The sequence below is a fragment of the Pseudomonas sp. LBUM1672 genome (assembly GCF_059695655.1).
On record NZ_CP166781.1, the window covers coordinates 2,733,903 to 2,849,245 of the forward strand.

A 115,343-nucleotide genomic window follows, 5' to 3' on the forward strand; every position below is an offset into this window, starting at 1 on the left:
CGGCGGCGAATTGCGGATCATCAGCCACCCCGGCGCGGGTTGGGCGCTGGCCTTGAGCATGCCTTTGGAGGCGACATGAATATTCTGCTGGTCGATGACCATGCGGTGGTCCGTCAGGGCTATGCGAGTTTGTTGCGGGCATTGTTGCCGGCGATGGAGGTGCGTGAAGCGGCCACGGGGGAGGAGGCGCTGACGCGGGTTCAGGAAGCCGTGCCGAACCTGGTGATCATGGATTTCGGTTTGCCGGGGATCAGCGGGCTGGAAACCACCCGGCGTTTGCGTCAACGATTGCCGCAACTGAGGGTACTGTTTTTCAGCATGCACGATGAGTTGCCGCTGGTGCGCCAGGCACTGGATGCCGGGGCTTCGGGGTATTTGACCAAAAGCTCGGCGCCGCAAGTGCTGATCGAGGCGGTGCAACGGATCCTCGCCGGCCACGCCTACATCGAACAACCGCTGGCCACCCAACTGGCGTGCCACCCGCAACAGGACGCCAGCGACCCACGGTTGCAGAGCATGACCCAGCGCGAACTGGAGATTTTCGTGATGCTCGCCAAAGGCACCCCGGCACGCTTGATTGCCGAGCAGTTGAGCATCAGCAGCAAAACCGTCTCCAACCACCTGACCTTGCTCAAGAGCAAATTGCAGGTCACGTCTCACACTGAGCTGGTGCATTTGGGGATTGATATGGGGGTGGTGCGGGTCGCCAGCTGACTCGGTAGCCCGGGCAACAAATTTCTAATGTGGGAGCGGGCTTGCTCGCGAAGAGGGCCTCACATCCAACATTAATGTCGACTGATACTCCGCCTTCGCGAGCAAGCCCGCTCCCACAGGGGTTTGTGTGCATTCAGTTCATTTGTTCCAAGTCGTCGGGCAACCGGTGCAGCCTTCCATATTGGCATCCTGAAAATTCGCATAGTGCTGCCGTGAACCGCTGAGGTTGGCCTGCTCCAGATTGCTTTCGCCCAACTTGGCTTCTTGCAGGTTGGCATCGCTGAGATTGGCGCCCTTGAGATCTGCCTTGCTCAACCAGGTCATCTCCAAATCGGCAGCCCGCAGATTGGCGTTGTGCAATTTCGCACCGGAGAGGCGGGCGAATTGCAGGAAGGCGCCGCTGAGGTTGGCGTCCTGGAATTGCGCGCCTTGGGCAAACATTCCCCAACCCTGGATCGCCATCAACGTCGCACCGGTGAAATCGGCCAGGCGCAAGTTGCTCTGTTGCAGGCTGGCGCGGGTCAGGTTGGCGCCTTGCAGTTGCGCTTTTTCCAGGTTGGCGAGGTCGAGTCGGGCGTGACGCAGGTCGGCATCGCGCAGGTCGGCGCCGCTGAGGTTCATGTTGCGCAGGTCCTGATTGCTCAGGTTGGCGCCTTTGAGATTGGCGCCGGGGCATTGGCTTTGATCGGCGATGGTGCAGCCGTTGATGATGAGTGGGGAGTCGTCGTCGGCGAAAACCGGAAGGGCGGCGAGCAATAGCAGTAGAGGCAGATATTTCATGGCAAGTCCTCGAAAGGTGGAGGGCAGCTGGATACACACAAAATCTGTGGCTAACTGAGTTCCTGTGGCGAGGGGGTTTACCCCCGTTCGGCTGCGAAGCAGTCGTTAATCCAGGCAACTCGGTCTCCCTGGAGAATGCAGGGGGCCGCTTCGCGACCCAACGGGGGTAAACCCCCTCGCCACAGAAAGCGGCCTGAACACAGGCAAGCCCCCTGTGAGCACAGGGGGCGAGCAGATTACTTCTGCGCAGTCTTGTTGTCCCAACTCGGAATCTTGAACACCCAGAACGACCCGCCCTGAGCCACCGGTTTGGTCAATTCAGCCATATCACCGCCCCACAACGGCACCGCGCCGCCATAACCGACGGTCACGCCGACGTACTGCTCGCCATCCTGTTCCCAGGTGATCGGCGGCGAGACGATGCCGCTGCCGGTCTGGAACTTCCACAGCTGCGCGCCGGTTTTTGCGTCGAAGGCCTTGAGGAAGCCGTCGCCGGTACCGGTAAACACCAGGTTGCCTTTGGTGGCCAATACGCCGGCCCACAGCGGCAGCGCTTCCTTGTGCTCCCAAATCACTTTGCCGGTGGTCGGGTTCATGGCGCGCAGGGAGCCGACGTGATCGTCGTACATGCGCTTGATGCGGAAACCCATGCCCAGATAGGCCGAGCCTTTCTTGTAGTTGACCTCTTCGGTCCAGTATTCCTCTTTCCACTGGTTGCCCGGGATGTAGAACAGCCCGGTGTCCTGGCTGTACGCCATCGGGTTCCAGTTCTTGCCACCGAGGAACGGCGGCGACACTTCCACCGACTTGCCCTTGGTCTCGCCCGGCAGCGGTTTGGCTGGACGCTGGCCCGGGTTTTCCACCGGTTTGCCGGTCTTCAAGTCGATGTGGCTGGCCCAGGTGATGTTGTCGACGAAAGGGAACGCGTTCTGCAATTTGCCGTTGTTTCGGTCCACCACGTAGAAGAAACCGTTGCGGTCCGCATGGCCGGTGGCCTTAACCGTTTTGCCGTCCTTGTCCTTGTAATCGAACAGCACCAGCTCGTTATTGCCGGAGAAATCCCAGGCATCGTTCGGCGTGTGCTGGTAGAACCATTTCACCTCACCGGTGCTCGGGTCGACGCCGACCTGGCCGGAGGTGTAGAGGCTGTCGTAGTCGTGGGGATTGCCGTCCTTGGACGTGCGCGCCCAGGTATTCCACGGGCCAGGGTTGCCGGCGCCGACGATGATGGTGTTGGTTTCCGGATCGAAACTCGCGCTCTGCCAAGGGGCACCGCCGCCGTGGCTCCAGGCTTCGACCTTGCCGGTTTCGGTGGTCGGATCATCCGGCCAGGACGGCGCCTTGACGTCGCCGGTGGTGGTGCTGTCCTTGCCGTTCAAGCGACCCATGTGGCCTTCGACGAAGGGCCGCATCCAGACTTCTTCACCGGTGTCCGGATCACGAGCAAACAACTGACCCACCACGCCGAATTCATCGCCGGAACTGCCGTGAATCAGCAGCACCTTGCCGGTGGTCTTGTCTTTGATCAGCACCGGGGCGCCGGTCATGGTGTAGCCGGCGGCATGGTCGCCGAACTTCTTGTTCCACACCACTTTGCCGGTGTTCTTGTCCAGGGCGACCAGGCGGGCGTCGAGGGTGCCAAAGTAGATCTTGTCGCCAAAGATCGCCGCGCCGCGATTGACCACGTCGCAGCACGGACGAATGTTGTCCGGCAGGCGATGGTTGTAGGTCCACAGGCGTTTGCCGGTCTTGGCGTCCAGGGCGAATACCCGCGAGTACGAACCGGTGACGTAGACCACGCCGTCGCTGACGATGGCCTGGGATTCCTGGCCACGCTGCTTTTCATCGCCGAACGAGTAGGACCAGGCCGGCGTCAGTTTGAACACGTTCTTGTCGTTGACCTGGGCCAACGGGCTCCAGCGCTGGGCGTTGGTGCCCATGCCGTATTGCAGCACGTCCTTGGTGGTCAGGTGATCATTGGCAATGTCTTCCCATGTCACGTTGCGGGTGGGCGTGGCGGGAGCCGTCGCGGCATGGCTTGCAGAACTCAGCGACAGGCTGCTCACCAGCAGAAAAGCCTGCACGGCGAGGGTCAAAGGGGAAAGGGCGGGTAGCGATCTTATTGTCATGGTTGCAGTTCCCAGTGGAGGTTTTGGCCTGCACAGGGTGGTGCGCCCAGCGTGGTGGCGGATACGGAAAAAGTCCCGCTGTTGCCGGGAAAACTTCCCGTGCGGCACCTGAATTGGGTGTGCGCCACAAGCCCTACTACCAAGGGACTAGACGGCGGCCACCAAAGCAGCATGGGGATTGTGCGAAGCCCGTACCAAGATGGGTGCCATAGCCTCTTCAAAGAGGTTTTGCGTGCAATCTTGAGGGCATAACAATGACAACAAAACGCAACGCCTTGCTCGTTGCCGGACTGCTGGCCGGTTTTATCAGTGCAGGCTCCGTCTGGGCCCATGGCAACGTGGTACCTCAGGCCATAGAAACCAAGGGACTGACCCCGATCAAGGACGCCGGCTTGCAGGTGGATGCCGATGGTTGGGCGGCGGTGAACCCGTATCGCACCTCCCCGGAACACGATAAGGCTGTGGAAATCGGCTCTTCGGCCTACAACCAGAACTGTGCGGCCTGTCATGGCCTGGAAGCCAAGTCCGGCGGCATCGCCCCCGATCTGCGCATGCTCGATGTGGGCGAAGCGGGAGATGAATGGTTTGTCGAACGGGTGCGCAACGGAGCCGTGCGCGATGGCCGGGTGTACATGCCGAAGATGGCTGATTACCTGAGTCAGGAAGCCTTGTGGGCCGTGCGCACTTACCTGGACAGCGTTCACGTCGAGGAGTAATCCATGCGCCTGCTCGCTGTGTTGATCAGCGCCGTGTTGCTGTGCTGCCAGGTCGTGCAGGCGCAGGTCCGTACCTATGACGAAATGATCGCCGCCGGGGAGCTGAAAGTGGCGGTCTACAAAGACTTCGCCCCCTACAGTTTTGAAGACGCCGGCCAGCCCCGCGGGGTGGATGTCGAGCTCGCCGCAGCCTTGGCCAAAGCGCTGGGTGTGCGCCTGACGTTGATCTGGGCGCCCGCCGGCGAGAAGCTCGATGACGACCTGCGCGATTACATCTGGCGGGCCAGTCAGTTGCACGATCTGCAACTGGCCGACCTGATGATGCGCGTGCCATACGACCGCGATTACGCGCAAAAACGCAACGAAGTGGGTGAGCTGGAAAACGGCCATGTGGTGATGTTCGGCCCGTACCAGAACGAACAATGGCAAGTCGCCTATGACCGTCGCCGTCTGGAATCGGTGGGCAGCGTCGCCGTGTTCGAGCACCACCCGATCGGCGTCGAAGTCGACAGCGTGCCGTCGTTCTACCTGACCTCGGTGTTCAGCGGCATGCTTGCCGGCAAGACTCACCACTATCCCGGCGTGCCCCAAGCGTTTGCGGCGATGAAGGCCGGCGAAGTCGACGCGGTCATGGCCATGCGTGGTGAGATCGACTGGCAGGTTCACGAAGCAGCAGACCCGCAAGTGGCGCTGGCGGAAAACGCCTACCCGAACATGGGCAAGCAGCTCTGGGAGATCGGCATGGCGGTGCACGAAAGCAACCGTCAACTGGCCTATGCCGTGGAAGAGGCGCTGGAGGTGTTGATCCGCGAGGGTGCGGTCAAAACCATTTATGGCCATTACGGCCTGCGCTATGACGTGCCAGAGATGTATCAACAGTGAACTGGCGAGCGAGTTGCCTGTTGCTCTGCTGGCTACCCTTGGCCGCGCATGCTGGCGCCGTCGAGCCGGGCAAAGACCCGGTGCCGTCGGTGATGTGGGCGTTCTATCACAAGCAGATGCTCGGCGATGCACCGTTCATTTTCGATGACCGGGTGAAGCTGCTGGCACCGCCGTTTGCCGAAGACGCCCGGCAAGTGCCACTGGAAATCGACGCCCGTGCGTTCAAAGGCGAGGTGGTGAAAATCCTCGCCTGGGCGGAACTCAATCCCTTGCCGAAGATCGTTGATTTCCAACCGGTCGACCGCGTCCTGCCGTGGCTGTCGATCCGCATTCGTATCGAGCAGGCCACGCCGTTGCGCGCGGCAGTGCTGACCCGTGATGGGCTCTGGCATGTCGGCTCTACGTTGATCGATGCGGCGGGCGGCGGATGCACGGCGCCGAGTGTGGTGCGCACCCAGCCAGGCTGGGAAGACCACATCGGCGAAGTGCTGGGCGGTCGTTATCCCCGTGGCGAATTCAGCCGTGTGCGCCTGCAAGTGGCGCATCCGATGGACAACGGCATGGTCAGCGGCATCCCGGAATTTTTCATCAACCATGCCGAACTGCGCGACCAAAACGATCAGTTGCTGGCTCGTCTTGAACTGTTTCCCGCCGTCAGCGAGAACCCCAACCTGGCCTTCGACATCGAAGGGGCAGGGCAGACGCGCCTGTTGCTGCGCGACAACAGCGGCAATCAATTCGATGCGGCCATACCCTGACCCCAAGGAGCGCGTGATGCGCTGGATGCTGCTGTTGTTTTTGAGCCTGAGCCTGCCGGCCCTGGCGGACCTTGACTATGAACTCAAGCCCCGACAGATCGCCGAAGACACTTGGCTGCTGGAAGGCAGCACCGACAATTTCGCCAAGGCCAACGGCGGCAACATCGTCAATACCGCGTTCATCGTCACCGAACGCGGGGTGGTGGTGATCGATACCGGGCCGTCGAAACGCTATGGCGAAGCGATGCGCAAAGCCATTGCCGCGACCACCGACAAACCGGTGATCGAGGTGCTGCTGACCCATCACCATCCCGACCATGTGTTGGGTAACCAGGCCTTCAGCGACGTGCCGATCGGCGCGCTGCCCGGCACCACCGAGCTGCTGCATCAGCAGGGCGACGCCATGGCCGAGAACATGTATCGGCTGGTGGGCGACTGGATGCGTGGCACCGAGGTGGTGTTGCCGACGCGGACGCTGGCACCCGCCGTCCTCAGTTTTGGGAATCATGATCTGCGCCTGCTGAGCCTGGGTGGGCACACCGGCGCGGATCTGGCTATTCTCGACCAGCAAACCGGCGTGCTGTTTGCCGGGGACCTGGTGTTTTACCAACGGGCGCTGACCACGCCCAACAGCCCGGGGCTGTCGGTGTGGCTGGCGGACATCGCCACGCTGCAAGGCTTGCCGTGGACGCTGATCGTGCCCGGCCATGGGCCGGTGGCGACGGACACGAAACCGTTCGAGCAAATGCGCGACTACCTCGGCTGGCTCGATCAGCTGATGCGAGAGGGTGCAGCCAATGGCAGCGACATGGGCGAGATGATCCGCAGTTCCATACCTGAACGGTTCGCGGCGATCAGCCTGAGCCGCTATGAACTGATCCGCAGCGTCAGTCATCTCTATCCTCGCTACGAGCGCGCGCAAATGACCCGTGTCGATTCCACTGCAAAAAAATGAACAACACAGATCCAATGTGGGAGTGAGCCTGCTCGCGATGAGGCCCTCACATTCACCATTGATGTCGTCTGACACACCGCCATCGCGAGCAGGCTCGCTCCCACAGGGGGCCGGTGTCGACCGACATATCCGGTGTTGGTCTCATCCGACCCGGTACTAAGGAACTAGCAATCTCAACACTGCGGGCAATTGTTCCAAGGGCGGCGGCGCCGAAGAATCTGCACCAGACCGGGAAAATTTCCCGGGTATAACAAAAACCGCAGAGGTAGCTGTCATGACCCACCCCGCACGTCGCCAACCCTTCGTCCTTAGCGTGCTGCTCAGTGCCATGCTGTTGTCCGGCACCGCGCTGGCCGGCGTCACCGATCAGGACATTCTCCAGGACCCCAAGAACCCGGAGCAGATCGTCACCAACGGTCTGGGCGTCCAGGGTCAGCGCTACAGCCCGCTGGATACGCTCAACGTCAACAACGTCAAGGACCTGCGGCCGGTCTGGGCGTTCTCTTTCGGCGGGGAAAAACAGCGCGGTCAGCAAGCACAGCCGATGATCAAGGACGGCGTGATGTACATGACCGGTTCCTACTCGCGGGTGTTTGCGGTGGATGCGCGCACCGGCAAGAAGCTCTGGCAATACGATGCGCGCCTGCCCGATGACATCCGTCCGTGCTGCGACGTGATCAACCGGGGCGTCGCGCTGTATGGCGATCTGGTGTTCTTCGGCACCCTCGACGCCAAGCTGGTGGCCCTGAACAAGGACACCGGCAAAGTGGTCTGGAGCAAGAAAGTCGCCGACCACAAGGAGGGCTATTCGATCAGCGCCGCGCCGTTGGTGATCAACGGCAAACTGATTACCGGCGTGGCCGGTGGTGAGTTCGGCGTGGTCGGCAAGATCGAAGCCTACGACCCGAAAAACGGCGACCTGCTGTGGACCCGACCTACCGTCGAAGGCCACATGGGTTACACCTACAAGGACGGCAAAGCGGTAGAAAACGGCATCTCCGGCGGTGAAGCCGGCAAGACCTGGCCTGGCGACTTGTGGAAAACCGGCGGCGCTGCACCTTGGCTGGGCGGTTACTACGACCCGGAAACCAATCTGCTGCTGTTCGGCACCGGCAACCCGGCACCATGGAACTCGCACCTGCGTCCTGGCGACAACCTCTACTCGTCGTCGCGTCTGGCGCTGAACCCGGACGACGGCACCATCAAGTGGCACTTCCAGAGCACGCCACACGACGGTTGGGACTATGACGGCGTGAACGAACTGGTGTCGTTCAACTACACCGAAGGCGGCAAAGAGATCAAAGCCGCCGCCACCGCCGACCGTAACGGTTTCTTCTACGTGCTGGACCGCACCAACGGCAAGTTCATCCGTGGCTTCCCGTTCGTGGACAAGATCACCTGGGCCACCGGCCTCGATAAAGAGGGCCGGCCGATCTACAACGAAGCCAGCCGTCCAGGTGCTCCAGGCACCGAAGCCAAGGGCGGTTCGGTGTTCGTAGCGCCGGCGTTCCTCGGTGCGAAAAACTGGATGCCGATGGCCTACAACAAGGACACCGGGCTGTTCTACGTGCCGTCCAACGAGTGGGGCATGGACATCTGGAACGAAGGCATCGCCTACAAGAAAGGCGCGGCGTTCCTCGGTGCCGGTTTCACCATCAAACCGTTGAATGAAGACTACATCGGCGTGCTGCGTGCGATCGATCCGAAGACTGGCAAGGAAGTCTGGCGCCACAAGAACTTCGCGCCGCTGTGGGGCGGGGTGCTGACCACCAAGGGCAACCTGGTGTTCACCGGTACGCCGGAAGGTTTCCTCCAGGCCTTCAATGCCAAGACCGGCGAGAAAGTCTGGGAATTCCAGACCGGCTCCGGCGTCCTCGGTTCGCCTGTGACCTGGGAAATGGATGGCGAGCAGTACGTCTCGGTGCTGTCCGGCTGGGGCGGCGCCGTACCGCTGTGGGGCGGCGAAGTGGCCAAGCGCATCAAGGACTTCAACCAGGGCGGGATGCTCTGGACCTTCAAACTGCCCAAAGACCTGGTCGTGGCCAAGCACTGATTGCTGCCACTGATCTAAATACCTACACAACCTGTGGCGAGGGAGCTTGCTCCCGCTCGGCTGCGAAGCAGTCGTAAAACCAGCCGATGCGGTATGACAGATGAACCGCAACGTCTGGGTTTGGGAGCGCTTCGCACTCCAGCGGGAGCAAGCTCCCTCGCCACAAAAACCTGCTGATCCCCGGACACCTTCTACTACCAAATAACGAGAGTCCCCCTGCCAACGGCGCATTCGTCTGGCGCGCGAGGCTCTCTACTATCGGTTCATCGCCTGTTTGCCCGACAGGCATCGACCCAGACAGAGGCCCACCATGATCTATGCACAACCTGGAACACCCGGCGCCGTCGTGACCTTCAAACCGCGCTACGGCAATTTCATCGGCGGCGAGTTCGTTGCCCCGGTCAATGGCGAGTACTTCACCAATTCTTCGCCAGTCACCGGCGAAGTGATCGCTGAATTCCCGCGCTCCAGCGCCGCCGACATCGAAAAAGCCCTCGACGCCGCCCATGCTGCAGCGGATGCCTGGGGCAAGACCTCGGCTCAGGATCGCTCGTTGGTGCTGCTGAAAATCGCCGACCGCATCGAACAAAATCTGGAAATCCTCGCGGTCACCGAAACCTGGGACAACGGCAAAGCCGTGCGCGAAACCCTGAACGCCGACGTGCCGCTGGCCGCCGACCATTTCCGTTATTTCGCCGGCTGCATCCGTGCCCAAGAGGGCGGCGCCGCCGAGATCAACGAGCTGACCACCGCCTATCACTTCCACGAGCCGTTGGGCGTGGTCGGGCAGATCATCCCGTGGAACTTCCCGCTGCTCATGGCCGCGTGGAAACTCGCCCCGGCCCTCGCTGCCGGTAACTGCGTGGTGCTCAAACCCGCCGAGCAGACGCCGCTGTCGATCATGGTCTTTGCTGAGTTGATCGCCGACTTGCTGCCACCTGGCGTGCTGAACATCGTCCAGGGTTTCGGCCGCGAAGCCGGTGAAGCGCTGGCCACCAGCAAGCGCATCGCCAAGATTGCCTTCACCGGTTCTACCCCGATCGGCGCGCACATCATGAAATGCGCGGCCGAGAACATCATTCCAAGCACCGTCGAGCTGGGCGGCAAGTCGCCGAACATCTTCTTCGAAGACATCATGCAAGCCGAGCCGCAGTTCATCGAGAAGGCCGCCGAAGGCCTGGTGCTGGCGTTCTTCAACCAGGGCGAAGTCTGCACCTGTCCGTCTCGCGCACTGGTGCAAGAGTCGATCTACGACGACTTCATGAAAGTGGTGATGCAGAAGATCGTCAAGATCAAGCGCGGCAACCCGCTGGACACCGAAACCATGGTCGGCGCCCAGGCGTCCGAGCAGCAATACGACAAGATTCTCTCGTACCTGAAAATCGCTCAGGAGGAGGGCGCCGAGCTGCTCACCGGCGGCGCGGCCGAACGCCTTGAAGGCGATTTGTCGACGGGTTACTACATCCAGCCGACCCTGCTCAAGGGCCACAACAAAATGCGCGTGTTCCAGGAAGAAATCTTCGGCCCGGTGGTGGGTATCACCACCTTCAAGGACGAAGCCGAAGCCCTGGCGATTGCCAACGACAGCGAGTTCGGCCTCGGCGCCGGCCTGTGGACCCGCGACATCAACCGCGCCTACCGCATGGGCCGGGCGATCAAGGCCGGGCGTGTCTGGACCAACTGCTACCACCTGTACCCGGCGCATGCTGCGTTCGGCGGCTACAAGAAGTCCGGTGTCGGCCGTGAAAACCACAAGATGATGCTCGACCATTATCAGCAGACCAAAAACCTGCTGGTGAGCTACGACATCAACCCGATGGGGTTCTTCTGATCTCTTAAGCACACTGAAAAACCTGTGGGAGCGGGCTTGCCCGCGATAGCGGTCTGACAGTCAACATCAATGTTGAATGTTCCAGCCTTATCGCGGGCAAGCCCGCTCCCACAGTGTTATGTGTGGTGTTGAGGACCGCGCTAACACCCCCTACCAACGCACGCCGCCCTCTCGTCCCAAAGTAGCATTCGATCACTTGGCGCCCCGTGCATTAATGGCTTTACCGGAATCACCCGGCACAAGAAGAGGATTGACCCATGTGGAATAAACCCGCGTTCACCGATCTGCGCATTGGTTTCGAAGTGACGATGTATTTCGCCAACCGTTGATTGTCCACCCGGCCAACCGTGGCGTTGGCCGGGCCTGCCTTCTGGAGGCTCCCATGCACATCCGCGTTCTCGGTTCCGCCGCCGGTGGCGGTTTTCCGCAATGGAACTGCAACTGCCGCCAATGCGCCGGAATGCGCAATAGCAGCCTGCGGGCGCAACGGCGCACGCAGTCGTCGATTGCCGTGAGCGACAACGGTGTGGAGTGGGTGCTGTGCAATGCGTCACCGGACATTCGCGCGCAGCTTGAAAGTTTCCCGGCGCTGCAACCGGCCCGTCGCTTGCGCGATACGGCGATTGCCGGCGTCGTCCTGCTGGACAGCCAGATCGACCATTGCACTGGCCTGCTGAGCCTGCGCGAAGGCTGCCCGCATTCGGTCTGGTGCACGGAGCGTGTTCATCAAGACCTGAGCAGTGGCTTTCCCTTGTTCCCCATGCTTGAACACTGGAACGGCGGGTTGCAGTGGCAACCGGTCGGACTCGACCGTGAACCATTCACCATCGCGGCCTGCGAGCACCTGCAGTTTCGTGCGATTCCCCTGGTGAGCAACGCACCGCCGTACTCGCCCAATCGCGGCAATCCGCAGCCGGGCGACACCATTGGTTTGTTTATCGAAGACCTGCGCAGCGGCGCCAGCGTGTTCTATGCCCCGGGCCTTGGGCAAATCGACGACGAAGTCCTGAGCTGGATGCAGCGCGCCGATTGCCTGCTGCTGGACGGCACGTTGTGGCGCGACGACGAGATGCGCGTGTGCGAAGTCGGCCAGAGCCTGGGCAGTGAAATGGGGCATCTGCCACAGAGCGGTCCTGGCGGGATGCTTGAGGTGCTTAATGACTTCCCACGCCAGCGCAAGGTGCTGATCCACATTAACAACACCAATCCGATTCTCGATGAAGACTCGGCTGAGCGGGCGTTGCTGGAGCGGCGGGGGATTGAAGTGTCCTACGACGGCATGAGTATTGAGTTGTAGCCGCTGGCCCCATCGCTGGCAAGCCAGCTCCCACAGGGTTCTGCGGTGTTTACAAAAACCTGTGGGAGCTGGCTTGCCAGCAATGAGGCCAGACCAAGCACCGCAGAGCTCCCAGGAGAACCACCATGACAGACCAACCCATGTCCCCCGCCGAATTCGAGCAAGCCCTGCGCGCCAAAGGCGCCTATTACCACATCCATCACCCGTTCCACCAAGCCATGTACGCCGGCCGCGCCACCCGCGAGCAGATCCAGGGCTGGGTCGCCAATCGCTTCTACTACCAAGTCAACATCCCGCTGAAAGACGCCGCGATCCTCGCCAACTGCCCGGACCGCGACGTGCGCCGTGAATGGCTGCAACGCATCCTCGACCACGACGGCGTTCCCGGCAGCGAGGGCGGCATCGAAGCCTGGTTGCGGCTGGGGGAAGCGGTGGGGCTGGACCGTGAGCAAATCCTCTCCCAGGAATTGGTGCTGCCTGGCGTGCGTTTCGCCGTGGACGCCTACGTCAATTTCGCCCGACGCGCCTGTTGGCAGGAAGCGGCCAGCAGTTCGCTCACCGAGCTGTTCGCGCCGCAGATCCACCAGTCCCGACTCGACGCCTGGCCCGCGCATTACCCGTGGATCGACCCGGCCGGTTACGACTATTTCCGCACGCGCCTGAGCCAGGCGCGGCGCGATGTCGAGCATGGTTTGCGCATCACCCTGGCGCACTACGTCACGGTCGAAGGCCAGCAACGCATGCTGGAAATTCTGCAGTTCAAGCTCGACGTGCTGTGGAGCATGCTCGACGCAATGAGCATGGCCTACGAACTGGGGCGCCCGCCGTATCACACCGTGACCACGGAAAATGTCTGGCACCGGGGGATCGCCCTGTGAACCTGATCGAACAGCCACCCGGTCCGCCCTTGTGGTTACTGGCCGAGCTGACCTATCGCTGCCCGTTGCAATGCCCGTATTGTTCCAACCCGCTGGATTTCGCCCAGCAGGGTGAGGAATTGAGCACCGAAGAATGGATTCGGGTGTTCCGCGAAGCTCGGGAGATGGGCGCCGCGCAACTGGGCTTTTCCGGCGGGGAGCCGCTGGTGCGTCAGGACCTGGCCGAGCTGATCAAGGCTGCGCGGGACATGGGTTACTACACCAACCTCATCACCTCGGGCATCGGCCTGACCGAGCAAAAAGTCCGCGACTTCAAGGTCGCCGGGCTGGACCACATCCAGATCAGCTTTCAGGCCGCTGACGAGCAGGTCAACAACATGCTCGCTGGCTCGCGCAAGGCCTTCGCACAGAAACTCGCGATGGCCCGTGCAGTGAAAGCCCAGGGCTATCCGATGGTGCTGAATTTCGTCACCCATCGGCACAACATCGACCAGATCGCGCAGATCATCGACCTGTGTCTGGAACTGGAAGCGGACTTCGTCGAACTGGCCACGTGTCAGTTCTACGGCTGGGCCGAACTCAACCGCGTCGGCCTGTTGCCGACCCGCGAGCAATTGCAGCGTGCCGAGCGCATCACCAACGAATACCGTGAACGTCTTGAGGCCGAGGGCCATCCCTGCAAACTGATCTTCGTCACCCCGGACTACTACGAAGAACGCCCCAAGACCTGCATGAACGGCTGGGCCAACCTGTTTCTCGACATCACCCCGGACGGCACGGCGTTGCCTTGTCACAGTGCACGGCAATTGCCGGTGGAGTTTCCCAACGTGCGCGAGCACAGCATCGCGCACATCTGGACCGAGTCATTCGGCTTTAATCGCTTTCGTGGCGATGACTGGATGAAAGAACCGTGCCGCTCCTGCGATGAAAAGCACAAGGACCTGGGCGGATGCCGCTGCCAGGCGTTCATGCTCACCGGCGATGCCGAGAATGCCGACCCGGTGTGCAGCAAGTCGCCGCACCACGGGGTGATCCTCAAGGCCCGCGACGAAGCGGATGCGCCGGGGCACGGGATGGAACACCTGACGTTGCGTAATGAGAAGGCTTCGCGGCTGATCTATCGCGGCTGAATCAAGAACTGATACCAAACCTTGTGGGAGCGGGCTTGCCCGCGATAGCGGCATCCCCGTCGACATCAATGTTGAATGTTCTACCCTCATCGCGGGCAAGCCCGCTCCCACAGGGATCTTCACTGGTGGAGAATTTGGGTATATCCCGAGGAGCGCTACCCATTGGTCTGATTGCATTCGCGGAGGGATGGGTTAGTGTGGTTCTACCTTCAAAACAATAAAAACAGGCTTTCCAATGAGCCAGAGTCTCAGCCAGCTGCGTAAATTCGTTTCGCCTGAAATCATTTTCGGTGCCGGTTGCCGGCACAACGTCGGCAACTGCGCCAAGACCTTCGGTGCCCGCAAGGTATTGGTGGTCAGCGACCCCGGTGTGATTGCCGCCGGTTGGGTGGCCGATGTCGAAGCCAGTCTGCAAGCCCAGGGCATCGATTACTTTCTGTATAGCGACGTTTCGCCCAACCCGCGGGTCGAGGAAGTCATGCTCGGCGCCGAGCTGTACAAGGAAAACCATTGCGATGTGATCGTCGCGGTCGGCGGTGGCAGCCCGATGGATTGCGGCAAAGGCATCGGCATCGTCGTCGCCCACGGACGCAACATCCTTGAGTTCGAAGGCGTCGATACCATCCGCGTGCCCAGCCCGCCGCTGATCCTGATTCCGACCACCGCCGGCACCTCGGCGGATGTCTCGCAGTTCGTGATCATTTCCAACCAGCAAGAACGCATGAAGTTCTCCATCGTCAGCAAGGCCGTGGTGCCGGACGTATCGTTGATCGACCCGGAAACCACCCTGAGCATGGACCCGTTCCTGTCCGCCTGTACCGGCATCGATGCGCTGGTGCATGCCATCGAAGCGTTCGTCTCCACCGGCCACGGGCCGTTGACCGACCCGCACGCGCTGGAAGCGATGCGCCTGATCAACGGCAACCTGGTGCAGATGATCGCCAACCCGACCGACATCGCCCTGCGCGAGAAGATCATGCTCGGCAGCATGCAGGCGGGGCTGGCGTTTTCCAACGCGATCCTCGGCGCGGTGCACGCGATGTCCCACAGCCTCGGCGGCTTTCTCGATTTGCCCCATGGCTTGTGCAACGCGGTGCTGGTGGAGCACGTGGTGGCGTTCAACTACAGCTCGGCGCCGGATCGCTTCAAGGTGATCGCCGAGACCTTCGGCATCGATTGCCGTGGCCTCAATCACCGGCAGATCTGCGGGCGTCTGGTCGAGCACCTGATCGCCCTGAAACATGCGATCGGCTTCCATGAAACCCTCGGTTTGCACGGAGTCAGTACCGCCGACATTCCGTTCCTGTCGCAACACGCCATGCACGACCCGTGCATCCTCACCAACCCGCGTGAGTCCAGTCAGCGTGATGTCGAGGTCGTCTATGGCGAAGCCCTCTGACGAGCAACAACGCGCGCTCGCCGGGCTACTGGGATTAGGCAGCCACTCGGCGCGCAAGAGCCACTACCCGGAACTCGCCGCACGACTGGACGAGCTGGAAGCCGAGCGCAATCGCTACAAGTGGCTGTTCGAAAACGCCGTCCACGGGATCTTCCAGGCCAGCCTCATGGAAGGCATGCGTGCCGCCAACCCGGCCCTGGCGCGGATGCTTGGCTATCAGGATCCGCAAGAGGTGCTGTTTTCGCTGGCCGACCTGGCGAGCAACCTGTTTGTCGGCGGCGCTCAAGAGCTGGAGAAAATCCGTGAAATGCTCCAGCGCGAGCGCAGCCTGCACGGCTATGAAACCCAGTTGCGACGCAAGGACGGCACCAGCCTCGACGTGCTGATGAACCTGCTGCTCAAACCCGACCAGGAGGGGCTGGTGGAGGGTTTTGTCGCCGACATCACCGAACGCAAATTCGCCCAGCAGCGCCTGCAACAACTCAACGACGAACTGGAGCAGCGGGTCACCGCGCGCACTGACGAATTGCTGGAAGCCAACCGCAACCTGCAACAGCAGATCACCCAACGTAAACAGATTGCCCAAGACTTGCGCGATGCCCGGGACGCCGCCGAGGCCGCCAACCGCAGCAAGGACAAATACCTCGCTGCCGCCAGCCATGACTTGCTGCAACCCCTCAACGCCGCGCGTTTGCTGATCTCGACCTTGCGCGAGCGCAAGTTGCCGGATGTCGAGCAGGTACTGGTGGAGCGAACCCATCAGGCGCTGGAAGGCGCTGAAGATTTGCTCACCGACTTGCTGGATATTTCCCGACTCGATCAGGCCGCCGTCAAACCGGACGTCGCGTTGTACCGCCTCGACGAATTACTCGCGCCGCTGGTCTCGGAGTTCCAGTCGGTGGCCGAGGCCGCCGGGTTGAACCTGCGGGTGCACATGGGCGATTACGCCATTCATACCGACCTGCGCTTGATGACGCGGATCCTGCGCAACTTCCTCAGCAACGCCTGCCGTTATACCGATGAGGGCGCCATTCTGCTGGGGGCCAGGCGGCGCGGCGATATGCTGCGCCTGGAAGTGTGGGACACCGGGCGCGGGATCGCGGCGGACCGGCTGGACTCGATCTTCCTCGAATTCAATCAACTGGATGTCGGCCGCGCCGCCGACCGCAAGGGCGTGGGTCTGGGGCTGGCCATCGTTGAGCGCATCGCCAAGATCCTCAACTACCGGATTCAGGTTCATTCGCGGCCGGGACGTGGCTCGGTGTTCAGCATCGACGTGCCGATTTCCCATGAGATCCCGTTGCCGATCAGCCTGGCAGCACCGCAGCCGGGCACGGGCAATCCGTTGCCGGGCCGGCGCCTGCTGGTGCTGGACAACGAAGTGAGCATTCTGGACAGCATGAGCGCGCTGCTCGGGCAGTGGGGCTGCGAGGTGGTGATTGCCACGGATGAACACTCAGCGTTGGCCGCTTTGAAGGGGCGGGCGCCGGAACTGATTCTGGCGGATTACCACCTCGATCACGGCGTCGTCGGCTGTGACGTGGTGCGGCATTTGCGCGAGCATTTCAGTCAGGCGATTCCGGCGGTAATCATCACTGCCGACCGCACCGACCAGTGCCGGCGTTCGTTGCAGCGACTCGACGCGCCGCTGCTGAATAAACCGGTGAAACCCGGCAAGTTGCGTGCAGTGTTGAGTCAGATGCTGGGCTGATCAAGCTGGCGATAGTGCAGGCTGAAGCCGAGTTCGACGGATTGACCTTGCTCCAGCAAACGCAGCCCCGGCCGCCCGGGCAAGTGATGGGCGTTGACTGGGTGGCTGACCGGTTCGATGCAGAAAAATCCCATACCCACCGGGCAATAGAGCAGGTAGTAATCGCTGCCGCTGGCCTGGCATTCCAGCTCATAACCGAGCTCGGGTTGCTGGATCAGGCAATGACCGTCCCATTCGCAGAAACCGTTGTCGACCAGTGTGTCGGGCAGCACTTTGAGCTGATCAAAGTCCCACTCGGCAGGCAGTGCCATGCGTTCAGTTGGCAGTTTCGATCCATCGCATAACCAGGCTTTTTCTGCCTTGGCCTGTAACCGGGTGTTCGCTGTGCGCGGAAAGTACGGGTGCAGTCCGAGCCCATGCCATGCGGGGTGTTTGGCCAGGTGGGTGACGTGCAAATCGATGCTCAATCGGCCCTCGCTCAGATGAAACCGCTGCCGGGCGCGATAGGCGAAGGGGCTTTTGCTGTTGAGTTGCAGGACCACTTCGTCATGGGTCTGCGACACCACCTGCCACGGTTGTTGCCAGGCGCTGCCGTGAATCGGCAGTGGATCGGTGAGGCTGTTGGGCTTCAAGGCGAGCCAGCCATCGGGACAGTCGAAGCCCCCTTCGGCGATTCGGTTCGACCACGGAATCAAGGGGTAGCAACCCAGTTTACCTGGCAGGCCGGTGTTCAGCGCGTGGGCGTCGTTGTGGCGCAGCAGCGGTTGACCGGTGCTGCGAACGGTCCAGTTGACGAGGCTGCCACCGAGTTCGGGGGCGAGGGTGAGGTGGGTGAGTTCGTCTGTGAGTTCGATGAGAGTCGTTTTCATGGCGTTCTGCAAAGGAATGTGAAAGTGCTTTTGTGGCGAGGGAGCTTGCTCCCGCTCGGCTGCGCAGCAGTCGCAAAGTCAGGCAACTCGGTCTTCCTGAAAAATTGCAGGGGGCCGCTGCGCGACCCAGCGGGAGCAAGCTCCCTCGCCACAGGGAGTCTTGCTCACCAACCGGTTTTACAACACCAAATGCGGCAACCACAGCGACAGCGCCGGAATGTAGGTCACGGCCAACAGCACCAGGAACAGCACGCCATAGAACGGCAGCAGCGCCTTCACGGTTTTTTCGATACTGACTTTGCCCACGGCCGACCCCACAAACAAGACCGCGCCCACCGGCGGCGTGATCAATCCAATCCCCAGGTTCACCAGCATGATCATGCCGAACTGCACCGGGTCCACGCCAATGCCCAGAATTACCGGCATCAGGATCGGCGTCAGGATCAGGATCAGCGGCGCCATGTCCATCACGGTGCCGAGCAACAGCAGCATGACGTTGATGCACATCAGGATCACGTAACGGTTGTCCGACAGGGTCAGGAACATCGTGGTGATCTTCGACGGAATCTGCATCAGGGTCATGATGTAGCCGAAGCTCGCTGCGAAGCCGATCAGGATCATCACGATCGAAATCGTCCGCACCGTGCGGTGCATCAGTTTTGGCAGCTCGCTCCACTTGTAGTCGCGGTAGATGAACATGGTCACGAAGAACGACCACAGCACCGCAATCGCCGCCGATTCAGTGGCGGTGAAAATACCCGAGAGAATCCCGCCGAGGATGATGACCATGGCCATCAGGCCCCACATCGCTTCGCCGCAGATTTTCAGCGCCTGCTTCAAGGGAATGACTTCGCCCTTGGGGTAGTTGCGCTTTTTCGCGAAGATCAGGCACAGCACCATCAGGCACGCGCTCATCAGCAAGCCCGGGACCACGCCGGCCATGAACAGCGACGCAATCGACACCGTGCCGCCCGCGGCCAGCGAGTAGAGCACCGAGTTGTGGCTGGGCGGCGTCAGCAGCGCTTGCACCGAGCCGCTGACCGTCACGGCCGTGGCGAATTCCCGCGGGTAACCACGGCGTTCCATTTCTGGAATCAGCACCGAACCGACCGAGGCCGTGTCCGCCACCGAAGACCCGGAGATCGCGCCGAAGAAGGTCGAGGCCATGATGTTGACCAGCGACAAGCCGCCACGGACAAACCCGACCAGCACCCCGGCAAACGCCACCAGCCGCCGGGACATGCCGCCCTCGGCCATGATCGCGCCCGCCAGGACGAAGAACGGAATCGCCAGCAGAGAGAATTTGTTCACGCCGCCCGCGACCTGAATCATCAGCGCCTGGAACGGGATGTCGATCCACCACGCGCCGATCAGGGCGGAAAGCCCCAGTGCATAAGCGACCGGCATGCCGATCAGGATCAACGCAATAAAACTGCCCAACAGAATCAACGCGTCCATTCAGGCAGCCCCTTCGCTTTCTTCAACCAGGTCGAAACGCACGACCCGACGGTTGCTCTGGTCACCGAGCAAGAGTTTTTCCAGGACAAAGATCAGCGTCAGCACACCGCCAATCGGGATCGGCATGTAGGTGATGCCCACGCGCAGCGTCGGCATGGCGCTCATGAACTGGTTCCAGGTCGACAGGCACAGCTTGGTGCCCCAGATGGTCATGAACAGGCATATGGTCGCCATCAGCAATTGCGAGAAAATCGCCATCGCATTGCGCAGTCGGGGCGCCATGCGGTCAGTGAGCATCGCCACGGCCATGTGCGCGCCGGCGCGGTAACTCGCGGCGGCGCCGATGAAGGTGAAGACCATCATCAGCAAGATGGCGGTGGGCTCCGGCCAGCTTGAGCCGGTGCCTAGCACGTAACGGGCGAAGACGCCCCAGGGAATGATCAGGGAAATCGTCAGGACCGACAGACCGGCGACCCAGATGCAGGCCATGTAAATCCTGTCGTTGATGCGTAGCAGCAGATTCTTCATCGGGTTCCACCGTAACCGGGCGCGCGCTGACATACACCAACGTCAACGGCGCCGGGCCTTTCATGAGGGCAGGGAGGGTTACTGAACGGCTTCGATGCGCTTGATCAGGTCGGCGTAAGGCGCGCCGTATTTCTCGCGGATCGAGGCGGTGGCCTCATAGAAAGGTTTCTTGTCGACGGCGATGAACTCGACGCCGGCTGCCTTGAGTTTTTCCTCACTGCTGGCGGATTTTGCATCCCACAACGTGCGTTCTTGCGCCTGTGCGGCTTTGGCGGTTTTTTTCACCAGCACTTGTTGCTCGGGGGTGAGCTTGTCCCAGGTGATCTTCGACATCACGATCGGTTCAGGCAGGATCAAGTGCCCGGTCAGGCTGTAGTACTTGGCATTCTGGTAGTGGTTGTGTTCGAGCAGGGTCGGCGGGTTGTTTTCCGCGCCGTCGATCACGCCAGTCTGCAGGGCGCTGAAGATCTCGCCGGTGTCCATCGCAATGCCGTTGCCGCCCATGGCGTTGATGGTCTCGATGAACATCGGGTTGCCTTGCACGCGGATTTTCATGCCCTTGAGGTCTTCAAGTTTGCGCACCGGTTTTTTCGTGTAGATGTTGCGCGTGCCGCCGTCCATCCAGGCCAGGGCGACCAGGTTGAATTCGGAGTTGGTGATCTTGTCGAGAATTTCGTCGCCGACGTCACCGTCGATGACTTTGCGCATGTGCGCCTGATCGCGGAACACGAACGGCATGTTGAACACGTTCACGTCCGGCACCACCGGCCCGACGATGCCAAGGCTGACCCGGGCCATCTGGATGGCGCCGACCTGGGCTTGTTCAACCACTTCTTTTTCCGAGCCGAGCACACCGCCGGCGAACATCTTGAAAGTCAGCGTGCCGTTGCTGTCGGCCACCAGGGTTTTGCCCAGTTGTTCTTCGGCCACCACGGTCGGGTAGCCGGCCGGGTGGATGTCGGCGAATTTGATTTCCAGCGCTTGGGCGGCACTGCTGAGGGTGAAGGCCAAGGGGAGTGCAGCGGCGAGCAAGGTGCGTTTGAAGTCCATGGGGGTGTCTCCAGTTTGTTATTTTTTTTGTATTCAAGGCGCAGCGGTGCAGCAGAATCGGTTAAAGCAGATCGTTGAACAGCGGTTCCGGTAAACCTTTGATGCCGGGGGCGAGCGCGAACACGCCGCCGGCCAATGACTGAGGGTCATGGTCGTCACCGGGGCGGATCGAGGTCACGAACAGCGTGTCCAGTCGACTGCCACCGAAGGCGCACATGGTGGGTTTTTTCACGGGGACGGCGAGGGAACGGTCCAGTCGGCCGTCCGGGGTGAAGCGGTGAATCAGTCCGGCGTCGTTGGCGCAAATCCAGTAGCCGCCTTCGGCATCAACGGCGGCGCCGTCGGGGCGGCCGGGGAACTGGTTCATGTCGACGAACAGCCGCCGGTTGGACGGGGTGCCGCTGTCGATGTCGTAATCGAAGGCCCAGATCTGCTGGACCAAGGGATGGGAATCAGACAAGTACATCGTCCGGCCATCCGGGCTGAAGCCCAGACCGTTGGGCACAATGAAGCCGTCGAGTCGCGCTTCAAGCGGCCCGCGCTGCCCGGCGCTGTAGCGATACAACGTGCCGTCTGCGGCGTTGGCGCCCATGTTCAACACCATGCTGCCGGCCCAGAAACGCCCCTGACGATCACAGCGACCGTCGTTCAGGCGCATGTCGACACGGGCGTGATCGATGTGCGCGAGCAGTTCGCTGTCGAGGCTGCCGTCGTTGTGCGGCTGCAAATGGAAGAAGCCGCTTTCCATCCCGGCCACCCAGCCGCCGTCGCTGTGACGGGCGATACAGGCGAGCATTTCCGGGGCGGTCCAGGCATGGACATGACCGCTGTCGGCGCTCCAGCGCTGCAATCCACCGGCAGGAATATCCACCCAATACAGGGCGTTTTCCTCGGGGACCCAGACCGGGCTTTCACCGACCGCGTTTCGGGCATCGACAATCAATTCGGCTTGCATGGCGACTCATTCCCTTGGGTTTTTGTTGTGGGGATCAAGTGAGGTCAGCGGGTTCAGTCACCGAAAGGGCCGGACGACACAAACGCGCCACCCTGGTAAACCATGGCCGGGTCATCAGCGGCGGGCATCGGCTGTGCTTCGACTTTTTCGCGGAACACTTCGGAGCTGTCCTGAGGAGCAAAGCCCAGCGCGGTGGCGAAACGGTTGTCCCACCAGACGTTCTTGTTGTCGGACATGCCGTAGACCACGGTATGGCCGACGTTCGGCGCGTACAGCGCGCGTTCGAGCAAGTGGGTCAGGTCGCCGAAGCTCAGCCAGGTGCTCATCATTCGGCGGTTTTGCGGTTCCGGGAACGAGGAGCCGATGCGGATGCTGACGGTCTCGATGCCGTAGCGATCGAAGTAGAAACTGGCCATGTCTTCGCCGTAGGACTTGGACAAACCGTAATAGCTGTCCGGGCGGCGAGGGCAGTAGGCGTCGATGGTTTCGCCTTGTTTGTAGAAACCGATGACGTGGTTGGAACTGGCGAAAATCACCCGCTTCACGCCATGGCGGCGCGCGGCTTCGTATATATGGAAGACGCCGCAAATGTTGGCGCCGAGGATTTCTTCAAACGAGTGCTCCGTCGATACGCCACCGAAATGCAAGATCGCGTCCACGCCTTCGACCAGTTGGTGCACGGCCTGCTTGTCTGCCAGATCGCAGGTGACGACTTCTTCGCGGTCATCGACGGCCGATGCCATGTTGGCGATGTCCGACAGGCGAATGACGTTGGCATAAGGACGCAGGCTTTCGCGCAAGACTTTACCCAGGCCACCGGCGGCACCGGTCAGCAGCAGGCGATTGAAAGGGGCTGAAGGAGTGCTGGTCATGGAAGTCCCTGTGTACGCAATTATTGTTGTAGGTTGTCGTATGACTATGCCGAAGTATCGTTAGGCTTTCCGAGTCTTGTCAACGCGACTTTGGTTGAAAATGACGGAGGGTCTTGTGGCAAAGGTGTTTTCCTTTGGCAAAGGAGATACCTGAGCCAAAGGGAATACGTGTGGCGAGGGGATTTATCCCCGTTGGGCCGCGAAGCGGCCCCAAAACTGAATCTTCATTTCTTCAGGCAAACCGCATAGCTGGATTGACGACTGCTTCGCAGCCGAACGGGGATAAATCCCCTCGCCACAGGTGATGTGAACCTGCAGAAGATGTCTGTCTACAACAACGAAATCGGGTAGCTGATGAAAATGCGGTTTTCGTCGAACTCGTTGGTGCTGAAGCTCTTGCGGATGGTTGCGTTGCGCCATTTTACATTGAGGTTCTTCAGCGGGCCGCTTTGCACGGTGTAGGCCAGTTCCGATTCGCGGCCCCATTCCTTGCCGTCGGTGATCGCCCCGGTGTGCACGTTATCGCCGCTGATGTAGCGGTTCATCATCGTCAGGCCGGGAACGCCGAGGGCGACGAAGTTGTAGTCGTGGCGCAGCTGCCAGGATTTTTCCTTGGCGTTGTCGTAGCTGGAGTTGTAACTGTCGTTGGCCAAGGTGCCGCCGCTGGTGCCGTTGACCCGCATCCAGACGTCGTCGCCGCTGAGTTTTTGCAGGCCGACGTAGAAGGTGTTGCCGCCGTATTTGGCCGAGAGCATGGCGAATGCGGTTTTGTTGTCCAGGTCGCCGGCGAAGGCGCTGCCGTCTTCCTTGCCGGTGAAGTAGCCGAGGTTGGCGCCCAGGGTCCAGTCGCCGATGGGCTGGCTGTGGCTCAGGTTGAAATACTGTTGTTGATAGATGTCGCTGAGTTCCGAGTACCAGACGCCGACCTGGGTGCGCTTGTCGTTGAAGGCGTATTCGCCGCCGCCGAAGTTGAAGCGGTCCGAGGTGAACGCGGCTTTGGTGTTCATGGACATGTCTTCCATGCTCGCATCGTTGCGCGGGCTGTTCTGGCGGAACTGGCCGCCGTAGAGCGTCAGGCCGCTGATTTCGGTGGACGTCACCTGGCCGCCACGGAAGGTTTGCGGCAACGAGCGGCCGTCGTCGGAACGCAGGATCGGCAGCACCGGCATCCATTCCCCGACCTTCAATTCGGTCTTCGAGATTTTGCCTTTCAGCGCCACGCCCATGCGCCCGAAGTTGTCGGCAGGGCGGCCGTCGTCGTGGATCGGCAGCAGTTGTGTGCCGCCCGTGCCTTTGCCGCCATCGAGTTTTTGCGAGTACAGGCCGAGTACGTCCACGCCGAATCCGACGGGGCCCGGAGTGAACCCGGACTTGGCGTCGAGGATGAAGTTTTGTGTCCACTCTTCAGCCTTGCCTTGTGGGTAGGCCGGGTTGGTGTAGTTGCGATTGATATAGGCGTTGCGCAGGTTCAGCGTGGCTTTGGCGTCATCGACGAACCCTTCTGCATTGCTGGTCATGGGCAAGGCGAAAGCCAGGCTGCTGCAACCGATCAGGCTCAGGGTGTGACGGCGTACGAAGGTGGGGCGAGGGGTGCTGGCGAAGGAATTACGGACGAGTTTGCTCACAATGAAGCTCCCTTTTTTCTTGTTGTTTTTATTTTTTGTCATACGTCGTCGTACAACATTGGGGGCGATTATTTGCGAGGCTTTCAGGGGTTGTCAATCAGAAGTTATACGATGACTTAGGCAACTGCCGATATCTGAAGGGCGAACATCGGTTGCGCCAACGGCTGATACGGCGACGAGTCATGGCTCGGAAGCAGAGGTCGCCGCGAGGTAGAGCGGATGCTAGTCTTGGCCAACGCTGTTGTCAGGGAGCCCTCATGGGCAATCACAAGATCGAGATTCGTCGCAGTAACGTCGAGAAGATATTGCTGGGGGCCGAAAAGGTCTTCGCCGAAAAAGGCTTTGGCGGCACCGCCATGGCCGACATTGCCGCAGAAGTGCAACTGCCGCGCTCCAACCTGCATTACTACTTCAGCACCAAAAGCGAACTGTACAGCGCGGTGCTGTTGGGTTTGCTGGAAGTGTGGAAGCAGGACGCCTTGTGCTTCGAGATGTTCGACGACCCGCGCGTGGTGCTCAGCAGCTACATCCGCGCCAAGATGAACCACTCCCGCAGCCGGCCTTATGGCTCGAAAGTCTGGGCCAACGAAATCATCCACGGCGCCCCGACGCTGGGCGTGGCGCTGGACGCGAGCCTGTACGACTGGGCCAAGATGAAAGAAGCGAAAATCCGCCAGTGGGTGGACGACAAACGCATCCTGCCGGTGGAGCCTTCAAGCCTGCTGTACATGATCTGGGCTTCGACCCAGCATTACGCGGACTTTGATCATCAGGTGAATATCCTCAATGATCATCAGCCGCTGTCGGACATGCAGTTCGAGCGGGCGGTGCAGACGGTGACGAGTGTGATTTTGCGGGGGATCGGACTGGAGCCTTGAGATTTTCGGTGTGGCTGCCGGCCTCTTCGCGGGCAAGCCTCGCACCTACAGGTTTTGTGTCGATCCACGATTAAATGATCGACGGTGGACCCTGTAGGAGCGAGGCTTGCCCGCGAAGGCGTCAGCTCAGGCGACGCACATCTCAAACCGCAACATGGTACGGGTTCCTCGGATCATGATTCCAATCCAGAAACGGCTTGCCGTTCTCCATCGGCACCATCTCGATGCAATCCTCCACCGGGCAGGTAATCTGGCACAGGTTGCAGCCCACGCACTCGTCATCAATCACTTCGTACTTATGCGTCCCGTCCGCCTGCTTCAGGCTCGCCACCGCCTGGTGCGAAGTGTCTTCGCAAGCGATGTGGCAACGCCCGCAACCGATACACGCCTCCTGATCAATCTTCGCGATCACTTGATAGTTGATGTCCAGGTACTTCCAGTCCGTGGTGTTGCCCACCGCGCGGCCGGAAAATTCCGAAATGCTGGCGTAACCCTGACTGTCCATCCAGCGTGACAACCCGTCCTTCATTTCCTCGACAATCCGGAAGCCATGCAGCATCGCCGCCGTGCACACCTGCACCGAGCCGCTGCCCAGGGCGATGAATTCCGCGGCATCGCGCCAGCTGCCGATGCCGCCAATGCCGGAGATCGGCAGGCCTTGGGTCTGCGGGTCGCGGGCGATTTCGGCGACCATGTTCAGCGCAATCGGCTTCACCGCCGAGCCGCAATAACCGCCATGGGTACTTTGGTTGCCGACGGCGGGATTGGCGACCATGCGCTCCAGATTGACGCTGGTGATCGAGTTGATGGTGTTGATCAGCGACACCGCATCTGCTCCACCGCGATGGGCTGCTCGGGCGGCAACGCGGATGTCGGTGATGTTCGGCGTGAGCTTGACGATCACCGGCAGCGAGCAATACGTCTTGCACCAACGGGTGACCTGCTCGACGTACTCCGGCACCTGGCCGACCGCCGCGCCCATGCCGCGTTCCGGCATGCCGTGCGGACAACCGAAGTTCAGCTCGATGCCGTCGGCGCCGGTGGCTTCCACCAGCGGCAGGATGAATTTCCACGACTCTTCGACGCAGGGCACCATCAGCGAAACGATCAGCGCGCGGTCCGGCCAGTCCTTTTTGACCTGGGTGATTTCCCGCAGGTTGATCTCCAGCGAGCGGTCGGTGATCAGCTCGATATTGTTGAAGCCGACCACTTCACGGTTGGCACCGAAGAGCGCGGAGTAACGCGAGGACACGTTGACCGCCGCCGGGTCTTCACCCAGGGTTTTCCAGACCACGCCACCCCAGCCGGCCTCGAAGGCGCGAACCACGTTGTAAGCCTTGTCGGTCGGCGGCGCGGAGGCCAGCCAGAACGGATTCGGGGATTTGATGCCAGCGAAGACAATCGAGAGATCGGCCATTTACGCAGCCTCCACGTTGAGCATCAGTTGAGCGTTGATGGCCTCGGCCGCCTGTTTGCCATGCTGCACGGCTTGCACGGTGAGGTCTTGGTCGAGGCTGGTGCAGTCGCCACCGGCATACACGCCGGGAATGCTGGTACGCAGCTGTTCATCGACCTGGATTCGATCGCCCTGACGCTTGAGTTCGCGTGCCAGTGGATCGGCGAGGGCGCTGGCATCGAAGGCCTGGCCGATGGCTTTGAAAATCGCGTCGGCCGCCAATTCGAAGGTTTCGCCGGTGGTTTGCAAGCGACCTTCTACCAGGCGCGTGCGGGCGAAGCGCATGCCGCGCACGTTGCCTTGGTCATTGAGCAGCACTTCTTCGGGCTGCGCCCAGGTCAGCAAACGCACCTGATTGGCCTTGGCGATGTCCTGTTCGTGGCCGGTGGCGCCCATTTCCTCGACGCCGCGGCGGTACACCAGATTCACGTCGCGAGCCCCGAGGCGGGCCATTTGCACGGCCATGTCGATGGCCGTATTGCCGGCACCAAGGACGATGCAATGATCCGCCAACGGCAGTTGGCTCAGGTCATCCGCCTGACGCAGTTCGCGGATGTAGTCGGTGGCCGCGAGCAGGCCGGGTGCGTCTTCGTGAGGCAAGCCCAGTTGTTTGCTGGCGGCCAGGCCGAGGCCAAGGAACACCGCGTCGAATTGCTGATGTAGTTCGCTGAGGGTCAGGTTTTCGCCGAGTTTCTGCCCGTGACGGATTTCGATGCCGCCAATCTGCAGCAGAAACTCAAGTTCCTTTTGCGCGTAGTCATCCACCAGTTTGTATTTGGCGATCCCGTACTCGTTGAGGCCGCCAGCCTTTTCCCGCGCCTCGAAAATCACCACGTCATGGCCATGCATCGCACTGCGGTGAGCGCAGGACAACCCGGCCGGGCCGGCACCGACCACGGCGATGCGTTTGCCGGTGGTGGCGGCGCGCTGGAAGGGGTGTTCGCTGAAGTGCGCGTTGTCAACGGCGTACCGTTGCAACAGGCCGATCAGCACCGGTGCGCATTCGTGGTCGTTGTTGCGCACGCAGGCTTGCTGGCAGAGGATTTCCGTCGGGCACACCCGGGCGCAACTGCCGCCGAGGATGTTCGCCGAGAGGATTTTCTGCGCGGCGCCCTGGACGTTTTCCTGATGGATATTGCGAATGAACGACGGGATATCAATCTCGCTCGGACAGGCGTTCACGCACGGCGCGTCGTAGCAATACAGGCAGCGCGAGGCTTCAAGATGCGCCTGACGGTCGTTGAGTGGCGGCGCCAGGTCGGTGAAATGGCCGGCGAGGGTGGCCGCATTCTCATAGGGATGCGGGAGGTGGTTCAGGGTCTTGATCACGGTGTTGGCCTCACGGTTATTGAGGGCTGCCTCTGGTGGGCATTGGTTTTTGTGGCGCTTGTACTGGCGCCATCGCGAGCAGGCTCGCTCCCGCAGGGGAAGGCATTTCAAATGTGGGAGCGAGCCTGCTCGCGATGGCCGAAGGCCTCGATTTCAGCGTTTCACAGCAGTCGGCTTATTTTGTTCAGCCCGCTTGTTCAGCAAATCAAACACCGCCGGATACGCCGGCCGTTCGACATACCGCCCGGCACCACGCTCAGCCCGCAAGTCGCCATCAGCCCACACCACCCGGCCCTGGCTCACGGTATGGCTCGGCACGCCACGTACGGTCTTGCCTTCAAAGATGTTGAAGTCAACCTGCTGGTGGTGAGTCTTCGCCGAAATAGTCCGCGTCCCCTCAGGATCCCACAGCACCAGGTCCGCATCCGCACCCACGCGAATCGCCCCTTTGCGCGGGTAGAGGTTGAAGATCTTCGCGGTGTTGGTGGAGGTCAGCGCCACGAAGTGCTGCATCGACAAGCGCCCGGTATTGACCCCTTCATCCCAGAGCACGGCCATGCGGTCTTCGATACCGGCGGTGCCGTTGGGGATCTTGCTGAAGTCATCGAGGCCGGCGGCTTTCTGCTCGGCGCAGAAGCAGCAATGGTCGGTGGCGGTGGTGTGCAGGTTGCCCGATTGCAGGCCATGCCAAAGCGCTTCCTGATGGCCGCGAGGACGGAAGGGCGGGCTCATCACGTAACCGGCGGCGGTTTGCCAGTCCGGGTGTTGGTAGACGCTGTCGTCCAGCAGCAGATGCCCGGCCAACACTTCGCCGTAGACCTGCTGGCCCTTGCTGCGGGCGTAGGTGATTTCGTCCAGCGCTTCCTTGGTCGAGACATGCACCAGGTACAGCGGCGTGCCCAGGGTTTCGGCGATACGGATTGCCCGGCTTGCGGCTTCGCCTTCCACTTGGGAAGGGCGCGACAGCGGATGCGCTTCAGGCCCGGTCATGCCCTGGGCCATCAACTTGCGTTGCAGGTGATAGACCAGCTCGCCGTTTTCCGCGTGCACCGTCGGCACCGCGCCGAGTTCCAGGCAGCGCTCGAAACTCGCCACCAAGGTGTCATCGGCCGCCATGATCGCGTTCTTGTACGCCATGAAATGTTTGAAGCTGTTGACCCCGTGCTGGCTGACCAGTTCGGCCATTTCCTCGCGAACCTGTTCGCTCCACCAGGTAATGGCGACATGGAATCCGTAATCCGATGCCGACTTCTCGGCCCAGCCGCGCCACTGATGAAACGCTTCCATCAAGGATTGCTGCGGGTTGGGAATCACAAAGTCGATGATCGACGTCGTACCACCGGCAAGGCCTGCCGCCGTGCCGCTGAAAAAGTCTTCACTGGCGACGGTACCCATGAAGGGCAGTTGCATGTGCGTGTGCGGGTCGATGCCGCCGGGCATCAGGTATTGGCCGCTGCCGTCGAGCACTTCAGCGCCCGCCGGAACATCAAGGTTATCGCCAATGGCTTTAATCACGCCATCAGCGCAATAGACGTCGGCGCGGTAACTTTCATCATGGGTAATAACGGTGGCGCCACGGATCAACAGAGACATTCCGAGTTCCTCGCAGGCAATGACCGACTTATGCCGGTTCTAAATGTTTTATATGAAGCTGACGCAAACAGGAGTATTCCTGTCAACGCTGTCAGGAATAGAAGCTAGTCTGAGTTTATGGAATGAGCAAGAATATTTTTTATAAGCTTATGACTATTTTAACATATTGATAATTAACGATAAAAACGTTAACTCACCAAAATGGTGTGGCTTCGAACCATTTTGACGCACTTGACAGGTTCTAAAAATGAACGAGATTTCTTATGTGAAATCAGCTGCTTGAGGATGGTCTATGGTTGATGCGCAACTTTGAAAAAAAGATGTATGCACCAGATTGAGCCCTGACTGTTCGGACAACTTGCCTGGCATTCGGCCTGAGTGAATAGGCAAGTCACCGAGGACTTATCCGGACTGTATATAAAAACTGATAAATATCAGTTGGTTGCGAAGTTTTTGTGGAACTGCCCGATGCGCAACAGGGGTGCCCGGCACGCTTATTGATGCCGCCAGCCCCTGATGAGCAAAAAATAATTCAAAGAACAGTGGAGCGGCCATGCAACAGATCAGATCGCAAGTGACCGAGCGCGACGGCTTGTTTGAGCTCGAAGCCGGCAGCGACGTCCTCGACAGTCCCCGTTACAACCACGACATGGCACCGACCAAGGTGCACGAGCGAACCTGGAACAAATGGCACATCACTGCGTTGTGGGTTGGCATGGCGATCTGCGTGCCGACCTACACCCTCGGCGGCGTGCTCACCGCCTATTTCGGCCTGAGCGTCGGTGAAGCGCTGCTGGCGATTCTGTTCGCCAACATCATCGTGCTGATCCCGCTGACCCTGAACGCCTTTCCCGGTACCAAGTACGGCATTCCGTTTCCGGTGCTGTTGCGCTCGTCCTTCGGCATTCTTGGCTCCAACGTTCCGTGCCTGATCCGAGCGCTGGTGGCGTGCGGCTGGTTCGGCATTCAGACGATGTTCGGCGGGCTGGCCATTCACCTGTTTCTCGGTTCGGTGTTCGACGGTTGGAAAGCCCTCGGCGGGACCGGTGAAGTGATCGGCTTCATGGTGTTCTGGGCCTTGAACCTGTGGGTGGTGATTCGCGGTGCGGACTCGATCAAATGGCTCGAAACCCTTTCCGCGCCTTTATTGGTGCTGGTGGGCGTGGGGCTGCTGGTGTGGGCGATGCCGAACGTGTCGATGACCGAATTGATGGCGATCCCACCCAAGCGTCCGGAAGGGGCCAGCGTGGTCAGTTACTTTGCCGCCGGGTTGACCGCGATGGTCGGGTTCTGGGCCACTTTGTCGCTGAACATCCCGGACTTCAGCCGCTATGCGAAAAGCCAGAAAGACCAGATCGTTGGACAGATTATCGGCTTGCCCCTGACCATGTTCCTGTTCGCCTCGCTGGGCGTGGTGATGACTGCCGCCTCGGTCAAACTGGTGGGCGTCACCGTCTCCGATCCGGTCACCCTGATCGGCCACATCCAGAGCCCGGTCTGGGTCGCATTGGCCATGGCACTGATCATCATCGCGACATTGTCGACCAACACCGCGGCCAATATCGTTTCGCCGACCAACGACTTCCAGAACGTCGCGCCCAAGCTCATCAACCGCACCAAAGCGGTGATGCTCACCGGTCTGGTCGGCCTGGCGCTGATGGCCCACGAACTGTTGAAGAAGCTCGGGTTGATCGTTTCGGATCTAAGCCTTGAGACCGTGTATTCAAACTGGTTGCTGGGCTATTCGAGCCTGTTGGGCCCGATCGCCGGGATCATGGTGGTGGACTATTTCCTGATCAAGAAACAGCAACTGGACCTGGCCGGGTTGTATCGCGATGACGTGTACCCGGCGTGGAACTGGTTCGGCTTTATCGCGTTTGGCGTGCCAGTGGCGTTGACGCTGCTGTCGCTGGGCAGCGATGCATTCAGCTGGTTCTACAGCTATGGCTGGTTCACCGGCTCGGCGCTGGGTGGGCTGATTTATTACGGGTTGTGCTCGATGCGGCCTAACCCGACTGTCGTGAAATCGGCGGTGTGAACACTGGCCTCTTCGCGGGCAAGCCTCGCTCCTACAGGTTCGCGTATTCCTTGTAGGAGCGAAGCTTGCTCGCGAAGACGGCCTTCCAGACAGCCAAAAATTGCCTGAAGAAATCCATAAGAACTGCCTGAGGAGATCATCATGAACGCTGCTGTAGACGTTCTGCAGTCCACCCATCAGCACATCAACCGCGACCGCTTGTGGCAGTCGCTCATGGACCTGGCCAGACTCGGCGCCACGGTCAAGGGGGGCGTCTGCCGCCTGGCCCTGACCGATCTGGACCGTCAGGCCCGGGACATCTTCGTCAACTGGTGCGAGGAGGCCGGTTGCACCGTCAGCATCGACGCCGTCGGCAACATCTTCGCCCGCCGCCCCGGGCGCAATCCGAACCTGCCTCCCGTCATGACCGGCAGCCACATCGACACCCAACCCACTGGCGGCAAGTTCGACGGCTGCTTCGGCGTTCTGGCCGGCGTTGAAGTGCTGCGTACCCTCAACGATCTCGGCGTGGAAACCGAGGCGCCGCTGGAAGTGGTGGTCTGGACCAACGAAGAAGGCTCGCGCTTCGCTCCGTGCATGATGGGCTCCGGCGTATTCGCGGAAAAATTCACCCTCGAAGAAACCCTGGCCAAGGTCGATGCCGATGGCGTCACCGTTGGCGAGGCCCTCAACGCCATCGGCTACGCCGGGCCACGCAAGGTCAGCGGCCATGCCGTCGGTGCCTATTTCGAGGCGCACATCGAGCAAGGCCCGATCCTCGAGGATGAGCACAAAACCATCGGCGTCGTCATGGGCGCCCTCGGCCAGAAATGGTTCGACCTGAAACTGCGCGGCGTCGAAGCCCACGCCGGCCCGACGCCGATGCACCTGCGCAAGGACGCTCTGGTCGGCGCCGCGGTGATCGTCGGCGCCGTCAACCGCGCCGCCCTCGGTCATCAACCCCATGCCTGCGGCACCGTCGGTTGCCTGCAAGCCTATCCCGGCTCACGCAACGTCATCCCCGGTGAAGTGCGCATGACCCTGGACTTCCGTCATCTGGAACCGGCGCGCCTGGACTCGATGATTGCTGAAGTCCGCGAAGTCATCGAAACCACCTGCGAAGAACACGGCCTGACCTTCGAACTGACGCCCACTGCCGACTTCCCGCCGCTGTACTTCGACAAGGCTTGCGTCGAAGCGGTACGCGGCGCGGCGCAAGGCTTGGGGTTGTCGCACATGGACATCGTCAGCGGAGCAGGGCACGACGCGATCTTCCTCGCCGAACTCGGCCCGGCCGGGATGATCTTCGTGCCGTGCGAAGGCGGCATCAGCCACAACGAAATCGAAAACGCCGCGCCGGATGATCTGGCGGCCGGGTGTGCGGTTTTGTTGCGGGCAATGCTGGCGGCGTCGGCGGCGATTGCCAGCGGCCAATTGGCGGCCTGAAGCGCGAACACGGTCGTAGGCTTTGGCAGCGCATGCGCCGCCCAAACCTGCGATCGACCGTGACTCAGTGGCGCGCTTGCAGCGCTTTGAAGATCAGCATCCCCGCGAGCATCGCCATGAAAAACACCCAGGCCTGCCAATGCCCCGTTGGTAATAACACCAGCGCGGGCCCAGGGCAGATGCCCGCAATGCCCCAGCCGACTCCGAACAACAGGCTGCCAGCGATCAGGCGTCGATCCAACTCGCGACTGACCGGCAGTTGCATCGGCGCCCCCAGCAAAGACGTGGCGTGTTTCACCGCCCAATGAAACGGCGCCCAGGCCACCGCAATGGCAGCGATCATCACCAGTGCCAGGGAGGGATCCCATCGCCCGGTGATATCGAGAAACCCCAGCACCTTGGCCGGGTTGGCCATGCCGGCCAACAGCAGGCCGATGCCGAACACCAGGCCGGCGAGGAAAGCGGTCAGCTTTTTCATGCTCAAACCCCCAACAGATGACGCACCACAAACACGGTCACAAAGCCTGTGAACATGAAACACAACGTCGCAACGATGGAGCGTGGTGACAGGCGCGAGATGCCGCACACCCCGTGCCCGCTGGTGCATCCCGAGCCATATCGGGTGCCGATCCCGACGCACAATCCAGCGATGATCAGTCCCACGGCGCCCGTCTTGAATTCAATGGTCGGCCACGCCTGAAACAGCGCCCACAGCAGGGGGGCGGCCAGCAGTCCGAGGATGAACACGGCTTTCTCACCTCGACCGGAATCGCCGGATGACATCAGGCTGCCCAGCAATCCACTGATCCCGGCAATCCGTCCATTGGCCACGATCATCACGCTGGCCGCCAAGCCGATCAGAGCACCTCCGGCCAACGCGGACCACGGGGTGAAGTTAATCGTATCGAGCATCATCGCCATTCTCCGGTCCGGTAAAAATCAGCATGCAGGCACGCGTTTGCTTGAGCTTAGAGCAGCACCTGCAAGAAAACCCTACGACCAAAGATCCCAATGTCTGCCGGCGCGTCACAAACCTAATCCGGATAAGTTGACGGGGCTGGAAGCGTCTTTGCTGGTGCAGTAATTAACATCCACCTCACACGGTCTGTAGCAGCGGCTGCACCTGCTTTGCACTATCCCACCCCCTCGCGGTCGTAATCTTCACAGGGCGGCGCGTCGCTGCGCCGCTGCACCCGTGGAGATCCAATGAGCCAGGACGTCCTGACCACCGAAACCAATCGCCGCCAGTTGCAGCAGATAATCGCCGGTTTGTCCGACGGGGTGATTCTGCTGGAGCTCGACCAGACCATCCTGTGGGCCAATGAAGCCGCGCTGGCCATGCACGGCGTCAGTCGGATCGGCGAATTGGGCGTGAATGCCAAGGAATACGCCAGGCGCTTTGCCTTGCGCTATCGCAATAATCACCCGGTGGCGCCGGAGAACTACCCGATCAGCCGCGTCGCCAAGGGCGAGACGTTCGCCGATGTGCTGGTTGAGGTGACACCGACCGACGACGAAGAACGTACCTGGGTGCATAACGTGCGCAGCATGGTGCTGGCCGACAGCGCAGGCGAGCCGGAGTCGCTGGTGTTGATCATGGACGACGTCACGGAGTGGGCCAGCGCCGAGCAGCGATTCGAGAAGACTTTCAACGCCAACCCGGCGCCGGCGGTGATCTGTCGCCTCAGCGATTTGCGTTACATCAAGGTCAATGCGGGCTTTCTGGAAATGACCGGCTATGCCCGCGACCAAGTGATCGGCGCGTCGACCTATGAGCTGGACATCCTGGACGGGGTAGAAAACAGAGACCTGGCGATCGAGCGTCTGCGCGATCACGCCACGATCCCGCAGATGCAGGCTGAACTGAAACTGCCCGAAGGCGGCAGCAAACAGGTGATCGTCGCCGGCCAACCGCTGGAGTTCAACGAGGAAGACTGCATGCTGTTTTCCTTCGTCGACATGGAGCCGCGTCACAAGGCCGAGGTGGCCTTGCGTCAGAGCGAGGAACGATTTGCCAAGGCGTTTCGCCTGACGCCAGTGCCGACATTGGTCTGCGATGCGCAAGACCAGGTGGTGATCGACGTGAATGAGGCCTTCCTGGACACCCTCGCGTACCCCAGTGAAGAAGTGCTTGGCAAGACCGTTGCCGAACTCGACTTTATCGATGACAAGAGCGCGCGCACCCGGCTGTTTGCAGCACTGGAGAAGGCCGGAAGCCTGGATAGGGTCGATGTCAGAATTCGCCGGAAAGACTCGACCTTGATCGACTGCACGGTGTCGGCCGACACCGTGAACATTCAGGACAATCCTTGCTACCTGCTGGTGCTGATGAACATCACCGAACGCAAACGCACCGAGCTGGAGCTGGTGGCGGCGATCGAGGAGGTGATGAAAGACGCCTCCTGGTTCACCCGCACGCTCATCGAAAAGCTCGCCAACGTGAAGAACATCAACTCGCCGCAGTTGCCCAGCGTGTCCTTCACCGACCTGACTGCCCGCGAGCGCGATGTGCTCGGCCTGATCTGCGAGGGCCTCGCAGACAAGGAAATCGCAGCGCGCCTGAAACTGGCGCCAAACACCGTACGCAACCACGTATCGACGGTTTATTCCAAGCTGGATGTGCACAGTCGCAGCGAAGCGATTGTGTGGGCGCGGGAGCGCGGTTTGTTCTCCAGCGAGTGGCGGCCCAAAGGTCAGCGTTAAGGTGCAAATGCACTAGGCCGGGCAGTGCAAATGGATGTTCTGGCGGGTCGTGGCAGTTCTTAATCTGTAAGGGTGCGAAACGGGCTTTTGGTCGGTATCGCGTCCTCTACGAAACAGCTTAAGGAACAGTCGCATGCTCGGCCAATTCAACAGGTTTTCAGTCGACGGGGTCAGCCGGCCCATGGGTGAATCGCAATGATTTATCTGACGCAATTGCGTGCGCAACTGGAACAGCACTTTTCCCCTCTTGCTTGTGATTGCAGCGTGTCGGGTGACAACTCGGTGACGGTGAAGCTGTATCACCCGGTGTCGGGGCAGGTGGATCTGGTGGTCAGTGGCCTGAGTGTCACTCAGCTCAGAACCCCGGAAGCGGTCGCATCGTTGATTGAGGAGCTGCGTTACGAGCTCGAGAGCAACAGTTTGCATCAGCGGCAGGACTCGGTTTCGTAGCTGTCGTTTTTCAGGGTTGATAAAGAGGCTAAGGGCCTCATTTGCTGGCATTGGCGGCTGGCTAGGCTATAAGAAATGCGAGGGTATTATTTTCTGTGACTAATCTGCGGCTTCGCGGTAAGGGCGTCGGGTCGCGGAAAGTGTCGATGACTTATCGCGGGACAGCCTATGAACAGTCTTGGGAAACGTGCTTTTTCGTCTCTGTCGCTCGCCTTTTGCGTAGCGATTCTCAGTGGTTGCGCCAGTCCGCCACCACCAGCACCCGTCGCACCGCCGCCCGCGCCTCAACGCACGTGTGAAACCACTGAACAGAAAGAAGTGATGGGCGACGCCCGAGTGACCGAAGAGGTGACCCGGGAGACGACGATCACCCGTTGCGTCACTCAGTAATCCTGAGCGGCTGCGTCGTTGCCTTCTTCGTTGCGTTGAGTGCGACTGACCCGGCACCCTCACGGGTGCCGGAAGCCGTGGGCGTCTGAACCTCAGATGTCCTCGATCCTGATCCAGCGTGATTCGTCTGCCGCCAGCCGGATTGCCGTCGCCAGGCGTTCGACTTCCCACGCTTGCTCAAAGTCAGTGCCACTCTGGGACAGGCCGGCCAGCGCCAGTACCAGGTCGTGCACTTCCAGCGTCTTGAGTTCGTTGTACCCCAACTGATGCCCCGCCGCCGGGCTGAACGCGGCGTAACCCGGCAGGTTCGGCCCAGCGAGCAAACGCTGGAAACCGTCCTGACCGACGCGATACAACCGCAGCTCGTTCAAGCGTTCCTGGTCGAACGCCAGCGTGCCTTGCGTGCCGCTGATCTCGAAGCTCAGGTGATTCTTGTAGCCATGCTTGAGCCAACTGCTGCTGAACGTACCTCGTGCGCCGTTGGCAAACCGCAGCAGCGCGTGGACCTGATCGTCGACCGCAATATGCCGCTGTTCCTGGCTGCCCGCCGTCGCAGGACGCTGGAGATGCACGGTCTGAGTGTCGGCGCACACCGATTCGACATCGCCCACCAGGTAGCGCGCCATCGCCAGCAAATGGCTGCCCAGATCCGCCAGCGCACCGCCGGCGTGATCAGCATCGCAACGCCACGACCACGGTGAATCAGGATCGGCCATGAAGTCTTCGCTGAACTCACCCTGAAAACTGATGATCTGCCCCAGCTTGCCGCTGTCGATCAGCTCCCGCGCGAGCCCGATCATCGGGTTGTGCTGATAGTTGTAACCCACCCGCGTCACTACTCCCGCGGCTTTTGCGGCCTGACGCATGGCGTTGGCTTGCTGCAGATTCACCGCCAAAGGCTTCTCGCAATACACCGGTTTGCCGGCGGCAAGGGCGGCCATGGCCATCGGGAAGTGGAGGTGATTGGGGGTGGTGATGGCGATCAGATTGACCTTCGGGTCATCGATCAGCTGTTGCCAGTCGGTGTGCGCGGTTTCAAAACCCCAGGCATCGGCACAGTGCCGGGCGCGGTTTGGATCGGCGTCGGCGAGGGCGGCCAGTCTGAGCTTAAGCGGAAGCTCGAACACCGCGCTGACGTTGCGAAACGCCAGGGCGTGGGCGCGGCCCATGAAACCTGTGCCGATGAGTCCGATACCGAGTTCGCGCATGATGGAAGGCCTTTAGATTTTTATTTTCAGAAGGCACTTTATGGAATAAAAATTCTGTTAATGCAATATGCGGAATAAATATTCATCAGGTTGATGGCTTGATCATTCCCACGCGTGGGGGCGAACGGAACGAACAAAAAAGGCAGCCCCGAGGCTGCCTTTCGTTCATCCGGAGAAATGAATCAGGACAAGAACCCGCCATCCACGTTCAACGAAACCCCGGTGGTGTAGCTCGACGCATCACTCGCCAGATACAGCACCGCACCCGCCATCTCACTCGGATCAGCCACACGCTTGAGCGGGATCTGTTGCAACGCGGTGTTCAAGATCGCCTCGTTCTTCACCAGTGCCGATGCAAACTTGGTGTCGGTCAGACCAGGCAACAGGGCGTTGCAGCGGATGCCGAACTGCGCGCATTCCTTGGCGAACACCTTGGTCATGTTGATCACTGCGGCCTTGGTCACCGAGTAGATGCCCTGGAAGATGCCGGGCGAGATGCCATTGATCGACGCGACGTTGATGATGCTGCCGCCGCCGTTTTCGCGCATCAGTTTGCCGGCTTCGACCGACATGAAGAAGTAGCCGCGGATGTTGACGTCGACGGTTTTCTGAAAGGCGCTGAGGTCGGTGTCCAGCACGTTGCAGAACTGTGGGTTGGTCGCGGCGTTGTTGACCAGGATGTCCAGGCGTCCGAACTGTTCCTTGATACCGGCGAAGACCTGGCTGATCTGTTCCATTTCACCGATATGGCAAGCAACAGCGGTGGCTTTGCCGCCGGCGGCGATGATCGCATCGGCCACGTGCTGGCAGCCGTCGAGCTTGCGGCTCGAAACGATGACGTGGGCGCCTTGCTGGGCCAGCAGTTTGGCGATGGCCTCACCAATGCCACGGCTGGCGCCGGAAACGAATGCGATTTTGCCGTCGAGGTCGAACAACTGAGTCTTGGACATGGGATTCTCTTGTAAAAAGTCTTGTTATTGGGGCCAGGGGGGGCAATCAGCGCCGCGATCAGAGCGTAGATTTCTGGATGACTTGCAGGCTCATCTGCTCCAGCAGTTTGTTCATGTGAATGAACTGCGCGAAGCGTTTGTCCTGGGTTTGACCGTGGAAGAAGCGGTAGTAGATCTGCTGCACGATGCCGGCCAGGCGGAACAGGCCGTAGGTGTAGTAGAAGTCGAAATTGTCGATCTGGATGCCTGAGCGCTCGGCGTAGTAGTCGACGAATTCGCGGCGGGTCAGCATGCCCGGGGCGTGGCTCGGTTGGCGACGCATCAGTTGCACCGGCGCCGGGTCGGCGGCCTCGATCCAGTAGGCGAGGGTGTTGCCGAGGTCCATCAGCGGGTCGCCGAGGGTGGTGAGTTCCCAATCGAGTACGCCGATGATTTGCATCGGGTTGCTCGGGTCGAGGATCACGTTGTCGAAGCGGTAGTCGTTGTGGACGATGCTGGAAGTCGGGTGATCGGCCGGCATCTTGTCGTCAAGCCAGGCCTTGACCGCTTCCCACTTCGGCGCGTCCGGGGTCAGGGCTTTGTCGTAGCGATCACTCCAGCCTTTGATCTGCCGCGCCACATAACCTTCGGGCTTGCCAAGGTCGCCCAGGCCGTAGGCTTTATAGTCGACCCGATGCAGCTCAACGAACTTGTCGATGAAGCTCTTGCACAAGGTTTCGGTCTGCGCCGAGTCCAGGCCCAGTTCCGGCGGCAGTTCGGAGCGCAGGATGATCCCGTTGACCCGTTCCATCACATAGAACTCGGCGCCGATCACCGATTCATCGGTGCAGTGCACATAGGCTTTGGGGCAATACGGGAAACCGTCGCGCAACTGATTGAGGATGCGAAATTCGCGGCCCATGTCGTGTGCGGACTTGGCTTTGTGGCCAAACGGCGGGCGACGCAGGACAAATTCCTGCTCCGGGTATTCCAGCAGGTAGGTCAGGTTCGACGCGCCGCCGGGAAACTGGCTGATTACAGGCAAGCCACTCAAGCCCGGAATGTGGGCCTTGAGGTATGGATCGATCAGGCTGGCATCGAGTTCTTCGCCGGTACGGATACGGGTGGACTGGTCAGTAAGCGCCATGCTTATCCCTTCTGCTTATTTTGGAGGCCAGACATCATTGGCTAATCTAATGGTGCGCCGGGGCAGCCACAAGCGTGGCACGGTCTTATAGGTTAGCGTGTTGCTGGATAATCAGCGTTCCTGATGTGCGGGAACAGGCGCGGGGGCAGGGCTCAGGGGGCGAACAGCGCCCCGGCTCTGGACGCTGTCGAGCGTCCTTCAGTCAGCGAACGAGCGCGGTGGTGACCGGTGCGGGTAACTCAATGGGCGTCAGCACCGGTTGGCCGGAAAAGAACGCCACCAGGTTTTTCCCCACGAGTTCAACGGTGCCTTGGGTCGCTTCCGGGGACAAGCCCGCGACATGTGGCGTCAGGATCACGTTGGTCAGCGCCTTGAGCGCATCGGGCACGTGAGGCTCTGCGTCGAACACATCCAGCGCGGCGCCGGCAATGCGTCGCTGTTCAAGCGCGCTGACCAGGTCTGCGGTGGCGATCACTGAGGCTCGGGCAATGTTCACGACGAACCCCTTTGGCCCCAAGGCCTCGAGCACTTGTCTGTTGATCAGGTGTTTGGTGCCCAGTCCGCCGGGGGTGGCAATGATCAAAAAGTCCGAGGCCCGTGCCAGTTCAGTCGGCGTCGAGCAGAAGGCATAAGGGACATCGCTGCGATGCTGGCGGTTGTGGTAGCTCACGGTCATGTCGAAGCCGGCGGCGGCGCGTTTGGCGATGGCCATGCCGACCGCGCCGAGGCCGAGAATTCCCAGGCGCTTGCCGGCCAGGGAAGGGCGCATGATCTTCGGCCACTCGCCACGTCGAACGGCGGCATCGCAACGGGGAATGTCGCGCACCAGTGCCAGCAACATGGCCATGGCATGGTCGGCGACTGAAGAGGCATTGACCCCGGCGCCATTGGTGACGGTGATGTCGCGGTTGGCCGCGGCTTGCAGGTCGACGTGTTCGTAACCGGCACCGATTACGCAAATGATCTTGAGGTTGGGCAAGGCGGCGATTTCATCGGCGTACAAACCCAGGGGGCCGCGAGTCAGCACGGCATCGATCTGGGCGCCATGTCGTGCGATGGCGTCGGCGCGCTCGGCCGGTGTCGGAGCCAGAATCAGGTGAAAGCCCTGATGTTCGAGAATCGGCAAGTAATCATTAATGGTTTCAACCAGTACCAGAACGGTTGCAGGCATGCTGGGCTCCTGTGGGTATTGAATGTCGGATCTCGAATGTTGCTTCAGACTGCTGATTCCAGAGGAGTTTAGCAACGCCCGGGGATTGCACACGCCGTTGATCAGACTGATTGACCTGGTGAGGTCAGAAAATTCCGGGCGGCGTCGAGAATCTCATCGGACAACCCGTCCCCGCGTGTGGCACGCGCCAGCGTCAGCGCACCGACCATCAAGGAATAATCGACCAAGGCTTGCTGGCGATTGGCTTCGGGCTGGTCCGCACCCATCAAGGGCGTAAGTATCTGCAGAAAGGCTTCCAGGCCATGGGTGTAGGTCTGGTGCAAACCGCTTTCGGCGGTTTCATGGCACATGTCACCGGCAAACGCCGCGACCGGGCAGCTTTCGCCCGGGTTGTCACGATTGGCCGCCGACAGGTAGGGCGCGATGATGCTGGTGCGGGCGGAGACGTTGTCGTCGCTGGCGTCGATTTTCTGCTTCCAGCGTTCCATCGACTGCGTGAACGCCCGGGTGCAAGCCTCTTTCGCCAGCGCTTCCTTGGAGTCGAAGTGACCATAGAACCCGCCATGGGTCAGCCCGGCCGCGCCCATCACATCGACGACGCTGATCCCGTGCAGGCCGCGCTCGCGAAGCAGCCGTGAGGCGGCTTCGACGATGATCTCGCGGTTGAGGTCAGCTTGTTTGCGGGAGACTCGGGGCATGGCGGCTCACAGGTAGGGAAGGTTGATAGATGACGGGCATCATAGCGAACGGTGGGGCGCGCGTCTGGCCGTCACTTCGGCACTGCTGTTGGACCGCTCAAAGCGCGTATTGAGCGATGCCATTGCCAAACGACCAGTTCTCTTTTTTCACTTCCACCAGATTGATAAAGACGTCTTCCAGACGCACCGCCAGTTCCGTGTTAAGGCTATCGGCGATGGTTTTGTAGAGGAGTTTTTTCTGCTCGACGGTGCGGCCTTCGCTCAGGGTAATCTGAATCACCACCAGGCTGTGGGTGCGGTCGATGCCCAGATAGCCGGGATCAAAGATGAAATGCTGCTCATCGTGCTCGGAAAGAATCTGGAAATTATCGTTTTCCGGCACGCCAATCGAGCTGTGCATGGCAGCGTAGATCAACTGCCCGACACGTTTGGCGAAAGTAGGGTCTTGATGCTTTTTGATGTCGACGCGAACGAGTGGCATGAGAGGCTCCTTAATCAGGGCTGCCGATCAGCAGTCAGGGTTGAAATTACCTGACGCTCATCCTTTATCAAATAGATTTTTTGGAACCATCGTCTTCCAATATATATAGGCATGTTGGGAGTGGCGGTAGGTGAACTATAAAAGTTGCCGTTTACTCTTAATCGAATAACAAGCCGATAAGATTCCAGCCTACCCCTATAGTAAAAATGAGAAGAATCAGTATAGATGTAAGCGTTATCGACTCATGGGGCATGATGGTAGCTCCCTAATATAGCAACGTACTATGAGCGGCGAACTTCGGCGTGGGTATTTCATTACCTGCTGAGTGCAGATGCCTTGGGAGTGCCGCTTACCCGGATCTCTTGATTAATATCATAATTAAGATTCAGCAAACTCTATGCCACACTTATAGAGCCTGAAGTCTTGCCGGTTTAACCAGTTTTATGGGGCTCTTTCGATATAGGGTTGGGGTAAATAAAGCCCGTTTATGGGGGTGTTTCCTCTGAAATGGGGAGGCATTTTCAAGTTGGTTTCGGAGGAGGCGTTGGGCGGATATCAGCCGGTTTGGCGAAGCCCTGTAGCAACTGGAAGAGTGAATATTTTAGAGGTTTTGGACAGAATGTTGCCGATCGCGTTTGGATGAAATCGATAGCTGCCCCATGAAAGGCAGCTATCGATCCATTGAGATTTTCCGCCCAAGAACACAACACAAACACAACACAACCTGCCACGCTGCGAGCAGCCCTTCAGGCAATTCCTGAGCAGGGCTGCGGCGTTGCGGTCCAGCGTGTTACCGGGGTGCCGAGACCGCCACGGTCACCGTCGCCGGTGTCGATAACGCGCCCTTGGTATCGCTGGCTTGATAGGTAAAGCTGGCGACGAACGACGCTGCGATTGTGGCTGGTGGTGTGTAGATCACACGTACGCCTTCGGTGCTGACCGCGACCGTGCCTTTGCCGGCGCTCGGTTGCGTTAATCCCACTACTTTAAGTGGCACATGACCGTCTGGATCGGAGTCGTTCGCCAGGACATTGATGGTCAGCGGTTTGCCGTCTCTGCTGCTGGCGCTGTCGGGTTTGGCGACGGGTTTTTTGTTTTCGCCTTCGCCCGTGCGGAAGGTCGGCAGCGCCGCAGAGTTTACATAGGTGACGCCGTCCCAGCCGGGCAGGGGCGTTGGCATCAACTGAAACTGGCCGGGCCTCTCGATGTCCCAGCGCAGCAGCATCGAAGTGTCCTCATGCTGGGTATTGTGGCAGTGCTCCATGTAGGTCCCGGCGAACTCGCGGAAGCGGATGGCTATTTCCACGTCCACCGAACTGTCGATGCCCTCGCCAATGCGATAAACGTCCTTGCGCGCCCCTTTCTCCCATTCCGGCGGCGCCTTGCCGTCGCGGTTGAGGACGATGCCTTCTTCGAAATGCACGTGCACCGGGTGGGCCCAGCCGTTGCCGCCGTTCTTGATTTTCCACACCTCAAGGGTGCCGTCGCCGGAGAACCCGGCATCCGTCGGACCGTTGGCCAGTTGCGGGGCAGCGCTGATTCGCCGTGAGTCCATCTGGTAGCCAAAACCACCGTCGGTCTTGATGGTCCAGGGTTCTTCGTCGGTGCCATCGGAGCGACCGAAGATGAACTCGCGATGCCGCGCCAGTTTGAGTTTGGCCTGCACCGTCGGATCGTCACGGTTGAGGGTCAACGGAATCATGATTTTACCCACTGCCTTGCCCGGTTTGGCCGGCTCGTACTCGGCAGGGTTCATGCTGACATCCGTGCCGCTGTAAGGCTGAACCACCAATTGCAGGAATTTGCCCACCACCGGGTCGCCGTTGTCCCATTCCAGTCCTTTGCTACCCAGCTTGAGTACTGCTTTGTACTTCCCGGACAGTACATCGGCCAGGCTCACCGGTTCTATCTCCGGTCCCCTGCCGCTCTGGTGCACCATCAGGTTGACGAAGTACAGCTTGTCGCCGGTCTTGATCCCGTTTTTCGCGAAGTTGACGATGATGTCGTAACGCTCGGCGATGCCCTGGGTCGGCAGGATAGCGTTGTGGTCCTGCAGGTCGCCGTCGGCGTCGAGGTCCATGCTGCCGTCGAATGGCACGGCGTGTTCCATGAGGTTGCCGTCGTTGCCGATCATGTGGAACGGCACGCGCGCAAAAGACACGTTGGAACCTGCCGGTCCGGGGAATTCACCGCCGGTGCCGGCGATTTCACGCACCAGCGCAATCCTGAAGTAGCGTGATATCGAGCCGTTGAGTATGCGGAAACGATAGCTGCGAGCGCGCACACTCAGGCGCGGCTGGTACTGCCAGTTGACCAGGATCTGATCGCCGAGGAAACCGTCGGTGTTGAACGGGTTGAACCACAGCTGGCCGTTCTTATCCCAGGCTTTGTCGGCCACCATGAGGTTGACGTCATAGTCGCGGTTGCCCCAAGGCAGCGCCGAACCGCTGGGCAGGCGCAGGTTGACGCCGTCCTCGACCGCCTCGTTGCCGCGATCCAGGGCGCTGTAGTAATTCATCATCACTGCGTTGCCCTTGTAGACGTTCTGCGCGGTGAAATCGAGCATGTGGTCGTGAAACCAGTGAGTGCTCATGGTTTCGCGCCAGTCGCCGCGGATCTTGATGGTGCCGTTATTGCAGGTCTTCAGGCCCGGGGTGGCGTCGTTGACGAACAGGGTTTCGCCCGGGGCGCAGGGGAACGCCGCGCGAGGATCTTCAGCCTTGGTGTTGATGGTGTCGTAGCCGGCCAGTTGCATTGGCCAGCGATAGTCGTAGTACTGCCCCGGAAAGAAAAACGCATTGGTATAGCCGTCGCTTTCGGCCGGGTTGTGGCCGTTGTGTTCGTGGGTGCTGAGGGTGTGCAGGCCGAAACCCATGTTTGCGGCAGGGTCTATCGGCAGGGCGTTGTAGTGACGCATCAGCACCGGTTGGCCGTAGCGCACCATCAGCAGTTTTACCGGAAAGGTGCCGTCGAAGGTCCATAGCGCCTTGTGGTTCTGAATCGGCATTTTGGGGTGAAAACGGGTGTCGATGCCTTTGGTGGTGCCCGTGGTGGTCGGGATGTCCGAGGTCTTGTAGTAGAGCCCGCCAGGCCCGAACTCACCGGCGGCGTAGTTGTGCAGTTGTCGGCGGTCGCGCATGCCGCCGTTGAGTTTGGCGCCGACTTGCACGGTTTTGAAGGCGACCTGCGGGTAGAACTCGTTCCAGCGTTGATGGGACCAGCCTTTTCCTGGCGGACGGCCTTCGGCCGGCGAACCTACCGGATGGCGGTTGAGGAAGGCTTCAATCTGCGATTTCCAGGGGTTGCGGTCCAGCACGTTGGAGTATTGCGACGGAAACGGGTAAAGCCCGGGTTGGCGCATGAAGGCTTCCAGTGCCGCACTCGACGGGCCGCTGCGAGCGATGCTGTTCGGGTCCTGCTGTGGTGCCGGGCCGGCAAGGGGTACAGGGAAGGTCAGTGTTGGCGCGGGCAGGGTCGGGTCGAGTTTTTCCGTGCCGAATTCCTCCATCAGCAGCAGTTGCTGGGTGAAGGGCTGCGCCCCGAACAACGGGCTGGGTTTGCCGTTGGTGGGGACTTTGAACGAGGTTTGCAGGCTCGGCGGCAGTGCGTTACCAGCGAGTGGGGTGTAGCGGTCACCGTACGCGCCGTTGGGCAGGGCAATCGCGCCCTGGTTGGTCGACGGCATTGTTTTCAAGGCTTCCAGCGCTGCCGCAGGGTCGGCGGGTGGATTGGTGTACGCCGAGGGGTCCGTCGGTGACGGCTGGCTGACATCGTCGAGCGGCACGGCATTGGCAGTGTTGAGAGTAAGGAGCATCGCACAGGGCAGGCTTGACCTGCACAGCAAGTGGATGGAATTGCATGGTGGTTTTGCGCGTTTCATTTTTCACCCCTCGCGTGATGCCCCGCCGTCTCCATGCTCGGGACGACAGCTAATGCGGGTACAAGGAGTGGAGCAACAATTGAGCCAATACAGCAGCGCGAAGAAAAAGTTCAGTTTTATTGACCGGCGGCTTTGAGTGTGACAAGTGATCGAAAAACAGGGTGGGTGACATTCCTCAAATACGGTGGAAAGTCCCCGTTTATGGTGGGTGTAGTGCCCCATTTCTGGGAGTGGTAATTGCCCGTTTTCGACAGTGAAAAATCAGGCCGTCAACAACTGCGAATGCGATTTCATCAGTGCCAGAGCGTTGAGAGTGGTTCAGAGAGGCGGTGATGAATGGCGGGTATTTGATTGATCAAAGTTACCCGGAAGTGGGGGGGCGGTCGGCCCTCATTGGCTCAACCGGCCGACAGGCGAACGTCAGTTGGTGACCAGCAGTTCCGGGCCAAGGTAGTTGTTGATCTGGTCGATATCATCGTCACCCAGGCTGCCCACCGAAGAGGCCAGGCGCAGGCGTGACATCAAATAACGCAACTTGGCCTCGAACAGATCGTGTTGCGCAACGAAGAGCAGTTCTTGGGCGTTGAGGACATCCGAATTGGTACTGGTGCCGCCTTCCTTGAAACCCTTGCGTGTCGACGTCAGTGAGCGTTCGTTGGACTCCACGGCCCGCTCCAGCGCATGAATACGTCTGGCGCCGCTGTGGATGCCGGCATACTCGCGGGTAGTTCCGGAGATGACTTCCTGTCGCGTGGCGTCGAGCTCGTCCAGGGCCTTGAAACTATTGGCGCTGGCTTGACGTGTCAGCGCGCTGGTACCACCACCGTTGTACAGCGGGAAATTGACTTCCAGCCCGATTGAGCCGTAGCGGTTGCGTTGATTGAGCTCGGAGATTGATTGGCTATCGCCCGCCGTGTAGCCGGCAACGAAATCCAGTGTCGGCCAGTGTCCCGCCTTGGCGCGCTTCACTTCTTCTTCAGCGAGGTTGCTGCTATGGCGGCGCGCATGGATCAGCGGACTATCGGTCTGAGCCTTGACCAACCAGTCCTGCAGGTTGCTCGGTTGTAGCGGTGGCGTATCGAAGCTCGGACGCAAGGTGGTCAGCGATTCGGGCGTTTCTCCGATGAATTCCTCAAGCTTGCGGCGCGCATTGATCAGGTTGTCCTGAGCTTCGATCAGCTCGGCTTCGGCGAGGTCGCGGCGAGCGACCGACTCGTCGATGTCGGTGACAGTGCCGGCCCCCAGCTCCATGCGCCGTTTCGCCGAGGCGAGTTGCTCATCGAAGGCGCTCAGCTTGGACTTGGCGAGGAGGATGGTTTCGCTGGCCAGGAGCACGTCGAAATAGCTTTCGGCCAGGCGCACCGCGGCGTCCTGACTCTTGGCATCGAACACCGCGACGCTGTAGTCGGCACGCTGTTGACCTTGGCGGTACTCGGCCATTTTCTGTTTGTTGAACAGCGGCTGGCGCAAGCGCACATTAGCGCCCTTGGAGTCGTAGTCGAGATCCCTTTCGATGCCGCTCTGGCGCTGAGTGCCATTGACCTTGTTGTCGTAGGCCGAGGCACTGATCTGCGGTAGCAGGCCGGCCTGGCCAATGGCGCGGTTTTCCAGGCCGGCCTCTTTTTCATGCACGGCGGCGCGGTAGACGGGGCCTTGGTACTGCAGCAGATCCCAGGCTTGTTTGAGGTCCATGGCGCTGGCCGGGAGAGACAGCCCCAGCAGGCAGAAGATCAGGCAATGACGGTCCATTTCATTGCTCCTTGAACGAGCTGTCGACACGCTCGAGCATGGGTTTGAGAAGGTAGCTCATCAAGTTGCGCTCGCCGGTCTTGATGGTGACGCTGGCGGGCATACCGGGACGAATGTGATTGCTGCCAAGCAGGCTCATGCCTTCGGGCGTGACTTCTACCTGAGCCAGGTAGAACGGTTGCTTGCTTTCCTCGTCGAGCAGGCGGTCGGCGGAGACGGTCTTCACGCGGCCAGGGATGTTCGGCGTCTGGGCATGGTTGAAGGCTGGAAAGGCAATGTCCACGGCCAGGCCGGGGGCCATCTTGTCGATGGCCTGTACAGGAATCATCGCGTCGACCTGTAGCGGTTCGTTGTCCGGAACGATTTCCATGATTTTGAAGCCGGGTTGAATGATCCCGCCGATGGTCGCAATGCTCAGTGACTGGACCATGCCATCGATGGGCGAGCGAATCACCGTGTGGGTCACTTCATAGTCCAGCGCACGCAAGCGGTCGGCCAGGGTGGTGTTTTCCTTGGCGGTGTCGGTGAGCTGCGATTCGACTTCCTTCTGGTAATCGTGCTGGCGCTGCAGGATGCGCAGCTTGATTTCGGTGGTCTGGCTCCGTATGCGAGCAATGTTGTTGAGGTTTTCGGCCTGGCCTGCGGAGAGGTCGGCGTTGCTGCGTTCCAGCTCAAGCAACCGGTTGCGCGGCACGTAACCTTCGGCTGCCAGCACGCGGGTGCCTTGTAGTTCCTGGTTGAGGAAGTTGATCTGCGAGGCGCGGGCGCCATAAACCTGTTGCAAACCCTTGAGCTGCACCGCCGACGCTGCGAGGTTTTCCTGCAGGATGCTGATTTCGCCAGCGAGGCCGGCGCGCCGGGTATCGAGCAAACGTTGTTGCAGATTCATGGCGGCCACCAGGCGGTGGTCATGACTGAAGCGCTTGAGTAATTCGGGGTCGTAGTTCACTACATCGCGGCCGTCGCGTTCCGCTTCCAGGCGGTTTTCCACGGTCTTGCTGACGATGTACTGGGCGCTGACCGCACCCTGTTCGGCAACGGCACGCAGTGAGTCGAGGCGAACCAGCTCCTGGCCTTTTTTCACTGCATCGCCTTCGCGTACAAGAATGGCCTCCACGGTGCCGCCGCTCAGATGTTGCACGGCTTTGCGATTGCTGGTGACTTTGACCGTGCCTGTCGCAACCACGCCGGCATCGAGTGGCGCCAGCCAGGACCACAGGAGGAAGCCGCCGAAGCCGGCGAGCACCAGCCAAATGCCCTTGCGCATGGGTTTGCCGACGTCCAGATCCACCACGTTTCTGGGGTCGGTGTGAATCATCTCAATGTGTTGGTTCATTTGCATGATCGGTCACTCCCGTGCTTTGACGGAGGCCAGCGGAGTCGACGCGCCTGCAGGCATCACATTGGACTTGCGCAGCGCTGCGAATACTTCGTCACGTGTGCCAAGCATCTGAACGCCGCCGTCGCGCAGCATCAGCACTTTGTCGACGGCGCAGAGCACGTTGGGGCGGTGGGAAATCAGAATGACGGTGGCGCCACGGCCCTTGAGTTGGGCCAGCGCATCGACCAGGGCTTTTTCACCGACGTCGTCGAGGTTGGCGTTCGGCTCATCCAGCACAATCAGATTGGGCTCTCCGTACAGCGCGCGGGCCAAGGCGATGCGTTGCTTCTGGCCACCGGAAAGCGGGCTGCCATCGGTGCCCAGACGGGTCTCATAACCCTGCGCAAAACGCAGGATCATCTCGTGCACTCCCGTCGCTCTTGCGGCGCGGATGACTGCGTCGCTGTCCACTTCACCAAAGCGCGCAATGTTATCGGCGATGGTGCCCTCGAACAGCTCCACATCCTGTGGCAGGTAACCGAGCCAGGGGCCAAGTTCGCCCTTGTTCCAGGTGAATATGTCCGCGCCGTCCAGGCGCACCTTGCCGGCCTGCGCCGGCCAGACGCCGACCAACAGGCGGGCGAGGGTGGATTTGCCCGAGGCGGATGGACCGATAATGCCAAGGCTTTCGCCGGGCGAGAGGTTGAAGCTCACCCCGCGCAGAATCGTGTTGTTGGTGGCGGGGGCGCCGGCATACACATTCTCCACTGACAGCATGCCAAGCGGCCGCTGCAGCGACATGCTGGGTGGCCGGCGCGGATAGTCTTCAAGCATCTCGTTGAGCCGGCCCCAGGCCGAACGGCAACCGAGCAGTTGTTTCCACGACGCGATGACTTGTTCCACCGGGGCCAGCGCTCGGCCGGTGAGGATCGAGCAAGCAATCATCATCCCGGGGGTGATCTTGCCTTCGATCGCCAGCAGTGCGCCGGCGCCGAGGATCAGCGACTGCAACGTGATACGCACGAAGCGCCCGGTGCTGCTGATCAGGGCGGCACGGTCGGAGGCCAGGGTCTGCATTTCCAGGATGCGCAAATGGCTTTGGTACCAGCGCTTGCCAATCGACGGCAGCATGCCCATGGCTTCGATCACCTCGGCGTTGCGCAGGTTGTTGTTGGCGTAGCAGGCGGAGGAGAGAGCGGCCTGATTGGCTTCGGCCAGCGGCTTCTGCGTGGCCTTTTCGGTGAGATAAGCCAAGAACACCAGAATCAGCGAGCCGATCAGGGTGATCAGTCCGAGCAGCGGGTGGATCAGGTAGGCGACCAGCAGGTACAGCGGCGTCCAGGGCGCATCGAAAAAAGCGAACAGGGCATTGCCGGTGAGGAACTGACGAACTTGCGCGAGATCTTGCAGGGCCTGGGCCGGATTGCCTCCGGCGCGGCTCAGGTTGCGCTCGAACGCAGCCGTGAAGATGCGTCGGTTCAGGTCCATGTCGAGGCAGTTGCCGACCCGGATCAACACGCGGGTGCGGACCAATTCCAGGGTGGACATCAGCAAGAACAGGCCTATCACCAGCACGGTCAACATCGTCAATGTCGTGACGTTGCGACTGACCAAGGCCCGGTCGTAGACCTGCAGCATGTACACGGCTGGCGTCAACATCATGACGTTGATGACGCCACTAAACCCCGCCAGCGAGTAAAAACTGCGGCGCAGGCGAAAAATCGCGTCGGCCAGTTCGGATCGGGTGCTTGAGAGCTTGTGCATTTGATAGTCCCTCACCGAAAAAGCCGGTAGTGCTTGCGGCAAAACCGCATCAGCAAATGTTGTGGCAAACCATAGATGTAGTTGCGAATGCTTATCGTGGACACAAGTGATAGCGTTCTTTGAAAAGTTCCATAAATTTTTATATTCACATGCAGCAGCGTAGGTGGCGTTTGTCTCTCTAGCGATACAGTTTGAAATAACATTTCGCTCTATTGGTTCATCTGAATATCTATATCTCGTTTAAGAACAGTAAGTTGGCGGGTCAGATGCCAATCGTCTTTTTTTACGTCGTAATATTGACAGAGCATGTCTATAGAACTTTAGTCATGTGCAAGGGCGCCCGTCTGAAGCTTGCCATCGCTTCGAAAGTGCAAGGCACGGTGGTCCTGAAGGAGCACCGCATGTCGATCATTTCGTTCTGTAACACCGTGACGGAGCTGTTCAGGAAGTTCGCTTCGACTTCCCGATTCCATGGCCCACCAGTGGCTCGGAATCGCTCTGCCTAATCGCTCAGCGAGCAATTCATCCAGCGAATTCCAGGCGCGCATTCACCGGCGCAGGGGACGGCTTTGCCTGCCCCACGCCTGCTCTCGCCAAACACTGAACCAACGAACTGCGCAAGCCAGCACGTGACTTGGCGCGGGAGGATTTATTCGTCCCGAGCCTTTCCCATATAGATCGAGGGCAATCGAAATGGCCAATTTCAACAAGTCGGACCTGGAATTCATCCTCAAGCAAATCTTCATCGCAGAAGCGCATGCCAACGGAACCAGCCTTGGTGATTTATTACCCAACAGTCAGGTGCCATTCGGCCTGCGAACCGTCGATGGCAGTTTCAACAACCTGGTCGCCGGGCAAAGCGAGTTTGGCGCTGCGGACAATTCCTTCCTGCGCCTGCTTGATGCTTCGTATCGTGCGTCGTACGCCGGGACAGGGACGGTGGTCGACCCGCAGCCACGGATTATCAGTAACCTGATTAACGACCAGACCGCCAACAACCCGGCCGCGGTTGCGGCGAACGGCGGTGCCACCCCGATCATCAGCCCCGGTCTGGATGGCGTGTTCGGCACGGACGACGACAAGGAAGTGTTCTTTATCCCCAACGAGTCGCCGGACGTGGGTCTGACCGCCGGCTTCAACTCGTGGATGACTTTCTTCGGCCAGTTCTTCGACCATGGCCTCGACCTGGTCAGCAAGAGCAGTACCGACATCGTATTTATTCCGCTGATGCCGGACGATCCGTTGTTCATACCGGGCAGCCCGACCAATTTCATGGTGCTGTCACGAGCTGTGCGTACTGCTGGCGCGGACGGACTAGTCGGCACTTCCGATGATGGCCAGCCCAATACCACCTCGCCATTCGTGGACCAGAGCCAGACCTACAGCTCCCACCCGTCGCATCAGGTGTTCCTGCGCGAGTACGTCCTGAACGCGGCAGGTGACCCTGTTGCAACGGGGCGCTTGATTACCAACCGCGATCTCGGCGCCGATGGCAAGTTCGGCACGGCCGATGATGGTGACGGCGAAAGCGGCGGCATGGCGACCTGGGCAGTGGTAAAAGCTCAGGCCCGTGACATTCTCGGCATCAACCTGACCGACCTCGATGTGCACAACGTGCCGCTGCTGGCAACGGATGCCTATGGCAGCTTCATCCGGGGGCCGAACGGCATGCCTCAGGTGGTGATGCGCACCAGTAATGGTGCCGACGGTATTGCCGGGACGGCTGATGACGTCACGCAACTGGTCGAAGGCAACCGGGATGCTCCGATCAGTCTGGCAAGCGCCGTAAGCACCGGGCATGGTTTCCTCGACGACATCGCCCACAATGCAGCGCCGGTAGTCGTCGGAGGGGTTCTGCAGGCGGATGCCGACGCCGATGTCGGCAATGCGCAGCCCGTTGGTGCGGGCGGCAATAACCTGACCTATGACAACGAACTGCTCGACGCCCACTACATTGCCGGCGACGGCCGGGCGAACGAAAACATTGGCCTGACCGCCGTGCACCATGTGTTCCACTCCGAGCACAACCGCCTGGTCCAGCAGTCCAAGCAAACCATCCTGGCCGCCGGCGATCTGGCGTTTCTCAATGAGTGGCTGGTGGACGATGTCGCCGCAATGCCGACGACGCTCGCCGAAATCTCAGCCTTGGTGTGGGACGGCGAACGCCTGTTCCAGGCCGCCAAATTTGGCACCGAGATGCAGTACCAGCACCTGGTGTTCGAGGAGTTTGGGCGTTCCATTCAGCCGCAGATCGATGCATTCCTTGCACCCAACGGGTATGACACCTCGATCAACCCGGCCATCCTCGCCGAGTTCGCCCACGTGGTGTATCGCTTCGGTCACTCGATGTTGACCGAGACCGTCGATCGTTTCGACCCCGAATTCAATCCGCTGCTCACTGACCCGAACAACCCGGACTCGCAAATGGGTTTGATCGCGGCCTTCCTCAACCCGCTGGCGTTCGCCGGAAGCGGGGCCACTGCTGACGAAGCGGCAGGGGCGATCATTCGCGGTGTGACCCGCCAGCTCGGCAACGAGATCGACGAGTTCGTCACCGAAGCGTTGCGCAACAACCTGCTCGGTCTGCCGCTCGATTTGCCGGCGCTGAACCTGGCGCGTGGTCGCGACACGGGCATCCCCACGTTGAACGAGGCGCGGCGTGAGTTCTATGCATCAACCGGCGACAGCCAACTCAAGCCGTATATCAGTTGGGCTGACCTGGCAGACAACCTCAAGCACCCCGAGTCGCTGGTTAACTTCATCGCCGCCTACGGCACGCATGACACGATTACCTCGGCGACCACGCTGGCCGACAAACGCGATGCAGCCTTGGCGCTGGTATTCGGTGGTCCGGGTGCACCGGCTGACCGCCTGGACTTCCTCAATGGCAGCGGTACCTGGGCCAACGTGACGAAGGCCGGCAAGGATGGGGTGCTGGGCACTGCAGATGACCTGACGGGTGTAACGATCACGGGTGTCGACGACATCGATTTCTGGGTCGGTGGCCTCGCCGAGCAGAAAATGCCGTTCGGCGGCATGCTCGGCTCTACGTTCAACTTCGTATTTGAAACCCAGATGGAAGCGTTGCAGGACGGCGATCGCTTCTACTACCTGTCACGCACCGCTGGCCTGAACTTCGGCACCGAGCTGGAAAACAACTCCTTTGCCAAGCTGATCATGCTCAACACCGATGTGACCCACCTGTCGAACACCGTGTTCCTGACGCCTACGTACACCCTGGAAGTGAATCAGGCCAATCAGTTCACCGGCCTTGGCGCAAACGGCGGCGCCGACCCGACTGGCGGCCTGATGATCAACGGCGTGGAAATCGTGCCACTGGTGATCCGAAACAATCCCGACACCGTTGGCGCGGACAGTAATTATCTGCAATACACCGGTGAAGACCATGTCGTCCTCGGTGGTACCGCCGGCAATGACATCCTCATCTCCGGTGACGGCGATGACACCCTTTACGGCGACGGCGGCAACGACCGTCTCGAAGGTGGCGCCGGGAACGATGCGGTACTGGGTGGCGCGGGCGATGACATCATTACTGACTCGTTCGGCGACAACCGTCTGGAAGGCAATGCCGGCAACGATGTAATCGTGGCCGGTAGCATGCTGGCTGGCGGCAACCTGATCCTGGGCGGCGATGGGCAGGACTTTATCGTCACCACCGAAGACATCAGCACCACTTTTGGCGGTCAGGGCGACGATTTCATCCTGGGAGCCAAGACCAACCTGCCAGCCACCGGCAACGAAGGCGATGACTGGATCGAAAAGGGCACCCAGGACGGTGCCCCTGGCGATAACGCCTCGCCCTTGCTCAACGACGATGTGATCGGCAACGACATCTTTATAGGGGGTGCTGGCTTCGACGAAATGATCGGCGAGGGTGGCGATGACATCTTTGTCGGCAGCGATGCCCAGGACAATATGGACGGCATGTCCGGTTTCGACTGGGTGACCCACAAAAATGACCGGATCGGCGTCACTGTTGATCTGACCATGGCCGCGCTGGCTCAGCCACACGGCAACGCGCCAAACCAGAACAACGGGCCGTTCAATCCGGTCGGCGCATCTCCGGCCTCGATCCTCGACCGGTTTGCCGAGGTCGAAGGCTTGTCCGGTTCGAAATTCGGCGATGTGCTCAAGGGCGATAATATCGATGCAGTCACTATCGTCGACCACGGTGGTACCACCGGCAGTGCGCTGACCAACGTGGCGTTGATCCGGGGTCTGGAGCAGCTTCTGGCGGATGCCGGTTTGCCGACCACCGGCTTTGCCACCGGCAACATCATCCTGGGTGGCGACGGCAGTGACCTGATCGAAGGTCGCGGGGGCGATGATCTGATCGACGGCGACAAATGGCTCAATGTCAGGATTGCGGTTTATGACGCCGGCGATGTCAATCATTCCGGTCCAGAGATCGCCAGTTTCGACAGCATGGTCGACATGATCCCTTTCATGTTGGACGGTACCTATAACCCGGGCCAGCTCAAGGCGGTACGGGAAATCCTGCCCGGTACCTCGACGGGCGGGGCGGCTTTCGATACCGCCTTTTTCTCCGGCGTCCAGTCCGAGTATGTGGTGACACGGGACGACCGCGGCACGGCCAGCCTGGCGGACGATGTCTGGACGGTGACCGATACCGAAGTGGGTCGCGACGGCGTCGATACCCTGATGCATATCGAGCGCCTGCAGTTCGCCGATACCCAGCAAGTGCTGGTGCCGGGGCTTAATGCGCAACCCGTTGGCAGACCGACCATTGCCGATGGAAACGGCGGGGCGATTACGGTGGGCGACATGCTGACCGTCAGCGTGGCCGGGGTGACCGATGCCAACAACGTCGGGGGTACTCTGAACAATTCTTCGGTGTCCTACTACTGGCAGTTCGAGGCCGATCCAGGCACTGGCGTGTTCGAGGACATCATCCTGCTACCTGCCGGTGACCTGGCGTTCCAGAGTGCCGACGGCACCTCGTTCAAGGTCTCTCCAGATCTCGCCGGGTTGTCGTTGCGGGTCAAGGCGATCTACCAGGATGGTCATGGCACGACAGAAGTGGTGTTCTCGCAACCGACTGCCGTGGTCGCTCCCGGCGCCCCGGTTGTGCCGGTGGCGCAGGCACCTGTCGTCGATGCGACCGCGGGCGGCGAGGGCCTCAACATGGTCCGCTCCGACCTCAACTTCATTCTTGATCAGATCAAGATTGCCGAGGCTGACGCGGCCGGTCAGGACATGCTCTCGTTGATCCCGAATATCCGCGCACCCTTGGGCTTGCGTGCGGTCGATGGATCGAACAACAACCTGTTGAACCTCAATGGCATCAACAACACCCAGTATGGCGCTGCCGATAACGTCTTTCCGCGGCTGACCGATCCGGTGTTCAATCCGGCCGAAGGTGCTCCTGCAGGATTCTTTGGCCCCGGCTCGCCAGCCATTCCGGGATCGTCCTATCAGCAAACCAGCGGGGCTGTGTTTGACTCGCAGCCGCGCACCATCAGTAATCTGATCGTCGACCAGACGTCGAACAACCCGGCGGCCTATGCCACGGCGTACGACGCGGGGGCGGACGGAGTGCTCAATTATGGCGTGCCGGACAATGATGACGTGCTCAAGGAGGGTGTGCGGATCGTCGCCAGCCCCGGCATGGATGGCCAGTTCGGTACGGGCGACGACCACGATGTTTACCTGTTCGAGAACACCACCGCGGATGCGGGATTGTCCGCGCCGTTCAATGCCTGGATGACCTTCTTCGGGCAGTTCTTCGACCATGGTCTGGACCTGCTTACCAAGGGCGGTTCGGGCACTGTCTACATTCCGCTGCAACCGGATGATCCGCTGTATGTACCAGGCGGCCACACCAACTTTATGGTGCTGACCCGCGCGACCAACCAGCCCGGGGCGGATGGCGTGCTCGGCACGGCCGACGATGTCCGTGAGCACACGAATACCACCACGCCGTTCGTGGACCAGAACCAGACCTACAGCTCGCACCCCTCGCACCAGGTTTTCCTGCGCGGTTATGAGCTGACTGACAATGGCCCCATCGCGACCGGCAGACTGATCACTAACCGTGACCTGGGGACGGACGGCAAGTTCGGGACTGCAGACGACAGCGAAATCGGTGGCATGGCCACCTGGAAGGTAGTCAAGGCGCAGGCCAATGACATTCTGGGTATCCGCCTCACCGATGCCGATGTCGATAACTCCCCGTTGTTGGCAACCGACGCCTATGGCAACTTCATCAAGGGGCCAAACGGCTTCCCGATGGTTGTGATGAAAGGGGCTGACGGTCTTGGCGGCACGGCGGATGACGTTCTGGTCGAAGGCAATCCGCTTGCTCCCGTCGACCTGACCAATGCGGTGCGCACCGGTCACCAGTTCCTCGCCGACATTGCCCACAATGCAGCGCCGGTGTTCAGCGGTGGCGTGCTCGTGCCTGACGCGGATTCCAACATAGGCAACGCAGTGCCGGTCAATCCGCAGACCGGGGCTAACCTGGCCTACGACAACGAGTTGCTGGATGCGCACTACATCGCCGGCGACGGCCGGGTCAACGAGAACATCGGCCTGACCGCCGTGCATGCGATCTTCCACGCCGAGCACAACCGGCTGGTTGCGCAGACGATGGACACCGTCCTCGACTCGGCTGACCTGACCTTCCTCAACGAGTGGCTGCTGGCTCCGGTGAGCGCGTTACCCGTCAACCAGGCCGAGATCGATGCGCTGGTGTGGAATGGCGAACGTTTGTTCCAGGCGGCCAAATTCGGCACCGAGATGCAGTATCAGCACCTGGTGTTCGAGGAGTTTGCACGGACCATTCAGCCCCGAGTCGACCTGTTCTTTGCACCGACCCAGGTCTATGACGTCGACCTCGATGCCTCGATCGTCGCCGAGTTCGCTCACACCGTGTACCGGTTTGGCCACTCGATGCTGACCGAGACCGTCGATCGCTACGATGTCGATTTCAACGTGGTTGGCGATCCGAACAGCGCTGATCCCGATCAGCAACTGGGCTTGATCGCGGCGTTCCTCAACCCGTTGGCGTACGCCGCCAGTGGCGTGACGCCTGAGGATGCGACCAGTGCGATCATCCGTGGGGTGACTCGGCAAGCCGGTAACGAAATCGACGAGTTCGTGACCGAGGCGCTGCGCAATAACCTGCTCGGCTTGCCGCTCGACCTGCCGGCGATCAACATCGCCCGTGGCCGCGACGTGGGGATTCCCTCACTCAACGCGATCCGCCGCGACATCTACAGCCAGACCGGTGATACCCAACTCAAGCCTTACACCAGCTGGGTCGACCTGGTTCAACACCTCAAACATCCGGAGTCGTTGATCAACTTCATCGCGGCCTATGGCACGCATGACACGATCACGGCCGCGACCACCCTGGAAGCCAAACGCGCTGCTGCCATGGCGCTGGTATTTGGTGGTACGGGTGCGCCGGCTGACCGCATGGACTTCCTCAACAGCACTGGCACCTGGGCCAACGTGACGCGTGCCGGCAAGGACGGGGTGCTGGGGACTGCCGACGATCTGAAGGGTGTGACCGTTACGGGCGTCGATGCCATCGACCTCTGGATCGGCGGCCTGGCCGAAGAGAAAACGCCGTTCGGCGGCATGCTCGGCTCGACCTTCAACTTCGTGTTCGAGAACCAGATGGAAAAACTGCAGGACGGCGACCGCTTCTATTATCTGGAGCGTACCTCCGGCCTGTCGATGAATGCCGAGCTGGAAAGCAACTCGTTTGCCAAGCTGATCATGGCCAACACCTCGGCCACGCACTTGCCAGGCCTGGTGTTCTCGGACCCGGGGTTCTATCTGGAAAGGGACCAGAGCAAGCAGTTCAATGATGGCCTGGGCAATGCCGATCCACTGGGCGAGAACGGCGAGCAGGTGGTGTTCCGCGACAACCCGCTGACCGCGGGGCCGGACACCAACTACATCAGGTACACCGGTGATCAGCACATCGTACTGGGCGGCACCAACAACGCAGACATCCTCATCGCCAGTGAAGGCGATGACACGGTCTGGGGTGATGGCGGCAACGATCGCATCGAAGGGGGTGACGGTAATGACCAACTGCGCGGTGGCGCCGGCGACGACATCATCAGCGACCGCGGTGGCGACGATAACATCCAGGGTGGCGACGGCAACGACGTACTGCACGGTGGCAACGGCGTCAACTTGATCATTGGCGGTTTTGGTAATGACTTCATCGTCACCGGCGAGGACGCGTCCGAGGCCATTGGTGGCCAGGGCAACGACTTCATCCTGGGCAGCAAAGCCAACGAACAGGACATGGGTAACGAAGGCGACGACTGGATCGAGAAGGGCACCTCGGACGGTGCACCTGGCGACAACTTCGACCCGCTCGGCAACGACCCTGTCATCGGCCACGATGTGTTCATCGGCGCCAGCGAAAACGACAAGTTCAACGGTGAGGGCGGCGATGACATCATGGTTGGCAGTCTCGGCTTCGGTGACCGCTATATCGGTGGTTCCGGCTATGACTGGGCGACTTTCAAGGACCTTGCCCAAGGCGTGTCCATCGATTTCACCGACCGCTTTTTCGATGTACCTCCGGTGCCGGGATCGGGTGCCTCGGCGCTCGTGCGTTTCGACATCATGGAGGGTCTGTCGGGGTCGGCGCACGGTGACTTCCTGCGCGGTAATAGCGAAGACGCAACCTCGCTACCCACCGCCGGCGCGACCGGCAGTGTGTTGACCAACATCAACCTGATCGACGGCCTGGCTGATCTGTTGCCAGCCGGAGCGACATTCTTCGACGGCGGCAACATCATCCTCGGTGGCAGCGGCAGCGACCTTATCGAAGGTCGCGGTGGTGACGACATCATCGATGGTGACAAGTGGTTGAACGTACGCATCAGCGTACGGGCAAACATTGATGGCACTGGCCCGGAAATCGCCACGTTCGACAGCATGGAGCCGATGGTTCCACTGATGCTCAACGGTACTTACAACCCAGGCCAGTTGGTCATCGTGCGGGAGATTCTGACCGGCAATGACCGCTTCGACACTGCGGTGTTCTCGGGTAATTCGACGGAATACCTTGTCGAAGTCCAGGGCGACACCGTTATCGTGACCGACCTGGTGGCGGGGCGTGATGGCGTCGATCGACTGACGGGCATCGAGCGTCTGCAGTTCTCTGACCTGGCGCAAGAGTCCGGAGTGGGCACCGCCTTGAACGAAGGCCCATCGGGTCATCTGGCGATCCTCGACGATGCTACCGGTCTGCGTGACGATACGCCTGTCGCCGGCCAGTTGCTGCGCGTCAGCAATCGGGCGGTACACGACGCGGACAACCAAACCCTGGCCAATCCGACCGGCGCAGTGACCGGTGCGGTGGCTTACTACTGGCAGGTCGAAAACATTCCTGGCACGGGCATCTATGAAGACATCACCGTGGTTGCTGCCGGCGAAGCTACGCGAGCAACCGGCACCACCTACCGGGTGGCGGATGATATAGCGGGCCTGAACATCCGCGTCAGGGCGGTGTATCAGGATACCAAGGGCACACTGGAGATCATCGACTCGTCGGGGAACAGCACGCCGACCGCAGGGCCGACCGTCAACGGGCTTTTGGTGCAGAACCAACTGTTGACCGCTGACCCGTCGAGCATCATCGACGTCGATGGCCTCAGCACTCCGCAGTTCACCTACCAATGGCAGGCGACCAATGGAGTCAGCTTCGTCGACATCGCCGGCGCCACCGGGAGCACGTTCACGCTTGGCCAGGACCAGGTCGGCGATCAAGTGCGCGTGGTGGTCAGTTACGTGGATGACTTCGGTGTGGCCGAAAGCGTGGCGTCCGACCCTTCGGACCCGGTGGCCAACGTCAATGACGCACCGACAGGCGCGTTGCTGATCAGCGACACGACGCCTGAACAAGGCCAGGAGCTGACCGCGCTGACGGCCGGGATTGCCGATGCGGATGGGTTGGGCACCTTCAGCTTCCAATGGCAGCAAGGTATCGGCACTTCCTTCACCAACATCACCGGAGCGACCGCTGCGACGTTCACCCCGGGTCTGTTGCAGAGCAATCTGCAACTGCGGGTGATCGTGCGTTATACCGATGGCTTCGGCACGCTGGAGACGGTGACCTCTGCGGCAACCGCAGCCGTTACGCTACCGCCTGGCGTGGTGCTAGTGGGTACCGCTTTGGCCGACACCCTCACCGGTGGCGCGGGTGCCGATGTGCTGCTTGGCCTGGGCGGGAACGATACGCTCAATGGTCTGGCCGGCATTGACCAGTTGTTTGGCGGCACTGGCAACGACATTCTCAACGGCGGAGACGGCAACGACGTCCTCAATGGCGAGGACGGCAACGACACCCTCAACGGTGGGCTCGGCGCGGATGCCATGAACGGCGGTGCCGGCAACGACACCTTTGTGGTGGACAACGTCGGTGACACCGTCATCGAGGCACTGAATGGCGGTACCGATCTGGTGCAAACCAGCCTGGCCAGCTATGTGCTCGGCGCCAACGTCGAAAACCTGACCTATACCGGTGCCGGTAACTTCACCGGTACCGGTAATGCGCTGGCCAACACCCTCACTGGTGGGGTCGGTAACGACGCCCTCAATGGCGGGGACGGCAACGACATCCTCAACGGCGGGCTCGGCGCAGATGCCATGAACGGCGGTGCCGGCAACGACACCTTTGTGGTCGACAACGTCGGTGACAGCGTCATCGAGGCACTGGGAGGTGGTACCGATCTGGTGCAAACCAGTCTGGCCAGCTACGTGCTCGGCGCCAACGTCGAAAACCTGACCTATACCGGAGCCGGTAACTTCACCGGTACCGGTAACGCGCTGGCCAACACTATCACCGGCGGGGTCGGTAACGACGCCCTCAGTGGCGGGGACGGCAACGATATCCTCAACGGTGGGCTCGGCGCGGATGCCATGAACGGTGGTACCGGCAACGACACCTTTGTGGTCGACAATGTGGGTGACACTGTTGTCGAGGCGCTGGGTGGCGGTACCGATCTGGTGCAAACCAGTCTGGCCAACTACGTACTGGCTGCCAACGTCGAGAACCTGACCTTTACTGGAGCCGGTAACTTCACCGGTACCGGTAATGCGCTGGCCAACACCCTCACGGGCGGTGCCGGTAACGACGTGCTTAATGGCGGTGCGGGTGCAGACCAGATGGTTGGGGGAACCGGCAACGATACCTACGTCGTCGATGTTGCAGCGGACGTGGTGGTTGAATTGGCGGGTGGCGGTACGGATACCGTGCAGACATCGCTGGCCAGTTACACGCTGGGTGCCAACCTCGAAAACCTGACCTTTACCGGAGCCGGAAACTTCACCGGTACCGGTAACGCGCTGGCCAACACCCTCACCGGCGGTGCAGGTAATGACACCCTCAATGGTGATAGCGGCAACGACACCCTCAACGGTGGGCTCGGCGCGGATGTCATGAACGGCGGTATCGGCAATGACACCTTTGTGGTCGACAACGTCGGTGACACCGTCATCGAGGCGCTGGGCGGTGGTACCGATCTGGTGCAAACCAGTCTGGCCGCCTACTTGCTGGGTGCCAACGTCGAGAACCTGGCCTTCACCGGAGCCGGCAACTTCACCGGCACCGGTAATGCGCTGGCCAACACCCTGACCGGCGGGGTCGGGAACGACGTCCTCAATGGCGGCGCGGGCGCTGACCAGTTGGTTGGGGGCGCCGGCAACGATACCTACATCGTCGATACAACCGCAGACGCGGTGGTAGAAGTGGCGGGTGGTGGTACGGATACCGTGCAGGCGTCGCAGGCCAGCTACACGCTCAGCGCCAACGTCGAGAACCTGACCTACACCGGCGTCGGCAACTTCGTTGGCAACGGCAACGTGTCGGACAACGTCATCACCGCCGGGGCAGGTAATGACACCCTCAATGGTGGCAGCGGCGACGACATCCTCACCGGCAACGGTGGTAACGACACGCTCAATGGTGACCTCGGCAACGACACGCTGCTCGGCGGGCTGGGTGACGACCGCCTGGATGGCAGTACCGGCAACGATCTGCTCCAGGGTGGCGATGGCAACGACACGCTGCTCGGCGGTATCGGTAACGACACGTTGTTGGGTGGCAACGGCAATGACTTGATCGATGGCGGTGCTGGCAACGATACGGTCACGGGTGGTGCCGGCAACGACCTCATGGATGCCGGCAATGGGAACGATATCTTCCTGTTCGCAGCGGGCTTCGGGGCCGATCAGATCTTCAACTTCGATGCCAACGCGGCGGGAGGCCAGGACCTGCTCGATATTTCCTCGTTCGGCGTCACAGCTGCGACCTTTGCCGCCACCGTCATCATCACCGATGTCGGTGCGGATACCTTGATCAGCTCCGCAGGAGCTGAGTCCATCCGCCTGATAGGGGTGGCCGACGCAACGACAGTCACTGTTTCGGACTTCATTTTGGCTACTTGAGGTTCTGATCGGTATTGCTGCAGGGAGCGTGTACAGAGGAGGGAGGGCAATGGATGCCCTCCCTTTTTTTATCATCTGTGAAGCACTCCAGTAGCCGTTCAACCAGCGTGAAACAAGTCCAGATAATGTTGAAAACCTATGGAAACGTCTATTGGAGGGGGCGCCAGAAAATCTGATCCGCACAACCACTCCTCAGCTAAGTCTTTGCTTCCGTTCATTAATCCCGGACAATCGCGCCCCTGTTTCGGCCAGGGCGCTGCCCGTCGGATTTTCCGACTCGTCCTGACCGGGTAGCAAATGACCGGAATGCGGAGATCCCACCGGATGAATGATCAGGCCAATAGCGTCGACGAACGCTATGTAGCGGCGGCACCAGCGACTCTCACTAGCTGGAATCGCCATGACACCACCTGGATGCTGGGCCTGTTTGGCACGGCCATCGGGGCCGGTACCCTGTTTTTGCCAATCAATGCGGGGCTGGGCGGTTTCTGGCCGTTGCTGATCCTGGCGGTGCTGGCGTTCCCCATGACCTTTTACGCACACCGTGGCCTGACCCGCTTTGTGTTGTCCGGCCGCGAAGGCGCGGACATCACCGAAGTGGTGGAAGAGCACTTCGGCATCAAGGCCGGTGCGTTGATCACCTTGCTGTACTTCTTCGCGATCTTCCCGATCCTGCTGATCTACAGCGTGGCCCTGACCAATACCGTGGGCAGTTTCCTCGAACATCAACTGCACATCATGCCGCCACCTCGCGCCGTGCTGTCGTTGGTGCTGATCCTCGGCTTGCTGGCGGTGGTGCGTTGCGGCGAGCAGGTGATCGTCAAGGCCATGAGCCTGATGGTCTATCCGTTCATCGTGGCGCTGCTGTTCCTCGCGGTGTTCCTGATCCCGCACTGGAACGGCGGCATCCTGGCCACGGCGTCAACCCTGCCTGAGCCGTCGGCGCTGCTGCACACGCTGTGGTTGGCGATTCCGGTGATGGTGTTCTCGTTCAACCATTCGCCGATCATCTCGGCGTTCGCAGTGGACCAGAAGCGTCGCTACGGCGAACACGCTGAAGAACGCAGCTCGCAGATCCTGTCCCGCGCCCACGCCTTGATGGTGGTGATGGTGCTGTTCTTCGTCTTTAGCTGCGTGCTGACCTTGTCTCCAGCGCAACTGGCCGAAGCCAAGGCGCAAAACCTGTCGATCCTGTCGTACCTGGCCAACCACTTCAGCAACCCGACCATCGCCTTCGCAGCACCGTTGATTGCCTTTGTGGCGATTTCCAAGTCGTTCCTGGGCCACTACATCGGCGCCAGTGAAGGGCTCAAAGGCCTGATCGTCAAAAGCGGTAAACGCCCGGCGCCGAAAACGCTGGACCGTATGACCGCCGCGTTCATGCTGGTGGTGTGCTGGATTGTCGCGACCCTGAACCCAAGCATTCTCGGCATGATCGAAACCCTCGGCGGTCCGGTCATCGCGGCGATCCTGTTCCTGATGCCGATGTACGCGATCCGCAAAGTGCCGGCAATGGCGCGTTATCGCGGTCAGGCGTCCAACGTCTTCGTGACGGCGGTGGGTTTGGTGGCTATTTCCGCGTTGATTTATTCGCTGAGTGCCTGATCAGTGCAGCTCGTTTGATTTGATTTGCTGGAATGAATGACGGCTGATCCGCTTTGCGGGTTGGCCGTTTTTTTTGGGGGTGAGTGTCGGTTCTTGCAGATGTACCCGGAACCCCTGTGGGAGCTAGCCTGCTAGCGATGGACACCCAGACACCGCGTTCAGTCAGACCACACGCGTAATCGTTGACGTCCATCGCTAGCAGGCTAGCTCCCACAGGGAGAATGCGTGCGCTTACACAAAAAACCAGGCATAAAAAAACGCCGCTCATCTCACGATGGGCGGCGTTTTTTATTGCGTTGCAGCGTTAGGCTTGAACGACCGGGATGTTGGCGTTCGCAGCAGCTTCACGGAACTCGGCGATCTGGTCGAAGGACAGGTAGCGGTAAACATCAGCCGCCATGCTGTCGATCTTGCCAGCGTATTCCATGTACTCCTCGACGGTCGGCAGGCGACCCAGGATGGAAGCAACAGACGCCAGCTCGGCCGAAGCCAGGTAGACGTTCGCGCCGTCACCCAGACGGTTCGGGAAGTTACGGGTCGACGTGGACACCACGGTGGAGTTCGGCTCTACACGTGCCTGGTTACCCATGCACAGCGAGCAGCCTGGCATTTCCATGCGTGCGCCGGCCTTGCCGTAGATGCCGTAGTAGCCTTCTTCGGTCAGCTGGTGAGCGTCCATTTTGGTCGGCGGCGACAGCCACAGACGGGTTGGAAGCTGACCCTTGACCTGATCCAGCAACTTGCCGGCAGCGCGGAAGTGACCGATGTTGGTCATGCACGAACCGATGAACACTTCGTCGATCTTCTCGCCAGCAACGCTGGACAGCAGACGGGCGTCATCCGGATCGTTTGGCGCGCAGAGCACAGGCTCTTTGATGTCAGCCAGGTCGATTTCGATGATTTCAGCGTATTCGGCGTCAGCATCGGCAACCATCAGCTCAGGGTTGGCAACCCAGGCTTCCATCGCTTGGGCGCGACGTTCCAGGGTACGCGCATCGCCGTAGCCTTCGCCGATCATCCAGCGCAGCAGGGTGATGTTGGAGTTCAGGTACTCGGTGATCGATTCTTTCGACAGCTTGATGGTGCAACCGGCAGCCGAACGTTCAGCCGATGCGTCGGACAGCTCGAAAGCTTGTTCGATGCTCAGGTTGTCCAGGCCTTCGATTTCCAGGATGCGGCCGGAGAAGGCGTTCTTCTTGCCTTTCTTCTCAACGGTCAACAGGCCAGCCTGAATCGCGAAGTATGGAATGGCGTGAACCAGGTCACGCAGGGTGACGCCCGGTTGCATTTTGCCTTTGAAGCGCACCAGGATCGATTCCGGCATGTCCAGCGGCATAACGCCAGTGGCTGCGGCGAACGCTACCAGGCCAGAACCGGCCGGGAACGAAATGCCCATCGGGAAACGGGTGTGCGAGTCACCACCGGTGCCGACGGTGTCCGGCAGCAGCATACGGTTCAGCCAGCTGTGGATGATGCCGTCGCCCGGACGCAGGGAAACGCCGCCGCGGGTCATGATGAAGTCTGGCAGGGTGTGGTGGGTGGTCACGTCGATCGGCTTAGGATACGCCGCGGTGTGGCAGAAGGACTGCATCACCAGATCGGTCGAGAAGCCCAGGCACGCCAGGTCTTTCAGTTCGTCACGGGTCATAGGACCGGTGGTGTCCTGAGAGCCGACGGTGGTCATTTTCGGTTCGCAGTAGGTGCCAGGACGAACGCCTTTGCCTTCTGGCAGACCGCACGCCTTGCCAACCATTTTCTGTGCCAGGGTGAAGCCTTTGCCGGTGTCGACAGGTGCTTCAGGCAGCTTGAACAGGTCGGTAGGGCCCAAGCCCAGTTCGGCACGGGCCTTGTCGGTCAGGCCGCGACCGATGATCAGCGGGATACGACCGCCGGCACGAACTTCGTCCAACAGTACCGGAGTCTTCATTTCGAAGGTGGTCAGGACTTCGTCAGTGCCGTGTTTGCAGACTTTGCCAGCATGCGGATACAGGTCGATCACGTCGCCCATGTTCATGTTGGTAACGTCGAATTCGATTGGCAGTGCGCCGGCATCTTCCATGGTGTTGTAGAAGATCGGAGCGATCTTGCTGCCGAAGCAGAAACCGCCGGCACGCTTGTTCGGTACGAACGGAACGTCGTCGCCGAAGAACCACAGCACCGAGTTGGTGGCGGATTTACGCGAAGAACCGGTACCGACCACGTCACCGACGTAGGCGATAGGGAAGCCTTGACCGCGCATTTCTTCAATCTGCTTCATCGGACCGGTGACGCCCTGGACGTCAGGCACGATGCCTTCACGAGCCATTTTCAACATGGCGAGGGCGTGCAGCGGGATGTCCGGGCGGGACCAGGCGTCCGGAGCAGGGGACAGGTCGTCGGTGTTGGTTTCGCCGGTGACCTTGAACACGCGCAGGCTGATCTTGTCGGCCAGCACAGGGCGGTTTTTGAACCACTCGCCGTCAGCCCAGGATTGCAGCACGCCTTTTGCGTGAACGTTACCGTTCTTGGCTTTTTCAGCAACATCGTGGAACGCGTCGAACATCAGCAGGGTGTGCTTGAGTTCTTCGGCAGCGACTGGCGCCAGTTCGGCGTCGTCCAGCAGATTGACCAGGGTCACGATGTTGTAGCCGCCTTGCATGGTGCCAAGCAGTTCAACAGCGCGTTTCTTGTCGATCAGAGGGGATTTTGCTTCGCCTTTGGCGAGTGCAGACAGGAAACCGGCCTTTACATAGGCTGCTTCGTCCACACCTGGCGGAATGCGATTGGTGATCAGGTCAACGAGGAAAGCTTCTTCGCCAGCCGGGGGATTCTTCAGCAGCTCGACCAGGCCTGCAGTTTGTTCGGCGTTTAGCGGCTGGGGAACGATACCCAGTGCTGCACGCTCTTCGATATGTTTGCGGTAGGCTTCAAGCACAGTTATTACCCTCATCAGTGGTCCCAAATGGGTGTCCGGGACGCTCATCCCGAAATTGCCGTACTCATGCGCTGCGTGGCGTTGTGGGCCACTTAGCCAGAATTACCGACAATTCCTTACAGAAGCTGCTTTCAAAGTTTTACGCCTGCAGAACGGGGAGCTGATGAGGGTTGGCGTAGCGCTTTTCCCCGCTGGAAAAACCCTTCGCCAACTCCGCTCTGAAGGAACGACTGTGCTCGTGACGCTTTGAAAACAGCTTCTAACGGACATTGGCGCCTTAAAAGGCTGGCTGATTCTACGGCAAAAAAAAATTAAAGGTAAGTTAGCCCCTCAAGATTGAGGGGTGATCAATGTTAGACAAAGGGCTAACATGCCGGCCTGTTCTGCTTTCCCGTGTTTTGCCTACCTATGCCCAATCAGACCATCAAGACCCCCTGCGTCGGCCTCTGTTCCACTGTTTACGGTGATCTGGTGTGCCGTGGTTGCAAGCGTTTCCACCATGAAGTGATCAACTGGAATGGTTACAACGAGGAGGAGAAGCGCGCGGTGTGGCTGCGTCTTGAGCAGTTGCTGTCCCAGGTGATGGCCAGCAAACTGGAAGTTTTCGACCCCCAGCGCCTGCGCCTGCAGCTGGAGCAGCGCAAGATTCGCTTTGTGCCGCATCAGTCGGAATATTGCTGGGCGTATCAGCTGATCGCCCGTGGTGCGCGGGTCATCAACAACCTGGAAGCCTACGGGATGGTGCTGATGCCGGAGTTTCGCGACTGGAACCTGCCGGAACTGCGCGATGCCATTGATCGGGAATTCTTTTTGCTGTCCGAGGCGCATTACCAACGCTACATCGCGCCGGGTTTCCTGAGAGACGCCTTCGGCGGTTGAATACATAACCTGTGGTGAGGGGATTTATCCCCGTTGGGTTGCGAAGCAACCCCAAAATCAGGCACCCGGATGGATCAGACATACCGTGTGCGCCGGTTTTGCGGCGACTGCGTCGCCGAACGGGGATAAATCCCCTCGCCACAGGGGCACCGCCTGTCTCAATGCTGAGTAACGATCTCTTCCAGATGATCCATGATCGTATCCGGCTTCAGCACCAGCACATCGCTCTCCACCGCATCCAGCACCACCTCCGCCGTATTCCCGATCAACGCCCCGGACAACCCTGACCGCGCGACCGTCCCAATCACCGTCACCGCCGCCTGAAGCTTGTGGACCATGTACGGAATCAACACATCCGCCGGACCTTCCTCTATGTGCAGGTGTTCATCATCGATATCAAACTCGGCCTGGAACGATTTGCACTGTTCGCGATAGCGCGCCTCGATGGTTTCACTGAGCTGTAACGTCGGGTCCGCGGCCGACAGCATCGGTGACGGATGGGCGCTGACCACATGCAGACGGGCCTTGGCCAGGCTGGCGATGTCGTAACCGTGATCGACGATGGTGGCGTGCAAGGTGCGGTGCTCGCCATCGGTATTGCCAACATCAATGGCCGCCAGAATCACGCCGCCGGTCCACGGTTTCGAGGTTTTCACCAGCAGCACCGGGGTCGGGCAATAACGCAGCAATTTCCAGTCCGCCGGGGTCAGCAGGGCTTTTTTCAGCGGGCTGTCGGGGTAGTGCTGTTTGACCACCAGTCCGCAGCCTTCCGCCTGCTGCACATCGACGATGGTTTCGTGCAGGCTCTCATTCCAGGCCTGCTCGGTGGTGACGCTATAACCGTCCTCGATCAAGGCTGCCTTGAGCACTCCCAGCATGCCGCTATGGTCATGCTTGCGATCGCACACCAGCAAGTGCAGATGCGCCTGGGTCACGCCGGCAATCAGTTTGGCCCGTTTGAGCGCCAGGCTTTCCGAGTGTTCGGGTTCGATGACCACCAGGATGCTGCGAATGGCTTGCATGATCGGGATCTCCAGGAAGGTAAAAAATACTGCGTTGGACAACTATAGTTCTTCGCCGCCAAACCGGTACTTGATGCATATCAACGGTGGCGACTGGTGGTCTTGCGGCAGGCCGGTATAATCGGCGCCCTTCGATTTATACCTTTTTATTCCGTGAGCCCCATGATCCTTCCCGAAATTCACGAGTTCCTCGGCTGCCGCACCCCCGATGGCTGGGTCCAGGCCGCGCTTGCCGATCAGGAAACCCTGCTGATCGACCACAAGAACTGTGAGTTCAAGGCGGCCAGCACGGCGTTGAGCCTGATCGCCAAGTATCACTCCCACGTCGACCTGATCAACCTGATGTCGCGCCTGGCCCGGGAAGAGCTGGTGCACCACGAGCAGGTCATGCGCCTGATGAAAAAGCGCAAGATCGAGCTGCGTCAGCTGTCCGCCGGGCGTTACGCCTCGGGCCTGCGTAAAGTGGTGCGCAGCCACGAGCCGGTCAAACTGGTGGATACGCTGGTGGTTGGCGCTTTTATCGAGGCCCGCAGCTGCGAGCGTTTCGAGGCGCTGGTGCCGCATCTGGACGAAGAACTGGGCAAGTTCTATTTCGGCTTGTTGAAAAGCGAAGCGCGGCATTTCCAGGGTTATCTGAAACTGGCTTACCAGTACGGTGATGCCAAGGACATTGCCCAGGTTATTGACCGGGTTCGCGCTGCCGAGCAGGAACTGATCGAGTCACCGGACGTGGAGTTTCGCTTTCACAGCGGTGTTCCAGCCGCGGCGTGAAGATCAAAAGATCGCAGCCTCGTTTCACTCGACAGCTCCTACATTGGAATGCATTTCCTGTAGGAGCTGTCGAGTGAAACGAGGCTGCGATCTTTTACGTCTGAATTGTTAAAAACTCTTAAGAGTATGAAACATCGCCAAAAACCGGCCCTTGAGGCCGGTTTTTGCTGCCCGTCATCACCGTCCTGTCACCGATTGGCGCCATAATGCCGCCCACTTCACACAAGGGGCAGCAGACGGTCGTTATGGATAACCTGGGTTTTGGCAAAGTATTGCTGGTGGAAGACGATGAGAAGCTCGCCGGGTTGATCGCGCATTTTCTGTCCCAACATGGCTTTGAGGTCCGCCAAGTGCACCGCGGTGACCTCGCGCTGGCCGCCTTCCTCGAATTCAAACCGAAAGTTGTCGTGCTCGACCTAATGCTGCCGGGGCAGAGCGGGCTGCACGTGTGCCGCGAAATCCGCAGCGTGTCCGATACGCCGATCGTCATCCTGACCGCCAAGGAAGACGACCTCGATCACATCCTCGGCCTGGAGTCTGGCGCCGACGACTATGTGATCAAACCGATCAAGCCGCCGGTGCTGTTGGCCCGCCTGCGTGCCTTGCAACGGCGTCAGACCCCGGACAGCAACGTGTGCAATGCCCTGGAGTTCGGCAACCTGAACATCGACCGCAGCTGCCGCGAAGTGCGACTGGCGGGCGAGGTCATTGAAATGACCACCATGGAATTCGAACTGCTGTGGTTGCTGGCCAGTGCCGCCGGCAAGACGCTGTCTCGCGATGACATCCTCAACCGCATGCGCGGGATCGCCTTCGACGGCCTCAACCGCAGCGTCGACGTCTACATCAGCAAATTGCGCGGCAAGCTCAAGGACAACCCGCGCGAGCCGGTATGCATCAAGACCATCTGGGGCAAGGGTTACCTGTTCAATCCGTTTGCGTGGGAGCTGTAAATGCTGCGGTTATTTCTTGGGCTGTTTCTGGTGATGACCGTTGGCCTGGTCCTGGGGCTGCAAACCGTCGAGCGCACGTTCGATGCGCTGCTCGCCGGCCAGATGCAGAGCTACAACCGCGAGGCGGTGCGTGGCCAGGCCTGGTCGCTGGCCGAGCAGTTGCGCGATCTGGACGGTTCGGACCGGGAGCAACAACTGGAAGCGGTGCGCCCCCACTATGGCTTGGGCCTGACGTTGGTCGAGAGCAGTCAACTGTCCCTGACCGATCAGGAGAAAGCCGAGTTGGCCCTTGGGCTACTGGTGATTCGCGACAAGTACACGCAGTTCATCTCGCGCATCGACGAAGGGTCTCAGTTGCTCAGCATCAAGCTGCCGGCCGAGCCCAGTCTGATGCCGTTCTACATTGCCGCGGCGTACCTGATGATCGCGGTGATGATCGGTTTCGTGTTGATGTTCTGGGTGCGTCCGCACTGGCGGGATCTGGAGAAACTGCGCCTGGCGGCCGAGCGTTTTGGCGATAACGACCTGTCGTCGCGCATCCAGCTGTCCAAGCGCTCGAACATTCGTGACCTCTCCGAGCACTTCAACCTGATGGCGGCGCGCATCGAAGGCTTGATCGCCAACCAGCGCGAGCTGACCAACGCGGTGTCCCATGAATTGCGCACGCCGATTGCCCGGTTGTCGTTTGAACTGGACCAACTCAAACAACAACCCGATCCAACCCAGAACCGCGAACTGATTGCCGACATGTACGCCGACCTTGGCGAGCTGGAAGAAATGGTCTCCGAGCTGCTGACCTATGCCAGCCTTGAACGCGGTGCCACGGTTATCACCCGGGAAAACATCCAGGCCAACAGTTGGCTGGACAGCGTGGTCGGCAGTGTGGCCCTGGAGGCCGAGGCCGCCGGGGTTCAGTTGTTGATCGTCGAGTGTCAGGTCGATGAGGTGCGCATCGAGCCGCGTTTCATGGCCCGCGCGGTGATCAACCTGCTGCGCAATGCCATTCGTTACGCCGATGAGCGAGTTGAAGTGTCGTTGGTCCGTACCGGTGATCACTACGAAGTGCGGGTCAACGATGATGGCCCCGGCGTGCCGGTGGACGGACGCGAGAAAATCTTCGAACCGTTCTCCCGCCTGGACGCCAGCCGTGATCGCCGCACGGGCGGGTTTGGTTTGGGGTTGGCATTGGTGCGGCGGGTATCGCAATCCCATGGAGGGCAAGTGGAGGTGGCGGACTCGCCGTGGGGTGGGGCATCGTTTCGCATGACTTGGGCGCATCTGGATTAATGATGTGGTTCTTGCGGGCCCTATCGCGGGCAAGCCACGCTCCCACAGGATCGAGTCGTCCACAAATTATGCGAACGACTCGGTCCTGTGGGAGCGGGCTTGCCCGCGAAGAGGTCATCAGCAACACCGCATTATCAGAAGGTGTACACAAACTGCCCAGCCAAAGAGGCCTGCATCCGCCGCTCAACAATCGGACTGTCCGCCGCATCACCCGCCAGATACTGCACGGCTAGCACCGTCGAAACACTCCATTGATCATCGATCGGCAACGACCAGCTCAACTCCGCCCCGCGACTCACCAGCCCACCTTTAGTGTCATGCGCCCTGAACTGACTGCGTGAAGCCTGCGCCGCACTGACGCCATACCAGGTGCGCACGTAATTACCATCACCAAACTGACTGTTCAGGCTGCCCGTGACCTTGCCATAGTCGCCCTCATAAAACGGCGCGCTGATGCTCAGCTTCAGGCGATTCCAGGACGAGCCGGTGTCGTGATCGTCATCGTCCTTTTCCAGCGCATGTTCAAAACTGGCACCGAGAATGATCGGGCCCATGTTATAGGTCCCGTCCAGACCCAGCGCCGGCCGCGACTTGATCGAGCCCATGCCGTTGAGCTCATCCGAGCCCTTGAATCCAGTCTTGCGATCCTTGCGCACATCGCTCGCGCCGATGTACACGCTCAGACCGAAGTCTTCTTCATCAAACGCCCAGCCCAATCCCTTTTCCGTGTCCAGAAAGACTCCATACGGGCTGACCACCTTGGCGCCCAGCAGCGGCGCCACCACGCGCTCGTCGCTGCCGCTGTAACGCGGCACGCTGGCGGCACCGGCGCGCAAGGTGTAACGCCAGTCTTCGGCGTGTAATGAATCGGCGGGAAACAGCAGGCAAAGCGAAGGCAACGACAGACACAGCGAACGTAGCATGGGAACACCCGAGGGGAGGTTGGATGCGCCCATGCTAGGCGGCTGCCGGCCGGCAATCTTTGAGAGCTTTGTCGGGAAACTGTCAAAGACTGTGAAGCAGCTTCAGCGGCTCAAACCCAGGCGTTCATGCCAGTCGGCAATGGACTCTTCGGGATAGACGTCGAACTGCTTGTCCCCGGGACGCATGTCGACTTCCACCCATGGCGCCTTGGAATCGAGCAACAAGTGCGTGTGTTCCGGCGGCACCGGCAGCGGGGTGTCGATGGCCGACGCAAACGGGTGAATCAGCTCCGGCCATTCAGGGCTATACACCCACAGGCACGAGCCGCAGACCGAGCAGAAATGCCGCCCGAGGCTGCTGCGATGGGCGCGCTTGTCGCCTTCGTTTTTCAGTTGCGCATGGTAGACCGCGACGTGCTTGCGCCCGCGGACCTTCAGGCTGGCGGCATCACCGGCAATATTGATCGAGTAACCGCCACCGCCTTGAGTCTTGCGGCAGATCGAGCAGTAGCAACGCTGATACGGGTAGGGGTGGGTGCTGGTCAAACTGAACGACACAGCGCCGCAATGGCAGGAGCCTTCGAGCTGCATGGGAACCTCCGACGAGGGTTGGGTTACCCAAGACAGCCTAGACCGTCAGCGCACTTCGACCGGCACCAGAATCGTATCGCCGGTCGCCACCAGTTTCAACGGGTCGCCGGTTTGCGCGAACAGTTCGGGGCGAACATGCGCCGGGTTTTAGGGGTGACATGGTGGATAAGGGCGGGTGATGGACCGCAGGATTGGTGGTGAGTGTGCCGGCCCCTTCGCGAGCAAGCCCGCTCCCACAGGGGGATCGCATTCATCTGGGGGAACTCGGTCAATTGTGGGAGCGGGCTTGCTCGCGAAGAACGATAACGCGGTCCCGCTGGACGCCCACCCATGCCCAAGGCAGCATGGTCGCCTTCATCACCGGGGCTGAATTCATGCGACGACTGCCTTCCTTAGCAGCACTCAGAACCTTCGAATGCGCCGCCCGTCACGCCCATTTTGGCCGGGCTGCCGCCGAGTTGTGCGTCACCGACAGCGCCGTCAGCCATCAAATCCGCCAGCTCGAAGAGCACCTGGGCGTTTCGCTGTTCATCCGCGAGGGCCGACAAATACGCCCGACCATGGCCGCGGGCCGGTTGATGCAAAGCCTGCAGCAAGCTTTCGAACTGATCGGCGAAGCCTGCGATGAATTGCGTGACCCGTCATCGCTGGCGGTATTGCGCCTGGCGGTCACCGCCGAGCTCGCGCAAAAGTGGCTGATGAGTCGCCTCACGGACTTCTACGCGCGCTACCCGCACATCACGCTGCACCTTTACGAACAACCGATCGATGCCACGGCGCCGGGGGAAGACATCGACCTGGCGATCACCTACGGCACGGGCCCGGTCGACAGCAGCGCGTACTTCGTCCGGCCTTTACCGGCGCTGCAATTCTTCCCGGTGTGCAGCCCCGGCCTGTTCAACCAGGGCACGTTGAAAACCCCGAAGGACCTGGCGCGCCACTGCTTGCTGCATGACGATCAGGACGGTAAGACCTGGACCGCATGGCTCACCAGCCATGCCGGCGATCAGCGTCCCCAGCGGCAACTGTATTTCGCCCACGCGGGCCTGGCACTGGAAGCGGCGGTGCAAGGGCAGGGCGTGGCCATGGGCGACAATCTGACGGCTCAGGAAGACTTGCTCAGCGGTCGTCTGGTCCGGCCTTTCACCGCCAGCATGACCGCGCTCGGGCAATATGCGCTGGTGTGTGAGCGGGTGCGCCTGGAGCGTCCGGCCGTGGCGCAGATGCTGGAATGGTTCAACGATCAGCTGATCGATTGATGAGTTGAATTCAAGTATTCCGAAATAATCATCGTTGGCGAGGAGGGCGCCGACGACCGTAGCCTGTGGTCATTCCAATCCCCGCTGATGAGGTCTGACCATGGCACGTTTGCTCGATTCCACCCCCAAACTCGACGGCTTTCGCTTGCCCGGCGAATTCGAGACCAAGTCCGGTTGCTGGCTCGGCTGGCCGGAGCGCACCGACGTCTGGCGCAACGGCGCCAAGCCTGCTCAGAAAGTCTGGGTGCAAATCGTCACCGCCATTGCCCAGAGCGAACCGGTGACGGTGTGTGCTTCCGCCACACAATTCGCCACCGCTCGCCGCCAGTTGCCGCCTCAGGTTCGCGTGGTGGAAATGACCTGCAACGACACTTGGTTCCGCGACAGTGGCCCGTGCTTTGTCGTTAATGACGACAGCGGCGAAGTGCGCGGCGTCGACTTCGAGTTCAACGCCTATGGCGGTCTCGACGGTGGTTTGTATTATCCGTGGGACAAGGACGATCAGATCGCCAGCAAAATCCTCGAAATCGAACGCTTCGACCGTTACCGCGCACCGTTGATTGCCGAACTGGGCGGCATCCAGAGCGACGGCCAGGGCAGCATCCTCACCACCGAGCAATGCCTGCTCAACCGCAATCGCAACCAGCATCTGGGCAAGGAAGAAGTCACCCGCCGCCTGACCGATTACCTCGGCGCCGAGCAAATCATCTGGCTGCCACGAGGTTGCAAGTTCGACGAAACCGACGGCCACGTCGACGACCTCGCCTGCTTCGTGCGCCCTGGTGAAGTGGTCCTGCAATGGACCGACAACCGCGATGACCCGCAGTGGGAAATCTACCAAGAGGCCTACGACATTCTGCGCAGCACCCGCGACAGCCGTGGCCGCGAGTTGACCGTGCACAAATTGCCGCAACCGGATGTGCTGGAATGGACCGCTGAAGAGGCCGAAGGCCTGGACCAGCAGGACAGCACCCATACCCGTCAGGCCGGGACCCAGATCTGTGCGTCGTACATCAATTACTACGCCGGCAACACTTCAATCGTGGTGCCGCTATTTGGCGATCGAAATGATCAGGCGGCGCAGGCGACCCTGGCTGAATTGTTTCCGAAACACAAAATCGTCGGCATCGAAAACTCTCGGGAAATCCTCCTCGGCGGTGGCAATGTCGCGTGCATCACCATGCCGCAATACGCTGCGCCTGCCCGCAGCAAACAGGGAGCGTAATCATGGGCCTGCACAAACTGACTCAAGCGTTATTGCTGGTGCTTGCACCCTGGTGTGTGCAGGCCGCCGACACCGCGAAGCCGGTGGTGAACCTGTACATCTGGGGCGAGTACCTGGCCCCGGATACCCTGACCAACTTCGAGAAGAAAACCGGCATCCATGTGGTGGTCGATCACTTCGACTCCCTGGAAACGGCGGAGACCAAACTGCTGACCGGCCGCAGCGGTTATGACCTGGTGCTGACGGCGGGGCAGCACCTGTCCCGGGCGATCCAGAGCGGGGCGATCCAGACATTGAATTTGCAGCAATTGCCGCACTTTGCCGGCGTCGGGGAAGAGTTCCGTCAACACATGGCGGCGTTCGATCCGGGCAACCGTTACGCCGGGATCTACGCCTGGGGCACCACCGGCGTCGGCTATCAGGAAGAAGCGATCAATCAGCGCTTGCCCGATGCGCCACGGGACAGTTGGGCGATGCTGTTCGACCCGGCGGTGGTATCGAAATTTGCCGATTGCGGGGTCAGCCTGCTCAATGATCCGAACGAGGTGTTTGCGGCGGTCATGAAGTACATGGGCCTGGACATCAATCGCCAGAACCTCGATGACCTGAAGCTGGCTGAGCAACAACTGGCGAAGATCCGGCCGTACATCCGCTACTTCGACAATGACCTGAACATCAGCGACCTGGCCAATGGCAACACCTGCGTGGCGATGTCGTGGAACGGCAACGTGGCCATCGCGGCAGGTCAGGCCGAGGCGGCGAACAAACCGTTCAAGCTCAGTTACCGGATACCGAAGGAGGGCACGTTGATCTGGTTTGACGCCATGGTCATTCCCAAGGATGCACCGCACCCCGAGGCTGGGCTGGCGTTGATGGATTACCTGATGACCCCCGAGGTGATTGCGCCGATCACCGACACCATTCACTACGCCAACGCGATCACGGCGGCGGACGGGTTGATCGATCCGGCGATCCGCAATGATCCAGGGACGTACCCGTCGGCGCAGGTGCGGGCTTCGTTGTATAGCAAGAATGACAATGGCAAGGCGTTCAACCGGGCGCTGATTCGGGCGTTTACTCGGTTGAAATCCGGGTTGTGATTGGCTTTGGGTGATGCGGTGAATGTTCTGGCCTCTTCGCGAGCAAGCCCGCTCCCACAGGGGGGTTGTGAACACTCGAGCTCCAGTGTGGGAGCCAGCCTGCTGGCGATGAACGATGACGCGGTCTACTTGCCGGTCATCCGCCACAAATACCAGGAAGCCACCGTCCGATACGGGCTCCACGCCAAGCCGATCTCAACCATCTGCTTACGCGTCGGCTGCACCTCCAGCCCCTTCAGCCGCCGATACCCCTCGCGCACCCCGAAGTCATCCGCCGGCAAAATATCCGGGCGCTCCAGGCTGTAGATCAGCAGCATCTCAACCGTCCAGCGCCCAACCCCGCGCAAGGTGATCAACCGCTCAATCAGCGCCTCATCGTCCATCGCCAAAGCCGTTGCGTAATCTGGCACCACACCGTCCAAAGACGCCTGCGCAATCCCCTGAATGGTCGCAATCTTGCCCCCGGAAAACCCGCAACTGCGCAACTGATCAAACCCTGTCGCCAGAATCTGTTCCGGCCTTGGAAACGCCGTCGACGGATACAACGCCAGCAGCCGACCGACGATCGCATCCCCCGCCTTGGCGTGCAGTTGCTGATAGGCAATCGCCCGCACCAGCGACTCATACGGATCGCGAGCCGCGTGGGGTTGGTGCAGGCACGGTCCGATAGCGGCGATGTGGCGCCGCCAGTCTTCATCGATCGATGACAGAAACTTAGTCGCAGGCAGATAGGGATCGGGCATGGTGATCAAGTATTCCCGGCCGTTTTGAGCAGGGCGTTGATGTCCCCGTACGTGAAGGCCTTGAGGTCACTGCTATCCAGTTTGCCCGTCTCCAGAAACCCTTTGGCCAAGGACGCCATGGCGCCATACAGAAACTCGGCGATGCCCGAACCGGCACTCAGGCGCCGCACGCCGAGGGCTTGCAGCGCTTCAGGCGACGGCAAACCCGGCAGCCCGAGTACGTTGACCGGCAGTGTCGTGCCCTGGCACAGCGCCTTGATTTCGTACTCCGCCGTGACGCCCGCCGCAAACAGCCCGTCAGCGCCCGCCGCCTGATACAACGCAGCGCGCTTGAGCGTTTCGGCGACGCGATCTTCAGCAGGCACCAGGCCCTTGAGGTACACGTCGGTACGGGCATTGATGAACAGCTTCACATTGCGCCGATCGGCAACCTCTCGGGCGACTTCGATCTTGCGTGCCAGCAACTCCGGCGCAGAGGCACCGTCCTCGATATTGATCCCGACCGCACCGGCCGCGATCACCGCCTCGACAACTTCGGCCACCCGCGCCAGGTCATCGGAATAACCGGCCTCGATGTCGATAGACAACGGCACCGAAATCACCCGGGCGATGGATTCAACGGTAGATATCAGGCGTTCAAGCGGCAGGGCATTGCCGTCCGCATACCCATGCGCCCAGGCCACCGCCGCGCTGCTGGTGGCCACGGCTTTGCAGCCCAATTGCTCGACGATGCGCGCCCCGGTGGCATCGGCAACGTTGGTGAGTATCAGCAGGCCGTCGTGATGCAGTTGATGAAATTGCGTGTCCATCGAATGTCCTTCCTTATGACTTTTTGCAGAAAACCAGGGGATCAGAAAGCGAGTTGTTCGGTCACCTGCACGGCGGCTTTTTCCAGCCTGAGCAAAAACGCCTTGCGCGGTTGTCCTCCACCATAGCCCGTCAACGAGCCGTCTGCACCGATCACCCGGTGGCAGGGCAACACAATCGAAAGCCGGTTGTGCCCGTTGGCCAAACCCACCGCGCGACTGGCGCCGGGCTTGCCCAGTGTCGCGGCAATGGCGCCGTAAGTGCTGGTTTTTCCGTACGGAATCTTCGCCAGTTCGGCCCAGACCTGCCGCGCGAATTCGCTGCCGGGCAAGTGCAGCGGCACGGTGAACTCGGTGAGTTTGCCGGCGAAATACTGCGCAAGTTCCGCTTCAATCTGCTGCAAATGGGCGTTGTGCCCCGGCGCCACGGCATAGCCATAACGGTTCTGCAGTTCTTCGACTTCCCGGGTCAGCGCCGGTCGATCGAGGAACTCCAGCAACACCAGCCCACGGCGTTCGGCCATGGCGATCATCGGCCCCAGCGGTGTGGTCAGGCGCGTGAACAACAACGGCTCACTGTTGGCCGCACGGCCCGGCGTGATGTGGAAGGATTTTTGAAACGCATCACGAAAACCGCTCAGGGATTCGTAACCCGAGTCGAACGCCGCGTTGTCAATGGAATCTCCCTGTTTGATACCGCCCAATGCCATGCCCAGGCGCCGGGTGCGCAGCCAGGCGTGGAAGGTCATGCCGAAATGCTGCTTGAACCAGCGGCGCAGTTTCAGCGGTTCAATGCCCTCGGCAACCAGTTGCGCATCGGTCCAGCGCATCTCGGGATCGGCGTCCACCGACTTGAGCAGCGCCTGCACCCAGTCCGGCGCAATGGCGGCAGCGTCCAGCGGCCTGCAGCGCAGACACGCGCGATAACCCGCCGACATGCACTCATCGGCATGGGCGAAGAACTCGACGTTCTCCGGCTTGGGTTTACGCGCCGTGCAACTGGGGCGGCAGAAGATCCCGGTGGTCTTCACGGCAGTAAAGAACACCCCCTCGTAGGCGGTGTCTCGTTCGAGCATGGCGCGGACCATCTCGGCGTGGGGCGGCAGCACAGCGTTTTGTAGGTTCATGGGCTGAGCATAAGACGCGTTGAGCGGCGCCTCCACCGGAAAATCGACAGAGAATTCCCCAGCCTCAGATCGAGCGTTGATTGACCCGCTTCGACAGCTCTTCAGCGCTCTCTTTGCGTTCCGAATAACGGTCCACCAAAAACTCCTCGCGGCCACGCACCAGCACGGTGAACTTCATCAGTTCTTCCATCACGTCCACCACGCGGTCGTAGTACGCCGAAGGCTTCATCCGGCCAGCCTCGTCGAATTCCATGAAGGCCTTGGGCACCGAGGATTGATTGGGGATGGTCAACATCCGCATCCAGCGGCCCAGCACGCGCAGTTGATTGACCGTGTTGAACGACTGGGAGCCGCCACAGACCTGCATCACCGCCAGGGTTTTGCCTTGGGTCGGACGGACCGCGCCCATGGTCAGCGGGATCCAGTCGATTTGCGCCTTGAACACCGCCGACATCGAACCGTGGCGTTCCGGCGAGCACCAGACCTGGCCTTCGGACCAGAGCACCAGATCGCGCAGTTGCTGAACTTTGGGATGGTCGCTGGGCGCATCGTCAGGAAGGGGAAGACCGGAAGGATCGAAAATCACCGTTTCGGCCCCCAGCAGACGCAGAATCCGCGCGGCTTCCTCCGTCAACAAGCGACTGAACGAGCGCTCGCGCGTGGAACCGTAGAGCAGCAGGATGCGCGGTTTGTGGGTGCTTTCGGTTGGAAACGTCAGCAGTTCCAGATCGAGATTGGGCAGGTCGTCGTTCATCACAGGGCTCCGATGCGGTCCAGTTCGGTTTTCAGTTCGGCGTCCGAAAGGTTTTTCAGGTCCAGGGCGAAGAAGGCTGCAAACCGTTGCTTGATCGTTTCGACGGTGCTGTCGAACGCAGCCTGAATCTCCTGCTCGTTGCCATGCACCTCCGACGGATCGGCCAGTCCCCAGTGGCTTTTGATCGCTGGACCGAAATACACCGGGCACGCTTCCCCGGCGGCTTTGTCGCACACGGTGATGACGATATCGGGCGGGGAGTCGGCGAACACCGAAGAGTCTTTGCTGTAGATGCCTTCGGTCGAGATCCCGAGGTTATGCAGTGTTTGCACGGCTTGAGGGTTGAGCCGGCCGCTGGGGAAACTGCCGGAGCTCACTGCCACAAAGCCTTCGGGAGCCAAATGATTGAACAGCGCTTCGCTCAACACGCTGCGGCAGCTGTTGGCGGTGCACATGAAAAGAACTTTGGTGGGAGAGGGGAGTGGGCTCATCGCTGAAGGCTCTTATATATGGATATCCGAATATACGGATGCTTGCCCGGGTTGCCAACTCCCTTTTACGAGCCGTTCCCTGCGGCGTAGGCGCTGATGGCGATCCATTCCAGCATCAGGAACAACGCGCCGAGCAGTGCAAATTGCGGTGTCATCGAGCGGGTCGGGTCGACGGACTGGGGCAGGAAATGCGGTGAAAATCAGGATCGCCTTGGGGTCGCTGGGGCCTAGTTTGATGCCTCCATGCCCGGAGGGGCTGTTTTCGGCCAAACGCAGGCATTAGACGCGTGTACGAACCCAGCGGCTATTCATTGCTCTAAATCCCGCTGTCTGCCGAAGACGTTCACGGCGCCGACGCCCTATTGCATCGGTCTCGCTGATCCCGTCTCGCACCACCCCGAAAGCATGTGAGGTCAGGGGGCGGGGGCTGCCGGTTGTTGATTCCGTACGTCGCACTATCCGGCCATCGACGTCAAGGCCTCCCCAAGGGCGCCCCTGGCTACAGGTAAACTCGAGGCGTAAAAAAGCCCGGGTTGAGCGGGCATCGGAAATCATCCGAACTAATTCAGGCACCTGATTCAGGGTCACTCGCAGGCATACCGCGAGCTTCCTTATCGTTTTCGTCCTGATCGTCCATCTGTGGGTCGGCGTCAGGGTTATCGACTCGACCGCTCTGTCCAGCTTCTGGATGCTCACTCGACACCGAGTTATTTGCATCCACGTCAGTCATGTCTTCGTCGACAGGAGCCTCGTCGTCTGGAGGCAGCGGAACTTCGGGCTCGTCCCTCTTGGGGTCATGGCCGGTTTCGTTGTCCGTCGTGCGCGTTTCGGGCTGCTGTGATTTGTTGCCAGGTGCGTTCTCGTCAATGTCCATGCTGAACCTCCGTACTCATGCGCGGGATGTCCGTGCTTGAACATGAGAAACGGCAAAGCGTTACAAGTGCAGCGCAGTGGACGAACGGAGAAGAAAAACCCGGCTCACTGGCCGGGCTTTCTCTCTTATCTCCTATCGTCTGAAAGAGGTGTCTGTTCATCCGCCTCTGGGGTAGTCCTCTCACCAGGATCTTTCCAGTCTTCTGGACGATCATCGCTTGGATTTTTCAACGGATCGTATTTGTTCGGATCGTCTGGATCTAGCGTCGGCTCATCTGAACCTGGCTCAGGCTTGGATGGAACAGAACCTTGTGTTTGGTTTTGAAAACTCGAATCGGTAGACATACCCACCTCACCAATAAGGTCCAGCTTTTCTGGGCCGTAATAGTTTGAATTTGGCAGGTGAAAAGTGTGCGACTGAGCAGATGAGCGGGCAGTAAAAAGCCCAGCGGGCGGCTGGGCTTTTGGAGTTGCACGGACTTGCCCCCATCTGCATCGCAACTGACCAGTCATTTGCAGCCGACTTGACCAGCGCACGTGGGAATGACGACGGGCAGAGAACGGCCAGAAGCAGACCATGGACACGCAGCTAATACGTCAGTAATGTGCAAAGTAATATGTCGCTTTCCCCCTTCTTGATGTCGCGTTTACAGACTCGATTTTTTGATTGCTCAAGGGATTACGCATGAACATGGAATGTTATGCCAAAAGCCGTTCGGCACCTCAAAGTTGAATTTAAGGAGCAATAAAGTGGAAATCAAGATTGATATATTGGGTTCTCCAACAGAAAAGGATAAAGGAGTTCTGAATAATAGGTTTTCAGAATATCTTCGAATTCAATATCCAAATCTACCACCAGAATCGGAAGATAAAATATTTATGGTGGTTGCACACGATGAAGTAGGCGACTACATCGGTGCAATAAGCTGTAATTGTTACTGGGATGGCTTAGAAATTGACACCTTTTGGGTTAAGGAATCTCATCGCGGTAAAAAAGTAGGATCGATGCTTTTGGAAAAAGCAGAAGCGATTGGTGCCAACAATGGGGCAGTAGTTGCATTCTTAAAAACCGTTGATGCTAAACAGTTCTATGAGCGGCATGGGTATGAGATTTATGGTGTTCTTGAGGATCGCCCAATCGGGACTAACCTGTATCATTTAAAGAAACGGCTAGTAAAACATGCATAACAACTGGTTCAAATCGTTCGCTTCGCTCAATGGGACGGGCTAAAGTCCCCCCCTTAACCAAATGCTGGTCAGAGTCCGCTTTGGGTCCAGGCTGTGTGAAAACGCCTGCGATTGTCTAATCTTCTGATCGTCGAGATCGTGGCGGGGACGATCATGAAGCGATTCATTGAAGGTGAGGCTCGGACGCAAGTCACGTTGCTGCCTGAGTGCTTGGACGATTACGTTGCCGAGGAAAATCCAGTGCGCGTGGTCGACGTTTTCGTCGATGAACTCGACTTGGGTGCACTTGGGTTTGAAGGTGTTTATCCTGCTGCAACGGGCCGTCCTGCCTACCATCCTGCGATCTTGCTGAAGATCTATATCTACGGCTACCTCAATCGGATTCAGTCCAGCCGCCGGCTTGAGCGTGAAGCCCAGCGTAACGTCGAGTTGATGTGGCTGACGGGCCGCTTGGCTCCAGATTTCAAAACTATCGCCGACTTTCGCAAGGATAACGGCAAGGCTATTCGGAGTGTCTGCCGGCAATTCGTAGTGCTTTGCCGCAACCTCAATCTCTTCTCCCAATCAATTATCGCCATCGACGGCAGCAAATTCAAAGCCGTGAACAACCGCGACCGTAACTTCACCCAGGGCAAGGTGAAGGCACGCATGCTGCAGATCGAGCAGAGCATTGATCGATATCTGGCAGCGATGGATTCGGCGGATCGGGCAACGCCCGAAGTCGCCGAGGCCAAAGCAGAGCGGCTTAAAGAAAAGATAGAAACACTGAAAAAGCAGATGCAGAAACTCAAGGAAATCGAGGCGCAGCTCCACGAAAGTCCAGACCAGCAGATCTCCCTCACAGACCCAGATGCACGCTCAATGGCCACGAGCGGTCGAGGCACCGGAACGGTTGGCTACAACGTACAAACAGCTGTCGACGACAAACACCACCTGATCATTGCCCACGAGGTGACCAACGTTGGTAATGATCGTGGGCAACTGAGCAATATGGCGAACCAAGCGCGTGAAGAAATCGAGGCTGAATCGCTAACGGTGGTGGCCGATCGGGGCTATTACAAAGGTCTGGAAATCCTTGCTTGCGAGCAAGCCGGCATCACTACCTTCGTACCGAAGCCCCTCACATCTGGCAGCAAAGCCGAAGGCCGATTTGGTAAGCAGGACTTCATCTACCTTGCTGCATCGGACGAGTATCGATGCCCGGCGGGGCAGTTACTGACTCGGCGGCATTCGTCGATGGAAGACGGCATGTTATTGCATTGTTACTACTTCTCGGGCTGCCAGTCTTGCTCAATGCAAAAGCAATGTACGACGGGTAAGGAGCGCCGTGTGAAACGCTGGGAACATGAGGCTGTAGTCGATGCGATGCAAGTTCGGCTAGAACATGATCCAGCGATGATGAGGGTTCGTCGACAGACCGTTGAACATCCTTTTGGAACGCTCAAGTACTGGATGGGAAGTACCCACTTCCTGACCAAAACCCTTCCGAGGGTGAGCACTGAGATGAGCCTTCATGTGCTCGCCTACAACCTCAAACGAATGATGAGCATCTTCGGCACCGCAGGACTGCTTGAGGCGATCAGGGCGTGAATCCAGCCGCTTGGCTCGCCCGTTGGTAGCCAATTGGGCCGCTGACGCGGCCCAATCGGCATTACAAACGTCTATGTAGCTGACTAAGCTAATTCGCGCTTCCGCCCGCTGATTCCATAGGCAACCCTCGCGACTCTCAGTTTTCGAGGTGTTTAGCGCGTTTTCACACAGCCTGGGTCGATAGCTGCCCGTCATCAGTGGTAGCTATCGGGTAATGCTAGATATCAGAATGGGGGCTAGAATGAGCCGAACGGCTTGCGTTGATCTCGCCAAGCTTGAGTAGACGCTGATCGAAGGCGTGCATATTTCAACCATTCGCCCGCAACCAACACGCTTCGTTTCACCCATACATGTACAAAAGGTCGTCGATCAGCTCTAGCTCCTGCTGCGTGTACTGGACCTTGTTGTACCGTCTAATGTTCTCAAGCACACCTCTGATCGGAACCTGCCGCGAAGGATCCTGAACAATTTCGATCAGACGGTCGTAATCGGGATCGTTTCCCTTGAGGTATTTTTCAATCAGTTCTTTGAGCGCTACGCGCGCCTCTAGATCGGTTAGCACTGTTACTTCTCCGGCAAGACAATGACCTCATCCACTTTGATGATAGTGGTAGTACCTGGTTTCGGAATGAGTTATCGCGCACCACCTGTACCTTAGCCAGCATACGCTTTCGTGAAGCGTTCCAGGTTCGGACTTTTACCATCAAGCTAATGTGGGACTTTTACGATTGGCACGTCGTCCTTATAGAGTTGCAGCGTGTCGAACTTCAATCGCAGGCAACCATCACTCCATGCAGGGGCGGGGGCAGCACTACGGCCATCAAGCAGATTTGGTATCCATGTGGCGATTCAGTGGTTGCAGAAAACTCTGAATGATAGGGTAAATGTAGGGAGCCATTCCGGTCTGTGAGATGGTTTCAATCCCCGCGTGTGCTGCGGGGATTACTTTCCATAAGCTAGGAGCTACTGATAAAGTCCCGCAGAAGAATCCAGGGCGTTCAACAATTCCTGAGCTGGAATAGCGTACTGACAGAGGTTCGCCATATCCAGATCCCCCCAGTCTTGATCATCATCAATTTCCAATATCAGCAAATCGATTTTTTTGAGCTGGAAGAAACTGATGATGTCGCGAATCTCTTTCTCGCGTTGCACCTGATCATTTCCATAGAGCCCACCGGCATAGAAGAAGCCCTTATCACCCATGGCAAGTTTCTTCTGAGAGCCAATAAGGGACATTTTGAAGCGTTGGTGAAGAAATTTCGCGGCTTCCACATCACTCGTCGGTGATGCCGCTGCAATGCTTATTTTGGTCATGGTTTAAAAGTCCTCAGAGATCAGAGGGTTAAGTGGTTTGCCCATGGTGTCTTTCTGGTAGTTACCATCGTGCCACCTGTGTTCATGGGCGACGTCGCGCACGCGGAGCGTGGTTAAGTCGCAGGCCCGAAGCTTGCTGTCGATGGCCATATCGAAGAGCGCAAGATCACGGGTTCGTTCTGCAATTTGAAGCCTTCCCCGGATGGCCCAGATATCTCTCAGTCGGAGTGGAGCTTTCTGCCCAACCAATTTTCCTTTGTTCCAGGGCTGACGGCTGCAGGTAGCGAAGATGTTCATGACTAGTCCTCCACGTTTCGAAGGCAACGACGCCTGATGGTCAATACTTTGTGGTCAAAGGGCAGCTCTGGCGGTGTACCAACCCATCGCTGAGTGAGCGATGTGCGGTCAACGAGCTAATGGCCGCTCGTCGTGAGGTTAAGGCAGCGAAAGTCTCTGGCGATTCTGAGCAGTTAAAGAAGGAAAGGCCCCCACAAAGCGGATCTATTAAATGATTCAAAAAGGTTCGAGGTCGAGCTGAGATTCCATTCGTGTCCTAGTAGATGGCGGTTCCCCTGCAATCGTGCGATGCAGAATGCTAGTGAGTGGTTCTCAATACCTTGGCGCACCATGATCACCTAGCCCGCTTGGCAAATGAATATCCATCGCCCCTCCCTTAGTGTTGTCTGAACTCATCCGAATTACGATCCCTGGTTCCCTCCATTTACGCCTTCAGGATACTTCGAGATCGGACAACGTGAGGAAGCTAACAAAATGCGTGCCAACACCCTCCGAAAACCATCATCTTATACTTTTGGCTAAAAAACACATATTTGCCGCGCTGCAAAAAATAATCAGCAATAGACTGCTACACTCCGATTCTCCAGTGGAAAGCTAAGTAAGGCACTCTGAGTGATTTCACTATTCACTCCAACGTTCAGGATTAACTAAATAATATAAATAATATCCAACTATTTGGAGTGCGACGTGACCGTTTTCCCGAACTCATTGACTTCGCCCAGTGGTTGCCAAGGATGCAAAAGCTCCTTAGAACTGGATTTAGATTTCACCTTCGCTTATCAGCCGATCGTGGACGTACGTGATCAGTCGATTTTTGCACATGAAGCATTAGTTCGGGGCCTCAACGGTGAAGGCGCGCTGTCAGTGCTCGAGAAAGTCAACGATCAGAATCGCTATGAATTCGATCAATTGTGCCGCGTTCGGGCTATTTCTACTGCAGCGCAGCTTGGCATGACCCAACATCTATCGATTAACTTTCTACCCAAAGCTGTCTACCGTCCAGAACTGTGCATTCGAAGCACACTCGAAGCTGCACGAGTTAATAATTTCCCCCTCGATCGGTTGATTTTCGAGACGGTTGAGAGCGAATATGTTGATAACAATCACCACCTAACCAATATATTATCAAAATACCGAAAGTTTGGATTCAAAACGGCAATTGATGACTTTGGTGCGGGTTATTCAGGGTTAAACTTATTAGCAGATTTTCAGCCGGATTTTATTAAGCTGGATCTTGCGTTGGTGCGCAATATTCATCTTGACTCCGCTCGCCAGGCTATCGTGCGTGGCATTGTTACAATGTGCGCCGATCTAGATGTAAAAATCATTGCTGAAGGTATAGAAAATTCGGAAGAACGGAATTTTCTTGCCGGCTGCGGAATTTTTCTAATGCAAGGTTTTTGGTTCGCCAAACCTGCATTTAAATCAATGGCTTCCATCGATCCAAGCGCTTGGATATAAGTAAAAATCCACAAAGTCTTATCGATCACATTTAATATTTGGCTAAGATAACAGCCGCGACATCGCCGCCATTATCCACTGGACCGATAAAACATAGAATAATAATTTGCAATTGGTCCTTGTCATATATTGGTTGCGGAAAGGGTGAGCACCCTGCATCAAAAGTTGACTGAAGATAGTCTGGCAGAAAGTGCTCAAATTGATATCGAACTTAGCGAGTGAATAGAAATGAATCTTACGTTCGAAGAAGCATCGATACAATCATTATTGGATGCGCCTGACCAACTGGATACTCTAAACTTCGGCATAATTGGTTTTAACGACGCTTCAGAAGTAACGGTTTACAATACTTTTGAAGCTACAAGTGCGGGCTTGCGACAGGCACGTGTTTTAGGTAAAAATTTATTTGTGGAAATTGCACCCTGCCTGAATAACGCCATGGTCGCTCAAAGGTTTGAGAATGAATCTGAGTTAGACGTGATTATTTCTTACGTTCTGGCGCTTCGAATGCGGCCAATCCCCGTCAGATTAAGACTACTTAAAAAAATCAATAATAACACCCGCTTCCTACTGGTTGAATGGGCATAAAAATGAGTGGCATTGAGCAGGATAATGACTCAATCGAGTCAGAGTACGAAGCGTTACTTTCATTCATGTATCTGTCACCCGTAGGACTGGTAAGAACCAACCCCAGCGGAAAAATTGATATGCTTAATCCTATGGCAACACAATTGTTGATGCCATTGGTTAAAGCTATTGGCCTTGAGAATCTGTTTGAAACACTTGCTTCCGTTGCGCCTGAATTACGTAACCTTGTGACAAGTTTTAGGGAGTCATGCGGATCAATATGTGTAAATCATAGAATTCACGTGACGTCCGCAGCCGACGGAGGTGTTGTACTGTCATGTACTATTGTGAAGGTCAACGACGATGTTTTGATAACAGTTCTGACTGATATCTCTTGCCAAGTTGCAACTGAAAGGAGGCTAAGGCAGACCGACTCATGGCTTGACGCCATTTATACTGTTGTTAACGATTTCGCAGTCCTCGGTTTGACTAAGCAGGGAGAGATTAATAGGTGGAGTCCCTCAGCAGAGCGTTTGACGGGATACTCGGAATCTGAGGCTATAGGTGAGACGTTGCGCCACTTCTGTAATCTTTCCGCCATGGATGTGCACGTTTTAGGTGAACATCTGGCATTCGCACGTGAGGAAGGTTGGCATTCACGAGACTATTATTGCCAACACAAATCGGGACACAATTTTTTTGCTCAGGCAATGATCGCCGTTTTGCGTGAAGAGGATGATGAGTTCTCTGGATATACTGTGGTGTTTCGGGATATTACCGAGCGAAAGGTGTCGAGCGAGAATCTTGCTGACTTGCTAACTAAAGATCACCTCACAGGTGCAGTTAACCGGGCTCATTTTTTCAACCTTGCGGAGAAAGAGTTTGCTCGAGCAACTCGATATAGGCAGTCAATATCGATAATCATGTTAGACGCTGACCACTTCAAACTTGTTAATGATCGTTGGGGGCATCCGATTGGCGACGAAGTTCTGAAGTCAATTGTTAAAGTTTCCGAGGGGGTTCTTCGGCCCGCGGACACTATAGCCCGGTTCGGTGGAGAAGAGTTTGTGATTATGCTGCCCAATACCAACAACCTCGAGACGTCCGTTATTGCAGAGCGACTCAGGAGCAGCATTGAGGCATCTAGTGTCGATGCTGGTGGCGAGGGAATTAAAATCACCGTCAGTATTGGATGTGCGTCGATGAATGAATCGCGATCCACTCTCAAGCAGTTGTTAGTCTCTGCAGATAGTGCGCTCTATCACGCAAAATCCAAGGGTAGAAACTGTATAGTTGATATTTGTGAATTCTAAATTGATGGCATCTCGTGGGTTAACACGAGATAGGCAAGTGAATTACCTAGATCTCAAATATTCCTAGTGGGCTTTGTGTTTCTCGATTTCAAGGGTCTCATTAGTTTTTAATAAGGCTCTCTTGCTGCACATGCTTCGCGATACCCAAAAACTCGACCGGATCAATGCCAAAGCGCCGTCAGGTTTCTATAGCTCCAATACCCCCTGCATGCGACCTGCAATCCTTGCAATAACCCCTCATGGCGTTGGCAAGCGCGAGCTCATTTTCGTAAAGTTTTTCGAGGATTTCCGGCAGATGAGTGTTTGCTTACTTGGCGACATTTCATCAGCGTGAAAGGAAAACTTAGCAGTGGCAAGACGGCGTGCACTAGCTTCATGGTGATTTAGGTTGTATGACCGAGTTACCAGGGCATGAGCTATCTCCGAGCTAGTAGAGGTTCCCGAATGGCCGCTTCTGGCCGATTTCTGCCTGTTGCGACGGGCCGCAAACAACCCGAAGCGGTCTTTTGCTTTTGCCTGTCTGCGAGTTTATATAACCTCGCGAAATTCGTTTCGCACACTCGTTGCAATATCTAGGATCCTTTTATGCTGACTGACCAGACCAGGCTACTCGCCCTCGCATTGCTTGAGATCAGGACATTGCTTGCTGATTATCTGGGCAGCGATGTCGATGCTCCAATGAGCGTCCGTGTCGCGGCGCATATGGCCTATGCACTCCACAATGAGGCGGAGGCTGCATACAGCAACGCTGAATTTCAGATCGACCACGCAACTCGGAAAATCGCCGCGATCGATGAGATTCTTGGTGTTACGGATGGTGCCGCGTTGTTGAGCAGATTTGAAATCGAGGCCAAAGTCATTCTGGATAGCGCTCAACCTGGATGACCGCTTCTGGCCCAGAGCTGTCAGTTATGAACCCAGCAGAAGTCCCTCGAGCCTCTTTTGACCTTTAGGGGGATCGCCTTTACAGACGCATTCCCATCTCGAAAGCACGAGTTTCAAACCCGAACTCTGTGTACATGCGAGCAGCGCGTGCATTGAACGGCCAGACGGACAACCTCAAGTCCTGGGCGTCATTTTCGATAGCCCAGTTTTTAACGAGCTGAATAAGCATACGTCCAATACCTTTCCCCCAAAATTGCTCGGCAACACATACCGATCCAATGCGAACAACATTCAGCGGTTGCATCAGCGGCCCAGAGCTTGCCGACAAGCTGGCGGTTATGAAGGCTGCGGCCTGGTGACCGACATTCGCGATGAATACAACCTGACCCGGTTTCTCGAAAAGACCTGGCCAGTGAGGAAGATCGCGCGAAAAGTCTTGGGTGGCAGCCGCGTAAATATCGGGGCGGGCAGCGTGGTGCACCGCGTTAAGCAATTGTCCTAACTCACAAATGCTCAATGCGTCTTCTACCGTTGCTGCTCGGTAAATAATGGCTTCGTCCATGATGTGCAGCTCTCCTTGATTGTATGGGTGGTTCGCAGGGCTCCCGGTCTTTGTCTCATGGCAGGGATGATATTCCAATGGCTGCTTTTGGGCTGTGGATTCAACCTGTCGATGCAACAGATTTGCTAAATCCGCAGGCCGAAAGCAGCCATTCCGGACGCTCCTGCACGCAAGAGTGATCGCCATGCGTGGAAGGACTATCCATTAGTCATTTGATATGTCGGTAGACCTTTGTTGTACGGACCGAAAATCCTGCCCCCTCATATAAACGATGGGCAGATTCACGATCTGGATTGGAGGTTAAATCCAGAGTTCTCGCGCCGAGGTCATGGCTTATTTCTATTGCTGCTTGTATGAGTGCTTTGCCGACCCCTTGACCTCGAGCACTGGCATCTACTACGACGTCTTCGATCCAGGCACGAATGCCTGTCGGAATGCGAAAATGAATTAGGGTTAGCGCCCCCAAAATGCTTCCTCCACCTGCCGCTCTCACTACCAATAAATCGGAGCACTCTGAATCCACAATCTGCTCCAAATCTTCCATTGTCATCGCTTGAGCGTTTCTGGAAAGCTGTGGGAGAAGGTCATTCAAAGATCTGAGCAGCATAGGATCGGTTTCTTGAACCACCTCGACAATAGCGGATTGGTTTGTCATTAGAGATCCTCAAGTGAAGGGGGGTGAAGCTTCAATGGTTCAATTCGACACACTACCCCAAAGGCTCTGCGAGTGACCGCTTCTGGCCCAGAGTGTGTCATAACCCTTGTTAGCCGCTTCCACTCCGGAATGTTTTGGCTTACTCAGCCTAGGTCAGACATCAGTTGCTCACTTCCCTTCAGGTATTTTTCAATTAGCTCTTTGAAGGGGACGCGGGCCTGCAGGTTGGTTCGCATTTTTATTGCTCCGGCAAAATAGTGACTTCATCCGCGTGCGGTGGTGTAGGCAAGTCGCCGTACACTTTTGTTGCTTTTCGTGAGTGCGCGCCCGCTCATTCAACATGATTTGAGGGGGCGTGTTTAAACTCCGCCGAGTTTACTTCTTGAAAGCTACAAATCCTTGCGCCGTTGCCTACGGCTGCGCCAGAATCCGCCGGCTTGTGTGTCGTAGCCCTTGGTTCTATCGTTTCCGTGCCGCTGATCATTCAGCGGTCGGGCTTGGAAACTCGACGGGTAAACGACACGAAAGCACCTCTTCATAACGTATTTTTTTCGCACTAAGTGCATTGCGTTATGGCGGCTGTGCGTGGGAGACCTTATAGGTCTGCCGGGCTCGTTTACCCTGGTTTTCCAACCCGCGTACAGCTGCCACCCCTTCGCTTGGAAACGAACGTGGCAGCTTCACCAGTAAACGAGGTTTCACCATGTTCAAAGTCACACCAAACCCGCCGGTCACCGATCCGGTTTCCCCATACGAACCTGATTCAAAGAAGCTCAACGAGGCTGCGGAACGGGCGCTCGACTTCCACTTCCCGTCAAATGCCGATATCAAAGCCACTCCGCGAATACGCAGCACCCTGTTTTCCGTAGACCCGGAGGCCACCGCCGAAACCCTGGCGGTTTATCTGGTCGAGATCCTGGCCTCGGTCGATGTGATGGTCCATCAATTGGTGGATCATCTGGAGGGTGAATCGCGTTACGCCTTATTGGGCATTTCCAACAGCATCATGATGGCGGAGATCACAGCGAATCGAGTGTTGGATACGATTGATCTGCCCAAGTAGGTGCCGCTTGCTGTGGAGAGTGGCTAACTGATGTTTGGTTGTTAATCAGGGCCAGAAGTTGCATAGCAGCGACTCGCTGCGTTTCAAACGCGATGAAAACCCCCGGTGGTTTGCTGATCACTGGGGGCTTTTGTTGGCAGCAAGACCGGCCGGCTTTATCGCTGGTCAAATGCTCCCCCGGTCACATGTTGCTTATCGCCTCGTTCTTGTTAAGCACGAAATTTCATGAGCTCCTTCCAAATGTAACCGTAGCTGTAGCGAAGCCATGCAACTTTTAACAAGTCGAATCTACGTCGTAGCCAACTGTTTTCTCGCGCTTTTAGCTCTTTGGTTATTTCATCTAACAACCACTCATCCTTAAAACCAGTCCAGACAGGAGGGACGGGCGTTTCAAGGTTGCTGAAACACACAGGCGCGACCTCTGAGTACAAGATCTCCTCAACGACCTTTGGGTCATAGCCCCGGATTCTTTCTGCGATAGAGGCGTAGTCGACAGAGCTGTCTACAAAAGCCTCTGCCAGTGCGATCTGGATGCTTGCTCGTTCCGCAGGAGTCAGAATATGTACCAATGGGTGTGCTCCTTTAGCTCTGCGTCGAACGCTCCCCGGTCAATAGCTTCGTCCGCTTTAAGCACGAACTCCATCCCAATGCCTACGCCCTTCAGCACTAAACACGGTGCCGGACACTTCCGAGGCTAGCGCACTACCGCAGGTACACGTGTCACCTTTGCGAGCGGCTGCAAGACCGTCGAAGAACACATCAGGAGAACCGGAGGCGATAGCTTTGGAACCGTGCCCCGGGATGGGACAACTGGTTGGGTCGGTAATTCGTGCAGCTGGCTTTGCCATGCTTGACTCCCTGTCAACGAATTTAAAGGGGGGCGACTGTATCAGACTTGCTCTGAAAAATGGCTCGCGAAGCGAGGCATAAGACGAGCTGAGCGACGGCTCCACCGGAAAGTTTGCCCTGGAACTCAGGCGCGGCGCGCCATCAACAGCACCGAAGCCGCCGCCGACAACAACCCGGCGCAGCAACGATTGAATATCCGCTTGCCCCGAGGCTCGGCAAACCAGCGGCGCATGTGCAGGCCCATGTAGGCGTAGGCGCTGATGGCGATCCATTCCAGCATCAGGAACAACGCGCCGAGCAGCGCGAACTGCGGTGCCACCGCGCGGGTCGGGTCGACGAACTGGGGCAGGAACGCGGTGAAGATCAGGATTGCCTTGGGATTGCCGGCCGCCACCAGAAACTCCTGTCGCGCCAACGCCAACACGCCAACCGACGCCCGCGTCACTGCCTGCTCGGCCCCCGGATCGGCGCGCCACAACTGCCACGCCAGGTAAAACAGATACGCCGCGCCGACAATTTTGATGCCATAGAACAGCAACTCGGACGTTTGCAGCACCACCGCCAACCCGGCCGACGCCAAGGCAATCATCCCGGCAAACGCCAGCAACCGCCCGATCCCGGCCACGCACGAGATGCGGTAGCCGTAGCGGGTCGAGTTGCTGACCGACAGCAGATTATTCGGGCCCGGCGCCATGTTCAAGGCGAAGCAGGCGGGGAGAAACAGCGTCAGCGTGGCGAGGTCCATGACAGGTCTCTGGTAACGAGAACGGTATTTTTATCATGGGACCCGGGTGGCATTCCCCGTACAGCGGTGGACGCAAGTCGCCGTACACTTTTGTTGCTCGTGGTGAGTGCGCCCCGTTCATTCAACAGGTTTGAGAGCGCTTGTTTAAACGCCATCAAGTTTACTTCCTGAAAGCTACAAATCCTTGCGCCGTTGCCTACGGCTGCGCCAGAATCCGCCGGCTTGTGCGCCTAGGGCCGGGCCTCTATCGTTTCCGGGTCGCTGCCAATTCAGCGTCCGGATTTGACCGTCCGATTCAATCAAGGCGTACCAGTGCCCAAGAAAAGCGTCCGGCTTTTTTGCGGTGGCTGTGCGTGGGACATCTTCGGGTGTGCCGGATGCCTTGATTTCCGGTCGGTCAACCCGCGTACAGCTGCCACCTCTATTCGTTTGACCGCGAGCGGTGGCGGCTCCACTAATCAAGGAGCAACACCATGTTCAAAGCCACGCCCAATCCCCCGGAAACGGACGACGTTTCCCCCTACGAATCCACCGATTCCAAAAAACTCAACGATGCCGCCGAGCGAGCGCTCGACTACCACTTCCCGTCGAACGCCGACATCAAAGCCATCCCGCGAACCCGCAGCAGCCTGTTTTCCGTAGATCCCGAGGCCACGGTCGAAACATTGGCGGTTTATCTGGTCGAGACACTGGCCTCGGTCGATGTGATGGTGCACCAGTTGGTGGATCATCTGGAGGGTGAATCGCGTTACGCGCTGTTGGGTATTTCCAACAGCATCATGATGGCGGAGATCACCGCGAACCGGGTGTTGGATAAAGTTGATCTGCCCAAGTAGGGGTGGTCTACGGTGGTAATGGGGAACTGATGTTTGGCTATCTATCAGGGCCAGAAATGGCATAGCAGAGACGTCGCGACGTTTTAGCGCGAAGAAAACGCCAGTGGTCTGCCGATCACTGGGGTTTTTTGTAGCCGAAAGACCTGCGGGCTTTGCCGGGTACCGGCGTTACTTCGCAAACCTCCTCGCACCCACCACACACAAAATCACCGCAACAGTAACCCCCAGCATGCCGAGACTAACCTGCTCGTGAAGCAACGTAGCCGCCAGCGCCAAGCCAAAAAATGGCTGCAGCAACTGAAGCTGTCCAACCGCGGCAATCCCTCCTTGAGCCAGTCCGCGATACCAGAATACGAAGCCGATCAGCATGCTGAAAAGCGACACGTACCCGAGGCTCCACCAGGCTGGCGCGCTGATGCCGGAGAACGAAAAGGGCGTCAGCCACCAGGTCAGCGGCGCCACCACCGGTAACGACAACACCAATGCCCAGGAAATCACCTGCCAGCCGCCCAGGGTTTTGGACAGCTTCGCCCCTTCGGCGTAACCGAGGCCGCAGGCAAGGATGGCCAGCAGCATGAGGATGTCGCCGGCCGGGGAGGCGGTCAGCCCTTGGGAAATGGCGAACCCGACCACCAGCAGGCTGCCCAGGATCGAGAAGAACCAGAACGCCGGACGGGGACGCTCGCCACCGCGCAGTACACCGAACGCGGCGGTCGCAAGCGGCAACATGCCGACGAAGACAATGGAATGCGCGGACGTCACGTACTGAAGTGCCAGCGCCGTCAGCAGCGGAAACCCGATCACCACGCCCAACGCGACGATGACCAAGGGCAGTAACTGGTGTCGCGCCGGACGCTGTTCCTTGAACAGCCACAAAATGCACAGTGCCAGCACGCCGGCGATGGTGGCGCGGGCCACGGTCAGAAAGACCGGTTCGAATTCAAGGACGGCCACTCGTGTCGCCGGCAGCGAACCGCTGAAGATCAGCACACCGATGAGTCCATTGATCAACCCGCTGGTGTTCTTTTCCATGGTCTGGTTTTGCAGCTTCGATGCACGTTCCATTTTGGGTTCACTCAGTCGGGTTGCATGAGGCGCATCGTATGACCGACTATCGATACAATCAAAAAATTGTCATGGATACATTTCCCATATGCCTCGCTCCCGGTACAAGTCGCTGGTGGATGCCTTTGCAGCCGATATCCGTTCAGGGCGTTTGCCGCCCGGTACGCGTTTGCCCACGCATCGCCTGCTTGCCGCCAGCCATGGATTGGCCTTGGTCACTGCCAGCAGGGTTTATGCAGAGCTGGAGGCCATGGGCCTGGTCAGCGGTGAAACGGGGCGCGGGACTTTTGTTCGGGAGACTTCGCTGCCGCCCAGCCAGGGCATTCATCAGCCCAACGTTGCGGCGGGGATGATCGACCTCAATTTCAACTATCCGTCCGTGCCGGGGCAGGCCGATCTGCTGCGCAATGCCTTGCGTCAGCTCGCGTTGTCCGGCGACCTGGAATCCCATCTGCGCTACCAGCCGCATGCGGGGCGCCCGCACGAGCGGGCATCGGTCGCGCGTCATCTGGTTGCGCGGGGGCTGACGGTGCAGGCCGAGCAGGTGTTGCTCGTCAGTGGCGCTCAGCACGGATTGACGGTGGCCTTGATGGCATTGCTGCAACCCGGTGATGTGATCGCGGCAGATGCCTTGACCTACCCGGGGTTCAAGGTGCTGGCCGAAACGCTGCACCTTGAAGTCGTGCCCATTCCCGGCACCGACACCGGGCCGGATCTGGAGGCGTTCGAAAAACTCTGCCGAAGTCGTTCCGTGCGTGCGGTCTACACCATGCCGACGCTGCATAATCCGCTGGGTTGGGTGATGGCCGCCGATCAACGTGAGCGCCTCGTGGCCATTGCGCGCAAGCACGACCTGCACATCATCGAGGACGCGGCGTACGCGTTTCTGGCAGAGGATTCGCTGCCGCCGATCGCGCAACTGGCGCCTGAAAGAACGCTGTACGTTTCAGGATTCTCCAAGAGCGTCGCCACCGGGCTACGCGTCGGATTTGTTGCAGCGCCCCTGCAAACGGTGCCTGCGCTGGAGCGTACGATCCGGGCGACCACCTGGAATACCCCCGGGGTGCTGACGGCGATTGCCTGCGCGTGGATCGATGATGGAACCGTCAGCCTGCTTGAGGCGCAAAAGCGCGCAGACGCCCAGGCCCGGCAAGCCATAGCCGACCAGCACCTGGCCGGCCTGCACTTCGTGCGCCATCCATCCTCCTACTTCATCTGGCTGCCCTTGTCGGAAGACGCGCGGGCCGACCAGATCGCCATGGCGTTGATGCGTGAGCACGTCGCGGTATCGACCGCAGAACCGTTCGCGACTTCTGTCCATGTGCCCCACGCGATCCGCCTGGCGTTGGGCTCGGTAGACATGGGCGCGCTTGGCGTGGCGCTGGAGAAAGTGAAGCGGGTGGTGGGGGCTTACACATAGCGGAGCCATATCAAGCCAAAACCGGATGACTGCAAGTACACCGCGTTATCGTTCTTCGCGAGCAAGCCAGCATCAGACTCACCACAGCGACGCGCCTCGATACATCAACAAGAACTTTGGAATCAACCTTTCTCTCTGGGACTGGATGTTCGGCACGCTCTACGTCACCACCTCGAAGCCGGAAACCATCCGCTTCGGCACCGGTGAGCAGGACCACGAACGTTACCTGACGGTCTACAGCCTGATCGTCACGCCGCCGAAGGATCTCGTAAAGCATTCAGCTGAGCGAAGGGCGTCACCAAACTGAAGCATGGCCTACGCTTGTTCACAGACGCATGTTCAGTGAGCAGGGTTTGCTCCTGAGCGAGATTCAATCGGCACCCACAAAAATAATATCGGGAGACTCCATATGCTCGCCTTGTTCCGTCGCTCCATTGCAGTGGCCATGACGGCTGCCGCGCTCACTACGCCGGCGTTTGCGCTGGACACCGTCAAGTTCATGGCCCCAGGCTCCGTCGGTGGCGGCTATGACCAGACCGCACGGGACCTGGGAAAAGCCCTGGTCGAGGCCAAAGCCGCAAAATCCGTCACCTTCGAGAACAAGGGCGGGGCAGGCGGGACGTTGGGGCTGGCGCAATTTGCCAACAGCACCAAGGGCGATCCGAATGCGCTGCTGGTGGTCGGCGCGATCATGGTCGCGGGTATTGAGCAGAACAAGCCGCAAATCACCCTGAAGGACGTGACTCCGATCGCCCGGCTGTTTACCGAATACAACGTGATTGCGGTACGCAAGGAGTCCGAGTTCAAAACCCTGGACGACTTGCTCAAAGCCTTCAAGGACAAACCGTCCAGCATCACCTGGGGCGGTGGCTCCAAGGGCTCGATCGATCACATCGGGATCGCCGATCTGGCCAGCAAAATGGGAATCCCTGTCAATAAGGTCAATTACGTCGCCTTCGCCGGCGGGGGGGAAGTCGTTGCTCAGGTGCTGGGCGGCCAGATCAAAGTGATCACGGGTGGTTATGCCGAACTGGGCCAATACATCAGGAACGGTCAGTTCCGTGTGCTTGCCATCGGCGCACCGGAGCGTATTGCCGGGATCGATGCGCCGACGCTGAAAGAGAGCGGCTACGACGTGATTATCGGCAACTGGCGCGGTGTCTACGGTGCCTCGGGCCTTACTCCAGCGCAGCGCAAGGAAGTGACCGACGCCGTCGTGGCCGCCGCCAATAGCGAAGGCTGGAAGAAGAACGTCGAGACCAATAAATGGGCACCCAACGTCCTGACCGGCGATGAGTTCGGCACCTTTGTCGACCAGGAGCATGTGCGGTTGCGTGCAATGCTGGTCGAGGTCGGGTTGATTAAATGAACCCGTCTCGTCGAATCATGCCGGTACAACTGGCGATTGGCTTGGGCGTGGTCGCCATCAGTGCCGTACTGGCGCTAGGCGCCTACGGCTTTCCTGAGGAGATGGGGTTCGTCATCCTCGGCGCTCATGTCTATCCCTACGCGTTAGCGGTGTTTCTCGGCGTCGTCGGTCTGCTGCTGTGCTATCAGGCCGTCACCGGTGGTTTTCGCGAATTGGCCGACCACGATGATGAGTCTGCCAAGGCACTGCCCGGCGGCAAACTCGGGGCCGCCTGGGTGACAGCGGGACTGGTGGCCGTGGCCATGCTGATCAACCTCATCGGGTTCGTCCTGGCGGCCGGGTTGCTGTTTGCCTGTTCGGCCCGGGGTTTTGGCAGTCGCCGTCCGGTGCGGGACCTGGCCATCGGCATTGCCCTGACGCTGCCGATCTACTGGCTGTTCAACGCCGGGCTCGGGGTTTCCCTGCCGCCCCTGATCAACGCCTGGCTCTGACCCCGGCCCAAGGAGATAAACACGGTGGATATTCTCTCAAGTCTGGCCGTCGGTTTTGCCGCTGCGCTGACGCCGATCAATTTGATGTGGGGGTTTATCGGCTGCTTGCTCGGCACGGCCATTGGTGTCTTGCCGGGGATCGGACCGGCACTGACCGTTGCGCTGCTGTTGCCGATCACCGCAAAGGTCGACCCTACCGGGGCGCTGATCATGTTCGCTGGTATCTATTACGGCGCGCAGTTCGGTGGATCGACCACCTCGATCCTGCTCAATACCCCCGGAGAGTCGTCGTCCATGGTCACGGCCCTGGAAGGCAACCTCATGGCCCGTAACGGACGGGCAGGGCCGGCCTTGGCGACAGCGGCGATCGGCTCGTTTGTCGCCGGCACCATCGCCACGGTTATGCTCACCTTGTTTGCGCCGATCGTTGCCACGCTGGCGCTCAAGTTTGGTCCTGCGGAGTATTTTGCGATTCTGGTGCTGTCCTTCACCACCGTATCGGCGGTGCTCGGCGCCTCGATGCTGCGGGGGTTCGCTTCGCTGGGGATTGGCCTGACGATCGGCTTGATCGGCCTGGACTCGACCTCGGGCATTGCCCGCTACACCCTGGGTGTTCCGGAGTTGGTGGATGGCATCGAAGTCGTGCTCGTGGCGGTCGGTTTGTTTGCCGTGGGCGAGGCGTTGTACAGCCTGTTGTATCAAAAGGAAGAAGCGTCCGGTCGGCACCGGCTGACGTCTTTATGGATGACGCGCTCCGACTGGAAGCGCTCGATTCCTGCCTGGCTGCGGGGCACGCTGATCGGTTTCCCGTTCGGCTCGATTCCAGCCGGTGGCGCTGAAATTCCAACTTTCCTGTCCTATTCCGCCGAACGCAAACTGAGCAAGTTTCCCAAAGAGTTCGCGGGCAACAAGGGCGAGGGCGCCATCGAGGGGGTTGCCGGCCCCGAAGCGGCCAACAACGCCAGCGCCACCGGTTCTCTGGTGCCGCTACTGACGCTCGGTATTCCGACCTCTGCGACGGCGGCGATCCTGTTGGCCGCGTTCCAGAACTACAACCTGCAACCGGGGCCGATGCTGTTCCAGACCTCGGGCGATCTGGTCTGGACCCTTGTCGCTTCGCTGTACATCGGCAACGTCATCCTGCTGGTGTTGAACCTGCCGCTGGTGGGGTTGTGGGTCAAGCTGCTGCAGATTCCCCGACCGTACCTGAACGCCGGCATTCTGGTGTTCGCCACCATCGGCGTGTATGGCATGCGCCACTCTTCGTTCGACCTGCTGCTGATGCTGGCAATCGGTTGGGGCGGGGTGCTGATGCGGCGTTTCGATTTCCCCGTCGCGCCGGTGATCGTAGGCATGCTGCTGGGGCCGATGGCGGAAAAGCAGCTGCGCAACGCGTTGTCCATCAGCGAGGGTGACTGGATGATCTTTCTGACCCAACCCATTGCCGCGTCGTTCCTCGCGCTGACGCTGCTGGTGCTGGTCGTGCCTCATCTGCTGCACGCTCGGGGCATCAAGTTGCATGAGGATGATTAGGCAGTTTTCTTCAATACGCAGGGCAGGGCGCTCAGTACCTTGAGCGCTGGTTTCTCTGACATTGAAGAAGGTGTGCGATGAGTCTGATTGTCTCCATGGCGACATTTGCGTTGGTTGCTTCGATAACGCCTGGGCCGGTGAACATTGTTGCGTTGAGTTCGGGGGCGCAATTCGGTTTTCGTGCCAGTCAGCGGCATGTGGCCGGGGCCACGTTGGGCTTCGTTTTACTGCTGGTGCTGATGGGCCTGGGGTTGCATGAGGTGTTGCGGCTGTGGCCGGCGCTGACGCGGGTGGTGCAACTGGCCGGCGTGGCGTTTCTGTTGTTCATGGCCTGGAAACTGGCGGCGGACGACGGCCACATCGACGCGAAAGAGTCGCGCCGGGCACCTTCAATGCTGTACGGCGCGGTGATGCAATGGCTCAACCCGAAAGCCTGGCTGGCGTGTGTGGCAGGCATGGGCGCCTTCGTCGCGGACGGCGAGGCGCGGTTGGTCTGGCAGTTTGCGGCGGTGTATCTGGTGATCTGCTACGTATCCGTCGGATGTTGGGCGTATGCCGGCACCTTTTTGCGCGGGTACTTGAGCAATCCTGCGGGCATGCGCCTGTTCAACCGGATCATGGCGTTGCTGCTGGCGGTGAGTGCTGCGTACCTTTTGATGCCCTGATCAGCCGCGATATTGCCCCGGTGTGGCCGCCAGATGCTGCTTGAACACCCGCTGAAAATGCGCCTGGTCGGCAAATCCCGCTTCCAGCGCAACATCAGCAATCAACTTGCCGTTGCGCAATTGATCACGGGCGAACTGGATACGCCGGTTGACCAGAAATGCGTGTGGCGTCATGCCGTGATGCTGCTTGAAGGCTCGAATGAGATAGGACGGCGACAGTTGAGCCGCTTCGCAAATGTCCTCCAGTTTGAGCGGGTGTGTGCAGTGATCGCGAATATAGTCGGCCGCCCGTTCCAGCTTGAAATTGGGTTCGCGCAGCGGTTGATCGATCGGGTTGAGCCGCTGTTGCACCTCGGTGAAAAACTCCACCGCCGCACTGTGTTTGCACAACACGTCCTGCAGGGGATCCACCAGGATTTCGTACAGGCCGTTGAGGCCGGCGAACAGGTTGCCGTCGCGAGTGTGGGTGATGGAAAACCGCCGGAATGCCGAGTCCTGGCTGAAGCCGAGCTGGTGTTGCAGATCGGTCAGCCAGGGCGTCTCGACGTACAGCATCAAGTACGACCACGGCTGGTCGTCGATCGGATTGCAGGCATGGACATCATCGGGGTTCATCAACACCACGGTGCCGGCGCTGACTTCGAACTGCGCTTGCTCGTGAAGGTAGGTACTGCGCCCGGCCGTTATCGCACCGATGGAAAAGTGCTCGTGGGAATGCCGGGTGTAGCAGACCTCGCGGCCGTCGGCGATAGAGCGGGCTTCGATGAAGGGCAGGGCATCGTCGCGCCAGAAGCGGGGGGCTGTGTCAGCGTCTTTGGCAACGGTGTGCTTCATCGTCAGTGTCCCAGGCAGGCCAGCTACGGAGTGTATTAGCTCTCGCCATCAAAGGCTCGCTGCAAGGCGGCGATGTCGAGTTTTTTCATCTGCATCATGGCTTGCATGGCCCGTTGCGATTTCTTCGTGTGATGGCGGTGATTTTCGAATGATCGAAGATCGAACAGTAAAACTTCGCGGCCTCTTCGGCCTGAGTGTCGAACCAGAGGCAGGGAGTCAGTTTTTGCACACGTTGCATGGTGGTTTGCTCCTCTACGGGTTACTCATGCTGGATTATCAGCGTAGCCAGCTTGTAGGCGATTGGCTGGACCGTAGATCGACATGGGCCCTCAGATATAGGTGTGATCGAGTCTAAATGACAAATGTAGTAGTCATACTGACTATCTCTGAAAATGGTCGATATGACTCGAACTGCTTCAGGGGGCTGATTTACAAGGACTAAAAAACTGGCACGAGACTTGATAAGTAAAACGTACAACTGAACTGCTACGGGAGTACGGAAAAATGTTCGATTTCTTCAGCAATCCTCAGAACGTTCTGCACCTGTCGAGTCGTGTACTGGGCGCTGGCCTGGCGCTGCTTTTGGCAGGCATCTACGGCGCATACCTCTACAACGGCCACCTGCCCATCGTGGTGCTGGTGTCGATGCATGCGATGACCATCATCGGCCCGACCTTACTCAAGATCGGCTATGTCATGCGCCTGCTGGCCCAGCATCGCTTGGGCACAGGCCTGGTAAGGGTTGCTGCCTGATGCGCAGACTCGCTGCTGCACCGGTCTTCAGTCTCGGGTTTCGACCGTTCTTTCTGGCAGGCGCCGGATTCGCTGCGATCGCGGTGGCGATCTGGGCGCTTTGGCTGTTCGGCCGATTGCCCGGCGCGCAGCCTGTGGGCGGGATGCTGGCCTGGCACCGGCATGAAATGCCGTTTGGTTTTGCCACGGCGATCATCGCCGGATTCTTGCTGACTGCAGTGCCCAATTGGACAGGGCGTCCCGGCCTAAACGGCTGGCCGCTGATGGGGTTGGTGCTAGTGTGGCTGCTGGCGCGACTGGCCTGGTTACTGCCCATTTCCGATAGCCTGTTGCTGGCCTCGCAAGTGCCTTTTCTTCCACTGCTGGCCTGGGCGATCGGACGGGATCTGGTGGCCGCCGGCAAGCGCGACAACTACCCGATTCTGTTGGTGATCGCGCTGATGGCCGGCTGTCAGGGCATAACGCTGTGGGGCATTGCGATTGATGACGCAGTCCTGCAACGGCATGGCGTGTTGTCGGCCTTATGGCTGGTGGCGGCGTTGATGACCGTGATCGGTGGCCGGGTCATTCCCTTCTTCATTCAGCGCGGCTTGAACCGTGCCGCTGCATCCGCCGCTCCCGCGTTGCCAACTCAAGTATTGCTTCTGAGCAGCCTGGTCGCGGCGATGTCCTTTGCTGGCGGGTTGAACGATGAGCCCAGGCGTTTGCTGGCGGCGTTGTTTCTACTGATGGGCGCGCTGCACCTGCTGCGCTTGTGGCGCTGGCATGACCGGGGTATCTGGCGCGTGCCGCTGCTCTGGTCGCTGTACCTCGCGTATGCCTGGCTGGTGGTTGCCGCGCTGGCGATGGCGTTGTGGCATGCGGGCCTGATGCCGCAGCAAAGTCTGGCCACGCACGCCTTGGCGGTCGGCGGTATCGGCGGGTTGATCCTGGCGATGATTGCGAGGGTCAGCCTGGGTCATACCGGGCGCCTGTTGCAGCCGTCGAACACGGTGGTGCTGGGGTTTGCGTTGCTGGTGATCGCCGCGTTGAGCCGGGTGTTTCTGGTGCCGTTTTCCGGGTTCGGTCTAGGCCTTTCGGCGCTGCTTTGGAGCAGTGCTTTCGGCCTGTTTCTCCTGCACTACACCGGCATCTTGCTCAAACCGAGGCTTTAACGTCCCAGCGCACCGCGATCGGCGATCCACTGCGTGGCCATATCGATAAAGGCGCGCAGTTTCGGTTGAGTCTGGGTGCGGCTGGGAAAGTACAGGTACAACGCCGAACTCAGCGGCACAAACGGCTGCAGTACCGGCTCCAGCTGACCGTTCGCCAGCTCGTCGATGATCTCCAGATTGCAGGCGTAAGCCAGTCCGAGCCCGTTCCGGGCGGCGCAGACCAGCAGCTTGCGATCATTGACGAGCACGCTACTCTCGACGCCCACCGTGAAGTCCCGCCCGTCGCGGCGAAACTCCCAGCGATGCGCGCTGCCGGAACTGGCAAAGCGGAAGCCGATGCACTCATGACGGGTCAAGTCTTCCGGGCTGAGCGGTTTGCCGGCCTTGGCGAAGTACGCCGGCGAGCCCACCACCGACCATTGCAGGTCCGGCGTCAGGCGCACGGCGATCATGTCTTTCTCGATGGACTCCCCCAGCCGGATCCCGGCATCGAAACCGCTCTCCATGAGGTCGACCGTCGCGTCGTCCAGGGAGATGTCGAGGCTGACCTGCGGATAAGCCTGACGGAACAGCGGCATCAACGGCTCGATCAACAAGGCGCCGGACAGGCGCGGGGCGGTGATGCGCAACGTGCCCATCGGCTGGTCGCGAAAACCGCTGAGCACTGCCAGGGCTTCATCGATTTCATTGGCTGCCGGGCGCAAACGGGCAAACAGGCTGGCGCCGGCTTCGGTCAATGCCACGCGCCTGGTGGTGCGTTGGAACAGCAGCACGCCGGTGCGCCGTTCCAGCAGTTTGATCGCGTGGCTGACCGCCGTGGGCGTGACCGCCAACCGGGTAGCGGCGAGGGTGAAGCTTTTGTGCTCGGCCACCGCCAGAAACTCGGTCAAGCCGTCGAAAGGATCGTGATTCATAAAGCCGCCATTATGAAAGACAGTTTCATAGTGCTTGTAACACGAGGGCATTTTTCCGGCCAATCTTCCTGCGTACCTTGTGCTCACCCCAACCCAAAACAAGGAACTCGATCATGACCACCTCCCACACCTTTAAACGTGTCTGGCTTATCACTGGCGCTTCCCGCGGAATCGGCGCCAAGATTGCCGCAGCGGCTTTGGCCAACGGCGACGCGGTGGTGGCGACTGCCCGTGATGCAAGCAGCGTCACTCAACGTTTTGGCACGCAACCCGCGTTGCTCGCGGTGTCCCTGGATGTCACCAACGAAGCCCAAGGCATTGCGGTTGCCAACGCAGCTATCGAGCACTTCGGGCGCATCGATGTGCTGGTCAACAACGCCGGCTTCGGTTTGCTGGGCGCGGTGGAAGAAGCCAGCGCCGATGAAGTGCGCCGGGTGTACGAAACCAACGTCTTCGGCTTGCTGAATATCACTCGCGCCGTTCTGCCGTACATGCGCGCCGCCCGCAGTGGGCATGTGATCAACCTGTCTTCGGTGGGTGGTTATGCATCGGGGCCTGGCTTTGGCGTCTACTGCTCGACCAAGTTTGCCGTCGAAGGCCTGAGCGAAGCGCTGCACGCCGAGTTGGCGCCGGTGGGTGTCAAAGTCACCGTGGTTGAGCCTGGTTACTTCCGGACCGAATTCCTCGAGGGCAATTCCCTGGTCGAATCCCCGTCGACGATTGCCGACTACGACAGCACGGCGGGCGAGGTCCGCAAAATTGCCAAAGCCGTGACCCTGAATCAACCGGGCGACCCGGACAAGCTCGCCCAGGCCGTGATCACTCTGGTGGAAGCGAAAAAAGCACCGCTGCGCTTGCCGTTGGGCAGTGACTGCGTCGCGGCGATCGAAGCCAAGAACGCCTTCGTCGCCGATGAATTGCAGACATGGCGCGAGGTGTCGGTGTCCACCGATTTCCAAGCCTAAGCTCGGTCCGTAGCAGCTGCCGAGCCTGCGAGGCTGCGTTCGGCGACGCAGTCGTCGTGAAGTCAGACCCCGCGGTGCCTCAAGAGAACCGTGTTCGCAGGGTTTACGACGACTTCGTCGCCGGACGCAGCCTCGCAGGCTCGACAGCTGCTACAAAGCACCCCGGTTCGCCTTTCATTGTGTGACCGGTGGTCGATGAACCGGTCTCCCTCGGCATTTTGCGCTTAGCTGTAGGGATAACCCGAGGCGCGCGTGGGCATTTTGTTGTCACAGCGACGCCCCTTCAGAGCACCGTGAGTCTGAGGAAATTGGCAATGCTGACCCTGAACATCAATGGCAAGGATCAGGAGCTGGATGTCCCCGCGGACATGCCGCTGCTTTGGGTCCTGCGCGATGTCGCGCACCTGACCGGCACCAAATTCGGTTGCGGCATGGCCCAGTGCGGCGCCTGCACCGTGCACGTCGACGGCGCGCCGCTACGCTCCTGCATCACGCCCGCCACTGCGGTGGCCCACGGGCAAAAAATCCTCACCATCGAAGGCTTGTCCACCGACGGCTCGCATCCGGTGCAGCAAGCCTGGGCCGAACTCGACGTCGTGCAGTGCGGTTACTGCCAGTCCGGGCAGATCATGTCCGCCGCCGCGTTGCTGGCGAAGATTCCCAAACCCACCGACAGCGACATCGATCAGGCGCTCTCCGGCAATATCTGTCGCTGCGGCACCTACCCAAGGATCCGTGCCGCGGTCAAACGCGCCGCCGAGATCGGTTGATGCCACGTTGAAGGGAGTTTGAACATGAACAGTATCAACCCGGTATCACGTCGCGGTTTTCTCAAGGGCAGCGCACTGTTGGGCGGTGGTCTGGTGGTGGCGTTCGTCATCCCCGGTGCTCATCGCTTTGCCGTGGGCGCGGAGAATGAAGGAAACGTTTTTGCGCCCAATGCGTTTTTGCGGATCGGCAACGACAACGTCGTCACCGTACTGCTCGGCCACTCGGAAATGGGCCAGGGCATATGGACCGGCCTGACCATGTTGATCGCCGAAGAACTGGACGCCGACTGGTCGAAAATCCGCGTCGAACATTCACCTGCCTCGGCCGCTGACTACGGCATGGCGGGGTTCGGCGGCATGCAGATCACCGGCGGCTCGACCTCGACCTGGATGGAGTTCGATCGTTACCGGCAGGCTGGCGCGGCAGCGCGCTTGATGCTGATCGATGCCGCAGCCAAACGTTTCAATGTTGCGCCCTCGGCGATTCGCACCGAGTCGGGCGTGGTCATTGCCGGCGACAACCGCGCGACCTACGGTGAACTGGCGGACGACGCCGGCAAGCTACCGGTACCGGATCCGGCATCGATCAAGTTCAAGGAGGCCAAGGACTGGAAACTCATCGGTAAACCCACCAAGCGCCTGGACACGCCAGAGAAAATCACCGGCCGCGCCAAGTTCGGCATGGACGTGCAATTCGAGGGCTTGATGACCGCCATGGTGGTCCGTTCGCCCGTGTTTGGCGGCAGCGTCAAATCCTTCGAAGGCGCCGAGGCGCTGGCCGTGCCGGGCGTGCATAAAGTAGTGCAGGTGCCCACGGGCGTGGCGGTTATTGCCGACCATTACTGGGCGGCAAAACTGGGGCGCGATGCGCTGAAAGTCGAGTGGGACTTGGGGCCGAACGCCGGCCTCGACAGTCAGAAACTGCTGGAGAGTTTCCGCAAGCTCGCTGCCACCCCCGGCACCTCGGCCAGCAAGGCCGGGGATACCACCGCAGCACTGGGCAAAGCGGCCAAGACCGTCGACGTCGAATACAGCGTGCCGTACCTGGCCCACGCGCCGATGGAACCGCTTAATTGCACGGTGAAAATCAGCAAGGACAAATGCGAGATCTGGACCGGCACGCAGTTCCAGACCCTGGATCAAATGATCGCGGGCAAGATCACCGGGCTCAAGCCCGAACAGGTCGAGATCCACACTGAGTTTCTCGGGGGCGGCTTCGGTCGGCGGGCCAACCCGACCTCGGATTTTGTCGCTGAAGCCGTGCAGGTCGCCAAGGCGGCAGGCGGGCCGGTGAAAACTGTCTGGTCCCGGGAGGACGACGTGCGCGGCGGTTACTACCGCTCGGCGTTCCTGCATCAGGCTCGCATCGGCCTGGACGCCGGCGGCATGCCGATCGCCTGGAAACATGTGATGGTCGGTCAGTCGATCATGGCCGGCACCATGCTTGAAGCAACGATGGTCAAGGACGGGGTAGACAAGACCTCGGTCGAAGGCGTCGCTGACAGCCCTTACCTTGAAGGCCTGGCCAATCACCAGGTGGAACTGCACTCACCGACCACCGGCATCAGCGTGTTGTGGCTGCGTTCGGTGGGGCACAGCCACACGGCGTTTGTCATGGAATCGTTGATTGATGAATTGGCGGAAGCGGCCGGCAAGGACCCGGTGGAATACCGACGAACCTTGCTCAAGATGCATCCGCGGCATTTGGCGGTGCTGAACCTTGCCGTCGAGAAAGCCAACTGGAAGGCACCACTGCCGGACGGCCACGCGTTGGGTGTGGCGGTGCACGAATCCTTCGGCAGTTACGTGGCCCAGGTTGCGGAAGTGTCGCAGGACAACCTGAAAATCCGCGTGCACCGGGTGGTGTGCGCGGTGGACTGTGGAATTGCGGTCAACCCGATGAGCATCGCGGCGCAAATGGAGTCCTGCATCACCTTTGGCCTCGGCTTTACCTTGCACAGCAAACTGACGTTCAAGGACGGCCAGGTGGTGCAATCCAATTACCACGACTATCAAGTGCTGCGGCTCAACGAAATGCCGGTGGTCGAAGTGCATATCGTGCCGAGCACCGAACGGTCCGGCGGCATCGGCGAGGCCGGTGTCCCACCCACGGCGCCGGCAGTAGCCAACGCGGTGTTCGCCCTGACCGGGCAGCGCTTGCGGGAACTGCCGTTGCAACTGTCAGGGGTGTGAGATGAGACGACATTTGATTCTGGGCGCGGTGGTGTTGATCGGCCTGGCCGGTTATGCCGAAGACCTGTTTGCTGACGATAAGGAAGCCATCAAGGCGTTTGATACGGTGCAGAAGGTTTTCCAGAGCCCGCGTTGCCAGAACTGTCATATCCCGGGCGATTCGCCGTTGCAGTTCGACGCTGGAATCCCGCACGCGATGAATGTCGTGCGCGGCATGGACGGCAAGGGCGCGGCCGGTCTGCCCTGCGCGACCTGTCACGCCGAGGCCAATCCGCCCGCCAGTTACGGGCCAAATACACCACCTGGGGCGCCGCACTGGAGCTTGCCGCCCGCGGCACACAAGATGGCCTGGATCGGGCTGCCGGCCGACCAGTTGTGCGCGATGATCAAGGATCGCTCCAGCAATGGGGACCGCGATTTCGCGGCGCTGATCAAGCACGTCAGCGAGGACAAATTGGTGCTCTGGGGCTGGAATCCGGGTGAGGGAAGGGCGCCGGTGTCGGTGCCGCACGACATTTTCGTCACTCAATTCAAGCTCTGGGCCGAGGCTGGAGGACCGTGTCCGGTGCAGGGCAGTTGACCGGCGGTCCGTTAGCAGGGAGTCAAACGCGATAGAGATGGCTCTAAAGGACATACCCATCACAGGAGTGAACAATGTTGGTTTCCGGCAAACCGGCTAAGCCCAGCCCCGATGCAGACAGCCTGCACGGGCCGAACGTACTTGAAACCGGCGTGCAAGAGCGCGACACGATGCGCAACCTGGCACGTGAGTTCGAACACCAGATAACGGCTGTGCAAATGGCGAGTATGGATGAGCTGACATTGTTGACCAACCTGCACGGCTTTCAGGTGCTGGCTCAGTTGTGGCTGGACGCCTGCCAGCATCTGGAGAAACCGGCGAGCCTGTTGGTTTTCGATCTCGACTCTTTCAAGCGCATCAACGAGGTGTACGGCCGCAGTGAAGGCGACAATGCCCTGAAGACCTTTGCCGACGTATTGCGCATCGCCTTTCGCGAAAGTGATGTGGTCGGGCGAGTAGGGGGTGATGAATTCGCCGTTTTGCTGACCGGTTCCAGCGCTGTGGAAGTCGCCGGGATCAGGACCCGGCTCGAGGAAATGCTCGACGAGCGCAACGCTACCGTCCATCGCTGTTACGACATTCGGTTCAGTGTCGCGCAGGTCGAATTCGACCCCGAGCATCACAAGACGGCGCAGGGCCTGATGGACGCCATCGAGCATGCCCGTCATCAGGGGGCTGTCAACTTTTGACCGGCGACGCTATTGGGCGAATAGCTGATTGATGTCCTTGAACGCCTTGAACTCCAGTGCGTTGCCGCAGGGATCGAATAAAAACATCGTCGCTTGCTCGCCCACCAATCCTTGAAAGCGAATCCCCGGTTCAATCACGAATCGGGTGTCGAGGGCGTTCAGTCGTTCTGCCAACGCCTCCCATTCCTCCATCCCCAGCACCACGCCAAAATGCGGCACCGGCACGTTATGGCCGTCCACGGCATTGGTGTGCGCCGCTTCCTGGGAAGCGTTTTTCGGTGCCAGGTGAATAACCAGTTGATGGCCGAAAAAATTGAAGTCCACCCAGTGGTCGCTTGAACGGCCTTCTTCCAGGCCAAACACTTCGCCATAGAAACGCCGCGCAGCAGCGAGATCGTAAACAGGGATGGCCAGGTGAAAAGGGGAGAGTTGCATCGGGTTTGCCTCGGAACTTCAGGAAAGATGAGGCTGAGTTTAGCGCTGTGCTTTTTGATGGAAAGACGATAGTTTTTGCGTCGAGCTCAAATTATTTCGATCAATCGAGAACGCTTATGTTGCGCGAATTGAAAACCTTCATCGCTGTGACGCGCTATGGCACGTTCGCGGCGGCCGGCATGCACATCGGCCTGACGCAGTCGGCTGTCAGCGCGCAGATGCGCAATCTGGAACAGGCGCTGGGCATTCGCCTGTTCGACCGCACCGGGCGCCAGGCGATGCTTAACGCCGCCGGGCAACGGGCATTGCCGATGGCGCGGGAGATTCTCGAAACGTTCAGTCGAATGGCCGTCAGCGAGGATGTCGGCGAGTATCGCGGCGAGTTGAAAATCGGCGCGGTGGCCACGGTCCAGACCGGGCTGCTGCCTCAGGCGTTGTTGCGCTTGAGGCAGCAGGCGCCGTTACTGGAACCGAAACTGGTGCCGGGCGTGTCATTGAATTTGTTGAGTCAGGTCGATACCGGCGAAGTGGATCTGGCGATCCTGATCAAGCCGCCGTTCGAGCTGCCCAAGGAACTGTCGGCGCAGGTGATTCGCCGGGAACCGTTTGTGTTGATCGTGCCGATGGACCTTGAGGGAGATGACCCGTTGCAGATCCTCGCGAATCACCCGCACGTGCGCTACGACCGCAATTCGTTTGGCGGACGTTTGGTGACGCGGTTTTTGCGTGAGCAGCAGATTGAAGTGCGAGTCGCGCTGGAACTGGATGAACTGGAAGCCATCGTGAAGATGGTCGAATGCGGACTCGGCGTTTCACTGCTGCCCGAGGCCGGGTTATGGCTTGAACATGGGGCGAAGGTCAGGATCATCCCGCTGGATGAGCTGACGTTTTACCGCGAGATCGTGCTGCTGCAACGCTACAGCCAACGCACACAGCCGATCCAGCAGCTGTTTGCCAAGTGCCTGACGGCGCCCGCCGACTAAACGCAAGCCCGCTCCCACAGGGATTTGCATCAGATCTGAAACCGCAGGCATAAAAAAACCCGCCGGAACCGGCGGGTTTTTAGTGGCTAGTGGAAGATCACTCTTCCAGGCTGCCCATCGCAGTGGTGTTGAAACCACCGTCTACGTACATGATTTCGCCGCTGATGCCGGACGCCAGGTCCGAGCACAGGAAGGCGCCGGCGTTGCCGACTTCGTCAATGGTGACGTTGCGACGCAGCGGGGTTTGCGCTTCGTTGGCGGCCAGCATCTTGCGGAAGTTCTTGATGCCGGAAGCGGCGAGGGTGCGGATCGGGCCAGCCGATACGCAGTTGACGCGGGTGCCGTCCGGGCCCAGGGATCCGGCCAGGTAACGAACGCCGGCTTCCAGCGAAGCCTTGGCCATGCCCATCACGTTGTAGTTTGGCATGGTGCGCTCGGCGCCCAGGTACGACAGGGTCAGCAGGCTGCCATTGCGGCCTTTCATCATTTCGCGGCCGGCCTTGGCCAGGGCCACGAAGCTGTAGGCGCTGATGTCGTGAGCGATGCGGAAACCTTCACGGGTGGTGGCTTCGGTGAAGTCGCCGTCCAGTTGGTCGCCCGGGGCGAAGCCGACGGAGTGCACGATGCAATCCAGGCCGTCCCACTTCTTGCCCAGTTCGACGAAGACCTTGGCAATTTCTTCATCGCTGGCCACGTCGCACGGGAAGCACAGGTCAGGGTTGGAACCCCAGCTCTGTGCGAACTCTTCGACACGACCCTTGAGTTTGTCGTTCTGATAAGTGAAGGCAAGCTCAGCGCCCTCGCGATGCATGGCGGCAGCGATGCCGGATGCGATGGACAGCTTGCTGGCGACACCGACGATCAGTACGCGCTTACCGGCGAGAAAACCCATGTGTTGCTCCTCTCTTTCAGGTTATTGCGCAGTGGCCGGAGCCAGGAAAGCGGCTTCCAGCAACTGCTGTGTATACGGATGTTGGGGGGCGGCAAAGATACTTTGCGCGTCTCCCTGTTCGACCACTTGGCCTTGCTTGACCACCATCAGCTGGTGGCTCAGCGCCTTGACGACAGCCAGGTCATGGCTGATAAACAGATACGTCAGGTTGTACTTGGTTTGCAGTGAACGCAGTAGCTCCACCACTTGGCGTTGCACGGTGCGGTCGAGGGCCGAGGTCGGCTCGTCCAGCAAAATCAACGCCGGTTTTAGCACTAATGCCCGGGCAATGGCGATTCTCTGCCGCTGCCCTCCGGAAAATTCGTGGGGGTAGCGGTTCCGGGTTTCCGGGTCCAGGCCTACCTCCTTCAGTGCCGCAATAATCGCTTGTTCCTGTTCCGCCTCGGTGCCCATCTTGTGGATCCGCAGGCCTTCGCCGACGATCTGGCTCACGCACATCCGCGGGCTCAGGCTGCCGAACGGGTCCTGGAACACCACCTGCATCTCCCGGCGCAACGGCCGAACCTCGGCCTGCGTCAGGCAGTCTAGCTGCTTGCCTTCAAAACGGATGGCGCCTTTGCTGCCGATCAGCCGCAAAATCGCCAGCCCTAGCGTCGACTTGCCCGAACCGCTTTCTCCCACAATCCCCAGGGTCTGCCCCTGGGGCAGGCTGAAATTGATCCCGTCCACCGCTTTGATGTGGTCGACGGTCTTTTTCAGAAAGCCTTTCTTGATCGGGAACCAGACTCTCAGGTCCTCGACCTGCAGCAGCGGCGGGCCAATAACGTTGGTCGCCGGCTTGCCGCTGGGCTCCGCTGCCAGCAGTTCCCGAGTGTACGGATGCTGCGGCGCGCGGAACAACTCTTCGCACGATGCCTGTTCGACGATGCAACCGCGCTGCATGACACATACGCGATGCGCAATTCTTCGCACAAGGTTCAAATCGTGACTGATCAGTAGCAATGCCATGCCCAGGCGGGCCTGCAATTCCTTGAGCAATTCGAGGATTTTCAGCTGAACGGTCACGTCCAGTGCGGTAGTTGGCTCGTCAGCGATCAGCAGTTCCGGCTCGTTGGCCAGGGCCATGGCGATCATCACCCGCTGGCGCTGGCCGCCGGACAGTTCGTGGGGCAGGGCTTTCAGGCGCTTCTCGGGTTCTGGAATGCCGACCATTTCCAGCAGTTCCAGCGTACGTTTGGTCGCGACTTTGCCGATCAAACCTTTGTGGATGCCGAGGACTTCGTTGATCTGTTTCTCGATCGAGTGCAGCGGATTGAGCGAGGTCATCG

General features: G+C 59.4%; 97 protein-coding genes and 4 pseudogenes (2 of these 101 cut by a window edge). 50 read left to right on the plus strand and 51 right to left on the minus strand.

Going from position 1 to position 115,343, the window contains the following annotated elements:
• Positions 1-79, plus strand: the 3' end of a protein-coding gene (locus ACA053_RS12590; protein WP_497395750.1) for a sensor histidine kinase. Its footprint begins 1,184 nt before the window's first position; only the last 79 of its 1,263 coding nucleotides appear in the window; the start codon falls outside the window, past its left edge; it ends in the stop codon at positions 77-79.
• On the plus strand, positions 76-714 hold the full coding sequence (locus tag ACA053_RS12595; RefSeq protein ID WP_497317558.1) for a response regulator: 639 nt from the start codon (positions 76-78) through the stop codon (positions 712-714). Before ACA053_RS12590 ends, ACA053_RS12595 begins: the two co-directional genes overlap by 4 nt.
• Before the next feature lie 138 nt (positions 715-852).
• On the opposite strand, the gene ACA053_RS12600 is transcribed toward ACA053_RS12595, so the two are convergent.
• Together ACA053_RS12600 and exaA are read right to left on the minus strand one after the other, a co-directional pair.
• Positions 853-1,494, minus strand: coding sequence for a pentapeptide repeat-containing protein (locus ACA053_RS12600; RefSeq protein ID WP_497317560.1), 642 nt, complete (start codon positions 1,492-1,494; stop codon positions 853-855).
• Positions 1,495-1,730: 236 nt separating this feature from the next.
• Positions 1,731-3,623, minus strand: coding sequence for a quinoprotein ethanol dehydrogenase (exaA, locus tag ACA053_RS12605; protein WP_497317562.1), 1,893 nt, complete (start codon positions 3,621-3,623; stop codon positions 1,731-1,733).
• 254 nt (positions 3,624-3,877) lie between these two features.
• Here exaA and pedF point away from each other — a divergent pair, with 254 nt between their 5' ends.
• The 12 genes from pedF to ACA053_RS12665 all read left to right on the plus strand — a co-directional run bounded on the left by pedF (position 3,878) and on the right by ACA053_RS12665 (position 17,233).
• The gene (pedF, locus tag ACA053_RS12610) at positions 3,878-4,339 is read left to right on the plus strand and encodes a cytochrome c-550 PedF (RefSeq protein ID WP_497317564.1); all 462 of its coding nucleotides are present in this window, start codon (positions 3,878-3,880) and stop codon (positions 4,337-4,339) included.
• A gap of 3 nt (positions 4,340-4,342) precedes the next feature.
• Positions 4,343-5,221, plus strand: a complete 879-nt coding sequence (locus ACA053_RS12615) for a substrate-binding periplasmic protein (RefSeq protein WP_497395752.1) — start codon at positions 4,343-4,345, stop codon at positions 5,219-5,221.
• Positions 5,218-5,979, plus strand: a complete 762-nt coding sequence (locus ACA053_RS12620) for a quinoprotein dehydrogenase-associated SoxYZ-like carrier (RefSeq protein WP_497395754.1) — start codon at positions 5,218-5,220, stop codon at positions 5,977-5,979. Before ACA053_RS12615 ends, ACA053_RS12620 begins: the two co-directional genes overlap by 4 nt.
• 16 nt (positions 5,980-5,995) lie before the next feature.
• Positions 5,996-6,934, plus strand: coding sequence for a quinoprotein relay system zinc metallohydrolase 1 (locus ACA053_RS12625; RefSeq protein ID WP_497395756.1), 939 nt, complete (start codon positions 5,996-5,998; stop codon positions 6,932-6,934).
• 274 nt (positions 6,935-7,208) lie between these two features.
• On the plus strand, positions 7,209-8,987 hold the full coding sequence (locus tag ACA053_RS12630) for a PQQ-dependent methanol/ethanol family dehydrogenase (RefSeq protein WP_497328486.1): 1,779 nt from the start codon (positions 7,209-7,211) through the stop codon (positions 8,985-8,987).
• 310 nt (positions 8,988-9,297) lie between these two features.
• The gene (gene exaC / locus ACA053_RS12635; protein WP_109630268.1) at positions 9,298-10,818 is read left to right on the plus strand and encodes an acetaldehyde dehydrogenase ExaC; all 1,521 of its coding nucleotides are present in this window, start codon (positions 9,298-9,300) and stop codon (positions 10,816-10,818) included.
• A 257-nt stretch (positions 10,819-11,075) separates the two neighbouring features.
• Positions 11,076-11,147 (plus strand): pyrroloquinoline quinone precursor peptide PqqA, encoded by a 72-nt coding sequence (gene pqqA, locus ACA053_RS12640; protein WP_010455123.1) that lies wholly within the window; start codon positions 11,076-11,078, stop codon positions 11,145-11,147.
• A gap of 53 nt (positions 11,148-11,200) precedes the next feature.
• Positions 11,201-12,115 (plus strand): pyrroloquinoline quinone biosynthesis protein PqqB, encoded by a 915-nt coding sequence (pqqB, locus tag ACA053_RS12645; RefSeq protein WP_497317574.1) that lies wholly within the window; start codon positions 11,201-11,203, stop codon positions 12,113-12,115.
• Between the two features lie 125 nt (positions 12,116-12,240).
• Positions 12,241-12,993 carry a pyrroloquinoline-quinone synthase PqqC gene (gene pqqC, locus ACA053_RS12650; protein ID WP_497317576.1) on the plus strand — a complete coding sequence of 251 codons (753 nt, stop codon included), beginning with the start codon at positions 12,241-12,243 and terminating at the stop codon, positions 12,991-12,993.
• Complete coding sequence (gene pqqE, locus ACA053_RS12655) at positions 12,990-14,123, plus strand: pyrroloquinoline quinone biosynthesis protein PqqE (protein WP_497395758.1); 1,134 nt, start codon at positions 12,990-12,992, stop codon at positions 14,121-14,123. Before pqqC ends, pqqE begins: the two co-directional genes overlap by 4 nt.
• Before the next feature lie 235 nt (positions 14,124-14,358).
• The gene (gene ercA / locus ACA053_RS12660; RefSeq protein ID WP_461954414.1) at positions 14,359-15,522 is read left to right on the plus strand and encodes an alcohol dehydrogenase-like regulatory protein ErcA; all 1,164 of its coding nucleotides are present in this window, start codon (positions 14,359-14,361) and stop codon (positions 15,520-15,522) included.
• Positions 15,506-17,233: a PAS domain-containing hybrid sensor histidine kinase/response regulator gene (locus ACA053_RS12665; protein ID WP_109630282.1), complete on the plus strand. Its 1,728-nt coding sequence runs from the start codon at positions 15,506-15,508 to the stop codon at positions 17,231-17,233. The genes ercA and ACA053_RS12665 overlap by 17 nt, the downstream gene beginning before the upstream one ends.
• Here ACA053_RS12665 and ACA053_RS12670 read toward each other — a convergent pair.
• From ACA053_RS12670 to ACA053_RS12700, 7 genes are all read right to left on the minus strand, one after another.
• Positions 17,218-18,102: an aldose 1-epimerase gene (locus tag ACA053_RS12670; protein ID WP_497395760.1), complete on the minus strand. Its 885-nt coding sequence runs from the start codon at positions 18,100-18,102 to the stop codon at positions 17,218-17,220. The genes ACA053_RS12665 and ACA053_RS12670 overlap by 16 nt on opposite strands.
• 177 nt (positions 18,103-18,279) lie before the next feature.
• Positions 18,280-19,560 (minus strand): TRAP transporter large permease, encoded by a 1,281-nt coding sequence (locus tag ACA053_RS12675; protein WP_497317583.1) that lies wholly within the window; start codon positions 19,558-19,560, stop codon positions 18,280-18,282.
• Positions 19,561-20,088, minus strand: coding sequence for a TRAP transporter small permease (locus ACA053_RS12680; RefSeq protein ID WP_497317585.1), 528 nt, complete (start codon positions 20,086-20,088; stop codon positions 19,561-19,563).
• A 78-nt stretch (positions 20,089-20,166) separates the two neighbouring features.
• Positions 20,167-21,138, minus strand: coding sequence for a TRAP transporter substrate-binding protein (locus ACA053_RS12685; RefSeq protein WP_497317587.1), 972 nt, complete (start codon positions 21,136-21,138; stop codon positions 20,167-20,169).
• Positions 21,139-21,199: 61 nt separating this feature from the next.
• Positions 21,200-22,093: an SMP-30/gluconolactonase/LRE family protein gene (locus ACA053_RS12690; protein ID WP_497395762.1), complete on the minus strand. Its 894-nt coding sequence runs from the start codon at positions 22,091-22,093 to the stop codon at positions 21,200-21,202.
• A 53-nt stretch (positions 22,094-22,146) separates the two neighbouring features.
• Positions 22,147-22,965 carry an NAD-dependent epimerase/dehydratase family protein gene (locus tag ACA053_RS12695; RefSeq protein ID WP_497395764.1) on the minus strand — a complete coding sequence of 273 codons (819 nt, stop codon included), beginning with the start codon at positions 22,963-22,965 and terminating at the stop codon, positions 22,147-22,149.
• A gap of 329 nt (positions 22,966-23,294) precedes the next feature.
• A complete protein-coding gene (locus ACA053_RS12700; protein ID WP_497395766.1) occupies positions 23,295-24,590 on the minus strand; it encodes an OprD family porin in 1,296 nt (431 codons plus the stop codon).
• 257 nt (positions 24,591-24,847) lie between these two features.
• On the opposite strand from ACA053_RS12700, the gene ACA053_RS12705 reads away from it, so the two are divergent.
• Complete coding sequence (locus tag ACA053_RS12705; protein ID WP_010455096.1) at positions 24,848-25,468, plus strand: TetR/AcrR family transcriptional regulator; 621 nt, start codon at positions 24,848-24,850, stop codon at positions 25,466-25,468.
• Positions 25,469-25,610: 142 nt separating this feature from the next.
• Here ACA053_RS12705 and preA read toward each other — a convergent pair whose 3' ends face one another.
• The 3 genes from preA to hydA form a co-directional block, all read right to left on the minus strand.
• Complete coding sequence (preA, locus tag ACA053_RS12710; protein WP_497317595.1) at positions 25,611-26,885, minus strand: NAD-dependent dihydropyrimidine dehydrogenase subunit PreA; 1,275 nt, start codon at positions 26,883-26,885, stop codon at positions 25,611-25,613.
• Positions 26,886-28,253, minus strand: a complete 1,368-nt coding sequence (locus ACA053_RS12715; RefSeq protein WP_497395768.1) for an NAD(P)-dependent oxidoreductase — start codon at positions 28,251-28,253, stop codon at positions 26,886-26,888.
• Between the two features lie 153 nt (positions 28,254-28,406).
• A complete protein-coding gene (gene hydA, locus ACA053_RS12720) occupies positions 28,407-29,846 on the minus strand; it encodes a dihydropyrimidinase (protein ID WP_497395770.1) in 1,440 nt (479 codons plus the stop codon).
• Positions 29,847-30,399: 553 nt separating this feature from the next.
• Here hydA and ACA053_RS12725 point away from each other — a divergent pair.
• Both ACA053_RS12725 and ACA053_RS12730 read left to right on the plus strand, forming a co-directional pair.
• Positions 30,400-31,884: an NCS1 family nucleobase:cation symporter-1 gene (locus tag ACA053_RS12725; protein ID WP_497395772.1), complete on the plus strand. Its 1,485-nt coding sequence runs from the start codon at positions 30,400-30,402 to the stop codon at positions 31,882-31,884.
• 141 nt (positions 31,885-32,025) lie between these two features.
• On the plus strand, positions 32,026-33,309 hold the full coding sequence (locus tag ACA053_RS12730) for a Zn-dependent hydrolase (RefSeq protein WP_497395774.1): 1,284 nt from the start codon (positions 32,026-32,028) through the stop codon (positions 33,307-33,309).
• A gap of 64 nt (positions 33,310-33,373) precedes the next feature.
• On the opposite strand, the gene ACA053_RS12735 is transcribed toward ACA053_RS12730, so the two are convergent.
• On the minus strand, positions 33,374-33,787 hold the full coding sequence (locus tag ACA053_RS12735; protein WP_497395776.1) for a DUF6691 family protein: 414 nt from the start codon (positions 33,785-33,787) through the stop codon (positions 33,374-33,376).
• 2 nt (positions 33,788-33,789) lie between these two features.
• A complete protein-coding gene (locus ACA053_RS12740; protein WP_497317603.1) occupies positions 33,790-34,224 on the minus strand; it encodes a YeeE/YedE family protein in 435 nt (144 codons plus the stop codon).
• Between the two features lie 291 nt (positions 34,225-34,515).
• Here ACA053_RS12740 and ACA053_RS12745 point away from each other — a divergent pair, with 291 nt between their 5' ends.
• Both ACA053_RS12745 and ACA053_RS12750 read left to right on the plus strand, forming a co-directional pair.
• On the plus strand, positions 34,516-36,012 hold the full coding sequence (locus ACA053_RS12745; RefSeq protein ID WP_497317605.1) for a helix-turn-helix transcriptional regulator: 1,497 nt from the start codon (positions 34,516-34,518) through the stop codon (positions 36,010-36,012).
• Positions 36,013-36,207: 195 nt separating this feature from the next.
• Positions 36,208-36,462, plus strand: coding sequence for a DUF1652 domain-containing protein (locus tag ACA053_RS12750; protein ID WP_497317607.1), 255 nt, complete (start codon positions 36,208-36,210; stop codon positions 36,460-36,462).
• 482 nt (positions 36,463-36,944) lie between these two features.
• Here ACA053_RS12750 and ACA053_RS12755 read toward each other — a convergent pair whose 3' ends face one another.
• The 10 genes from ACA053_RS12755 to ACA053_RS12800 all read right to left on the minus strand — a co-directional run bounded on the left by ACA053_RS12755 (position 36,945) and on the right by ACA053_RS12800 (position 51,200).
• Positions 36,945-38,060, minus strand: coding sequence for a Gfo/Idh/MocA family protein (locus ACA053_RS12755; protein ID WP_497395778.1), 1,116 nt, complete (start codon positions 38,058-38,060; stop codon positions 36,945-36,947).
• A gap of 182 nt (positions 38,061-38,242) precedes the next feature.
• The gene (locus ACA053_RS12760; RefSeq protein WP_109630332.1) at positions 38,243-39,010 is read right to left on the minus strand and encodes an SDR family oxidoreductase; all 768 of its coding nucleotides are present in this window, start codon (positions 39,008-39,010) and stop codon (positions 38,243-38,245) included.
• A 58-nt stretch (positions 39,011-39,068) separates the two neighbouring features.
• Positions 39,069-40,136 (minus strand): phosphotransferase family protein, encoded by a 1,068-nt coding sequence (locus ACA053_RS12765; RefSeq protein WP_497317611.1) that lies wholly within the window; start codon positions 40,134-40,136, stop codon positions 39,069-39,071.
• A 202-nt stretch (positions 40,137-40,338) separates the two neighbouring features.
• Positions 40,339-41,307, minus strand: a complete 969-nt coding sequence (locus ACA053_RS12770; protein WP_497395780.1) for a 2-hydroxyacid dehydrogenase — start codon at positions 41,305-41,307, stop codon at positions 40,339-40,341.
• A 101-nt stretch (positions 41,308-41,408) separates the two neighbouring features.
• The gene (locus tag ACA053_RS12775) at positions 41,409-42,005 is read right to left on the minus strand and encodes a TetR/AcrR family transcriptional regulator (RefSeq protein ID WP_497317613.1); all 597 of its coding nucleotides are present in this window, start codon (positions 42,003-42,005) and stop codon (positions 41,409-41,411) included.
• A 97-nt stretch (positions 42,006-42,102) separates the two neighbouring features.
• Positions 42,103-42,486: a tautomerase family protein gene (locus ACA053_RS12780; RefSeq protein ID WP_497395782.1), complete on the minus strand. Its 384-nt coding sequence runs from the start codon at positions 42,484-42,486 to the stop codon at positions 42,103-42,105.
• Between the two features lie 790 nt (positions 42,487-43,276).
• Positions 43,277-46,300, minus strand: coding sequence for an Ig-like domain-containing protein (locus tag ACA053_RS12785; RefSeq protein ID WP_497395784.1), 3,024 nt, complete (start codon positions 46,298-46,300; stop codon positions 43,277-43,279).
• Positions 46,301-46,786: 486 nt separating this feature from the next.
• Complete coding sequence (locus ACA053_RS12790) at positions 46,787-48,115, minus strand: TolC family outer membrane protein (protein ID WP_497317617.1); 1,329 nt, start codon at positions 48,113-48,115, stop codon at positions 46,787-46,789.
• 1 nt (position 48,116) lies between these two features.
• Positions 48,117-49,457 carry an HlyD family type I secretion periplasmic adaptor subunit gene (locus ACA053_RS12795; protein ID WP_497317619.1) on the minus strand — a complete coding sequence of 447 codons (1,341 nt, stop codon included), beginning with the start codon at positions 49,455-49,457 and terminating at the stop codon, positions 48,117-48,119.
• Positions 49,458-49,463: 6 nt separating this feature from the next.
• Positions 49,464-51,200 carry a type I secretion system permease/ATPase gene (locus tag ACA053_RS12800; protein ID WP_497317621.1) on the minus strand — a complete coding sequence of 579 codons (1,737 nt, stop codon included), beginning with the start codon at positions 51,198-51,200 and terminating at the stop codon, positions 49,464-49,466.
• A 693-nt stretch (positions 51,201-51,893) separates the two neighbouring features.
• On the opposite strand from ACA053_RS12800, the gene ACA053_RS12805 reads away from it, so the two are divergent.
• Both ACA053_RS12805 and ACA053_RS12810 read left to right on the plus strand, forming a co-directional pair.
• A complete protein-coding gene (locus ACA053_RS12805; protein ID WP_497395786.1) occupies positions 51,894-63,662 on the plus strand; it encodes a peroxidase family protein in 11,769 nt (3,922 codons plus the stop codon).
• Positions 63,663-63,986: 324 nt separating this feature from the next.
• Positions 63,987-65,267 carry a serine/threonine transporter gene (locus ACA053_RS12810; protein WP_109630360.1) on the plus strand — a complete coding sequence of 427 codons (1,281 nt, stop codon included), beginning with the start codon at positions 63,987-63,989 and terminating at the stop codon, positions 65,265-65,267.
• A 304-nt stretch (positions 65,268-65,571) separates the two neighbouring features.
• Here ACA053_RS12810 and acnB read toward each other — a convergent pair whose 3' ends face one another.
• Positions 65,572-68,181, minus strand: coding sequence for a bifunctional aconitate hydratase 2/2-methylisocitrate dehydratase (acnB, locus tag ACA053_RS12815; RefSeq protein ID WP_497318228.1), 2,610 nt, complete (start codon positions 68,179-68,181; stop codon positions 65,572-65,574).
• A 408-nt stretch (positions 68,182-68,589) separates the two neighbouring features.
• On the opposite strand from acnB, the gene ACA053_RS12820 reads away from it, so the two are divergent.
• Complete coding sequence (locus tag ACA053_RS12820) at positions 68,590-69,060, plus strand: DUF1289 domain-containing protein (RefSeq protein ID WP_109630366.1); 471 nt, start codon at positions 68,590-68,592, stop codon at positions 69,058-69,060.
• Between the two features lie 158 nt (positions 69,061-69,218).
• Here the strand turns inward: ACA053_RS12820 and uspL are convergent, their stop codons facing one another.
• Entirely contained in the window at positions 69,219-70,082 is an 864-nt protein-coding gene (gene uspL, locus ACA053_RS12825) for a universal stress protein UspL (RefSeq protein ID WP_497317626.1), read from the minus strand.
• Between the two features lie 162 nt (positions 70,083-70,244).
• Between uspL and ACA053_RS12830 the strand changes: the two genes are divergently transcribed.
• The 3 genes from ACA053_RS12830 to ACA053_RS12840 all read left to right on the plus strand — a co-directional run bounded on the left by ACA053_RS12830 (position 70,245) and on the right by ACA053_RS12840 (position 73,093).
• Positions 70,245-70,853, plus strand: a complete 609-nt coding sequence (locus ACA053_RS12830; RefSeq protein WP_105345386.1) for a MiaE family protein — start codon at positions 70,245-70,247, stop codon at positions 70,851-70,853.
• A 245-nt stretch (positions 70,854-71,098) separates the two neighbouring features.
• A complete protein-coding gene (locus tag ACA053_RS12835; RefSeq protein WP_497396157.1) occupies positions 71,099-71,806 on the plus strand; it encodes a response regulator in 708 nt (235 codons plus the stop codon).
• Complete coding sequence (locus ACA053_RS12840) at positions 71,807-73,093, plus strand: ATP-binding protein (protein WP_497395788.1); 1,287 nt, start codon at positions 71,807-71,809, stop codon at positions 73,091-73,093.
• A 134-nt stretch (positions 73,094-73,227) separates the two neighbouring features.
• Here ACA053_RS12840 and ACA053_RS12845 read toward each other — a convergent pair whose 3' ends face one another.
• Positions 73,228-74,016, minus strand: a complete 789-nt coding sequence (locus tag ACA053_RS12845; protein WP_497395790.1) for a MipA/OmpV family protein — start codon at positions 74,014-74,016, stop codon at positions 73,228-73,230.
• A gap of 102 nt (positions 74,017-74,118) precedes the next feature.
• Positions 74,119-74,607 (minus strand): GFA family protein, encoded by a 489-nt coding sequence (locus ACA053_RS12850; RefSeq protein WP_497317632.1) that lies wholly within the window; start codon positions 74,605-74,607, stop codon positions 74,119-74,121.
• Between the two features lie 374 nt (positions 74,608-74,981).
• Between ACA053_RS12850 and ACA053_RS12855 the strand changes: the two genes are divergently transcribed.
• The 3 genes from ACA053_RS12855 to ACA053_RS12865 all read left to right on the plus strand — a co-directional run bounded on the left by ACA053_RS12855 (position 74,982) and on the right by ACA053_RS12865 (position 78,191).
• Positions 74,982-75,866 carry a LysR substrate-binding domain-containing protein gene (locus ACA053_RS12855; protein WP_109636032.1) on the plus strand — a complete coding sequence of 295 codons (885 nt, stop codon included), beginning with the start codon at positions 74,982-74,984 and terminating at the stop codon, positions 75,864-75,866.
• A gap of 100 nt (positions 75,867-75,966) precedes the next feature.
• Positions 75,967-77,091: an agmatine deiminase gene (gene aguA / locus ACA053_RS12860; RefSeq protein WP_497395792.1), complete on the plus strand. Its 1,125-nt coding sequence runs from the start codon at positions 75,967-75,969 to the stop codon at positions 77,089-77,091.
• Positions 77,092-77,093: 2 nt separating this feature from the next.
• Complete coding sequence (locus tag ACA053_RS12865; protein ID WP_497395794.1) at positions 77,094-78,191, plus strand: extracellular solute-binding protein; 1,098 nt, start codon at positions 77,094-77,096, stop codon at positions 78,189-78,191.
• A 125-nt stretch (positions 78,192-78,316) separates the two neighbouring features.
• Here the strand turns inward: ACA053_RS12865 and ACA053_RS12870 are convergent, their stop codons facing one another.
• From ACA053_RS12870 to ACA053_RS12905, 8 genes and pseudogenes are all read right to left on the minus strand, one after another.
• A complete protein-coding gene (locus tag ACA053_RS12870) occupies positions 78,317-78,934 on the minus strand; it encodes a DNA-3-methyladenine glycosylase family protein (protein WP_109630393.1) in 618 nt (205 codons plus the stop codon).
• A gap of 5 nt (positions 78,935-78,939) precedes the next feature.
• Entirely contained in the window at positions 78,940-79,743 is an 804-nt protein-coding gene (locus ACA053_RS12875; protein ID WP_497395796.1) for an isocitrate lyase/PEP mutase family protein, read from the minus strand.
• A 41-nt stretch (positions 79,744-79,784) separates the two neighbouring features.
• Positions 79,785-80,867, minus strand: coding sequence for a bifunctional transcriptional activator/DNA repair enzyme AdaA (locus tag ACA053_RS12880; RefSeq protein WP_497395798.1), 1,083 nt, complete (start codon positions 80,865-80,867; stop codon positions 79,785-79,787).
• A gap of 64 nt (positions 80,868-80,931) precedes the next feature.
• Complete coding sequence (gene arsH, locus ACA053_RS12885; RefSeq protein WP_497395800.1) at positions 80,932-81,621, minus strand: arsenical resistance protein ArsH; 690 nt, start codon at positions 81,619-81,621, stop codon at positions 80,932-80,934.
• On the minus strand, positions 81,621-82,076 hold the full coding sequence (locus tag ACA053_RS12890) for an arsenate reductase ArsC (RefSeq protein ID WP_497395802.1): 456 nt from the start codon (positions 82,074-82,076) through the stop codon (positions 81,621-81,623). The genes arsH and ACA053_RS12890 overlap by 1 nt, the downstream gene beginning before the upstream one ends.
• 119 nt (positions 82,077-82,195) lie before the next feature.
• Positions 82,196-82,331, minus strand: a pseudogene (locus ACA053_RS12895) (LysE family translocator); the annotation flags it as partial.
• 346 nt (positions 82,332-82,677) lie between these two features.
• A complete protein-coding gene (locus ACA053_RS12900) occupies positions 82,678-82,986 on the minus strand; it encodes a hypothetical protein (protein WP_123366410.1) in 309 nt (102 codons plus the stop codon).
• A gap of 125 nt (positions 82,987-83,111) precedes the next feature.
• Complete coding sequence (locus ACA053_RS12905; RefSeq protein ID WP_497395804.1) at positions 83,112-83,498, minus strand: hypothetical protein; 387 nt, start codon at positions 83,496-83,498, stop codon at positions 83,112-83,114.
• A gap of 237 nt (positions 83,499-83,735) precedes the next feature.
• On the opposite strand from ACA053_RS12905, the gene ACA053_RS12910 reads away from it, so the two are divergent.
• Positions 83,736-84,173 (plus strand): GNAT family N-acetyltransferase, encoded by a 438-nt coding sequence (locus ACA053_RS12910; protein ID WP_497395806.1) that lies wholly within the window; start codon positions 83,736-83,738, stop codon positions 84,171-84,173.
• 153 nt (positions 84,174-84,326) lie between these two features.
• Positions 84,327-85,763: an IS1182 family transposase gene (locus ACA053_RS12915; protein ID WP_497392991.1), complete on the plus strand. Its 1,437-nt coding sequence runs from the start codon at positions 84,327-84,329 to the stop codon at positions 85,761-85,763.
• A gap of 340 nt (positions 85,764-86,103) precedes the next feature.
• On the opposite strand, the gene ACA053_RS12920 is transcribed toward ACA053_RS12915, so the two are convergent.
• From ACA053_RS12920 to ACA053_RS12930, 3 genes and pseudogenes are all read right to left on the minus strand, one after another.
• The gene (locus ACA053_RS12920) at positions 86,104-86,325 is read right to left on the minus strand and encodes a hypothetical protein (RefSeq protein WP_109630428.1); all 222 of its coding nucleotides are present in this window, start codon (positions 86,323-86,325) and stop codon (positions 86,104-86,106) included.
• 401 nt (positions 86,326-86,726) lie between these two features.
• A complete protein-coding gene (locus tag ACA053_RS12925) occupies positions 86,727-87,077 on the minus strand; it encodes a hypothetical protein (RefSeq protein ID WP_497395808.1) in 351 nt (116 codons plus the stop codon).
• Between the two features lie 84 nt (positions 87,078-87,161).
• Positions 87,162-87,374, minus strand: a pseudogene (locus ACA053_RS12930) (integrase); the annotation flags it as partial.
• Between the two features lie 687 nt (positions 87,375-88,061).
• Between ACA053_RS12930 and rimA the strand changes: the two are divergent.
• The 4 genes from rimA (at position 88,062) to ACA053_RS12950 (ending at position 91,600) form a co-directional block, all read left to right on the plus strand.
• Entirely contained in the window at positions 88,062-88,835 is a 774-nt protein-coding gene (gene rimA / locus ACA053_RS12935) for a S6 modification regulatory phosphodiesterase RimA (RefSeq protein WP_109630437.1), read from the plus strand.
• A 228-nt stretch (positions 88,836-89,063) separates the two neighbouring features.
• Complete coding sequence (locus ACA053_RS12940) at positions 89,064-89,423, plus strand: hypothetical protein (RefSeq protein WP_497395810.1); 360 nt, start codon at positions 89,064-89,066, stop codon at positions 89,421-89,423.
• 2 nt (positions 89,424-89,425) lie between these two features.
• Positions 89,426-90,715 carry a sensor domain-containing diguanylate cyclase gene (locus ACA053_RS12945; RefSeq protein WP_497395812.1) on the plus strand — a complete coding sequence of 430 codons (1,290 nt, stop codon included), beginning with the start codon at positions 89,426-89,428 and terminating at the stop codon, positions 90,713-90,715.
• A 585-nt stretch (positions 90,716-91,300) separates the two neighbouring features.
• Positions 91,301-91,600, plus strand: coding sequence for a hypothetical protein (locus ACA053_RS12950; RefSeq protein WP_497317659.1), 300 nt, complete (start codon positions 91,301-91,303; stop codon positions 91,598-91,600).
• Positions 91,601-91,679: 79 nt separating this feature from the next.
• On the opposite strand, the gene ACA053_RS12955 is transcribed toward ACA053_RS12950, so the two are convergent.
• Together ACA053_RS12955 and ACA053_RS12960 are read right to left on the minus strand one after the other, a co-directional pair.
• A complete protein-coding gene (locus ACA053_RS12955) occupies positions 91,680-92,162 on the minus strand; it encodes a GNAT family N-acetyltransferase (RefSeq protein ID WP_497395814.1) in 483 nt (160 codons plus the stop codon).
• A gap of 208 nt (positions 92,163-92,370) precedes the next feature.
• Positions 92,371-92,817, minus strand: a complete 447-nt coding sequence (locus tag ACA053_RS12960) for a GNAT family N-acetyltransferase (protein WP_497395816.1) — start codon at positions 92,815-92,817, stop codon at positions 92,371-92,373.
• A 703-nt stretch (positions 92,818-93,520) separates the two neighbouring features.
• On the opposite strand from ACA053_RS12960, the gene ACA053_RS12965 reads away from it, so the two are divergent.
• On the plus strand, positions 93,521-93,880 hold the full coding sequence (locus ACA053_RS12965) for a DUF6124 family protein (RefSeq protein ID WP_497317663.1): 360 nt from the start codon (positions 93,521-93,523) through the stop codon (positions 93,878-93,880).
• 209 nt (positions 93,881-94,089) lie between these two features.
• On the opposite strand, the gene ACA053_RS12970 is transcribed toward ACA053_RS12965, so the two are convergent.
• The 3 genes and pseudogenes from ACA053_RS12970 to ACA053_RS12980 all read right to left on the minus strand — a co-directional run bounded on the left by ACA053_RS12970 (position 94,090) and on the right by ACA053_RS12980 (position 95,474).
• Complete coding sequence (locus ACA053_RS12970; RefSeq protein WP_497317665.1) at positions 94,090-94,449, minus strand: DUF7079 family protein; 360 nt, start codon at positions 94,447-94,449, stop codon at positions 94,090-94,092.
• A 99-nt stretch (positions 94,450-94,548) separates the two neighbouring features.
• Positions 94,549-94,728, minus strand: a pseudogene (locus ACA053_RS12975) (PAAR domain-containing protein); the annotation flags it as partial.
• Between the two features lie 125 nt (positions 94,729-94,853).
• On the minus strand, positions 94,854-95,474 hold the full coding sequence (locus tag ACA053_RS12980) for a LysE family translocator (protein WP_109630464.1): 621 nt from the start codon (positions 95,472-95,474) through the stop codon (positions 94,854-94,856).
• A gap of 473 nt (positions 95,475-95,947) precedes the next feature.
• Between ACA053_RS12980 and ACA053_RS12985 the strand changes: the two genes are divergently transcribed.
• Positions 95,948-96,310 (plus strand): DUF6124 family protein, encoded by a 363-nt coding sequence (locus ACA053_RS12985; RefSeq protein WP_497317667.1) that lies wholly within the window; start codon positions 95,948-95,950, stop codon positions 96,308-96,310.
• A 168-nt stretch (positions 96,311-96,478) separates the two neighbouring features.
• Here the strand turns inward: ACA053_RS12985 and ACA053_RS12990 are convergent, their stop codons facing one another.
• The gene (locus ACA053_RS12990; protein ID WP_497395818.1) at positions 96,479-97,375 is read right to left on the minus strand and encodes a DMT family transporter; all 897 of its coding nucleotides are present in this window, start codon (positions 97,373-97,375) and stop codon (positions 96,479-96,481) included.
• Positions 97,376-97,463: 88 nt separating this feature from the next.
• On the opposite strand from ACA053_RS12990, the gene ACA053_RS12995 reads away from it, so the two are divergent.
• The 6 genes from ACA053_RS12995 to ACA053_RS13020 all read left to right on the plus strand — a co-directional run bounded on the left by ACA053_RS12995 (position 97,464) and on the right by ACA053_RS13020 (position 102,853).
• Positions 97,464-98,795 (plus strand): aminotransferase-like domain-containing protein, encoded by a 1,332-nt coding sequence (locus ACA053_RS12995; RefSeq protein ID WP_497395820.1) that lies wholly within the window; start codon positions 97,464-97,466, stop codon positions 98,793-98,795.
• 7 nt (positions 98,796-98,802) lie between these two features.
• Positions 98,803-99,102 (plus strand): sterol desaturase family protein, encoded by a 300-nt coding sequence (locus ACA053_RS13000; RefSeq protein ID WP_497318232.1) that lies wholly within the window; start codon positions 98,803-98,805, stop codon positions 99,100-99,102.
• A 102-nt stretch (positions 99,103-99,204) separates the two neighbouring features.
• On the plus strand, positions 99,205-100,164 hold the full coding sequence (locus tag ACA053_RS13005) for a Bug family tripartite tricarboxylate transporter substrate binding protein (protein WP_497395822.1): 960 nt from the start codon (positions 99,205-99,207) through the stop codon (positions 100,162-100,164).
• On the plus strand, positions 100,161-100,655 hold the full coding sequence (locus tag ACA053_RS13010; protein ID WP_497395824.1) for a tripartite tricarboxylate transporter TctB family protein: 495 nt from the start codon (positions 100,161-100,163) through the stop codon (positions 100,653-100,655). Before ACA053_RS13005 ends, ACA053_RS13010 begins: the two co-directional genes overlap by 4 nt.
• A gap of 24 nt (positions 100,656-100,679) precedes the next feature.
• The gene (locus ACA053_RS13015) at positions 100,680-102,188 is read left to right on the plus strand and encodes a tripartite tricarboxylate transporter permease (RefSeq protein ID WP_497395826.1); all 1,509 of its coding nucleotides are present in this window, start codon (positions 100,680-100,682) and stop codon (positions 102,186-102,188) included.
• A gap of 77 nt (positions 102,189-102,265) precedes the next feature.
• A complete protein-coding gene (locus ACA053_RS13020) occupies positions 102,266-102,853 on the plus strand; it encodes a LysE family translocator (protein WP_497317676.1) in 588 nt (195 codons plus the stop codon).
• On the opposite strand, the gene ACA053_RS13025 is transcribed toward ACA053_RS13020, so the two are convergent.
• Positions 102,854-103,687, minus strand: a complete 834-nt coding sequence (locus ACA053_RS13025) for an AraC family ligand binding domain-containing protein (RefSeq protein ID WP_497317678.1) — start codon at positions 103,685-103,687, stop codon at positions 102,854-102,856.
• Positions 103,688-103,796: 109 nt separating this feature from the next.
• Positions 103,797-103,925 (minus strand): annotated as a pseudogene (locus ACA053_RS13030) (VOC family protein); the annotation flags it as partial.
• Positions 103,926-104,191: 266 nt separating this feature from the next.
• On the opposite strand from ACA053_RS13030, the gene ACA053_RS13035 reads away from it, so the two are divergent.
• Both ACA053_RS13035 and ACA053_RS13040 read left to right on the plus strand, forming a co-directional pair.
• Positions 104,192-104,440 (plus strand): transmembrane sensor/regulator PpyR, encoded by a 249-nt coding sequence (locus ACA053_RS13035; RefSeq protein WP_497317680.1) that lies wholly within the window; start codon positions 104,192-104,194, stop codon positions 104,438-104,440.
• Positions 104,440-105,594 carry an NnrS family protein gene (locus ACA053_RS13040; RefSeq protein ID WP_497317682.1) on the plus strand — a complete coding sequence of 385 codons (1,155 nt, stop codon included), beginning with the start codon at positions 104,440-104,442 and terminating at the stop codon, positions 105,592-105,594. Before ACA053_RS13035 ends, ACA053_RS13040 begins: the two co-directional genes overlap by 1 nt.
• Here the strand turns inward: ACA053_RS13040 and ACA053_RS13045 are convergent.
• The gene (locus tag ACA053_RS13045; RefSeq protein ID WP_109630503.1) at positions 105,591-106,508 is read right to left on the minus strand and encodes a LysR family transcriptional regulator; all 918 of its coding nucleotides are present in this window, start codon (positions 106,506-106,508) and stop codon (positions 105,591-105,593) included. The genes ACA053_RS13040 and ACA053_RS13045 overlap by 4 nt on opposite strands.
• Before the next feature lie 113 nt (positions 106,509-106,621).
• On the opposite strand from ACA053_RS13045, the gene ACA053_RS13050 reads away from it, so the two are divergent.
• From ACA053_RS13050 to ACA053_RS13070, 5 genes are all read left to right on the plus strand, one after another.
• The gene (locus tag ACA053_RS13050) at positions 106,622-107,473 is read left to right on the plus strand and encodes an oxidoreductase (RefSeq protein ID WP_497395828.1); all 852 of its coding nucleotides are present in this window, start codon (positions 106,622-106,624) and stop codon (positions 107,471-107,473) included.
• A gap of 314 nt (positions 107,474-107,787) precedes the next feature.
• Positions 107,788-108,243: a (2Fe-2S)-binding protein gene (locus tag ACA053_RS13055; protein WP_010459764.1), complete on the plus strand. Its 456-nt coding sequence runs from the start codon at positions 107,788-107,790 to the stop codon at positions 108,241-108,243.
• A 24-nt stretch (positions 108,244-108,267) separates the two neighbouring features.
• Positions 108,268-110,436 (plus strand): xanthine dehydrogenase family protein molybdopterin-binding subunit, encoded by a 2,169-nt coding sequence (locus ACA053_RS13060; RefSeq protein ID WP_497395830.1) that lies wholly within the window; start codon positions 108,268-108,270, stop codon positions 110,434-110,436.
• Between the two features lies 1 nt (position 110,437).
• Complete coding sequence (locus tag ACA053_RS13065) at positions 110,438-111,016, plus strand: hypothetical protein (protein WP_497395832.1); 579 nt, start codon at positions 110,438-110,440, stop codon at positions 111,014-111,016.
• A gap of 74 nt (positions 111,017-111,090) precedes the next feature.
• The gene (locus tag ACA053_RS13070) at positions 111,091-111,705 is read left to right on the plus strand and encodes a GGDEF domain-containing protein (protein WP_497317692.1); all 615 of its coding nucleotides are present in this window, start codon (positions 111,091-111,093) and stop codon (positions 111,703-111,705) included.
• 9 nt (positions 111,706-111,714) lie between these two features.
• On the opposite strand, the gene ACA053_RS13075 is transcribed toward ACA053_RS13070, so the two are convergent.
• Positions 111,715-112,140, minus strand: a complete 426-nt coding sequence (locus ACA053_RS13075) for a VOC family protein (protein WP_497317694.1) — start codon at positions 112,138-112,140, stop codon at positions 111,715-111,717.
• Between the two features lie 116 nt (positions 112,141-112,256).
• Here ACA053_RS13075 and ACA053_RS13080 point away from each other — a divergent pair, with 116 nt between their 5' ends.
• Positions 112,257-113,123 (plus strand): LysR family transcriptional regulator, encoded by an 867-nt coding sequence (locus tag ACA053_RS13080; protein ID WP_497317696.1) that lies wholly within the window; start codon positions 112,257-112,259, stop codon positions 113,121-113,123.
• A gap of 97 nt (positions 113,124-113,220) precedes the next feature.
• Here the strand turns inward: ACA053_RS13080 and fabI are convergent, their stop codons facing one another.
• Positions 113,221-114,015, minus strand: a complete 795-nt coding sequence (gene fabI / locus ACA053_RS13085; protein WP_008152082.1) for an enoyl-ACP reductase FabI — start codon at positions 114,013-114,015, stop codon at positions 113,221-113,223.
• Positions 114,016-114,036: 21 nt separating this feature from the next.
• Positions 114,037-115,343, minus strand: the 3' portion of a protein-coding gene (locus ACA053_RS13090) for an ABC transporter ATP-binding protein (RefSeq protein ID WP_497395834.1). It continues 304 nt past the right edge of the window; 1,307 of the gene's 1,611 nt are visible here — the last part of the coding sequence; its start codon lies beyond the right edge, outside the window — the gene reads right to left on this strand; it ends in the stop codon at positions 114,037-114,039.

What these genes read in the sequence shown, in the direction of transcription:
- ACA053_RS13045 (WP_109630503.1), bottom strand. Translation starts at nt 106,508, where the DNA reads ATGAATCACGATCCTTTCGACGGCTTGACCGAGTTTCTGGCGGTGGCC.
- ACA053_RS12675 (WP_497317583.1), bottom strand. Translation starts at nt 19,560, where the DNA reads ATGGACGCGTTGATTCTGTTGGGCAGTTTTATTGCGTTGATCCTGATC.
- preA (WP_497317595.1), bottom strand. Translation starts at nt 26,885, where the DNA reads ATGGCCGATCTCTCGATTGTCTTCGCTGGCATCAAATCCCCGAATCCG.
- ACA053_RS12780 (WP_497395782.1), bottom strand. Translation starts at nt 42,486, where the DNA reads ATGCCACTCGTTCGCGTCGACATCAAAAAGCATCAAGACCCTACTTTC.
- ACA053_RS12735 (WP_497395776.1), bottom strand. Translation starts at nt 33,787, where the DNA reads ATGAAAAAGCTGACCGCTTTCCTCGCCGGCCTGGTGTTCGGCATCGGC.
- arsH (WP_497395800.1), bottom strand. Translation starts at nt 81,621, where the DNA reads ATGAACGACGACCTGCCCAATCTCGATCTGGAACTGCTGACGTTTCCA.
- ACA053_RS12990 (WP_497395818.1), bottom strand. Translation starts at nt 97,375, where the DNA reads ATGGAACGTGCATCGAAGCTGCAAAACCAGACCATGGAAAAGAACACC.
- ACA053_RS12765 (WP_497317611.1), bottom strand. Translation starts at nt 40,136, where the DNA reads ATGGCGCTTACTGACCAGTCCACCCGTATCCGTACCGGCGAAGAACTC.
- ACA053_RS12670 (WP_497395760.1), bottom strand. Translation starts at nt 18,102, where the DNA reads ATGAAAACGACTCTCATCGAACTCACAGACGAACTCACCCACCTCACC.
- pqqC (WP_497317576.1), top strand. Translation starts at nt 12,241, where the DNA reads ATGACAGACCAACCCATGTCCCCCGCCGAATTCGAGCAAGCCCTGCGC.
- ACA053_RS12665 (WP_109630282.1), top strand. Translation starts at nt 15,506, where the DNA reads ATGGCGAAGCCCTCTGACGAGCAACAACGCGCGCTCGCCGGGCTACTG.
- ACA053_RS12980 (WP_109630464.1), bottom strand. Translation starts at nt 95,474, where the DNA reads ATGGACCTCGCCACGCTGACGCTGTTTCTCCCCGCCTGCTTCGCCTTG.
- aguA (WP_497395792.1), top strand. Translation starts at nt 75,967, where the DNA reads ATGGCACGTTTGCTCGATTCCACCCCCAAACTCGACGGCTTTCGCTTG.
- ACA053_RS12820 (WP_109630366.1), top strand. Translation starts at nt 68,590, where the DNA reads ATGCCCAATCAGACCATCAAGACCCCCTGCGTCGGCCTCTGTTCCACT.
- ACA053_RS12855 (WP_109636032.1), top strand. Translation starts at nt 74,982, where the DNA reads ATGCGACGACTGCCTTCCTTAGCAGCACTCAGAACCTTCGAATGCGCC.
- ACA053_RS13025 (WP_497317678.1), bottom strand. Translation starts at nt 103,687, where the DNA reads ATGAAGCACACCGTTGCCAAAGACGCTGACACAGCCCCCCGCTTCTGG.
- ACA053_RS12595 (WP_497317558.1), top strand. Translation starts at nt 76, where the DNA reads ATGAATATTCTGCTGGTCGATGACCATGCGGTGGTCCGTCAGGGCTAT.
- ACA053_RS12770 (WP_497395780.1), bottom strand. Translation starts at nt 41,307, where the DNA reads ATGCCTGCAACCGTTCTGGTACTGGTTGAAACCATTAATGATTACTTG.
- ACA053_RS13075 (WP_497317694.1), bottom strand. Translation starts at nt 112,140, where the DNA reads ATGCAACTCTCCCCTTTTCACCTGGCCATCCCTGTTTACGATCTCGCT.
- ACA053_RS13065 (WP_497395832.1), top strand. Translation starts at nt 110,438, where the DNA reads ATGAGACGACATTTGATTCTGGGCGCGGTGGTGTTGATCGGCCTGGCC.
- ACA053_RS12880 (WP_497395798.1), bottom strand. Translation starts at nt 80,867, where the DNA reads ATGAACCTACAAAACGCTGTGCTGCCGCCCCACGCCGAGATGGTCCGC.
- ACA053_RS12800 (WP_497317621.1), bottom strand. Translation starts at nt 51,200, where the DNA reads ATGCACAAGCTCTCAAGCACCCGATCCGAACTGGCCGACGCGATTTTT.
- ACA053_RS13060 (WP_497395830.1), top strand. Translation starts at nt 108,268, where the DNA reads ATGAACAGTATCAACCCGGTATCACGTCGCGGTTTTCTCAAGGGCAGC.
- ACA053_RS12940 (WP_497395810.1), top strand. Translation starts at nt 89,064, where the DNA reads ATGAATCTTACGTTCGAAGAAGCATCGATACAATCATTATTGGATGCG.
- ACA053_RS12850 (WP_497317632.1), bottom strand. Translation starts at nt 74,607, where the DNA reads ATGCAGCTCGAAGGCTCCTGCCATTGCGGCGCTGTGTCGTTCAGTTTG.
- ACA053_RS12890 (WP_497395802.1), bottom strand. Translation starts at nt 82,076, where the DNA reads ATGTGCACCGCCAACAGCTGCCGCAGCGTGTTGAGCGAAGCGCTGTTC.
- ACA053_RS12685 (WP_497317587.1), bottom strand. Translation starts at nt 21,138, where the DNA reads ATGGACTTCAAACGCACCTTGCTCGCCGCTGCACTCCCCTTGGCCTTC.
- ACA053_RS12870 (WP_109630393.1), bottom strand. Translation starts at nt 78,934, where the DNA reads ATGCCCGATCCCTATCTGCCTGCGACTAAGTTTCTGTCATCGATCGAT.
- ACA053_RS12840 (WP_497395788.1), top strand. Translation starts at nt 71,807, where the DNA reads ATGCTGCGGTTATTTCTTGGGCTGTTTCTGGTGATGACCGTTGGCCTG.
- ACA053_RS13005 (WP_497395822.1), top strand. Translation starts at nt 99,205, where the DNA reads ATGCTCGCCTTGTTCCGTCGCTCCATTGCAGTGGCCATGACGGCTGCC.
- ACA053_RS12600 (WP_497317560.1), bottom strand. Translation starts at nt 1,494, where the DNA reads ATGAAATATCTGCCTCTACTGCTATTGCTCGCCGCCCTTCCGGTTTTC.
- uspL (WP_497317626.1), bottom strand. Translation starts at nt 70,082, where the DNA reads ATGCAAGCCATTCGCAGCATCCTGGTGGTCATCGAACCCGAACACTCG.
- ACA053_RS12625 (WP_497395756.1), top strand. Translation starts at nt 5,996, where the DNA reads ATGCGCTGGATGCTGCTGTTGTTTTTGAGCCTGAGCCTGCCGGCCCTG.
- ACA053_RS12845 (WP_497395790.1), bottom strand. Translation starts at nt 74,016, where the DNA reads ATGCTACGTTCGCTGTGTCTGTCGTTGCCTTCGCTTTGCCTGCTGTTT.
- ACA053_RS13055 (WP_010459764.1), top strand. Translation starts at nt 107,788, where the DNA reads ATGCTGACCCTGAACATCAATGGCAAGGATCAGGAGCTGGATGTCCCC.
- ACA053_RS12950 (WP_497317659.1), top strand. Translation starts at nt 91,301, where the DNA reads ATGCTGACTGACCAGACCAGGCTACTCGCCCTCGCATTGCTTGAGATC.
- ACA053_RS12865 (WP_497395794.1), top strand. Translation starts at nt 77,094, where the DNA reads ATGGGCCTGCACAAACTGACTCAAGCGTTATTGCTGGTGCTTGCACCC.
- exaC (WP_109630268.1), top strand. Translation starts at nt 9,298, where the DNA reads ATGATCTATGCACAACCTGGAACACCCGGCGCCGTCGTGACCTTCAAA.
- ACA053_RS12810 (WP_109630360.1), top strand. Translation starts at nt 63,987, where the DNA reads ATGAATGATCAGGCCAATAGCGTCGACGAACGCTATGTAGCGGCGGCA.
- ACA053_RS12875 (WP_497395796.1), bottom strand. Translation starts at nt 79,743, where the DNA reads ATGGACACGCAATTTCATCAACTGCATCACGACGGCCTGCTGATACTC.
- ACA053_RS12695 (WP_497395764.1), bottom strand. Translation starts at nt 22,965, where the DNA reads ATGACCAGCACTCCTTCAGCCCCTTTCAATCGCCTGCTGCTGACCGGT.
- ACA053_RS12805 (WP_497395786.1), top strand. Translation starts at nt 51,894, where the DNA reads ATGGCCAATTTCAACAAGTCGGACCTGGAATTCATCCTCAAGCAAATC.
- ACA053_RS13020 (WP_497317676.1), top strand. Translation starts at nt 102,266, where the DNA reads ATGAGTCTGATTGTCTCCATGGCGACATTTGCGTTGGTTGCTTCGATA.
- ACA053_RS12830 (WP_105345386.1), top strand. Translation starts at nt 70,245, where the DNA reads ATGATCCTTCCCGAAATTCACGAGTTCCTCGGCTGCCGCACCCCCGAT.
- ACA053_RS12745 (WP_497317605.1), top strand. Translation starts at nt 34,516, where the DNA reads ATGAGCCAGGACGTCCTGACCACCGAAACCAATCGCCGCCAGTTGCAG.
- hydA (WP_497395770.1), bottom strand. Translation starts at nt 29,846, where the DNA reads ATGTCTCTGTTGATCCGTGGCGCCACCGTTATTACCCATGATGAAAGT.
- fabI (WP_008152082.1), bottom strand. Translation starts at nt 114,015, where the DNA reads ATGGGTTTTCTCGCCGGTAAGCGCGTACTGATCGTCGGTGTCGCCAGC.
- ACA053_RS13010 (WP_497395824.1), top strand. Translation starts at nt 100,161, where the DNA reads ATGAACCCGTCTCGTCGAATCATGCCGGTACAACTGGCGATTGGCTTG.
- ACA053_RS12955 (WP_497395814.1), bottom strand. Translation starts at nt 92,162, where the DNA reads ATGGACGAAGCCATTATTTACCGAGCAGCAACGGTAGAAGACGCATTG.
- ACA053_RS13035 (WP_497317680.1), top strand. Translation starts at nt 104,192, where the DNA reads ATGTTCGATTTCTTCAGCAATCCTCAGAACGTTCTGCACCTGTCGAGT.
- ACA053_RS12785 (WP_497395784.1), bottom strand. Translation starts at nt 46,300, where the DNA reads ATGCTCCTTACTCTCAACACTGCCAATGCCGTGCCGCTCGACGATGTC.
- exaA (WP_497317562.1), bottom strand. Translation starts at nt 3,623, where the DNA reads ATGACAATAAGATCGCTACCCGCCCTTTCCCCTTTGACCCTCGCCGTG.
- ACA053_RS12835 (WP_497396157.1), top strand. Translation starts at nt 71,099, where the DNA reads ATGGATAACCTGGGTTTTGGCAAAGTATTGCTGGTGGAAGACGATGAG.
- ACA053_RS12690 (WP_497395762.1), bottom strand. Translation starts at nt 22,093, where the DNA reads ATGCAAGCCGAATTGATTGTCGATGCCCGAAACGCGGTCGGTGAAAGC.
- ACA053_RS12680 (WP_497317585.1), bottom strand. Translation starts at nt 20,088, where the DNA reads ATGAAGAATCTGCTGCTACGCATCAACGACAGGATTTACATGGCCTGC.
- pqqB (WP_497317574.1), top strand. Translation starts at nt 11,201, where the DNA reads ATGCACATCCGCGTTCTCGGTTCCGCCGCCGGTGGCGGTTTTCCGCAA.
- ACA053_RS12755 (WP_497395778.1), bottom strand. Translation starts at nt 38,060, where the DNA reads ATGCGCGAACTCGGTATCGGACTCATCGGCACAGGTTTCATGGGCCGC.
- ACA053_RS12985 (WP_497317667.1), top strand. Translation starts at nt 95,948, where the DNA reads ATGTTCAAAGCCACGCCCAATCCCCCGGAAACGGACGACGTTTCCCCC.
- ACA053_RS13050 (WP_497395828.1), top strand. Translation starts at nt 106,622, where the DNA reads ATGACCACCTCCCACACCTTTAAACGTGTCTGGCTTATCACTGGCGCT.
- ACA053_RS12775 (WP_497317613.1), bottom strand. Translation starts at nt 42,005, where the DNA reads ATGCCCCGAGTCTCCCGCAAACAAGCTGACCTCAACCGCGAGATCATC.
- ACA053_RS13040 (WP_497317682.1), top strand. Translation starts at nt 104,440, where the DNA reads ATGCGCAGACTCGCTGCTGCACCGGTCTTCAGTCTCGGGTTTCGACCG.
- ACA053_RS12995 (WP_497395820.1), top strand. Translation starts at nt 97,464, where the DNA reads ATGCCTCGCTCCCGGTACAAGTCGCTGGTGGATGCCTTTGCAGCCGAT.
- ACA053_RS12795 (WP_497317619.1), bottom strand. Translation starts at nt 49,457, where the DNA reads ATGCAAATGAACCAACACATTGAGATGATTCACACCGACCCCAGAAAC.
- ercA (WP_461954414.1), top strand. Translation starts at nt 14,359, where the DNA reads ATGAGCCAGAGTCTCAGCCAGCTGCGTAAATTCGTTTCGCCTGAAATC.
- pedF (WP_497317564.1), top strand. Translation starts at nt 3,878, where the DNA reads ATGACAACAAAACGCAACGCCTTGCTCGTTGCCGGACTGCTGGCCGGT.
- ACA053_RS12960 (WP_497395816.1), bottom strand. Translation starts at nt 92,817, where the DNA reads ATGACAAACCAATCCGCTATTGTCGAGGTGGTTCAAGAAACCGATCCT.
- ACA053_RS12725 (WP_497395772.1), top strand. Translation starts at nt 30,400, where the DNA reads ATGCAACAGATCAGATCGCAAGTGACCGAGCGCGACGGCTTGTTTGAG.
- ACA053_RS12965 (WP_497317663.1), top strand. Translation starts at nt 93,521, where the DNA reads ATGTTCAAAGTCACACCAAACCCGCCGGTCACCGATCCGGTTTCCCCA.
- ACA053_RS13080 (WP_497317696.1), top strand. Translation starts at nt 112,257, where the DNA reads ATGTTGCGCGAATTGAAAACCTTCATCGCTGTGACGCGCTATGGCACG.
- ACA053_RS12760 (WP_109630332.1), bottom strand. Translation starts at nt 39,010, where the DNA reads ATGTCCAAGACTCAGTTGTTCGACCTCGACGGCAAAATCGCATTCGTT.
- ACA053_RS12615 (WP_497395752.1), top strand. Translation starts at nt 4,343, where the DNA reads ATGCGCCTGCTCGCTGTGTTGATCAGCGCCGTGTTGCTGTGCTGCCAG.
- ACA053_RS12915 (WP_497392991.1), top strand. Translation starts at nt 84,327, where the DNA reads ATGAAGCGATTCATTGAAGGTGAGGCTCGGACGCAAGTCACGTTGCTG.
- ACA053_RS12740 (WP_497317603.1), bottom strand. Translation starts at nt 34,224, where the DNA reads ATGATGCTCGATACGATTAACTTCACCCCGTGGTCCGCGTTGGCCGGA.
- ACA053_RS12750 (WP_497317607.1), top strand. Translation starts at nt 36,208, where the DNA reads ATGATTTATCTGACGCAATTGCGTGCGCAACTGGAACAGCACTTTTCC.
- ACA053_RS12905 (WP_497395804.1), bottom strand. Translation starts at nt 83,498, where the DNA reads ATGACTGGTCAGTTGCGATGCAGATGGGGGCAAGTCCGTGCAACTCCA.
- ACA053_RS12945 (WP_497395812.1), top strand. Translation starts at nt 89,426, where the DNA reads ATGAGTGGCATTGAGCAGGATAATGACTCAATCGAGTCAGAGTACGAA.
- ACA053_RS12705 (WP_010455096.1), top strand. Translation starts at nt 24,848, where the DNA reads ATGGGCAATCACAAGATCGAGATTCGTCGCAGTAACGTCGAGAAGATA.
- ACA053_RS12925 (WP_497395808.1), bottom strand. Translation starts at nt 87,077, where the DNA reads ATGACCAAAATAAGCATTGCAGCGGCATCACCGACGAGTGATGTGGAA.
- ACA053_RS12900 (WP_123366410.1), bottom strand. Translation starts at nt 82,986, where the DNA reads ATGGACATTGACGAGAACGCACCTGGCAACAAATCACAGCAGCCCGAA.
- ACA053_RS12790 (WP_497317617.1), bottom strand. Translation starts at nt 48,115, where the DNA reads ATGGACCGTCATTGCCTGATCTTCTGCCTGCTGGGGCTGTCTCTCCCG.
- ACA053_RS13070 (WP_497317692.1), top strand. Translation starts at nt 111,091, where the DNA reads ATGTTGGTTTCCGGCAAACCGGCTAAGCCCAGCCCCGATGCAGACAGC.
- ACA053_RS12630 (WP_497328486.1), top strand. Translation starts at nt 7,209, where the DNA reads ATGACCCACCCCGCACGTCGCCAACCCTTCGTCCTTAGCGTGCTGCTC.
- ACA053_RS12730 (WP_497395774.1), top strand. Translation starts at nt 32,026, where the DNA reads ATGAACGCTGCTGTAGACGTTCTGCAGTCCACCCATCAGCACATCAAC.